The organism is Microbacterium sp. Root166, assembly GCF_001427145.1.
Lineage (GTDB): Bacteria > Actinomycetota > Actinomycetes > Actinomycetales > Microbacteriaceae > Microbacterium.
This window is the reverse complement of record NZ_LMGL01000004.1, coordinates 171037-284386: the sequence shown is the minus strand read 5'-3', so window position 1 is coordinate 284386 and position 113350 is coordinate 171037. Positions and strand designations below refer to the sequence as shown.

The window sequence follows — 113350 nt, the reverse complement described above, 5'->3', positions numbered from 1 at the left end:
GAGCGTGCGCTCGACCTCGTCCGCCGCAACGCCGACGCGCTGGGCCTGTCCAATGTCAACGCCGTGCTGCCCGACGATGTTCCCGACGACATCGTCTTCCGGACCATCCGCTCGAACCCGCCGATCCGGGTCGGCAAGAACGAGCTGCACGGACTGCTCGAACGCTGGATGCCCCGGCTCGACGAGCGGGCGGACGCCTGGCTGGTCGTGCAGCGCAACCTCGGGTCGGATTCGCTGCAGCGCTGGCTGGCCGCGACGTTCGAGGACGGCTACAGCGTCCATCGCGCCGCCACCGGACGCGGCTTCCGCGTGATCAAGGTTCGCCGGCACGGGTCGCCCCGCAGCGGGCCGATCACGCTGCCCTGACGGCGTTCCCGGACCTGGCTCAGGCGAGCGAGACCTCGCCGGAGTACACCAGCGTCGCCGGTCCCGACAGCAGCACGTGGCGCTCACCGTCGACCTCGGGCATGCGGACGGCGAGGGTGCCGCCGGGCACCTCGACGCTCCAGTGGTCCGGCGCCGCCTGCCCGGCCCAGTGCCGCACCGCCAGGGCGGCCGCGGCCACCCCGGTGCCGCAGCTCAGGGTCTCCCCGACGCCGCGCTCGAAGACCCGCATGCGGATCGAACCCACGCCGTCGCGCACCAGCGGGTCGCTCGGCACCACGAACTCGACGTTCGCGCCGCGAGGCGGCTCGGGGTGCAGCTGCGGCAGCACGGTGAGATCCAGGCCCTCCAGCTCGCGGTGATCGGGAAGCGCGACGACGATGTGCGGGTTGCCCACGTCGATGCCCAGCCCCGGCCGCGGTGCGCCGATGCCCCGAGCGCGCACCAGGACGTCGTCCTGCTCCACGCGCCATGGGCCGAGGTCGACCTCGAACCCCAGATCGCTGCGGGTGACGGTCTTCACGCCCGCACGCGTGCCGATCGCGAGCGGCCCTTCGTCGAGTGAGGCCAGGCCGGTGTCGGCGAGGTACCGCGCGAACACGCGGATGCCGTTGCCGCACATCTCGGCCTTCGACCCGTCGGCGTTGCGGTAGTCCATGAACCATTCGGAACCGGATGCCGCGGCCGGCGCGCCCTCGTCGATGGCGCCGGTGCGGACGACGCGGAGGATGCCGTCGCCGCCGATCCCGAACCGCCGGTCGCACAGGACGGCGACCTGGTCATCGGAGAGGTCGAGCGTGCCCTCCGGGTCGGCGATGATCACGAAGTCGTTGCCCGTGCCGTGACCCTTGGTGAACGAGATGGTCTGCGGCATGCCCTCCAGTGTAGGGGCGGTGATCCGGGGTCCGGTGCGTCAGGTCGCCGCGATGAGATCCGCCGCCGAGTGCCCCGGCGCTACCCACGTGACCGCGTCGTAGCGCTTGAACCACGAGACCTGGCGACGGGCGTACCGCCGTGTGAGCGCCTGCGTCTCGGCGATCGCGTCCGGCTCGCTCAGGTCCCCCGCCAGCTGGGCGAGAGCCTGGGCGTAGCCGATGGCGCGGCGTGCCGTGACACCGCGCTCCAGGCCGAGCGGGCGCAGCGCCTGGACTTCGTCGAGGAGCCCGTCGCGCCACATCCCGCGGACGCGCTCGTCCAACCGCGGCACGAGATCCTCCCTCGGGACGGCGACGCCGATGAGCGTCGTCGGCTCATGCCACAGCACGGGCTCGTCGGGCAGCGCCGCCCCGTGCGTCGAGCTGCCCTGCGCGAGGACCTCGAGGGCACGGACCACACGCCGCCCGTTCTTGGGGTCGATGCGCTCCGCCGTGGCGGGATCGGCGTCGCGGAGCCGGGCGACCAGCACGCCGGGGCCGAGCTGCTCGAGCTCGGCCTCCAAAGCAGCGCGCACGGCGGGGTCGCGCGGCGGGAAGCGGAAGTCGAAGACGACGCTCGAGACGTACAATCCCGAACCGCCCACGAGCACGGCGTCGGCGCCGCGGGCGTGGATGTCTGCGATCGTCCGGCGCGCGGCATCCTGATACCAGGCGACGGCCGCCTCCTCGGTGACGTCGAGCGCATCGAAGAGGTGATGAGGGATGCCGCGGCGCTCGGTTTCGGGCAGCTTGGCGGTGCCGATGTCCATGCCGCGATAGAGCTGCATGGCGTCGGCGTTGACGATCTCGGCCGGCCGCCCCGTGGACGCCAGCTGCTCGGCGAGATCGAGCGAGAGGGCGGTCTTGCCGGTGCCGGTGGCGCCGACGACGGCCCACAGCCGCGGCGGCCCTCCCGCCACGGGTGTCGTCACACCCCGATGCGCAGCGTCGGCAGTCCGAGGGAGACTGCGCGCGGTGCCCCGGCTTCGCCGGCGGGAGCGGGGATGCCGCACGACTCTGCCTGCGCACGGTCCCACGCGTCGCCGGAGCGCGTGCGGCGGATGCGCAGCGGCGCACCGTCGGGACTGTCGGCGAGCAGGTGGAACGGCGCGGCGTGCGTCACGACGACCGAGACGACATCGCCCGGACGCGGGACCTCGGATCCGGCGGGAAGCTCGAAGTGGACGAGCCGATTGTCTTCGGCCCGGCCGGTGAGACGTTGGGTCTCGGCATCCTTCTTGCCTTCGCCGTTCGACACGAGCACCTCCAGCTCGCGTCCGAGCTGCTTCTGGTTCTCTTCGAGAGCGATGCGGTCCTGGAGGGCGGCGAGGCGCTCGAAGCGCTCCTGCACGACCTCCTTGGGCACCTGGTCGGGCATCGTCGCGGCGGGAGTGCCCTCGCGGATCGAGTACTGGAAGGTGAAGGCGCTCGAGAACCGCGCCTGCTCGACGACGCGCAGGGTGTCCTCGAAGTCCTCGTCGGTCTCGCCGGGGAAGCCGACGATGATGTCGGTCGAGATCGCGGCGTTCGGGATCCGCTTACGGACCCGGTCGATGATGCCGAGGAACCGCTCGCTCCGGTAGGACCGGCGCATGGCCTTCAGGATGCGGTCGCTGCCGGACTGCAGCGGCATGTGCAGCTGGGGCATGACCGCCGGGGTCTCCGCCATCGCGTCGATGACGTCGTCGGTGAAGGCCGCGGGATGCGGGCTCGTGAAGCGGATGCGCTCCAGCCCGGGGATCTCGCCCGCGGCGCGCAGGAGCTTGCCGAAGGCGAGCCGGTCGCCGAACTCGACGCCGTAGGAGTTCACGTTCTGCCCCAGCAGGGTGACCTCGAGAGCGCCGTCGTCGACGAGCAGCCGGATCTCGTTGAGGATGTCGCCGGGGCGACGGTCCTTCTCTTTGCCGCGCAGGCTCGGCACGATGCAGAAGGTGCAGGTGTTGTTGCAGCCGACCGAGATCGAGACCCAGCCGCTGTACACGCTGTCGCGCTTGGTCGGCAGCGTGGACGGGAACACCTCGAGCGACTCGAGGATCTCGAGTTCGGCGTCGCCGTTGTGGCGAGCACGCTCGAGCATGCCGGGGAGCGAGCCCATGTTGTGGGTGCCGAAGACCACGTCGACCCAGGGCGCCTTCGTGAGCACCGCGTCCTTGTCCATCTGCGCCAGGCAGCCGCCGACGGCGATCTGCATGCCCTCGCGCTTGTCCTTGCGGGACTTCAGGTGTCCGAGCGTGCCGTAGAGCTTCCCCGCGGCGTTGTCGCGCACCGCGCACGTGTTGATCACGACGACGTCGGCCTCTTCGCCGGCGTCGGCGCGGACGTAGCCGGCGCTCTCGAGCGAACCTGACAGGCGCTCGGAGTCGTGGACGTTCATCTGGCAGCCGAACGTGCGCACCTCGTACGTGCGCGCCTGGCCGTCGGCGCCGCGCGCCGCGTCGGACGGCGCGATGATCGTCGGAGTGTTCGAAGGGGTGGTCATGATGCGTGCCATTCTACGAGCCGCCGATGAGAGGCCGCTCGGCGGCGCGTGCCCGTCAGCGGAACCGCACGCCGCTCGAGCCGCCCGGGCTCTCGTCCAGCGCCGCGCGCGCCGCCGACATCGCGAGCGAGCCGCCGTACCCGCGGCGCGCCAGCTGACCGGTGAGCCTGCGCAGGGCGGTGTCGCGGTCGAGGCTCTGCAGCGACCGCGCTTTGCCACGCGCGAACTCCAGCGCACGCTCGAAGTCGTCGTCGGGCAGCGAGGAGAGCGCCGCATCCGCCACATCGCGGGGAATGCCGCGCTTTGCGAGCGTCTGCGCGATCACCTGTCGCCCCTGGGCCTTGCGATCGACCCCGGCGTGGATGAGCTGATCAGCCAGCGCGGCGTCATCGAGGTAGCCGTACTCCTCCATGGCCGCGAGCACCTGCTCGGTCGAGGAGGCATCGAGATCGAACCCCCGCAGCACCCCTCGTGCCTCGGAGACCGAGAGCGAACGCGCGCGCAGCTTCTTCAGCAGCGCCTTCTCTGCGGCTTCCGTGTCGGGCGAGGCCTCCGACTCGTCGGACTTCGGGTGGCTGCGGTCGGCCGACCAGGTCGGGTGCCACGACAGGTCGGCGCGATCAGTGGCCGACGGATCGTCGGACACGGCCGTCACCCGGCTGCCCGGAGCGCGCTCGAACATCGCGTCGACCGCGGCGAACGCAGCCTGCAGCACCGGATCGTCCTCGGCGTCGTCCTCGACCGGCGTCGCACGCGTCGGTCGCTGTGGAACGCGGCCGCCGAACAGCGGGATCACGGGGGCGAGCGTCTCGTGCTCGCCCCCGTCGTCGATGCTCATGTCAGGCGGGGCGGCGCGCGGCGAGCTCGTCGGAGGCCGGAGCCTCGACGGCCTTCGGCTGGCCGATGCCGAGCTTCGCCTTGATCTTCGACTCGATCTCGGCCGCGACATCCGGGTTCTTGAGCAGGAAGTTGCGGGCGTTCTCCTTGCCCTGCCCGAGCTGCTCGCCGTCGTAGGTGTACCAGGCGCCCGACTTCTTCACGATGGTGTGCTCGACACCGAAGTCGATGAGGCTGCCCTCGCGCGAGATTCCGACGCCGTAGAGGATGTCGAACTCGGCCTGCTTGAAGGGCGGCGCCATCTTGTTCTTGACGACCTTGACGCGGGTGCGGTTTCCGACCGCGTCGGTGCCGTCCTTCAGCGTCTCGATACGGCGGATGTCGAGACGGACCGACGCGTAGAACTTCAGCGCCTTGCCACCGGCAGTGGTCTCGGGCGAGCCGAAGAACACGCCGATCTTCTCGCGCAGCTGGTTGATGAAGATCATGGTGGTGTTCGTCTGGCTGAGGCCACCGGTGAGCTTGCGCAGCGCCTGCGACATGAGTCGCGCCTGCAGACCCACGTGGGAGTCGCCCATCTCGCCCTCGATCTCGGCCTTCGGCACGAGAGCGGCGACCGAGTCGATCACGATCAGGTCGATGGCGCCGGAGCGCACCAGCATGTCGGCGATCTCGAGCGCCTGCTCACCGGTGTCGGGCTGCGACACCAGGAGCGCGTCGATGTCGACGCCCAGCTTCTGCGCGTAGTCGGGGTCGAGCGCGTGCTCGGCGTCGATGAACGCGGCGATGCCGCCGGCGCGCTGCGCGTTGGCGATCGCGTGCAGGGTGAGCGTGGTCTTACCCGAAGACTCGGGACCGTAGATCTCGATGATGCGGCCACGGGGAAGCCCGCCGATGCCGAGCGCGACATCCAGCGCGATCGATCCCGTGGGGATGACGGCGACAGGAGCGCGTTCGTCGCTGCCCAGTCGCATGACCGAGCCCTTTCCGAACTGCCGGTCGATCTGGGCGAGGGCCGACTCGAGGGCCTTCTCGCGGTCAACTGCTGAGGGCATGACGTGCTCCTAATGCTCGCGTTCCGTCGCCTGTAGGCTGTCGCGCTCCGCCCCGGTGGGACGGATGCTGCGACAAGGCGTGAGGTGTCGTTCTGACGTGGATCACGCTAGGGGTGGGCTCCGACATCCGTCGTTGCTCCTCCCTCACCGTGGACAGACACGCTGTCGACACCTGCTGTGCAGGAGCCTACGCGCCAGTCGAACAGATCTTCGACGACACGCCGTCCTGAGAGTCAGCGCCGCTTGGGCTCGAGGCGTCCTGCGCCGTAGCGGCGCTCGGGAGGAACATCGGTCTCCGCGCACAGCGCCAGCCAGACCTCGCGGGGCGCGAAGCCGGCTGTCAGGGCCTCATCGGCGGTGCGGTGGCCCAGCGACGAGAGCGCCAGATCGGACATCAGCGCACCGCCGCGCGGACCGAACTCGTCGGAGACGGCGCGCTCCAGTTCACTGCGGCGCATCTGGCGGCGTTCGGTCTGGTGCGCTCAGCGCAGCGAGAGCTCGGCGTCGACCGAGGCGACGAGGTCGTCGGGCACCACGTCGGGGAAGGTCTGCAGACCCTCGAGCACGGAGAGGCGATCGCCGACTTCGCGCATGATCGTCGAGATGGGCACGTCGAGTGCTTCGGCGACCGAGGCGAGGATCTCGCTGGAGGCCTCTTTCTGGCCTCGCTCGACCTCACTGAGGTAGCCGAGGGCGACGCTGGCGCGGCTCGCCACCTGACGGAGGGTGCGACCCTTCTGCTGGCGGAAGTCGCGAAGCACTTCGCCGATTTCCTGTCGAACCAGGATCATGGTGGGCCCCCTCCTCACTTCTGATTCCGCCGCTGTCCGGGAGGACAACGGTACATCACCGGATGATGCCAATCTAAACCCGCGAACTGGGGAATGGGTGGGAATCACCGAATGTAACGGAGAACCGATGCGCAGTGTTCCCGACCTCAGCCCGCGCTTGCTCGGACTTCGCTGAGAGCCGCTTGGAGCGCCCTGCTCACGGTCTGCGCGCGGATGTCCTCGCGGGAGCCCTCGAGACGCAGTGCCGTCACCGACTCGGCCGCGGGAGTCACCACGGCCACGAAGACCGTCCCGACGGGATGACCGTCGGCGTCGTCGGGACCGGCCACTCCCGTGGTCGCGATGCCGACGTCGACGCCCAGTTCCCGCCGCACCCCGGCGGCCATCTGGCCGGCGACCGAGGCGTCGACCGCTCCGACCCGGGCCAGCAGTCCCTCATCGACGCCGAGCACCGTGGCCTTCAGGTCGGTGGCGTATGCGACGACTCCGCCACGGACATGAGCCGATGCGCCGGGGACGTCCACGAGCGCCGCGACGACGAGCCCGCCCGTCAGGGACTCGGCCGTGCCGACCGTCCATCCCCGCAGCTCCAGCGCGGACAGCAGCTCCTCGGCGACGCTCACGCCACTCCACGGGTCCGGCGTGCGCCCCGCACCTCGGTCACGACGTAGTCGATGCCGCTGGCGACGGTCAGCACGACGGCGAGCGTCATCGTGGCGCCGTTGACCCACCAGATCCACTCTCCGACGAGCGTCCACAGCGGCAGCAGTGCGAGCGACAGGGCGACCGCCTGGACGAGGGTCTTGAGCTTGCCCATCCACGCCGCGGCGACGACGTGATCACTGGCGACGATCAGGCGGTGCACGGTGATGCCCACCTCGCGGACGAGCACGATGACGGTGATCCACCACGGCAGCTCGCCGAGGATCGACAGCCCAATGAACGCGAACCCGGTCAGCACCTTGTCGGCGATGGGATCGAGGAGCTTGCCCAGGTCGCTCACGATGTCGTGGCGCCGGGCGAGATAGCCGTCGATCCCGTCGGTCGCGATCGCCACGATGAACAGCGCGGCTGCCCACCACCGCAGCGGACCGTCGGCTCCCCCGTCGGCGAGAAGCATCCAGAGGAACACCGGGGCGCACAGGATGCGCACGATGGTGATGGCGTTCGGGAGCTGCCTGGGGATCGTCATGCGCCCGAGCCTAGTTGCCCGGCCGGATGCGATCCGGCCGGGTCAGTCGCGTCCGGTGAGTCCCCAGGCATCTTCGTCACCCTCGCTCTCGACGACCGGCAGGCCATCGAACTGCGTGTCGACGGCATCGGGGCCGTACGGGTCTGCTCCGGCCGCCGGGGCCGCCGGAGCGTCATCGCCGCGCAGCCGGGCGAGGATCGCCGGCAGCTGCTCGACGGTGACGAGGACGTCGCGTGCCTTCGATCCCTCGGAGGGGCCGACGATCTCGCGCGACTCGAGCAGATCCATGAGGCGGCCGGCCTTGGCGAAGCCCACGCGCAGCTTGCGCTGCAGCATCGAGGTCGAGCCGAACTGGGTCGACACCACGAGCTCGGTCGCGGCGAGGAGCAGCTCGAGGTCGTCGCCGATGTCGGCGTCGATCTCCTTCTTCTCGGCCGCGACGGCGACATCCGGTCGGTACTCGGGCCGGGCCTGCGCGGTGACGTGCTTGACGACCTTCTCGATCTCCTGCTCGCTCACCCACGCGCCCTGCACACGGATGGACTTGGAGGCGCCCATCGGCAGGAACAGCGCGTCGCCCTGGCCGATGAGGCGATCGGCGCCCGGCTGGTCGAGGATCACTCGCGAGTCGGTGACGCTCGTGACGGCGAATGCGAGGCGCGAGGGCACGTTGGCCTTGATCAGGCCGGTGACGACGTCGACCGACGGCCGCTGCGTGGCGAGCACGAGGTGGATGCCGCTGGCACGGGCGAGCTGCGTGATGCGGACGATCGAGTCCTCGACGTCGCGCGGGGCGACCATCATGAGGTCGGCGAGCTCGTCCACGACCACGAGCAGGTACGGGTAGGGCTTCAGGATGCGCTCGCTGCCGACGGGGAGCTTGACCTCGCCCGCCACGACCGCCTTGTTGAAGTCGTCGATGTGGCGGAACCCGAACGAGGCGAGATCGTCGTACCGCATGTCCATCTCTTTCACGACCCACTGCAGCGCCTCGGCGGCCTTCTTGGGATTCGTGATGATGGGCGTGATGAGGTGCGGGACGCCGGCGTACGAGGTCAGCTCGACGCGCTTCGGGTCGATGAGCACCATGCGCACGTCGGCGGGCTTCGCGCGCATGAGCAGGCTCGTGATCATGGAGTTCACGAAGCTCGACTTGCCCGAACCAGTGGATCCCGCGACGAGGAGGTGCGGCATCTTGGCGAGGTTGGCCACGACGTAGCCGCCGCCGACGTCCTTGCCGACGCCGATCGTCATCGGGTGGGTCGACTGCTGGGCGTTCTGCGAGCGCAGCACGTCGCCCAGCGTCACGATCTCGCGGTCGGTGTTCGGGATCTCGACGCCGATCGCGCTCTTGCCGGGGATCGGCGCGATGATGCGGACCTCGTTCGACGCGACGGCATACGCGATGTTGTTCGTCAGGGCCGTGATGCGCTCGACCTTGACGCCGGGGCCGAGCGAGATCTCGTACTGCGTGACCGTCGGTCCGCGCGAGAACCCGGTGACGCGGGCGTCCACGGAGAACTGGTCGAGGACGCTCGTGATCGCCTTCACGGCGTCGTCGTTGGCCTGGGAGCGAGCGACGTGCGGCGTGCCTGCGGCCAGCGCGTTGACGGACGGGAGCCGGTACGGCGACAGCGGCGCGGACGGTGCGGCCTCGGACCCGATGCCCGAGAGTCCGGGAAGCAGCCCGTCTTCGAGGGGGTCCCCGGTGTCGTCGCGCAGCGACGTGCCGGAGGCCGCCTGCTTCGCGGCGCCCGGCAGTGTCACGGGGTCGATGATCTCGGTCAGCGCGTCCGCCATCACCGGCGCCGGCGGAGTCTGCGGCTCGAACACCTGCTCGAACCCGCCCTGGACCGGCCCGGGCGGAAGCAGCGAGGTGAGGTCGTCCGAGGCCAGGTCACCCTCGGGGTCGGTCTCGCGGCCCGTCTTGTTGCGGCGCCACCACGGGATCGTGGGGTCCTCATCGTCCGCGGCCGGGGTCTCCGCCGCCGGACGGTCGGCACGGGGCTCGGCGCCGAACATCCAGGCGTAGAGATCGCCGAGACGGTGCCCGATGCGGTTCGGGGGCGTCTTGGTGATGATCAGGATGCTGAGCACGGCCAGCAGCGACAGCACGATGTACGCGCCGACATCGGTGAGCACCAGCGCCAGCGGCTCGGCGAGCATCCAGCCGAACAGGCCGCCGGCCTCACTGAGCGCAGGAAGACCCTGGCTCGGCTGCGGGCGGCCACCGGCGACGTGGCAGAAGCCGGCGATGGTCAGGATGAGCAGACCGAAGCCGATTCCGATGCGGCCGTTGTCGTGCACCGAGGACGGATGCCGGAACATCCAGCCTGCGAGAAGCAGCAGCAGGACCGGGAGGATGAACGCCTCGCGGCCGATCAGCCCGCCCACGGTGTAGGCGCTGATGGTGCCGGCGACCTCGTTGCCGATGAAGAACCACTCGTTGACCGCGCCGGCGACGGCCAGCAGCACGAGCAGGAACGGGAACCCGTCGCGGCGCTGATCCTTCTCGAGGGTTTCAGGTCCGAACGCGCGGAACAGGCCGCCGACGGCATGCGCCAGCCCCATCCAGGCGCGAACGGCCACCGGCGGCTTGTCGGTGTCGCCGACGTACCGCTTGGGTGCGGGCACGGGCTTCTTCGCGCGCGATGATGACGCGCCTGACGGCGCGCGCCCGCTCTTGGTCGGACTGGTGCTCCTGGCCATCCCCCCACGGTACGTCGGACTCCCGACTTTCCGGGGAACCACACCGGTTGTCGGCGGCCTCCGAGCGGGTCAGCGCAGTCGCTTGACCATCGTGTCGCGTCCGTGTCCGGCTTCGACCACCGCGAAGCCCTCGCTGCGGTACAGCGTCGCGGCGAAGTTGCCTCGCTCCACGCTCAGGCTGATCCGCCCGTAGCCCTTCGCGCGGGCATGGTCGCACAGCTCCTGAAGCAGCGCCCGCCCGACGCCGTGCGCGCGCCACAGCGGCCGCACGCCGATGATCAGCTCGGGAACGCCGGTGCCGAGATAGCCGAATCCGGGTTCGGCGCGCGGCAGCATCCGATACCACGCGGCTCCCACCGGCGCACCGTGGGGATCCTCGGCGATGAACCCCGCGTCGCTCGGACGCATCCACCCCGCGACGTACCTGCTGTGCTCGGACCCCGTCACGACCTGATGCTTGGGCCGCCCGTCGCCGGCTCGCCAGTTGGCGGCGTCCACGACCATGTCGCCGAGGAACGCGCCGTCCGCCTGAACGGCGGGTCGAACGCGGAAGGAGGCGGGCATGCCGCGAGTTTAGCCACGCAGCAGCCCGCCTCCGGCCAGATGTCGGGGTTCAGGCCTCGATGACGAGCGGCACGATCATCGGGCGGCGGCGCAGCGACTGGTTCACCCAGCGGCCGATCGTGCGCCGGACGATCTGGGACAGCGCGTGCGGGTCGCGCACGCCCGACTTGGCCGCCTCGGCGAGCGCCGCTGCGATCTTCGGCTTGACGCTGTCGAACACCGCGTCGTCCTCGGCGAAGCCGCGGGCGTGGATCTCGGGGCCGGAGATGACATTCCCGGTCGAGGCGTCCACCACCACGATCACCGAGATGAAGCCCTCCTCCCCCAGGATGCGGCGGTCCTTGAGATCGGCGTCGGTGATCTCTCCGACCGTCGAGCCGTCCACGTACACGAAGCCGAGGTCGAGCTGGCCGACGACGCGGGTGTCGCCGTCCTTGAGATCGATGACCGTGCCGTTCTCGGCGATGATCGTGCGCTCCGCGGGGATGCCGGTGTCCTGCGCGAGGCGGGCATTGGCCATCAGGTGGCGGTACTCGCCGTGCACCGGCAGCACGTTCTTGGGCTTGAGGATGTTGTAGCAGTACAGGAGCTCACCGGCCGCCGCGTGACCGGACACGTGGACCTTGGCGTTCCCCTTGTGCACGACGTTCGCACCGAGCTTCGTGAGCCCGTCGATCACGCGGTACACGGCGTTCTCGTTGCCCGGGATCAGGCTCGAGGCCAGGATGACGGTGTCGCCCTCCCCCGGCTCGATGGCGTGGTCGAGGTTGGCCATGCGGCTGAGGACGGCCATGGGCTCACCCTGGGATCCGGTCGACATGTAGACGATCCGGTCGTCGGGCAGGTCCCGCGCCTTCTTGTAGTCGATGAGCACGCCCTGCGGCACGTGGAGGTAGCCGAGGTCCTCGGCGATCGTCATGTTGCGCAGCATGCTGCGACCCAGCAGCGCGACGCGCCGGCCGTGAGCGGCCGCGGCGTCCAGCACCTGCTGCACGCGGTGGATGTGGCTCGAGAAGCTCGCGATGATGACGCGGCGGGGCGCCTTGGCGATCACCTGCTCCAGCACGGGGCCGATCGAGCGCTCGAGCGGCGTGAAGCCGGGCACGTCCGCGTTCGTCGAGTCGACGAGGAACAGGTCGACGCCCTCCTCGCCCAGGCGCGCGAAGGCGCGGAGGTCGGTGAGGCGGCCGTCGAGCGGCAGCTGGTCCATCTTGAAGTCGCCCGTGGCCAGCACGGTGCCCGCGGGAGTGCGGATGGCGACGGCCAGGGCGTCGGGGATCGAGTGGTTCACCGCGATGAACTCGAGCTCGAACGGGCCGAGCCGCTCGCGCTGGCCCTCGACGACGGTGAGGCTGTACGGCTTGATGCGGTGCTCTTTGAGCTTGGCCTCGGTCAGCGCCAGCGTGAGACCGGAGCCCACGATGGGTATGTCCGACTTGAGCTTGAGCAGGTACGGGACGGCGCCGATGTGGTCTTCGTGGCCGTGCGTGAGCATGACGCCGACGATGTCGTCGAGGCGGCCCTTGAGCGGCTCGAAGTCGGGCAGGATCAGGTCGACCCCGGGCTGGTGCTCCTCGGGGAAGAGCACGCCGCAGTCGACGACGAGCAGCTTGCCGTCGTACTCGAACACGGTCATGTTGCGACCGATCTCGCCCAGGCCGCCGTACGGCGTGATGCGGAGGGTTCCGGCCGCCAGAGCGGGTGGGTCGAACGGGGTGGTGGGCATCGTCAGCCTCCTCGGGATGCCGCGGCATCCGCTTGATTGTCGCGCCGGCGTGCACGGGAGCGTGCACCGGCGCGCGGTGTCATCTGGTGGTGCCCGAGACCTTCGGCAGCGCGCCGCCGGCGGCGGCGTTGCGGTCGGGGCGGAAGTTGGAGAAGTCGGCGCCGGGGACATCGATCACGAGCGCGAGCTCGTCCTCGATCTTCGCGGCCTCCCACTCTTCGGGGCCGACCAGCGGCAGGCGCACGCGCGGGCTGCTGATCCGGCCGAGGCCGTGCAGGATGTACTTCGCCGAGACCGTGCCGGGCACGTGCGTCATGACGGCGCGCACCAGCGGCTCGAGCTGCATGTGCGCGGCGGTCGCCGCCTTCAGGTCACCGCGGTTCACGGCATCCACGATCACGCGGTACGGCTGCGCAGCGACGTTGGCGGTGACGCCGATGAGTCCCGTCGCGCCGATCGCGAGGTGCGGGAGCACATTGGCGTCGTCGCCCGAGAAGTACATCAGGTCGGTCTGATTGAGCACGCGGCTGACCTCGCTGAAGTCGCCCTTCGCGTCCTTGATGGCGAGGATGTTCGGGTGCTTGGCGAGCCGCAGGATCGTCTCGTACTTGATCGGAACGCCGGTGCGGCCCGGAATGTCGTAGAGGATCACGGGCAGGTCGGTCGCGTCGGCGACGAGGCGGAAGTGCGTGAGGATGCCGGCCTGCGTGGGCTTGTTGTAGTACGGCGTGACGATCATGATGCCGTCGGCGCCGGCCTTCTCGCTCGCCTTGTAGAGCTCGATGGCGTGCGCGGTCTCGTTCGAGCCGCCGCCCGTGATGATCTTGGCGCGGCCGGCCGCGACGTCCTTGCCCGTCTCGACGAGGCGGAGCTTCTCGGCGTCGGTGAGGGTCGAGGTCTCACCCGTGGTGCCGGTCACGACGATGCCGTCGGCGCCTGCGGTGATGACGTCGTCGATGTGCTTCTCGACCGCGGGCCAATCGACTTCGCCGTCGGCCGTCATCGGGGTGACGAGCGCGACGAGAACCTGTCCGAAGGGGTTGCCCGAGTGCGTCATGAGATCAGGTTATCGGGATGCCGCGCCCGGCGCCGCCGCAGAGTGCGCTCACGCAGCGGGCCGTCAGCGCCCGCTCTCGCCGATTCTCGCGGCGAGGCCCGGCGGCACCAGCCGCGTGAGGCCGACCAGCAGCCGGTAGCGCAGCGACGGCACCGAGACGGCCTTCCCGCGGGCGATGTCGCGCAGCGACTCCGACACCACGTCGCGGGCGTCCAGCCACAGCGCGTCCGCGACGCCTTCCTTGCCGGCCTCCAGGCCCATGCGTGCGTGGAAATCGGTGTGGGTGAACCCGGGGCAGACCGCGGTGACGGTGACGCCCCGCGGCGCGTAGCGGCCGTTGGCCCAGCGACTGAAGGCGACGAGCCACCCCTTGCAGGCGCCGTAGGTGGAGCGCGGGATGAACGCGGCGACGGACGCGACGTTGACGATGCGGCCGTGCCCGCGCTCGAGCATGGGCTGGAGCGCCGCGTGGGTGAGGCGCATCGGCACCTCGACGTGCAGCGCGAGATGGCGCACCTCGTCGTCGATGTCGTTGCGCTCGAAGCTGAGCGGGAGCCCGAACCCCGCGTTGTTCACGAGCATCTCGACGGGACGCGAGGTATCGGCGAGGCGCTCCTCGACCAGCGCGCGCTGCGCGGGATCGAGCAGATCGGCACCGAGCACCTCGACCTGCCGTCCGTGCGCGGAGCGGAGCTCGCCGGCGAGCGACTCGAGCGCGGCCGAGTCGCGGGCGACCAGGATCAGGTCGGCGCCCCGCGCGGCGAGCTGGCGCGCGTACTCGGCACCCAGGCCTGAACTCGCCCCCGTGATCAGAGCGGTCCGCGTCATGGCTTCTCCGGCGTCGGGGGCGCGAGGGTGAGGAAGCGGTACCGGATGCCGGACCGCGAGGTGTGCCAGCCGGACGCCGGGTCGACCGCTTCGGTTCGCCAGTCCGAGCGCTCGGGCGCGGTGGTGTCGCCGTCGACGACGAGGTCGAGCTCGGTGACCTCCAGCAGATCGGCGCCGGCGATCGCCTCGCGAAACAGCTCGCCTCCGCCGATCACCCAGATCCATTCCGGGTCGCCTTCGGCGGCGAGGTCGAGCGCGGCCTCGAGCGAGGCGGCGCGCTCGGCTCCGGCATCCGCCCACGAGTCCTGCCGAGTCACCACGATGTTCCGCCGTCCCGGCAGCGGCCGGAAGCGATCGGGGAACGACTCCCAGGTGCGGCGCCCCATCACGACGGGAGCGCCCATCGTCATGCTCTTGAAGTGCGCCATGTCTTCGGGCACGTTCCAGGGCATCCCGCCGGCGGCGCCGATGACGCCGCCCGCAGCCTCAGCCCAGATGAGGCCGACGCGCGAGGTCACACCGCGACCGCCCCGCGGATGGCCGGGTGGTGCTGGTAGTCCTCGATGACGAAGTCGTCGAAGGCGTAGTCGAAGATCGTCTCGGGCTCGCGCGCGAAGCGGAACGTCGGGTACGGGTACGGCTCGCGGGTGAGCTGCTCGCGCACCTGCTCGACGTGGTTGTCGTAGATGTGGCAGTCGCCGCCCGTCCAGACGAAGTCGCCGGGCTCGAGACCGGTCTGCTGAGCGACCATCAGGGTCAGAAGTGCGTACGACGCGATGTTGAAGGGAACCCCGAGGAAGAGGTCGGCGCTGCGCTGGTACAGCTGGCACGACAGCTTGCCGTCGGCGACGTAGAACTGGAACATCGCGTGGCACGGAGCGAGCGCCATGTCGGGGATGTCGGCCGGATTCCAGGCCGACACGAGCAGCCGGCGGGAGTCCGGGTTGCTGCGGATCTGGTCGATGACGAGCGCGATCTGATCGATGTGCGAGCCGTCCGGCCGGGGCCAGGAGCGCCACTGGACGCCGTAGACCGGCCCCAGCTCGCCGTCGGCGTCGGCCCACTCGTCCCAGATCGTCACGCCGTGCTCCTGCAGCCAGCGCACGTTCGACTCGCCGCGCAGGAACCAGAGAAGCTCGTACGCGATCGACTTGAAGTGCACCCGCTTGGTCGTGATGAGCGGGAAGCCCTGCGACAGGTCGAAGCGGATCTGCCGGCCGAAGGAGCTGGTCGTGCCCGTGCCCGTCCGGTCGTCTTTGTGCGTGCCGTTCTCCAGCACATCGCGCAGGAGGTCCTCGTAGGGAGTGGGGATCGCCGTGGTCACGGCTGCCACGTTACTCTCTGGGGCTCCGCCCCAGACCCCCGGCTTGCTGACGCGCGCCACCGCGCCCTCCGGGTCCCGGCTCTGTTACGCCGGGAGCGTCACAATCGCGGTGCGGCGCCCGCCCGGCCGGAACAGATATAGCCTGATCAGTTGTGAACCTGGTCACCGCGCTCGTCGCCATCACCGCACTCCTCGCGGTGACCGTGGCCGCGGGTGCGTTCATCCGGTGGAGCCAGTCCCGGCCGCAGCGCCACATCGCGCACGAGGTGGTCGAACCGCAGCGGCTCGGCGCGGACGCCCTGGGCGAGGTGGCCACCCTGCTGCAGTTCAGCACCGAGCTCTGCGCCCGCTGCCCCGGCGTGCACCGCACCCTGTCGGACATCGCAGATTCGCATGCCGGTGTGCGCCACCTCGACGTCGATCTGACGCACCGGCCCGACATCGCCAAGCACTTCCACATCCTCCAGACCCCCACCACGCTCGTCCTGGATCGGGACGGCGTGATCCAGACGCGGTTCGGTGGGACACCGAGTCGTGAGGTGCTGGAGCTCGAACTGAACCGCCTCATCGCGGAGGGTGCCGATGTCTGACCGGACGAGCGCCACCCCTCGCGGCATCGACCCCCGCGGTCCCCGCTTCGCGGCCGGGATCACGTCGCTGCTGCTGCTGGTCGCCGTGTTCCTGACCCTGACGGGGCTGTCGACCGCGTACGGACCGGACGGCTGGGCTCTCTCGAACGCTCCCGTCGCCGAGCGCATGTCGACCCCGGGCTTCCTCCTGCTCGCCGTCATCGCGCTGCTGTTCCTGTGGGGAGTGCTCTCCCCGCGGACGGCGCCATGGGGTGTGCTCTACCGCAAGGTCGTCGCGCCCCGGCTCGCTCCCCCCACCGACCTCGAGGATCCTCGTCCTCCGCGCTTCGCCCAGGGGGTCGGACTCTTCGTGGTCGGGATCGGCCTGGTGCTCCACCTTCTCGGCGTGCCGTGGGCGCTCCCCGTCACAGCTGCCATGGCGTTCATCGCCGCATTCCTCAACGCCGCGTTCGGGGTCTGCCTCGGCTGCATGCTGTATCTCCTGCTGCAGCGCACGGGCCTCGTCGGACGAGCTCGTCCGAGCGCCGCCTGAGCGCGATCGAGCGGGCGGGGAACCGCCGTCAACCCGTCGCGCCGCGGCATCCTCCGCGGTTAGGCTGACCGCGAGGCGCCCGGCCTGCGGGCGCGAAACGGAGGCACCCATGACCGTCACGAGCGAAGCCACCACCGTCTGGAACGGCGGACTCTTCGACGGGTCCGGCGAGGTGACGTTCGTCTCGTCGGGACTCGGAACGTTCGATGTGAACTGGAAGGCCCGCAGCGAGGGATCGACCTCGGTGACCACGCCCGAAGAGCTCATCGCCGCTGCGCACTCGTCGTGCTTCAGCATGGCGTTCTCCCTCGCGCTGGCTGAGAACGGCACCCCTCCCGAGTCGATCGACACCACGGCATCCGTCACGTTCAAGCCCGGCACGGGCATCACCGGCAGCCACCTCAACGTCAACGCGGTCGTGCCCGGCCTGGACGCGGACGAGTTCGAGCGCCTCGCGCAGGAGGCCAAGGCCGGCTGCCCGGTGTCGCAGGCACTGGCGGGCGTCGAGATCACCATCGAGGCGACGCTTGCCTGAAGACCCTGACCGCTCGCACGACGGCCGCAGAGTCGTCGTCGCGGGGGCGTCGGGGCTCATCGGCTCCGCGCTCGTCGAGAGCCTGCGCGGCGACGGCATCGAGGTCACGCGGCTCGTCCGGCGACCCGCCGAGGAGCCCGACGAGGTCGAGTGGCTGACCGACGCACGGCCGCTCGACCCCGGCGTCCTCGACGGCGCCGAGGCGGTCGTCGGTCTCAACGGCGCCAGCATCGGCAGATTCCCGTGGACCGACCACTACAAGAACACCCTGCTGTGGTCGCGGGTGACGCCGACTCAGGCGATCGCGCGGGCGGTCAGGGAGCTGGGAGGGGATGCCCCGGCCTTCCTCACCGCATCGGCGGTCGGCTACTACGGCTCAGCGCCCGGCGCACGACTGACCGAGCACGCACGCCGGGGCGAGACGTTCCTCGCCGACCTCTGCGGTGAGTGGGAGGGCGCCGCGCGGGCCGCCGGCGATGATGCGCGGGTCACGCTGCTGCGCACGGCCCCGATCATCCATCCGAAGGGCGTCCTCGGGCCGCTCATGCTGCTGACGCGGCTCGGCCTGAGCGGACCGATCGGGCGCGGGACGCAGGTCTGGCCGTGGATCTCGCTCGAGGACGAGGTGCGCGCGATCCGTCACGCGATGGATGCCGGCATCGAGGGGCCCGTCAATCTCACGGGTCCGACCCGCGCCACCGCCAACGACCTCGGCTTCGCGCTCGCGCGGCGGATGAACCGGCCCTTCGTGCTGCGTGCGCCGGTGTGGGCGATGCGACTCGCGCTCGGAGCCGACGCGACCGAGGCGGTGCTCACGTCCGACATGGACGTCGTGCCGGCGGTGCTGCAGGAGTCGGGCTTCGTCTTCCGCCACCGCACGGTGGAAGACGCCGTCGCGGCCACGGTGCCCGCCGCGGACTGAGGCTTAAGCAGGACGATCGGTCCGTTCCAGCCGGATGGCCCGGCGCACCGCATCGCGGGCTCTTCGCCGATCCCCGGACGCGTCGTATGCGACTCCGAGTCGGTACCACGCGCGCCAGTCGTCGGGGTGCGCCTCGACCTCGGCCCGGTAGCGCGGGAAGAGGGCGTCGGCGTCCGCGCGGACCGCTCGCCCGCTCGGACGCACCGAGACCTCCTCCTCCGGCAGTCCGCCTTCCGCTCCGAGCCGCTCGCCGAGCCGCTGAGCGCGCACGCCGAACCACAGCTCGCGCCCGATCGCCCACGTGGCGATGAGCGGCAGCACCACCAGCGCCGCACCCATGGTCACGCCGACGGGGTCGCCGCTGGTCAGCAGCAGCCACGCCCGCTGGGCGACGAGCACGACGTACAGCGCCAGCAGCACCGCCATCACGGCGACGCCGATGCGTGCGCTCATGCGCCGGTGGCCCGTGCCACCTGCCCCGGGACCCCGCCCTCCTCGACCGGCGGGACCGCTGCCGGCTCGGCGTGCGCCCTGCGGATGCCGATGTCGAGAAAGCTGTCGAGGCCCACGACGACACCGCGGGCGGTCTGCGCATGGGCGAGCGCCAGCCGGATGCCGGGGGCATACGCGAGGGCGGGCTCGATGGTGTCGTGGGCGATCGTGAGCGACTCGCCCGCACCGGCGAGGATCGTCTCCTGCCGGGCCATGACGCCCGGACGGCGAAGCGAGTGGATCGGGACGCTGGCCACCTGCTGACCCCGCGCGCGCTGATCGACGTGCGGCGACTCGACCGGGCCCACGTCGGCGCGCGCGGCCGCGATCAGCTCCGCCGTGCGCACGGCGGTGCCGCTCGGCGAGTCGATCTTGGTCTCGCGGTGGGCCTCGACGATCTCGATCGACGGGAAGAAAGGGGCGGCAGCGGCCGCGAGCGCCGAGCCGAGGACCGAGCCGAGCGAGAAGTTGGGGATGAACACCGCGCCGGTTCCGGCGGCTTCGACGAGCGGACGGATGAGCGCGATGCGCTCGGCCGACCAGCCGGACGTTCCGACGAGGACGTTGATGCCGCGCTCGACGGCAGCGCGCACGACATCGATCGAGACAGCCGGGGTGGAGGCGTCGATCACGAGGTCAGCACCGTCGAGCTCGCTGAGCTCGGACCGGGACGAGAGCACCGAGACGACCTCGTAGGCGTCCTCCTGCTCGACCACCTCGCGGATGATCCCACCGAGCTTGCCGGTGCCGCCCACGATGGCCACGCGCGTCGTCATGTCCACCATCCTAGGGCGGGACCCGTCGCCCGCCCGGCGCCCCCGGCCGCGTCGCCGCCTACGCTGGAACGGTGGCAACACTTCGCGAATCCCCCGTCGACGACGCCGCCGCGCGCGAGCTGCTCGCGGAGTACTTCCGCTCTCGCGAGGTCGGCTTCGCGGCGCAGCACGTCGTCTACACCACGACCTTCCCCGCGCCCGCGGCATTCGTGCCTCCGGCGGGGGTCTTCCTCGTGCTGGACGACGACGAGGGTCGACCGGTGGGGTGCGGAGGCATCCGCCTGCTGCAGGACGGCGTCCACGGCCGGCGCTACGAGGTGAAGCACCTCTACCTGCGTCCCGCGACGCGCGGACGCGGCTGGGGACGGGTGCTCCTCGAGGGTCTCGAGAAGCGGGCGCGCGAACTGGGCGCCGACGAGCTCGTCCTCGACACGCACCACTCCCTCGAGGCCGCCGCGGCGCTCTACGGCCGCACCGGATTCAGCGCCATCGAGCCGTACAACGACAACCCGAACGCGAGCCGCTGGTACGGCAAGCTGCTGGGCGGGGAGCCTCAGACCGGGTAGACCTCGGGCAGGCCGGTGCGCATCTCCACCGGCAGGTGCGCCATGTCGTTGTGCGAGAGCAGCGTCCAGGGGCGACCGTGCTTCTGCGCGATGACGGTCAGGCCGCAGTGAGCCTGGTTCAGGGTCATCCAGCGCCAGTCGGGCGCCTGCAGCACCTCTCGGACGAACCAGGCGATGACGAAGTTGTGGGTGATGAGCAGCTCGTGCACCTCGCCGCGCTTGCGCACCAGGTACTCGCTCACCGCATCCGACATCTGAGCGCCGCCCGCCTCGATCTCGGCCTCGGTGACAGATCCGAAGAACGGCTCGAACACGGCGGGCGTCTGCTCGGTCATCCCGGTGGGCACGCAGTCGAAGAGGAGTGCGGAGGGCTCCGGCGAGACGGAGGGCATGCGCTCGGCGACGGCCCGAGCGGTCTGGCTCGCGCGCTCCAGCGGCGAGTGCCACACCGCATCGAACGGCACTCCCGACAGCCGGTCGGCGAGCAGCGCGGCCTGACGGCGACCACGCGGGGACAGCGGGCCGTCCGCGAGGCCGTGCTCGGCATCCTGATGCTCGCCGTGTCGCACGAGGTAGATGTAATGCGTCACGAGCTCACTCCGTCGGGGATCTGCGCGGCCCGACGGGACGCACTTCCACCCTACGTCACGAAACGGTCACGGCCCTGCCGACGACCCGGTCGGTCACTCGGCGGCGCGTGCGATGTCGGACAGCTGAGCGCGGCTGAGGCGCACGCCGACGCCCTGCACGAGCTCTTCGACGTGTCCGGGCGCATAGGCGTTGACGATCGGCGCCGTGACGAGCTTCTGGGCGAGCAGCCACGCGACGGCGACGGCCGCATCGGGCACGCCGAGCTCGGTGCCGACGGCGTCGAGGGCGCGTAGCGTGCGGCTGCCGCGGCGGTTGAGGTTCGCGGCGAGCTGCGCTCCGCGCACCGAGAGGGAGCCGCGGAGGCGGGTGCGCTGGCGTCCGGCGAGGAAACCGTGCTCGAGCGCGTGGGACGGCGTGACCGCGATCCCCTGCGCGCCGGCGACGAGACGCAGGTCCGAGTCGAACTCATGCCGGCGCAGCACGTTGAAGGGCACGTCGAGCACCGTGATCCGCGGGAAGCCGGCGGAGGCGAAGATGCGCGCTTCGACGAGCTGGGCGGCCGCATAGCCGACGGCGCCGAGAGCACGGACCTTGCCGCTCTCGACCAGCCATTCGGCCGTCGCCAGCGTGTCTTCGAGCGCCGAGGTCGAGTCGGTCGTGGCGTCGAGGTAGAGCACGTCCACGCGGTCGGTCCGCAGCCGGGTGAGCGACGCCTCGACCGAGCGCACGAGGTTGACGGAGCCGAGCCCCGGGTTGTCGGCGTGGCCGCCGACGCGCACGGCGAGGGTGACGTCGTCGCGGAGGCCGCGCGAGTGCATCCACTGGCCGATGATGTGCTCGCTGCGCCCGCCGGCGTAGCTGTCGGACGTGTGGACGGCATTGCCGCCGAGCTCGACATAGGTGTCGAGGATCTCGTGGCTGGACTCGAGGTCGACGTTCCAGCCGAACTCCGAGCCGCCCAGGATGAGCGGGAAGATCTCCGCTCCGCCCTCACCGAGCGGGACGCGCACGTTCTGTCCGATCGGCGGACCCTGCACCGGGATCGGGGACGACGGGTGGACGCCGCGTGCGGGACCGGATGCCGTGCTCGCCGAGGAGTCTGTCGTACCAACGCCGAAGAAAGACATGTCCCACCCCCTCACGAAACTCCGGCCGGAGTACTCGTGTTCGTCGATCTCGCACCCCCCGGCACGTATCTATGAGGGTAGGACAGTCCGGACTGATACCCGGTCGCTGAGGCGAACTGTCGGGAAACATTACATAACGCTTTGATCACGGCATGCCGGGCCGCCGGGAATTCCGCGGGCCTCCACTCCCCCGGACACCCGCGAACGACGGATGCCCGCCCTCCGCGAGGAGGACGGGCATCCGGACAGCGGTTCGGGCGTCAGCCCTGGGCGCTTCAGCCTTCGGCGGGAGCCTCCGGGCCCTCGCTGGCGGCCGCGCGGCCTTCCTGGTCCGCAGCCTCTTCGACCACGGGCTCGAGCGACAGCTTGCCGCGGTCGTCGATCTTCGTGATCTTGACGAGGATCTTCTGACCCACGCCGAGCACGTCTTCGACGTTCTCCACGCGCTTGCCGCCGGCGAGCTTGCGGACCTCGCTGACGTGCAGCAGGCCGTCCTTGCCGGGCAGGAGCGAGATGAACGCACCGAACGTCGCGATCTTCACCACGGTGCCGAGGAACTGCTCGCCGACCTCCGGGTTGGTGGGGTTGGCGATCGCGTTGACCTGGGCACGGGCGGCCTCGGCCGACGGGCCGTCGGTCGCGCCGATGTAGACGGTGCCGTCCTCCTCGATGGAGATCTGCGCGCCGGTCTCGTCCTGGATCGCGTTGATCGTCTTGCCCTTGGGTCCGATGAGCTCGCCGATCTTGTCGACCGGGATCTGCACGCTGATCACGCGCGGAGCCGTCGGAGCCATCTCGTCCGGGCCGTCGATCGCGGCGTTGAGCACGCCGAGGATCGTGAGGCGGGCTTCGTGGGCCTGCTGCAGCGCGGCGGTGAGAACCGACGACGGGATGCCGTCGAGCTTCGTGTCGAGCTGGATCGCGGTGACGAACTCGCTGGTGCCGGCGACCTTGAAGTCCATGTCGCCCAGCGCGTCTTCGGCGCCGAGGATGTCGGTCAGCGCCGCGTAGCGGGTCTGACCGTCGACCTCGTCGGTGACGAGTCCCATGGCGATGCCGGCGACCGGGGCGCGCAGGGGCACACCGGCGTTGAGCAGCGACAGGGTGGATGCGCACACCGAGCCCATCGACGTCGAGCCGTTGGAGCCGAGAGCCTCGGACACCTGACGGATCGCGTAGGGGAACTCCTCGCGGCTGGGCAGCACCGGCACGAGCGCGCGCTCGGCGAGGAAGCCGTGCCCGATCTCGCGACGCTTCGGGCTGCCGACACGGCCGGTCTCACCGGTCGAGTACGGCGGGAAGTTGTAGTGGTGCATGTAGCGCTTGTGCGTGACGGGCGACAGCGAGTCGATCTGCTGCTCCATCTTGAGCATGTTCAGCGTGGTGACGCCCAGGATCTGGGTCTCGCCGCGCTGGAAGATCGCCGAACCGTGGACGCGCGGGATGACCTGCACCTCGGCATCGAGCGGGCGGATGTCGGCCAGACCGCGGCCGTCCATGCGCACGCCCTCGGCGAGGATCCGGCCGCGCACGATCGCCTTGGTGACCGACTTGTACGCCGCAGCGAACTCGAGCGTCGCGACGGCCGGCAGCTCGCCGGACTCGACGGCCGCGAGCAGCTCGGCCTTGACGGAGGCCTTCAGCTCGTCGTCGGCGTTGTTGCGCTCCTGCTTGTCGGCGATCTGGTAGATCGGGACGAGCTTGTCGTACGCGCGGTGCGCCACGTAGTCGTAGGTCTCCTGGCTGTACGGCAGGAAGACCGGGAACTCCTTGATCTCCTTGGCCGACGTCTTGGCGACGGTGTTCTGCGCCTCGACGAGCTGCTTGATGAAGGGCTTCGAGGCTTCGAGGCCCTCGGCCACGACCTTCTCGTTCGGCTTGACGGCGCCGCCCTTGATGAGGTTCCAGGAACCCTCGGTGGCCTCGGCCTCGACCATCATGATCGCGACGTCGTCGTTGCCATCGGCGTCGGTGATGACGCGGCCGGCGACGATCAGGTCGAAGACGGCGTCCTCGAGCTGCGAAACGGTGGGGAACGCGATCCACTGGTCGGCGTTCTCGCCCTGGCCGGGGATGAGCGCAAGGCGCACACCGGCGATGGGGCCGGAGAACGGCAGGCCCGAGATCTGCGTCGACAGCGAGGCCGCGTTGATGGCGAGGGCATCGTAGAACTCGCCGGGCGCGATGGAGAGCACCGTGACGACGATCTGGACCTCGTTGCGCAGGCCCTCGACGAACGAGGGGCGCAGCGGGCGGTCGATGAGACGGCAGACGAGGATCGCCTCGGTGGAGGGGCGGCCCTCGCGGCGGAAGAACGAGCCGGGGATCTTGCCGGCGGCGTAGGAGCGCTCTTCGACGTCGACGGTCAGCGGGAAGAAGTCGAAGCCTTCGCGCGGGTGCTTTCCGGCGCTGGTGGCCGAGAGGAGCATCGTCTCCTCGTCGAGGTACGCGGCGACGGCACCCTGTGCCTGCTGCGCGAGGCGTCCGGTCTCGAACCGGACCGTGCGGGTGCCGAAGCGTCCATTGTCGAGGACGGCTTCGGCGGCAGTGATTTCAGGACCTTCCAAGAGGTCTCTCCTTCTTTGTTTTGACTCGCTCGCCCGTGTGGCGCGCGAGTTCATGCGAAGGAGCAGGAACAGGCAGATTTCGGCGCGCGGCGATGGCCGCGGATCGCGCCAGCACTGGCCACCAGTAGAAATCCACCCGGCGCATCGGCGACGAGGAGACCACCACAGGGGACCAGCTAGCTGCCGGCCTGCTCCGTGAGCTCATGTTGAATTGAGCGGATGCCGCAAGGGCAACCTCGCCGATCCTACCAGTGCCGTCCTTCTCGGGCCTGCAGGGCGACCCCGACGATGACATCGTGTGCGAGCGTGCGTAGGGTGGGGTGCATGAGCACCGACGAGAAGCCGGCGGGCGCGGCGTCCGATGAGATGAAGCGCAAGTTCAAGGAAGCCCTGGAGAAGAAGAACGCCCAGCACCGCGAGGGCGAGTCGCACCTGGACGGCGACTCCGCCGTCCACGGCACGCACGGAGCGGTCACCAAGCGCGAGTTCCGCCGCAAGAGCGGCTGAGCCACAGGCTGACATGAGCGACTTCCGCGAGCGCATCCCCGACGACGAGCGGGACGTGCCCCTCGACGACGATGTCGAACTCGAGCTGCCCCCGGCGACGCTCGATCCGATGGAATCGGTCGAGGAGCAGATGGACGAGCTCGACCTCGAGGAGCGCGAGTCCGCGATCGAGTCCGGCGAGATCGATCCGGGGGCGTGAGCCCGCCGCCTGATCGCCGCCTGCGCCGCGAGGCCTGGGGCTTCGCCATCGGGTCGCTGTGCTTCTTCGCGGGCGCGCTCCCCGTCTACGCGTCGTGGGCGGGGCTCGTCTGGACCAACGTCACCTTCGTCGTGGGCTCCGTCTTCTTCACCGCCGCGGCGTTCATCCAGCTGCTGCTGAGCGGGCGGCGTCCGCCCCGCGGCGACACGAGCGGCCCAGACCGCGCCGACTGGTGGGCGGCGGCGATCCAGTTCGCCGGCACCCTGATGTTCAACGTGTCCACCGCGGTGGCGCTCCTCGCCGCGATCGCCCGGCCCGACGCGGTCGGCGCGGGCTGGCGTCCCGACGCCTGGGGCTCGGTGGCGTTCCTCGTTTCCAGCGTGCTCGCGGTCGTGGCCGCGAACGGCCGCGAGCGCCTGTGGGACCCCGACGCCCGCACATGGCACGGCACCGGCCTGAACCTCGTGGGGTCCATCGCCTTCGGCGTCTCGGCGGTCGGAGCGTATGTCGTGCCGTCGACCGGCGAACTCCTCAGCGCGGAGTGGGCGGGAATCGGGACCGCGGTCGGCGCCCTCTGCTTCTTCGCGGCCGCCGTACTCTCGCGCCGCACCATCCATCGCGGCGAGGTTCTCAAGAAGCTCGTTCCGCACCGGACGCGTTAGTCCGCCGCACTTCGGGCGCGTCCGCCGCAGAAAGTCCTGCGGCGATCGCCGCGAACTGCGGCTGACATCAGCGACCCGCGCCCGTCGCGGATGCGGGGGGCGCGGGTCACGTGATGTTCGCGGTTCAGAGAGTGAGCTGGCGCTCGCGAGCGCGGGTCTCCTTGGCCTCGGCCTCGGCGATCGCGGCTTCTTCGAGGCCCTGCACGCCGACGGCGTCGGAGGACTGCGACATCCCGTCGTGGTCGCTGCCCGAGAGGGTGGTCTCGTCGAACGGCAGCTCGCCGGCGAGCACGCGGCGTGCGCGGGCCGCGTCGAACTCCTTGGTCCACGAGCCGATCAGCACCGTGGCGACGGCGTTGCCGGTGAAGTTCGTCAGCGCGCGACCCTCCGACATGAAGCGGTCGATCCCCACGATGACGCCGACGCCGTTGACGAGGTCGGGACGGTAGGCCTGCAGGCCACCGGCGAGCGTCGCCAGTCCGGCTCCCGTCACGCCCGCGGCGCCCTTGGACGCGATGATCATGAAGACCAGCAGGCCGATCTGCTGGCCGATCGACATCGGGGCGCCCATGCCGCTCGCGATGAAGAGCGAGGCCATCGTCAGGTAGATCGCCGTGCCGTCGAGGTTGAACGAGTAGCCGGTCGGCACCGTGATGCCCACCACCGGCTTGGACACGCCCAGGTGCTCCATCTTCGCAATGAGGCGGGGCAGCGCCGACTCGGACGAGGAGGTGCCGACGATCAGGAGGTACTCGCGGGCGAGGTACTTCACGAGGCTGAAGATGTTCACCCGCGTCACGGCGTACAGCAGGGTGCCGAGGATGCCGATGATGAAGACCAGGCACGTGATGTAGAACGCGACCATGAGGGTGCCTAGGGCCCAGATCGCGGCGATGCCGGTGTTGCCCACGACGGCGGCGATCGCTCCGAACGCGCCGATGGGCGCGAGCCACAGGATCATGCCGAGGATGCGGAACACCAGCGCCTGCAGGTGCTTGACGGCGTTCATGATCGGCTCGCCCTTGGGGCCCATCTGCTGCAGTGCGAAGCCGACCAGGAGCGCGATGAACAGCACCTGCAGCACGCTCTCGCCGGTGAAGGCGGAGAAGAACGTCGTGGGTATGATCCCGAGGATGAACTCCTGCGTGGTCTTCGCCTCGGCGGTCGCCTCGTAGGTCGAGTTCGCCATGTTGAGGCCCTCACCGGGGTGCAGGAGGTTGCCGACCACGAGACCGATCGCCAGGGCGAACGTCGACATGACCATGAAGTACAGCAGCGCCAGGCCGCCGATCTTGCCGACCGTGGCCGCCTTGGCGATCGAGCCGACGCCGACCACGATCGTGCAGAAGATGATCGGCGCGATCATCATCTTGATGAGCCCGACGAACGCCTCGCCGAGGGGCTTGAGCGCGACGCCGAACTCGGGCCAGATGAGGCCCACGGTGGCGCCGAGCACCACGGCGACGATCACCGAGATGTAGAGCCACGTGTGCTTGTCCCAGGCCTGCTTGCCGCGTCGCCAGTTGAAGCCGGGAAGTGTGAACGAAGTCGTCCGGGTCGAAAGAGCCATCATCGCCTCCTGAGTGAACAGTCGTTGTCCGAGTGCCGGACCCGGGTGCGGGTCGGGCGTGATCTCAGCGTGCGGCGGCACTCCTCCCCCGGCCAGTTGTGGTCGTATTGGTCGCGGTCACGCGCCGGATCCGGCGCGAGGGGTCCAAGATGGACCGGAGTCGGGCACGAGGAGGTGGCATGGGCGCGGAACCTCGAGGAGCGAGCGCGGCATCCCTCGTCTTCCTCATCGTCACCGCCGCGGTGCTCGTCCTCGCGATCGTGCTGGCGGTGCTGCTCGTCGTCGATGCCCAGCGATCGGCGCGCGCCGAAGCGGAGGAGCTGACCAGGGCGGTGGCACTGGCGGTGGCAGCGGCGCCCACGGTGGCCGAGTCGCTGGACGCCCCCGATCCGTCCGCATCGCTCCAGCCGTACGCCGAGACGCTCATGGACCACGCCGGGGTCGACTTCGTCACGATCATGACGCCGGACGGCATCCGGGTCACTCACCGCGATCCGGCTGAGATCGGCCGCCCGTACATCGGCACGATCCCCGCGGAGCCGGCCACGCTCACCGAGGAGTTCGCGGGCACCCTGGGGCCGTCCGTCCGCACCATCGTCCCGGTGGAGTCGGAGGGTGCCCTGGTGGGCTGGGTGTCGGTCGGTCGCACGGTCGGCACGATCGCCTCCGACCTCGTGCCCCGTCTGCCGATCGTCGTGGTCATCGCCCTCGCCGTTCTGGTCGCCGGCGTCGCGGGCGCGATCCTGGCGCGCCGCACGACCCGGCGCCTGGCCGGCGATCTTCCGGCCGGCACCATCCGCGATGCCGTGGCGTCGTACGAGTCGGTCAGGACCCTGGGCGAGGCCCTGCGTGCGCAGACGCACGAGCACGGCAATCGCATGCACACCGCGGTCTCGCTGCTCGAGCTCGGTCGCACGCGTGAGGCCATCGAGATCCTCACCGAGACGTCACGCCAGAGTCAGGCGCTGGTCGATCAGGTGGCCGCTCGACGCGACGGCGACCCGACGGTCGGCGCGCTGCTGCTGGGCAAGGCCGCCCAGGCCCGCGAGCGCGGGGTCGACTGGAACGCCGAGATCGCCCCGGACGCTCCGCGCAGCACTCTCTCCCCCGTCGACGCCGTGTCGGTGGTGGGAAACCTCATCGACAACGCGCTGGATGCCGCGGCATCCGGTCCCGCACCCCGTTGGGTGCGCATCGCCTTCGAACCGGCCGACAGCGGTGGCGTTCGCATCGTCGTCGCGGACAGCGGCGACGGTGTGGCCGACGAGCACCGCGAGCGCATCTTCGACCACGGCTTCTCCACCAAACCGGCCGGCGCAGAGGGGCGTGGCATCGGCCTGGCCCTGGTGCGCGCGATCGTGACGGACGCCGGCGGCGACATCGCTCTCTCCGCCGCGCCGACCGCGTTCACGGTGACGCTCCCCGGGCGGCGATCGTGATCGAAGTCCTCCTCGTCGACGACGACGCCCTCACCCTCGAGCTGCATCGCACGTACCTGGAGCGCCTCGACGGCTTCCACGTCGCCGCCGAATGCACCGGAGCGCGTGCCGCGGTGGCGGCCGTGCTCGAGCGGGCCGACCGCATCGACCTCGTGCTGCTGGACGTGACGATGCCCGACGGCACGGGTCTCGACGTGCTGCGCCACATCCGTGCGCGCGGTGCCGACGTCGATGTCATCGCGATCACCGGGGTGCGCGACGCCGAAGTGGTGCGCCAGATGGTGAGCCTCGGTGTCTCGCAGTACCTGGTGAAGCCCTTCCCCTTCGCGATGTTCAGCGAGCGGATGAACCAGTACCGCGAGTACCGACAGCGCGCCCGGGAGGCCGCGGGAACCCCGACCCAGTCCGAGATCGACGCGCTGCTCGGCGCCTTCCGCCCGACGATGGCGGCGCCCCTCCCGAAGGGACTGTCCGGCGACACGCTGGAGCGGGTCACCGCCGACCTGCGGGCCCACGAGCCGGTGTCGGCCGGCGAGTCGGCACAGCGCCTGGGGATGTCGCGCGTCGCCGCGCGCCGGTACCTCGAGCACCTCGTCGCGGCCGGTCGGGCCGTCCGCGCGCCGCGCTACGGCACGCCGGGACGGCCCGAGTCCGAATATCGTTGGCAAGCGTGACCGGCTACGACGAGACCTTCCTCGGCTCCACCCTCCCGCTTTCCCTTCCCCGGCCCCTCGGCGACGAGGAGCTGCGCGAGCTGGGCTACCCGCGCTTCACTGTGCTGCTCGATCCGGTGCGCCGCCTCGCCGCGGTGACGGCGGTGAACATCGACGGCTCCTCACTGCAGGATCTGCCGCGGACGGGCGAATGGATGCTGGATCCCCGCCTTCCCGCATCGGAGCAGACCGGCCCGGCGGTCTACGCCGACAACGACCTGGATCGCGGCCATCTCGTGCGCCGACGCGACCCCGGCTGGGGCACCGCGGATCAGGCCCGCGAAGCGACCGAGGCGACGTTCTCGTACACGAACGCGGCTCCGCAGGCCGGGGTCTTCAATCAGTCGAAGGACCTGTGGCTGGGGCTCGAGGACCACGTGCTGCACTACGCCGACACGACCGATCAGCGGATCAGCGTCTTCACGGCTCCGGTGCTCGACCCGGGCGATCCGGTGTACCGCGGCGTCGGCATCCCCCGCCGCTTCTACAAGGTGGCGGCGTGGGTGACGGAAGGCGGCCTGCAGGCCGCGGGATTCGTGCTCGACCAGTCGGAGCTGATCGATGCCGCCCAGGGCGCTGTGGCGGTGCGGCCGCTCGGAGCCTTCCGGACCTTCCAGGTGCCGATCGCGGAGATCGAGACGCTCGCCGGCATCGACTTCGGTCTTCTCGTCGACGCGGACGTGCTCGCGCAGCCAGGCGTGCGCGGAGGGGACGAGTGGCGCCCCCTCCGCGCAGCCGCGGACATCGTGCTCGGCTGAGGGCTACTCCCCTGCGAGACCGCCGAGCAGGTGGCCGAACGAGCGGCCCTCGCCGAGGTAGTTCGCGGGATCGAAGGGATCCTCGTTCCTCGCCGGCTCTCGCCGTTCGATCGCCTCGGCCAGCTCGCGTGCACCGCGGTCGACGCGCTCGCCCAGCGGCGCCACCTGGTCACCGGCGGCGCCCCAGTCGCTCGAGGCCGCGAAGACGCCTGTCGACACCGGCTCGGCGTGGAGGTAGGTGAACAGCGGGCGGATCGCGTAGTCGATGGCCAGCGAGTGACGGGCGGTGCCCGCGTTCGCCCCGATCAGCACCGGCTTGCCGGTGAGCGCGTCCGGATCGAGGATGTCGATGAACGACTTGAACAATCCCGAGTAGCTGGTCGAGAAGATCGGCGTCACCGCGATGACGGCATCTGCGGAGACGACGGCGTTGACCATCGACTCCAGCGCAGGCGGCGCGAAGCCGGTCAGGAGGTTGTTCGTGATGTCGTGCGCGTAGTCGCGCAGCTCGAACACATCGACCTCGGCGGCGATCTCGCGCTCGGTCAGCTGCTTCACGGTGGCCGAGGCCATCCGGTCTGCCAGCAGCCGCGTGGACGACGGGTTGGACAGGCCCGCGGAGATGACCGCGATACGGCGGGGAGCGGTCATGTCACGCCTCCTTGCGGCTCAGGCCGAACGCCGCGCCGGCCGGGGCCGGAGCGTCGCGGTAGGGGCTCTCGCCGACCAGGTTGTCGCCGCGGTTCGCGCCGGGGACGGCCTGTCGAGGTGCCTCGTCGCCGAACGCCGCCTTGACCAGACCCGCGTGGGTCGGGGCATCCGGCACATCCGCGGGGCGGTTCACCGCCAGCTCCTTCCGGAGCGCGGGGACGACCTCGCCACCGAGGAAGTCGAGCTGCTCGAGCACGGCCTTCAACGGCAGACCGGCGTGGTCGATGAGGAACAGCTGCCGCTGGTAGTCGCCGTAGTAGGCCCGCATGGCGGCGTAGCGGTCGATGACCTGCTGCGGCGACCCGACGGTGAGCGGGGTCATCTCGCTGAAGTCCTCGAGCGAGGGCCCGTGGCCGTAGACCGGCGCGTTGTCGAAGTAGGGGCGGAACGCGTTCACGGCGTCCTGCGAGTTCTTCGCCATGAAGACCTGGCCGCCCAGGCCCACGATCGCCTGCTCGGGCGTTCCGTGCCCGTAGTGCGCGTAGCGCTGGCGGTACAGCGCGATCAGCCGCTGGTAGTGCTCCTTGGGCCAGAAGATGTTGTTCGCGAAGAAGCCGTCGCCGTAGTAGGCCGCCTGCTCGGCGATCTCGGGCGTGCGGATCGAGCCGTGCCACACGAACGGCGCGACGCCGTCGAGCGGGCGCGGGGTGGAGGTGAAGCCCTGCAGCGGGGTGCGGAACTGGCCCTCCCAGTCGACCACGTCCTCGCGCCACAGGCGGTGCAGCAGGTTGTAATTCTCGATCGCCAGCGGCAGGCCCTGGCGGATGTCCTTGCCGAACCACGGGTACACGGGTCCGGTGTTGCCTCGGCCGAGCATGAGGTCGACGCGACCGCCCGAGACGTGCTGGAGCATCGCGAAGTCCTCGGCGATCTTCACCGGGTCGTTCGTCGTGATGAGGGTGGTCGCGGTCGAGAGCACGAGGCGCTCGGTCTGCGCGGCGATATAGGCGAGCGTCGTGGTGGGCGAGGACGACCAGAACGGCGGGTTGTGGTGCTCGCCGAGCGCGAAGACGTCGAGTCCGACCTCTTCGGCGTGCTTGGCGACGGTGATCGTATTGCGGATCTTGTCCGCCTCGCTCAGCGTTTCGCCCGTGGTCGGGTCTTCGGTGATGTCGCTCACCGTGAAGATGCCGAACTGCATCTGACCTGTGATGTCGTTCACGATCGCTCCTCGCGTTTTCTATGCATGTGAATGTATCTCATGCAACGCGGCATGGTTCAGGATATTCCGACCGGATGCGGATAGGTGGACCCGCGCCTCTGGAACTCGAGGATCGCGGGGTTGAGCACCACCCCTTCCGAGATCTCGGTCGCCCGGCCGATCGTCTCGTTCTGCGCCCACGCCGAGGGGCCGCCGAGCACGACCGGGATGAAGCCCAGCAGCGCCTCGCTGATCTCCCAGCTGGCGGAGTTCCACAGGTACGACGGGCTGTGATCCACCCCGTAGTAGTTGATCGAACCGCCGACGGTGAACATCGGATCCGCGAACGACGTGGGGCGCGCCCACTCGAAGCCCATGCCCTCGTCGCACGAGACGTCGATGATCAGGCTTCCCGGCCGGAACGCTCCGAGGTCGCTCTCACGCAGGTACAGCAGGGGGTGGTTCGGATCCTGCAGCGTGCAGTTGACGACGATGTCGCTCTCCGCGAGGAAGGGCGCGAGCGGCACCCGGCCTTCGTCGGTGATGACCTCGCTGAGGTACGGCTCGTCGTCGTGGTCGAACTGGATGATGTGCGCGGCGTGGATCGGAGAGGCCACCGACGCCGTGCGCCGGTTGGTCAGGACACGCACGTCGTGCACGCCGTGCGCGCGCAGGGCCGTCACGGCGCCGCGCGCGGTCGCGCCGAAGCCGATCACCACCGCCGTGAGCCGGCGGCCGTAGTCTCCGGTGGATCCGCACAGCTGGAGCGCGTGGAGGACGGAGCAGTATCCCGCGAGCTCGTTGTTGATGTGGAAGACGTGCAGCCCGAAGGCGCCGTCGCTGCCCCAGTGGTTCATCGCCTCGAAGGCGATCGTCGTCAGGCGCTTGTCGATCGCCAGCTGGGTCATCGCCTCGTCCTGCACCAGGTGGGACCAGCCCCACAGCACCTGCCCGTCCCGGAAATCCCGCAGGTCGGCCGGCTGGGGCTTGGGCAGGAGCACGACATCGGCCGCGGCGATCACCGCCTCGCGCGAGGCGATGCGTCCGACGAGCGGGCGGAGCTCGTCGTCCGGCACGCCGAACGGGAGCCCGTACCCCTCTTCGAGGACCACCCGGTCGCGCAGGTCCTCCGGCAGCCGTTCGAAGTGCCCGGGATGAATCGGAACCCGCCGTTCGTCCGGTTTGCGGGAGCTCCCGATCACTCCGAGGGTGGATGCGGCGGCGGTCATGGTGCCTCGTTCCGTGCGCAGGGCAGTGAGGTCCCCCCTGGCTCCCGACGGTACACCGGCCCCGGATGCGGCGGCCGCGGCATCCGCTTGCTCAGGCGTTCGCGAACAGGGTCAGCATGTCGCGCACGAGCTGATGCGGGGCGGTCTCGCAGGGCGCGTGCCCGGTCGGGTAGACCACCATGCGGGCCCCGATGCGCTCCGCGTAGGCGGCGTGCTGCTCGGTCGGCCACAGGTCCTGCTCCCCCACCGCGATGAGCTTCGGGATGCCGATGCCGGCCACCTCGTCGGCGATGTCGGGCATCGCCATCATGAGGGCGACCACGTCGTCGATCGCCGGGCGCCGGGTGATCGCCATCCGCTCGCGCACGAACGCGATGCGCAGCGGCGGTGTGCGATTGAGGTTGTAGCGGATGCCCCACAGGATCAGCCCCGCCGCGCGGCGCGGCGGCATGTCGGAGATCGGTCCGATGTGCTTGACGCCGCGGAAGACCTGACCGGTGTCCGGCGGTGCCGCCATCAGGGTCAGGCTGGCGAAGAGGTCGGGCCGCTCGACGAGCGCGAGTTCGGCGAGGAGCCCGGCGAAGCTGTAGCCGAGGACGTGCACCGGCCGCCCGCCGTCCTCGAGGATCGCGACGAAGTCGTCGAGGAACAGGTGGTAGTCGTAGTGCTCCCGCGGCGGGTCCAGGTTCTCGGGACCCGCGGCGACCGATCCGTAGTGGCCCGCCAGGTCATAGGACTCGACGCGGTATCCCGCGGCGGCGAAGAGCGGGAAGAGCAGGACGAAATCCTCCTTCGACCCCGCGACTCCGGAGACGAGCAGGACCCGCGGCGCATCCTCGTCACCCAGGCGGACGCGCGCCAGGCCGCCGCTGGGGGCGGCGAAGACGTCGTGCACCGTGCCGTCGGGGAACACCCGCCAGTCGATGTCGGGGATCGAGCGGTCCTTTGCGAGCGCGTCGTCGATGGTGGTCATCGCGCGGAAGACTATCGCTAAGAACCGCCGCCGCGGCGTCGCACGACGGCGCGTGGCCGCAGGCGTCGGGATAGGGTGGCTCGCGCCATGACCGATCCGTCGAACGCCGCGAGCGCGGCATCCCCCGCTCCTCCCGCCACGGGAAGCACCGGCGCTGTGCGCGTCAAGCGGCGCGTGCCGTTCTGGGACAACGCGCGCTTCGCGTGCATCGTCCTGGTCGTCCTGGGCCACGCCGTGCAGCGCCTGACGTACGACTCGGACATCGCGCTCGGCCTGTACCTGCTGATCTACGCGTTCCACATGCCCGCGTTCGCGATCATCTCGGGGTACTTCTCGAAGTCGGAGCCCCCGAGCCGCCGGCAGATGGCCCGCGTGATCACCGACATCCTGCTGCCCTACGTGATCTTCGAGGGCGTCTGGACCCTGACCAAGTGGATCGTCGAGGGCCAGGCGAACCCGAACCTCACCCAGCCGTCGTGGACGCTGTGGTTCCTGCTGGCACTGGGCCTGTTCCGCCTGATCCTGCCGTACCTCGCCCTGTTGCGCTGGCCGCTGCTGTGGACCGTGATCATCTCGATCGGCGTCGGCTATCTCCCCAACGTCGACTCGACGTTCTCGCTGTCGCGCACGCTGGGCCTGCTGCCGTTCTTCACGCTCGGCTGGTGGCTGCGCGAGCGGGATGTCGTCGCGCGACTGCGCCTGCTGGACCGGCGCGCCTGGTGGGTGGCGCCGAGCGCCGTCGCCCTGTTCGCGGCGGCGGGCTGGGCCGCCTGGTTCTTCGTCGACGACTGGCGCGCGGTGAACCTGCGCGAGTGGCTCTTCTACGACGAGAACTACGCGGCGCTCGGGGGCACGCAGTGGTGGGCGGGGGGCGTGCGGCTGGCGCTGATGGTGCTCGCCCTCGTTCTCAGTGCGGCCTTCTTCGCCCTGCTGCCCCGGCGCACGCACTGGTGGACGCACTTCGGGCAGTACACGATGTACGTCTACCTGCTGCACTCCTTCGTGCTGTACCCGTTCCGCGAGTCGGGCCTCCTCCGTGATCTCGAGCCGACCTGGCTGTGGCTGCCGATCGTCGTGGTGGCCTCGGTGCTGATCGCGCTCGGGCTCGCCACGAGACCCGTGCGGGTGCTCTTCCGGCCGCTCGTGGAACCCCGGCCGCGCTGGCTGTTCGCAGACGGGATGCTCGCCGCGAACGAGGGCCGCCGCAGCGACCCGACGGGTTCGCGCCGTCCGCGCGAGCAGCCGAAGCCGCCGCGCGCGCACTCGGATCCGCGACAGAACGGATGAGCCCGCTCGTCGCGCACGCGATGCGCGGGACGTCGGCGGCACCGGGTACGGTCGCGGAGTGAGCGACGACCCGAACCCCGACCTGCACGAAGAGGCCCTCGTCGCGCTGCGGCGACTCGTGGCCCGCGAGGACGCGGCGTTCCACGACGGACAGTTCGAGGCGGTCGAGACCCTCGTGCAGCGCCGGGCGCGGGCGCTGGTGGTGCAGCGGACGGGATGGGGCAAGTCGGCGGTGTACTTCGTCGCGACCCTGCTCCTGCGCCGGCGCGGGATGGGACCCACCATCCTGGTCTCGCCGCTGCTCGCGCTCATGCGCGACCAGGTCGCGGCGGCGGAGCGCGCGGGAGTGCGTGCCGCGAGCATCAACTCCGCGAACCCCCTCGAGTGGCAGGACGTCCTGACCCGGCTCCATGCCGACGAGCTGGACGTGCTGCTGGTGAGTCCCGAGCGACTGAACAACCCGAGATTCCGCGACGAGCAGCTGCCTGCGCTGATGGCGCGCATCGGACTGCTGGTCGTGGACGAAGCGCACTGCATCTCGGACTGGGGCCACGACTTCCGGCCGGACTACCGGCGTCTGCGCGATCTGATCGCCGGCATGCCCGCGGGGGTGCCCGTGCTGGCCACCACCGCCACCGCGAACGAGCGCGTGGTGCACGACGTCGAGGAGCAGCTGGGCGCGGGCGGCGCGGGCGTCCTCACGATCCGGGGTCCGCTCGCGCGAGCGTCGCTGCGGCTGGGCGTGCTTCGACTGCCGGATGCCGCGGCCCGCCTGGCCTGGCTGCTCAGCCATCTCGGCGATCTGCCGGGCAGCGGCATCATCTACGCGCTCACCGTCTCGGCCGCCGAAGACACCGCGCGCCTGCTCCGCGAGGCCGGCCACGAGGTGCGCGCATACACCGGTCAGACCGATACCGCGGAGCGCGAGGAGTCCGAGCGCCTGCTCAAGGAGAACCGCGTCAAGGCGCTGGTCGCCACCAGCGCGCTCGGCATGGGATTCGACAAGCCCGACCTCGCGTTCGTCATCCACCTGGGTGCGCCGTCGACTCCGGTCGCCTACTACCAGCAGGTCGGCCGCGCCGGACGAGCCACCGAGCGCGCCGACGTGCTGCTGCTTCCCGGCCCCGAGGATCCGGCGATCTGGCAGTACTTCGCCACCTCCTCGATGCCGGACGAGGCAAAAGCGACGGCCGTGCTCGACGAGCTCGCCCACGAGGGCGGGGCGCTCTCGACGATCGCGCTCGAGGCCCGCGTCGACATCCGCCGCAGTCGGCTCGAGCTGCTGCTCAAGGTCCTCGACGTCGACGGTGCCGTCGAGCGGGTGCAGGGCGGCTGGCGCTCGACGGGAGTGCCGTGGACCTATGACGCCGAGCGCTACCGGCGGATCGCCGAGGCACGCACGCGCGAGCAGCAGTCGATGATCGAGTACGAGACGACGACCGGATGCCGCATGGAGTTCCTGCAGCGTGCCCTCGACGACCCGACCGCCGTGCCGTGCGGACGCTGCGACAACTGCACGGCACCCTGGTACCCGACCGACATCGCTCCCGACACGACCGTCGCGGCCGACGCCGCCGTGAACCGGGTGGGCGTGCTCATCGAGCCGCGCGCGCAGTGGCCCAGCGGCATGAACCGGCTCGGGATCGATCTCCGCGGCAACATCGCACCGGACGAGCGCCTCGAGCCCGGCCGCGCGCTCGCGCGCCTGACCGACCTGGGCTGGGGCGGCACCCTGCGAGCCGCGTTCGCGCCGGGGGCACCGGACGCCGAGATCTCCCCGGCGATGGCCGCGGCCTGCGTGCGCGTGCTCGCCGAGTGGGGGTGGCCGACGCGCCCGGCCGCCGTCGTGGCCATGCCGTCCCGGACCCACCCGAAGCTCGTGTCCTCGCTCGCGCGCACGATCGCCGAGGTCGGGCGCCTGCCCCTGCTCGGGTCGCTCGAGCCGACCGGCGCGGGGCCCGGCGGCTCCGGCGGCAACAGCGCCTACCGGCTGGCCGGGGTGGCCGGCAGCTTCCGGGTCGATCCGCCGCTCGCCGATGCCGTCGCCGGGCTCGGCGGCGCTCCGATGCTGCTGGTCGACGACCTCGTCGACAGCCGCTGGTCGCTGACCGTCGCGGGACGCCTACTGCGGCAGGCAGGAGCCGGCCCCGTGCTGCCGTTCGTGCTCGCCGCTCGGGCGTAGGCGGGTCAGACCCCGGCGGCACGCCGGTAGACGTCGGCCAGGTGGAGCAGATGGGGAATCAGCTCCTCCGGTGAATCGACCGTGAAGTCCATGCCCAGCATGCCGATGTAGGCGGCGATCGTCTCAAGACTGTCGGCACCGGTCACGAGCACCGAGGTCTCGGCATCGACGGCCTCGACCACCCCAACGGTGGGATTGATCCGCGCGACGACGCGCTCGGCCGGCGCGGCGATGCGCAGCCGCGCATGGACCTTCCAGCCGCTCGCGGCGATCGAGCGCAGAGCGAACGCCGTGTAGTCGCCGCCCGGCAGCGGCACCGGCCGGAAAGGCCGCCGCGTCGGCATCCGCGGCTCGATCCAGTCGAGCCGGAAGGTGTCCCATTCGCCGGACTCCGGGTCGCGGGCCACGAGGTACCAGCGGCGCTGCCAGCTCAGCAGACGGTACGGCTCCACCAGCCGCTGCCGGCCGCGGTAGTCGAACCGCAGCCACTCGACCACGCGGATCGCCTGGGCCACCGCAGCGAGCGCGAGGGGGTCGACCTCCGGATCCGGAGCATCCGTGTCGGTGTTCTCGGGTCCGCGATCCACTGTCGCGGCCACGGCGTCGACCATCGGCCGAAGCTGCGGCGGAAGCACCTGCAGGAGCTTCGCGAGGGCGCGGGCTCCGGCATCCTCGATCCCGCTCACGCCCGTCGCGACCCGCAGTCCGATCGCCACCGCGACCGCCTCGTCGTCGTCGAGGAGCAGCGGCGGCAGCTTGCCGCCGGCGCCCAGCCGGTACGAGCCGGCCCTGCCGCGCGTGGCGTCGACCGGATAGCCGAGCGAGCGCAGGCGTTCGATGTCGTTGCGGATGGTCCGCGTCGAAACCTCGAGACGGGCGGCGAGCTCGGGACCGGTCCAGTCGCGGCGGGTCTGGAGCAGCGCGAGAAGGCCCAGCATCCGGGCTGACGTGTCTGCCATGGACGACTCCGAATCGGATTCAGAAAACAGGAACAATATGAACCTATATCGACCGTAGTGTCGTAGACATGACCACCGCAACCGCAGAAATCCGCCCCTTCCGCGTCGACGTTCCGCAGGCCGACATCGATGATCTGATGGACCGCCTCGCCCGCACCCGCCTTCCTCAGCCCGCCCCCGCAGATGACTGGGACTCGGGCACCCCGAACTCCTACCTCCGTGAGGCCGTCGCCCGCTGGCGCGACGGATTCGACTGGCGTGCCGCGGAGGCCCGCATGAACGAGCACCCGCAGTTCGTCACCGAGATCGACGGTCAGCCGATCCACTTCGTGCACGTGCGGTCGCCGCACGCCGACGCGACGCCGCTGCTGCTCGCCCACACCTACCCGGGCTCATTCGTGGACTACCTCGACATGATCGGGCCGCTCGTGGACCCGGTGGCACACGGCGGACGCGCGGAGGACGCCTTCGACGTCGTCATCCCCGATGCTCCCGGCTTCGGGTTCAGCCAGCCCGTCGTGGAGGCCGGCTGGACCACTGCCCGCGTCGCATCGGCGTACGACACCCTCATGCGCCGGCTCGGCTACGACTCGTACGGCATCCACGGCAGCGACAACGGCGCCATGGTCGCGCGCGATCTCGGCCTGCAGGATCCCGAGGGCTTCCTCGGCCTGCACGTGCTCCAGCTCTTCTCGTTCCCGTCGGGCGACCCCGCCGAGTTCGAGAAGCTCGAGCCGCAGGACTACGCGGGCCTCGAGCACATGCAGTGGTTCCAGTCCGTCGGCGGCTACAACACGATGAATGCGTCGCGGCCGCAGACGATCGCCGCCGGGCTCTCGGACTCCCCCGTCGGCCAGCTCGCCTACTCCGAGCTGTTCAACTCCTTCGGCAACGGCACCAGCCTCGTCCCCCTCGACACGATCCTCACGCAGGTGAGCGTGGCGTGGTTCGCGAACGCCTCGGCCGGGATGAGCCGTGCGTACCGCGAGAACGCCCTCGCCGAGGCCGAGCCCCAGGTCAGCGCTGCCCGCACCGGCGTCGCGGTGTTCGCCGACGACTTCCAGACCATCAAGGTCTTCGCCGAGCGCGACAACTCGAACATCGTGCACTGGAGCCGCTTCGAGCGCGGCGGCCACTTCGCCTCGCTCGAAGTGCCCGAGATCGTGGTGCAGGACCTCCGCGCCTTCTTCACCAACGCCTGAGGCGAGGGCGAGCGGTGCCGGGCGGCCCTCCGCCCGGCACCACTCGCTTAACCGTCCGCAACAAACGAGCGGATGCCGCGACCCCGGCCTAGCCTCGGGGTCATGAGCGACCTGAACCTGCCGATCCTCGACCTGTCGCAGCTCGACGAGGGCCCTGAAGCGGCCGCGCGGTTCCGTGACGACCTGCGCGCGGCGACGCACGACGTCGGGTTCTTCTACCTGACCGGAACGGGCATCCCCGCCGAGCTCGAGGCACGCCTCGAGCGGGCGGCGCGCGACTTCTTCGCCCTGCCCGACGCCGACAAGCTCGCGATCGAGAACGTCAAGAGCCCGCATTTCCGCGGGTACACGCGTGTGGGCGGCGAGCGCACGCAGGGCAAGGTCGACTGGCGAGAGCAGATCGACATCGGTCCCGAGCGCGAGGCCGTCACCGATTCCGACGCCCCGGACTTCTCGCGCCTGATCGGCCCGAACCTGTGGCCGGACGCGCAGCCCGAGCTGCGTGAGGTGGTCTCGCAGTGGCACGACCACCTGTCAGGGGTCGCCCGCAAGCTGCTGCGCGCGTGGGCGCTGTCGCTCGGCGCGCCGGAGACGTACTTCGACGAGCACTTCGGAGAGCCCTCCACGCTCATCAAGATCGTCCGGTATCCCGGCAAAGAGGACCCGACGCCTCAGCAAGGAGTCGGCGCGCACAAGGATTCGGGTGTGCTGACGCTGCTGTGGGTCGAGCCCGGCAAGGGCGGGCTGCAGGTCGAGCGGGACGGCGAATGGGTGGATGCCCCGCCGGTGCCCGGCGCCTTCGTGGTGAACATCGGCGAGCTGCTCGAGTACGCGACGCAGGGCTACCTCATCGCGACCAAGCACCGGGTGATCTCGCCGCGCTACCCCGACGATCGCATCTCGGTTCCGTTCTTCTTCAATCCGGCCCTCGACAAGCGCCTGCCCCTCATCGAGCTGCCCGAGGAACTGGCGAGCGAGGCCCGCGGCGTGACGAAGGATCCGGGCAACCCGATCCATGCCCTCTACGGCGAGAACGCGCTGAAGTCGCGCCTGCGGGCGCACCCCGATGTCGCCGAGCTCCACCACGCCGATCTGCTCGCCGCGCGGGCCGCGGCATCCGCCTGACCCGAACTGGGCTTGCAGGTTGCGTGCGGGCTCGCAAGGGGTTCGCGCGCCTGCGCCCTGGCTCGTAGCGTGAGGGCATGAGCGACGTCACGATCTTCGCGCCCTCGCCGACGCTCACCATCACCGTCGAGGAGCACGGCGAACAGCCCGACATCCATCTGCACCCAGGCGGGCAGGGGGTCTGGCAGGCCCGCATGCTGCTCCGGCTAGGAACCTCGGTGACCCTCTGCTGCGCGCTCACCGGCGAGATCGGACGGATGCTGCGCCACCTGCTGCAGGACGAGGGCATCGCCGTCGCGGGCATCGAGCGCGAAGGGAGCGGGTCGGCCTACGTCCACGACCGGCGCGGCGGTCACCGCGACGTTGTCGCAGCGACGGAAGGCGATCCTCTCGCCCGGCACGATCTCGATGAGCTCTACGGCGTGACTATCCGCGAGGGACTGCGATCGCGGCTGGTCATCCTGAGCGGACCCGCCGGAGAGGAGGCGCTCCCGTCGGACACCTACCGCAGGCTCGCCGCGGACCTCCGCGAAGGGGGCGCGACCGTCGTGGTCGATCTCGCCGGCGATCGGCTCGATGCGGCCCTCGAAGGCGGTGTGGACGTGCTCAAGGTCAGCGACGAAGAGCTGACGGCCGCCGGTCTGATCGAGGATCCGTCGCCGTCCGCGGTCATGGCCGCGATGCGCCGCCTGCACCGATCGGGCGCGGCGACGGTCATCGTCTCGCGGTCGGCCGAGCCGCTCCTGCTGCTGGACGGGCAGGGGTTCCTCCAGGTCGAGTCGCCTCGCATGGCGGTGACCGACACGAACGGTGCCGGCGACTCCCTCACCGCGGGCGTCGCGGCCGGCATCGCCGGCGGCGAGACCGCGCGCGAGGCGATCGTGACCGGAGTGGCCGCCGGCGCCTTGAACGTGACCAGGCACGGCCTGGGCACCGGGGACCCCGACGCGATCGCCGAACTGCGGGCCGCGGTGAACGTCCGCGTCATCGTCGACGACACCGCGGCCGAAGTCGCCCAGCCCGTCACCGGTCATGTCAGCCCCGGCGGGCTCGCTGCTCTCGCGCAGCCGGACGACGCCACCCGGAAGGAGACGGACCGATGACCCACGTGCTCGTCACCAACGACGACGGCATCGACGCGCCGGGCCTGCACGTCCTGGCACGGCATGCGATCGATGCCGGGCTCGACGTGACGATCGCCGCGCCGGCCCGCCAGTCCAGCGGCGCGTCCGCGTCCATCGTCGCCGCCGAGGAGGACGGGCGGATCGCCGTGGAGCAGCGCGCGCTCGACGGGCTGGACGGCGTCCCGGCGTTCGCCGTGCGAGGCGGTCCGGGCCTCATCGCGCTGATCGCCGCGCACGGCGCGTTCGGCGAACCCGCCGATCTCGTGCTGTCCGGCGTCAATCACGGCGCCAACGTCGGCCGGGCCATCCTCCACTCCGGGACGGTCGGCGCCGCGCTCACCGGCGGCCTCAACGGAGCGTGGGGTCTCGCGGTGTCGCTCGACGTCGGGATGACCCCGAGCGTCTTCCACTGGGAGACCGGCGCCCGTGCCGCGATCGACCTGCTGCCGTTCCTGCTCGGCCGGCCTCGCGGAACCGTAGTCAACGTGAACGCGCCGAATTCGGCATCCCATCGCGGAATCGCCGAAGCGAGCCTGGCGCCCTTCGGCATCGTCCAGATGTCACTGAAGGAGCGGGACGCCACGCACATCCGGCTCGCCGTCGAGGATCTGCCCAACACCCCCGAGCCCGGCAGCGACGCCCAGCTGCTCGCCGACGGCTGGGTGACCCTGACGGGCCTGGACCCGGTGTCGCAGCTGCCGCTGGGCTACGACGCGGCGCAGGCTGCGGCATCCGAACGAGAAGAAGGCCGCCCCACACCTGGGACGGCCTTCTCAAGAAGTTCTCTGCGCGATTGAACGCTGGTTCGCGTTGCCTTAGCGGCGGAGTCCGAGACGCTCGATCAGCGAGCGGTAGCGCGCGATGTCGATGTCCTGGAGGTAGCCGAGCAGACGACGGCGCTGACCCACCATCAAGAACAGACCACGACGCGAGTGGTGGTCGTGCTTGTGCTCCTTGAGGTGCTCGGTGAGGTCCTTGATGCGCTGCGTCAGCATCGCGACCTGCACCTCGGGGGATCCGGTGTCACCGGGGTGCGTCGCGTACTCTTCGATGATCGCCTTCTTAGCGTCAGATTCGAGTGGCATAGATGGGATCCCCTTTCTGGTCATTGCGCGGCGCTCGACGCCTGATGCGTGAGCTCTCTTTATCCGCGGCCGATCAAACGGCAACCTCAAGAGTCTACCAGCCGGTGAGCCCGGGCGCGTCCGCGCGGCGATCGACGCCGGACCGCCATGCATCGGCGGATTCCGGACGTCGCATCCCCCCGCCGACGTGAGCGTCCGCACCCCGGCGTAGAGTCGCCGCGTGTCTGCTTCCACCACTGCCGAGATCACGCCGAAGGCTGCCACGACACCGCGGGCGTCGCAGTTCTCGATCGCGATCCAGTTCGTCCTCGCGGGCGTCGTCTGGGGCTCGAGCTTCCTCTTCATGAAGGTCGCACTCGAGGGCATCTCGCCCGCGCAGGTCGCGGGGTCGCGCCTGGTGTTCGGTGCGCTCGCGCTCGGCCTGTTCGTCCTCATCAGCAGGGAGCACCTGCCGCGGCGGCTCAGGATCTGGGGGCACATGACTGTGCTCGCGGTGACCTTCTGCGTCGTCCCGTTCCTTCTGTTCTCGTGGGCGCAGCAGCACGTCACCTCTGGCCTCGCCAGCATCTACAACGCCACCACGCCGATCATGACGGCGATCATGGCCGGGCTGCTGCTGCGCGTCGAGAAGCTCAAGCGCCTGCAGATCGCCGGGATCGGCGTCGGCATCCTCGGGGTCGTCGTCATCATCGGCCCCTGGCAGGGGCTCGACCTCTCCCAGAGCCTGGTCGCGCAGCTCGCGATCCTCGGCGCGACGGCGTGCTACGGCTTCAGCCTCGCGTACATGCGCAAGTTCGTCTCCGACACCGGCATGAGCGCCCTGATGTTCTCGTTCCTCAACATCGGGATCGCCGCGGTCATCATGGTCGTCCTCTCCCCCGCGATCGCGTTCACGCCGGTCCACCTCGATCCCTGGATCGTGACGAGCGTCGTTCTGCTGGGGTGCCTGGGCACGGGCATCGCCTATGTCTGGAACCAGAACGTGGTCCGCGCCTGGGGACCGACCCGGGCCTCCACCGTCACGTACATCACCCCGCTGGTGGGCGTCCTGCTCGGCGTGATCATCCTCGGCGAGCAGCTCAGCTGGAACGAGCCCGTGGGCGCGCTGATCGTCTTCCTCGGCATCCTGCTCGCGCAGGACCGCCTGCGTCGACGCCGCAAAGACGAGAAGGCGGATGCCGCAGCATCCGCCCCCTCATCTCGCTGAGCCGCCGCAACCGACAGCTCGCACTCGTTCAGTCCTGCTGCAGTGCGCCCTGCAGGTCGAGCGTGATGGTGATGTCCTTGCCGACGAGCACGCCGCCGGTCTCGAGGGCGGCGTTCCAGGTGAGGCCGAACTCCTCGCGGTTCACGACGGCCTTGGCGGTCGCACCTGCCTTGTAGTTGCCCCACGGGTCCTGACCGAAGCCGCCGAACTCGAAGTCGAAGGTCACGGGCTTCGTGATTCCGCGAATGGTGAGATCGCCGTCGACGAGGAAGTCGCCGTTCTCGACGCGTGCGCCGGTCGAGCGGAACTCCATCGTCGGGTGGTTCTCGACGTCGAAGAAGTCCGCCGAGCGCAGGTGGTCGTCGCGGCCCTTGTCGTTGGTGTCGACGGAGGCGACGTCGACGCTGGCGGTGACCTGGGCCTCGAGCGGGTTCTCGGGGGCGACGAGGGTCGCGCTCTTCATGCCGAACGTGCCGCGCACCTTCGAGATCATCATGTGGCGGACACTGAAGGTCACCTCGCTGTGCGAGGGGTCGAGGACCCAGGTGCCGGCCTTGTAGCCGGGGACGTCGAGGGTCGTGGTCGTCGCGGTCATGGTCTTCCTTTGTGTCGATGGTGTCGCGCTCGGCGACCGTTCATCGACTCCAACGCACCACCGCGAGCGATCTATTCCCGTGAATAGATAATTCTCGGACCGAGAAAACGAACGAGGGGCGGATGCCGCAGCATCCGCCCCTCTCACATCATGCGCGACGTCAGCCGACCGCGATGAGGTCGATGATGAAGACGAGGGTCTTGCCGCCGAGGAAGTGGCCGCCGGCGGGGCCGTAGGCCAGGTGCGGGGGGATCACGAGCTCGCGACGGCCGCCGACCTTCATGCCCGGGATGCCGTCCTGCCATCCCTGGATGAGGCCGCGGAGCGGGAACTGGATGCTCTCGCCACGGTTCCACGACGAGTCGAACTCCTCGCCGGATTCGAACTCGACACCGGCGTAGTGCACGGTGACGGTGTCGCCGGGCTTCGCCTCGGCGCCGTCGCCCACGATGATGTCGCGGATGACGAGGTCGGAGGGAGCAGGGCCGGTGGGGGCGTCGAATTCGGGCTTGGTGCGGTCGTCAGTCATGATCCCATCCAACCCGAGCCGGTCCCCCGGGTCAACGCGAGGGGGTCTTGACACCTCTGAGGCGCCCCGGCATCCTTGGGGCAGATCAACTCAGCGCTCGGTCGTTACGCAGGCATCGCCGCGGCACCGAGCGCTGAGTCTTGGGCCAGGCGGCCTACGGCGCGAACAGTGCGGCCCGGGCGGCCGAGGTGCGCTGCAGCAGGACGCGCTCGTCTTCGGCGGCGTTCGGGTCGCGGCCGCTGATCGCTCGCTGGCGCGCCGCGGCGAGCCCCGTGGCATCGGTGATGAACCCCTTCATCGCCGGTGTGCGATCGCCGCGCAGGCCGCGGGCCCACGCCAGCCCGGCCTTGCGGCCGGCCCCCGTGGCGAGCATGTCGACCTCCTGAGCCGTGAACCAGCCGGCGGCGGCGTACTCTCCCAGACGCCGCCGCGTGAGCCGTGACTCCTCGCGCCGCAGAGCGATGACCCCGAGGATGAAGGCGACGAACAGCGGGACCTGCAGCGTCAGGTAGAGCCCCCAGAAGTCGCCCAGCAGCGCCGAGGCGTTCCAGATGGCGTGCAGCGTGATCGCCCCGATCATGCCGAGCACCCAAGGACCGATCGCGCGGCCGGTCGAGACCCCGCGCCGCGCGGCGAGCCCGAGCGCGAAGCCTGTGATGGCGGTGAACATCACGTGGGCGAAGGGCGACAGGATGCCGCGCATGAAGAACGTCACCGTCGTGTCGACCGCCCCTCCCTCGAGGAAGGCGATCGCGAAGTACTGGATGTTCTCGGTGAAGGCGAAGCCGGCGCCGACCAGCGCCCCGTACACGATCCCGTCGACCGGGCCGTCGAAGGCGCGGCGTGCGACGGCGAAGATGATGAAGACGCCGAGCCCCTTGGTCAGCTCCTCCACGATCGGGGCCTGAACGACCGCCGAGAAGACGTCCTGGGCGGGCGAGGCGCTGTAGCCGAAGACGAACGTCAGGGCCAGGTCGACGCCGAGCGTGAGGCCCACCGCGCCGATCGCGCCCCAGGCCACGGCGAAGATCACGAGGTTGCGGGGCTCGGGCTCCCAGCGATCGACGAGGCGGACCGCGAGCATCACACCCGCCAGCGGGATGAGGGCGAGCACCATGCCGATGAGAGACGCGGCGGATCCCAGGGCGTTCAGGAAGTACGCGACCAGCCCGACCAGCAAGAAGACCAGGATGCCGCAGGCCCAGATGGGCGCCGTGCGCCCGCGGCGCGGTGTCACCGGCAGCGCGGCAGGCGACGTGGCCGGTCGCGGAATGACCGCCGGTGCGGCCTGGCGGGGCTGTGCCAGGGCGGACGGGAAATCGGGCGGAGCGAGCGACGGCCGACCGCCGCCGGGACCGGGAGCTTGCGTCATGCGCTCAGCCTAGGGCTGAGAGCGACCAAGACTCGCCCGCGCGCCTGCAGGTAGGTTGGAGGGATGCGCTTCGCCCATGTGATCGGCCCCGGGTCGGAGGAGCCGCGACTCGTCCTCGTCGAAGGTGACCAGGCCGTGATCGTGGAAGACCTGTTCGACGGCGCGCCGAGGTTCCTCGAAGACCTCATCGCGGGGGGTGACGCCCTGCTCGGGCGTGTGCGCGACACGGCCGGCGCCGGGACGCGGCATCCGCTCGGCGGCTTGCGCTTCGCATCGGCGCTGCTGACGCCGCCGGTCATCCTCGCGATCGGGCTCAACTACGCGGCGCACTCGAGCGAGCTGGGCCTGAAGACCGACTCCACTCCGACCGTGTTCGTGCTCTGGCCCAACTCGCTCAGCGCGCACGACGCCACGACGACCTGGCCGCGCTCGGTGAGCGAGACCGTGGACTACGAGGCGGAGCTCGGCGTGATCATCGGCACCCCGGCCAAGAACGTCGCCGCCGAGAACGCCCTGAACCACGTGTGGGGCTACACCGTGGTCAACGACATCACGGCCCGCAACATCCAGTACTCCGAGGCCCAGTGGTCGCGCTGCAAGTCGTTCGACGGCTTCACGCCCACCGGGCCGTTCGTCGTCACGGCGGACGAGATCCCCGACCCGCAGGACCTGCACATCTGGACGGTCCTCGACGGCAGGACGATGCAGGATGCCTCGACCGCGCAGATGGTCCGCTCGGTCGCGACCCTCATCTCCTCGCTGTCCGAGTCGGCGACGCTGCTGCCAGGAACCCTGATCTCGACCGGGAGCCCGGGCGGTGCCGGCTACTCGCGGGATCCCCAGGTGTTCCTGCGCGACCGCTCGACCGTCACGGTCGGCATCGACGGCATCGGCGAGCTGACCACGCACTGCCGCATGACCGACTGAGCGGGAACGACGAAGCCGCACGCCCCGTCGGGACGTGCGGCTTCGCTGCGCTCGGAGGGCCGGCGCGCCGGTCGACCTGCTTACGGGCAGGTGACCTCGAGCCCTGTGTCCGTGGTGTACACGCCGGGGTCCATCCCCGCACAGAGGTCGGCAAGGGCGCCGGCGGCCATCGCGGCGAAGACCACAGCCAGGATGATCGCGATGATCGTGAGCGCCAGGAAGATCCATCCGAGGATGATGGCGACCTTCGCCGGCGTGTTCTTGAAACCGGCCTTCTTGCTCTGGCCGCGCGCGACGTAGCCGAGGATCAGGCCGAGGATCGAGATGAAGAAGACTGCGACGAGCGCGATGATGCCCAGGGTCTTTCCCGGGTCTTCAGCGCCGGGCTGGACCGGGCCGGCCGACGGCGCTGCCGCGTAGGACGGCGCGGCCGGCGGTGCGGCCTGGTACTGCGGCGGGGCGGGGGGAACGCTGCTGTCGCCGGCGGCGGGCTGCGAGGGGACGGTGGGGTCGGTCATGTGGACTCCTATCGGCGTGGACTCGTCGAAGTTATCGGCATATTCACCGCCACGGCAATCACGACGCGCGCTCAATCGTGTTCGGCGTCGACTGACTTCTCCTTCGGGAGCATCACCGGAATGGCCGCGGTGATCACCTCGAGGCCCGACAGACGCGCGGGCGACAGCTGCTTGGTGACCTCCTCGCGCGACATCAGTCCAGCCTCGACCACCAGATCGGCGACGTTGCGCCCGGTGAGCAGAGCGGTCTTGGCCAGAGCCGCAGACGCCGCGTACCCGATGAAGGGCGTGAGCGCGGTGACGACGCCGACGGACGCCCCGACCATCGCGCCGAGGCGCTCGCGGTTGGCTGTGATGCCGTCGATGCAGTTGATGCGGAGGGTGTGCATGCCGCGACGCATCCAGGTGATCGACTGGAAGATCGAGTGCGCGATGACCGGCTCGAACGCGTTCAGCTGCAACTGGCCGCCCTCGACGGCCATCGTGACCGTGAGATCGGCCCCGGCGACCGCGAACGCGATCTGGTTCACCACTTCGGGGATCACCGGGTTGACCTTGCCGGGCATGATGCTGGAGCCGGCCTGGCGAGCCGGCAGGTTGATCTCGCCGAAGCCCGCCTGCGGGCCCGACGACAGCAGGCGCAGGTCGTTGCAGATCTTCGAGAGCTTGATGGCGTTGCGCTTGAGCGACGACGAGAACGACATGAAGGCGCCGGTGTCGCTCGTGGACTCCACCAGGTCGGTGGCCAGATCCAGGTCGAGCCCGCTGATCTCGCGCAGGTGTGTGAGCACGGCCTTGCTGTAGTCGGGATGCGTCGTGATTCCGGTGCCGATGGCCGTGGCGCCCATGTTGATCTCGTACAGCAGGTAGGCGTTCTCCTTGAGCCGGCTGTGGTCCTCGCCGAGGGTCGTGGCGAATCCGTGGAACTCCTGGCCCAATGTCATCGGCACGGCGTCCTGCAGCTGAGTGCGGCCGACCTTCAGCACGTCGTGGAACTCGACCGCCTTCGCGAGGAACGCCCGGCGCAGCAGATCGAGCTCGTCGAGCAGGGTCAGCAGGTCGAGCCCGAGGCCCACCTTGATGGCGGTCGGGTAGACGTCGTTCGTCGACTGGCTGCGGTTGGTGTCGTCGATCGGCGAGAGGAAGGCGTAGTCGCCCTTCTCACGGCCGGCCAGTTCGAGCGCGATGTTGGTGATGACCTCGTTCGCGTTCATGTTGGTCGAGGTTCCGGCACCTCCCTGGATCACGCCCACCACGAACTGGTCGTGGAACTGTCCTTCGATGACGAGCTGCGACGCGCGATCGATGAGGTCGGCCTTCTCGGGGCTCAGCACGCCGATGTCGCGGTTGGCCCGCGCCGAAGCCTGTTTGACCATCGCCAGAGCGCGGACCAGGTCGGCGTAGACCGAGATGGGTCGCTTGGAGATGTCGAAGTTCTCCAGCGCCCGGGCGGTATGGATGCCCCAGTAGGCGTCGGCGGGGATCTCCATGGATCCCAGGGAGTCGGTCTCGGTGCGGGTGCGCGTCATTGCGTCCAGAGCCATGTGTGAGTTCCTCGTGGGTCGGTCACGGCGGGAGGGGATGCCTTCACCCTACGCGCGCGGCGCGACCCGTGCGGGTGTACGCGAGGTACAGCGATGAACGTCCCGTGTACAGGTCGTCTACCTGCACGGTGTCACGAGCGCTTGCGCGAGAAGGCCTCGAGCCGCTCCTCCGGGCTCAGCGCCGCCATCTCGCGGACCCACTCCGCCGAGAAGTAGTCGCCGGTCGGGGCGTCGACGACGGGGACGACCGCGTGAGTGATGGTGTCGTCGTACACGTGCACGAGGTGGAACGACTGCCCGGCATCCATTCCGTTGACCTCCACCGACGGACGCGCGAGGTTCATCGTGTAGCAGGTGGCCGCTGCGACGCTCACCGGCACCCCGGCGAACATCCCGCTCGTGGAGTAGTGCAGGTGGCCCGCCAGGATCGCACGCACGTCCGACCCGGCGATCACCTCGGCCAGGCGCGTCTGGTCCCGCAGCTCGAGGATGTCGAACAGCGGGATGTGCGACGGCAGGGGCGGGTGGTGCAGCGCCAGGATCGTGCCCAGCGGCGCCGGCGTCGCGAGGATCTCGCGCAGCCAGGCGAGCTGGGCCGCGTCGAGATCGCCGTGGTGCCAGCCGGGCACGGTGGAGTCCAGCGCCACGAGCCGCAGGCCGCCGAGGTCCCAGACACCCGTGACGGGCTCCTCGGTCGGCTCGAGGCCCAGCAGGTCTCGGCGCAGCGCGGGGCGCTCGTCGTGGTTGCCGGCGACCCACACGACAGGTGCGCCCATGCGCTCCGCGACAGGCTCGACCGCCTCGCGCAGTGCGAGATAGGCCTCCGGCTCGCCCAGATCGGTCAGGTCGCCGGTGAACACGATGGCATCGGGACGGATGCCGGTCGCCTCGGCGACCTCGAGCGTCCGGATCAGGTTCGCGAGCGTGTCGAACCGTCCGCCGAGTGCGCGCCCTCCTGCCAGGAGATGCGTGTCGCTCAGGTGCAGCAGCGTGCGCCGCGCGGGCGCGTACTGACCGAACTGCACCGGTGTGGGGACCATGGGCATCAGCTTAGGACCCGTCGCCGACGGGCCGCCGCCTCAGTGGTTGAAGACGATGAGCAGCAGTCCGCCGAGGACTGCGGCGCCCGCGACGCCGAACGACAGGTACGCGCCGACGAGGGCGAAGCGCTTCTGGCCGTCGGTGAGAGGACTCTTGCGAGCGGCCTTCGCAGCCGCCTTCGCAGCACGCTGTGCTTCCTTCTCGGAGATCACGGTGATCGCGTCGGTGAACTCGGCGGGCCCGACGACGGGTGCCCGGCCGGCGCGCACCAGCAGCCGGAGGCCGGTGGCGTAGGCCGCGACCACGATGACCGCCGCCAGGAACGCGGCGATGAAGACCTGGACGAAGGCGAACCAGTCGATGACGATCACGGCCGACCCCCGTTCTTCGGGCCGCGCGCAGATCGCTCTGCGGCCTTGGCCGACTTCTCCGCCTTCTTCGCCGCCGAGGCCTGGGCGGCGCGCACGCGCGCCTCTTCGCGGGCGATCGCGCGCTGACGACGAGTGGGCGGCGGGTTGCGCTTGACCTTGACCGCACGACCCGAGTCGGCGACCTCGCTCATCGCGTTGGCGGCCGTGACCGAGTCACGGCGCGAGCGGAGGAAGAGGCCGAGGATGATCAGCACGGCGAGTACCGCGTCGATGATGATGCCCCAGAACGGGATGGCGACGACGATGAAAGCCGCCAGTCCGCCGACCGCGCCCGCGGCGGGCAGAGTGAGGAGCCAGCCGATCATGATGCGCCCGACGGTGCGCCAGCGCACCTGGGAGCCGCGGCGACCCAGCCCGGAGCCGATCACCGAGCCGGAAGCGACCTGCGTGGTCGACAGCGCGAAGCCGAGGGCGCTCGAGGCGAGGATGGTCGACGCGGTCGAGCTCTCCGCTGCGAAGCCCTGGGCCGGCTTGACGTCGGTGAGTCCCTTGCCGAGGGTGCGGATGATGCGCCAGCCGCCCATGTAGGTGCCGAGCGCGATGGTGACGGCACAGGCGATGATGACCCAGGTCTGCGGCTCGGGGCTGGTCTGCAGGCCGGTCGAGATCAGCAGCAGCGTGATGATGCCCATCGTCTTCTGCGCGTCGTTGGTGCCGTGCGCGAGGGCGACGAGCGACGAGGTGAAGATCTGGCCCACCCGGAACCCGTCGCGGCCGTCGGGCTTGCTGTCGTAGCGACGCGTGATCGCATAGGCGACCTTGGTCGCCGTGAAGGCGATGATGCAGGCGGTGAGCGGAGCGATGATGGCCGGGAGGATGACCTTCGACATGACGACGCCGAAGTTGATCGCCGAGGCGCTGACGCCGACGATCGTGGCGCCGATGAGGCCGCCGAAGAGTGCGTGCGACGATGACGACGGCAGTCCGAGCAGCCACGTGAGCATGTTCCACGTGATGGCGCCGATGAGGCCCGCGAAGATGATCTGCGGGAAGATCGCCACCGAGATGTCGCCCTCGTTGATGATGCCGCCGGAGATCGTCTGCGCCACCTCCGTCGACAAGAAGGCACCGACCAGGTTCAGCAGCGCCGCGAGCAGGACGGCGGTCTTCGGCTTGAGGGCACCGGTCGCGATGGGCGTGGCCATCGCATTGGCCGTGTCGTGGAAACCGTTCGTGAAGTCGAAGAACAGCGCGAGTGCGATGACCAGCACGATGATGAGGGTTGCGGTTTCCACCGGTCGCTTTCCGTCAGGGGTGTGGAGTGTGTGCCGACGAGATCGGCGTGACGAACGAAGAGTTCACCGTGAATTCAGGAACCGGCAACCGGCCAGAAGAATCCTTACACCGCCGTGCCCTCCGGTCAACTTGACGGAGCACGGCCGGCGAGGCCTCGCGAGGGCATCGCCGGGCTAGCGTGGAGCCTGTGACCGTCTCAGACCGCCCCGCCGCAGCATCCGCCCCCATTGCCGACCCGCGACCGATCGTCCGCAGTCATCACGGCGATGACGTCGAGGACCGCTACGAGTGGTTCCGTGCGAAGGACGATGCGGCCGTGATCGCGCACCTCGAAGCCGAGAATGCGTACACGCAGCACCGCACGGAGCACCTCGACGGGCTGCGCGGGCGCATCTTCGACGAGATCAAGTCGCGGACGCTCGAGACCGACCTGTCCGTACCGACCCGCCGCGGGCAGTGGTGGTACTACGGCCGCACCGTGGAGGGCAGGCAGTACGGCATCCAGTGCCGCGCGCCGCTCGCCTCCCCCGACGACTGGACCCCGCCCGAGCTGTCGCCCGAGGTCGAGGTCCCCGGAGAGCAGGTGCTGCTGGACAGCAACCTCGAGGCCGAGGGCCACGAGTTCTTCTCCCTGGGAAGCTTCGAGATCTCCACCGACGGCACACTCATGCTCTACGGGGTCGACCTCGCCGGCGACGAGCGCTACACCGTGAGGGTGCGCAACGTCGCCACGGGCGAGCAGCTGCCGGACGAGATCCCCGACACGTTCGCCGGTGCGACGTTCTCCCCCGACGGCCGGTTCATCGTCTATACGACCGTCGACGACGCGTGGCGTCCCGACACCGTCTGGCTCCACGAGCTGGGCACGCCGGTCGCGGACGACGTGAAGCTGTTCCACGAGCCCGACGAGCGGTACTGGGTGGGCGCGGGGTTCTCGCGCAGCGACCGCTACCTCTTCATCGAGCTGGGCTCGTCGATCACGAGCGAGGAGTGGCTCGTCGACGCGACGGATCTGCGCAGCGCGCCGCGGGTGATCTGGCCGCGCCGGGAAGGCGTGGAGTACGAAGCCGCCCACGCGGTCATCGACGGCGAGGACGTGCTGTACATCCTCCACAACGAGGATGCCCTGGACTTCGAGCTGGTGCGGGTAGCGGCATCCGATCCTGCCGGCGACCGCGCGGTCGTGATCCCGCATCGTCCCGGCCACCGGCTGCTCGGCGTCTCGACGTTCCGAGACTGGGGCGTCGTCGGCTACCGCCGCGGCGGACTCCCCCGCCTCGGCATGCTGTCCTACGCCGACGGTGCGGTGACCGAGATCGAGTTCGACGAGCCGCTGTACTCGGTCGGGTCCGGCGGGAACCCGGAATGGGCGCCGCCGCTGCTGCGCCTGGGCTACGGGTCGTTCGTGACACCTGGGACCGTGTACGACTACGACGTCGCCACCGGTGACCTGCTGCTGCGCAAGCGCCAGCCCGTGCTCGGCGGCTACGAGCCGTCGGAGTACGGCCAGGAGCGCGTGTGGGCAACCGCCCAGGACGGCACGCAGATCCCGATCTCGCTGGTCTGGAAGCGTTCCTTCGGCGAGGCCGGCGCCGCGCCGCGCCCGGTGCACCTGTACGGCTACGGCTCGTACGAGCACTCGATCGAGCCGGGACTCTCGGTGCCGCGGCTGTCCGAGCTCGACCGCGGCGTGATCTTCGCCGTGGCTCACGTGCGCGGCGGCGGCGAGATGGGCCGGCAGTGGTACGAGGACGGCAAGCTCCTGAGCAAGCGCAACACGTTCACCGACTTCGTCGACTGCGCGCGGCACCTGGTGGACAACGGCTACACGACGCCGTCGCAGATGGTGGCCGAGGGCGGTTCCGCGGGCGGCCTGCTGATGGGCGCCGTGGCGAACCTGGCGCCCGAGCTGTTCGCCGGGATCCTCGCCGACGTGCCGTTCGTGGACGCCCTCACGACGATCCTCGACCCGTCGCTGCCGCTGACGGTGATCGAGTGGGACGAGTGGGGCGACCCGCTGCACAACGCCGACGTCTACGCGTACATGAAGTCGTACTCCCCGTACGAGAACGTGCGGACGGATGCCGCGTACCCGAAGATCCTCGCGGTGACCTCCCTGAACGACACACGGGTCCTGTACGTCGAGCCGGCGAAGTGGGTCGCGCGGCTGCGCGAGGTCGGCGCCGACGCCCTGCTCAAGTGCGAGATGGTCGCCGGACACGGCGGAGTCAGCGGACGCTACAACGCCTGGCGCGAGCGCGCGTTCGAGCTCGCGTGGCTCCTGGACGTGCTGGGCGTCGCCGACGCCTGACCCCCGGCCCTTCGGGAGAGCGGATGCCGCGGCCGCGGCATCCGTCTACCTCACGTTCTCGTTCGTGAACCCGGGGAAACGCGCCGAGCCCGACGTCTACGGCATCGGGTTCGACGTGAATCCTCGGGTTCGCGATGCGACCAGATCGACGCGGACGATCGGCCTGGGACGCCTCCTCCCATGGCGACGGTGCGAGCAAGTTCCCCCCGGATGCCGCCCCCGGCCCCCGGCGTTGCTCCGATCGCCCGCAGCCTGAGGTGATGGACGAGCCACTGGCTGCTTCGCTGCTGCTCTCGCGCGAGATGCCGGGCGGCCTCGCGCGACTCGATCGCGCGAGTGCCCTGCACCGGATCCGCGCCGGCGCGTACGTGCCACGCTCGGAATGGGAGGTTCTGGAGCCGTGGCGGCGGTACGCCTTGCGGGTGCAGGCTGTTGCCCGGACGTGGACATCCCCGGTCTTCTGCCTGGAGTCTGCTGCTGTTCTGCAGTCGCTGCCCGTGTTCGGCGAGCCGCGTGAGATCCATCTGCTGAGCCCCGACGGCAAGACCTGGCGCGAAGGGGACGTCCACGTGCACGGCTGGAACGATGCGCGCATGCTCACGACCACGGGATCGCTCACGCTGACGGCGATCGAGGATACCGCGACCGATCTGTGCCGGGTCCTGCCGCCGGCGTTCGGACTCGCGGTGGCCGACGCGGCTCTGCGAAGTCTCGGCTCAGCGGGCATCGGGCTCGACCTTGCGGCACGCGCAAGGTCCCACGCCAATAGGCGTGGGCTCCGTCAAGTGGATTGGGTGCAGGCGAGGGCGACTGCCGCCGCCGAGTCACCTGGAGAGTCCGTGAGCCGGGCTGTGATCGAGTGGCTCGGCTACGACGAGCCCGAACTGCAGCATGAGTTCCACTACGAGGGCGTGGTCGATCGCAGCGACTTCTACTGGCGGTCGACGCGCACGATCGGCGAGTCCGACGGCTACGGCAAGTACGACGCGGACGATCCGAAGACGATGAAGGCCCAATTCGTGCGCGAGAAGACGCGCGAGGACCGCCTTCGCCGCTATGAGCGGGGGTTCGCCCGGTGGGACTGGGCGGACGCGCTTCGCCCCGCGTCGCTGGACGCGAAGCTGCGCGCCGCCGGCCTCATTTCATCCCGCCTGCACCAGAACGCGATGCTTCGGACACTTGCGTCCAATCCGCGCTCGTTCGCGGGGCGAACTCAGGGAAACGCGGCGAACCACAGGTCCAAGGCCTCGGGCTCGCGGTGAATCCCCGGGTTCGCACTCGTCGACTGCAGAAACGGCTCAGCCGAACAGGGCGGCGGCCTCTTCGTAGCGGTGGAGCGGGACGGTGTTGAGCTCGCCGAGCGCCTCGGCGAAGGGCACGCGCACGATCTCGGTGCCTCGCATGGCGACCATCTGGCCCCAGGCGCCGTCGACGATCGCGTCCGCGGTGTGCAGGCCGAGGCGCGTCGCGAGCACGCGGTCGAAGCCCGAGGGAGACCCACCGCGCTGGATGTGGCCGAGCACGGTCGAGCGGGTCTCGATTCCGGTGAGGCGCTCGATCTCGGGCGCCAGCACCTCGCTGATGCCGCCGAGGCGGGGGCGATTGAACGCGTCGAGTCCCTTGTCGCTGAAGGCCTCGTCCATGCCGGTGAGCGTGAAGCCCTCGGACACGACGATGAGGGGCGCGCGACCGCGGTCGTGTGCGCGAGACACCAGGGCCGCGATCTCGTCGATCGACATCGGGACCTCGGGGATGCAGATCGCGTGGGCGCCGGCGGCGATGCCGGCGTGGAGGGCGATCCAGCCGACGTGGCGGCCCATGACCTCGGCCACCATGCACCGCTGGTGCGAGTCGCCGGTGGTGCGGAGGCGGTCCATGGCCTCGGTCGCGATGTTCACGGCCGTGTCGAAGCCGAACGAGTAGTCCGTCGCGCGCAGATCGTTGTCGATGGTCTTGGGGACGCCGAGCACGTTGATGCCGTCGTTCGCGAGACGGTTCGCGGCCGCAAGGGTGCCCTCGCCGCCGATGGCGATGATGCCGTCGAGCCGGTGGCCGTACATCGTCTTCGCGATGTTCTCGGCGCCGCCGCGGGGACCCTCGTACGGGTTCGTGCGGCTGGTGCCGAGGATCGTGCCGCCGACCTTCGAGAGCCCCTTCACCTCGTGACGCGTCAGCGGGAAGAAGTCGCCGTCGACGACACCGCGCCAGCCGTCGCGGATGCCGACGAACTCGAGGTCGTACGTCGTGGTGCCCTTGAGCACGACGCCGCGGATGACCGCGTTGAGCCCGGGGCAGTCGCCACCACTGGTCAGGATGCCGATCTTCATAGCTGTGTTCCTCGCTGTGTCGGGTGAAGAGGGTCGGCGACGCTGCCTCACCCGACATTAGTGGCGGATGCCGCCACCTGCCACACGCGCCGGCACCGCCTCCTGATCGAAGGCGTCAGTCGGCCCCGAGGGCGCGTCGGGTGAGGTGCATCAGCGCCGAGAGCTGGACCGAGTCGCTGGACTGCGGATCGACGGCCTCGCCGTCGAGCGCACGCTGCGCGAGGCCCTGCTTCGAGTCGATGAGCTCGGCGATCTTGGTGTCGATCGTGTGCGCCGCGATGATGCGCCATGCCGTGACCGGCTCGTCCTGGCCGATGCGGTGCACGCGGTCGATGGCCTGCGTCTGCTCGGCCGCGGTCCACGACAGCTCGGCGAGCACGACGTTGGACGAGGCCTGCATGTTGACGCCGACGCCCGCCGCGGTGAGCGAGCACACGGCGATCCCGACCTTCGGATCGTTGTTGAACTCGTCGATCGCCTGTTGACGCGCGATCGTGGTCTGGTCGCCGCGCAGCGACACCGTCTTCAGGCCGGCGCCTGCGAAGTGGTTCTCCGCGGCGTCCATGACGTCGATGTGCTTGGCGAAGAAGACGACCTTGCCGACCGAGCGCTGCAGCTGCACGGCGTAGTCCGCCGCGAGCAGGGCCTTGGCCTGGCCGATCTTGCGCACCATGGTGAACACGTTCTCCGAGCCCGTGCCTGCGGCCTTGGACTCCTCGAGCTCGCCGTGGGCCACCAGGCGCACGATGTCCTCGTCGATCTCGCCGAAGGCGAGGCCCCGGTCGCCGCGCGCCTCGATGATGCGGCGGTACTTCTGCGCCAGCCGTTCGCCGAGCTCGCGCTCGGCCTGGCGGATGGAGCGCCCGAACTCGTCGTCGAGCTCGACCGGCAGGTCGGCGATGAGCTTGTCGGGCAGGTCGGCGGCGACATCCTTCTTCTTGCGCCGGACGATGCCCATCGAGATCACGGCATTGCGCGCTTCGGGATAGAACGCCTTGTCGGCGGGGGTCAGGCCGGTCTCGTCGAGCCTGGCCATCAGCTCGGGGCCTGGCTTCTCTCCGGTCGTCCAACCGAGGAAGCGCCAGATCGCGTCGAAGTCCTCGACGTCGTTGATCAGCGGGGTTCCGGTGAGGGCCAGGAGGAGCGGATCGCGCACCTGCTCGCGGATGCGGCCGGCCAGCGCGAGCACGTTCTGCGAGCGCTGCGAACTGAGGTTCTTGATGAAGTGCGCCTCGTCGACGACCATGCCCTTCAGGCCCAGGTCGCTGAGCCACGACAGGTGGCGGTCGAGGATCTCGTAGTTGACGATGAACACGTCCGCGAACGCGTCGATGTCCTCGCCGTCGCCGTGGATGACGGTGGCGCGTCGCTGCGGCGTCCAGCGCTCGACCTCGCGCGCCCAGTTCATCTTCACGACGTTGGGGACCACGGCCAGCAGCGGGTACGCACCGGCCACGGATGCCGCGAGCACCGACTCGGCGGTCTTCCCGAGGCCCGGCTCGTCGGCCAGCAGGAAGCTGCGGTGCCCACTGCGGACGGCCTCCAGGAAGCGCGACTGGTGCGGCATGACCTCGAGGTTCTTGGGCGACAGCCGGTCGAACTCCGGAACGGGCGGAAGATCCATGGATGCCGCGGCCCCGCCGGCCCCGGTCTCGAACGCCTTGTAGAGGGGGCCCATGAGCTCCCAGCCGTCGAGGCGTCGGCGCGGCGTCTCCTTCTGGACACGCGCGTTGAGGTCGGGCGCCAGGAAGGGGTTGGCCTCGCGGCGTGCCTCGACCTGGGGCGGGATGACCTGTCGCTGCGCGAGCGCCGCAGGCACGACCTGAGCGGCGGCGGGCGGCGCGTCGGTGATGATGAGCTCGTCGGGCGGCAGATCGGCGCCGGACTCGAGCAGCCAGTCGCGTCGCATGCGCCGCGCGACCGGGGATGTGGCCTGGTCGACCTCGAGCAGCTGGATGAGCGACGTGTCGCGGGCGGCCGTCTTGGCGAGGATGGTCGCGACGCCGTCGAGGCGCTTCAGCAGCTCGGAGCGCGCGGCGTCGGTCACGGCGGTGTCGGCCTTCACACGGGCGCGCTCCTCGCGCACCAGGAAGGCGATCACCTGGAACTTCACGCGGTTGGTCGGCCCCAGCTTGCCGCGCTGGGCCTTGGCCTCGACCTCGCGCACCTTGCGGGCGAGGATCGGGATGATGGGCGCCTCGTCGTCACGACGTGACGCCGAGGTCTTGCGCCGACGCTGGGTAGACGACTGGGCGGGTGCCGTAGGCGGCATGCTTCTCCTGAGCCTGAATGCCGGTCGTACCGGCGAATGATCGATGCGAGACCGAAGGGTGCGGTGCTCCCGCGGGCGGCACGGGCGCCGTCGCGAACGCGGGACGGGATGGTCTCACCGGCGGCCGCGGGCACTCGCTTCAGCGAGCTGCGGCAATCGTCAGCGGATTCCCTTCCGCCAGTCTAGCGGAATGAGGGGCTTCAGCCCCAGAGCGTCGCGACGATGTCTTCGCTGTAGCCCTCGGGAGCGAAGTTGATCCAGGCCGTCGAGACCCATCCGCCCCCGCCGACGTAGTGCGTCTCGCCGCTCGCGTACTCCTCGTCGTCGAGCGTGACGCCCTTCTGCTCGATGCGGCAGATCGTGCCGTCGCCGAGCGGCTCGCACGCGTGACCGGAGGCCATCAGCTCGGCCTCGATGGCTTCGGCCTGCTCGGCGTCGATGACCGTGACGTTGGTGGCGAGGCCGAACTCGCTGGGCGTACCCCACGAGCACCGGATGGTCGGGGCGCCGCTGTCGATGATCTCGAGGAGATCGACGTTCTGCGTCGACAGCATCGTGACCTCCGGGTGGTTCAGCGGCGGGTTCTCGACCTCGAGGCGGCCCAGCATGGTCTCGGAGTAGATGTCTTCGCAGGCCGCCGGCAGCGTGAACTCGGTATCGGGCGCCTGGCTTTCGATGGGCGTCGGGGACGTGCCGCCTGGACGCGGGCTGAGCGACGGCGTGGGCTCGGCGCTGGGCGTTCCCGACGGCTCGGGCTGGCAGGCGGCGAACAGCAGGGCTGCGGCGACGATCGCGACGGCGCCGAGTGCTCGGGCCGCCGGTGCGGTGCGGGCGTGCGACATGGCTCCTCCGGGGGTGGTCGATCAATCGCTCCCACGACCCTACGACGCCGGGCGGAGCGCTGCTATCGCTCCCCCGCCGACGAGCTCTGCCACTGGAGCAGCGTGTGCGGATCGTCCGTGACGATGCCGTCGACGCCCAGCGCGGTCACGGCGTCCCACTGTGTGTCGCGGTTCAGCGTGTACACGACGACGCGGATGCCCGCCGCATGGAGCTCGTCGACGATCGCCGGGCGCTCCAGCACCTCGTCGCGCTTCACGATGACGCCCTCGACCCCGGCCTGTTCGGCGGCGGCCACGACGTCGTCCGGCACGTGCTTGAGGATGAGCAGGCGCGACACCACTTCGGTCTCGGCGGCCCACAGCGCCAGGGTCCGCGCGTCGAAGCTGGCGACCGCGATCTCGCGCTCGAGTCCGCGAGCGACGACGTCGGCGAGGGCGGCGTCGATGGCGGCGGCATCCCATACGCCCTTCAGCTCGATGATCGCGCGGCCGCCGGACGCGGCGAGCGTGTCGAGGAACTCAACGAACGTCGGAACCGTCGTGCCCGCGAACGAGGGATCGAACCAGGACCCGGCATCGAGCGTCCGCACCTGGGCGAGGGTGAGCTCCTGCAGCCGCCCGGTGCCGTTCGTGGTGCGATCGACCTTCGCGTCGTGCATGAGCACGGCGTGGCCGTCGGCGGTGAGTGCCACGTCGACCTCGACGTAGCCGATGCCGCCTTCGAGTGCCGCAGTGATGGCGGGCAGCGTGTTCTCCGGGGCGGTGGCACTGCCGCCGCGATGACTGGCGATGAAGGCCGCGTCGCCGGGCATCCGGGGATCGCCCAGCAGTTCGGTTGCGCTCACTCGCGCGGGCGTCGCGCCGAGGAACGCGATGACGATGCTCGCGACGGCGAGCACGCCGACGACCAGCAGGGGTTGGAGCCGTTCACGGGCGCGGTCGGGTACCGCGGGATGGGGCATCGGGCATGTCCTCCGGGTGGTGCACCGGGTCCTCGTCGACGCGGTCCGACCACTCTACATGCGTCGTTACCTTTTCGTTACGTTCTTTTCGCGCGTCGAGATCACCGCGTCCCAGAGCCCGTCGGCGACGTCGCGCTTGGTTCCCTGGACCGTCGAGACGACCTCGCCACCGGCGGTCAGGATCGTCACCTCGTTGACGTCCGACTCGAAGCCGCTCGACCATCCGACCTCGTTCACGGCGAGGAGGTCCGTGCCCTTGCGGGCAGCCTTGCGTCGTCCCCGCTCCAGCAGGCTCTCCCCCTCGGCCGGGGTCTCGGCGGCGAAGCCGACGACGACCTGGCCGTCGCTCCTGCCGCGCACGAGGCCCGCGAGGATGTCGTCGTTCTCGATGAGGTCGAGAGTGATGCCGCGGCCGGAAGCCGCATCCTTGGTCAGCTTCGATTCCGAGACCTCCGCGACGCGGTAGTCCGCGACGGCGGCCGCCATGACGATCACGTCCGCGGTGCGTGCGGCAGCGCCCATCGCAGCCTGGAGCTCGGCGGCGGTCCCGGCGCGCACCACATTCACGTGCGGGTGAGCGGATGCCGAGGCCAGCACCCCTTCGTCGACATGGGCGGCGACGAGCAGGACGTCGGCGCCGCGGTCCGCAGCGGCCAGGGCCACCGCGATCCCCTGCTTGCCGCTGGAGCGGTTGCCGATGTAGCGCACCGGGTCGATCGGCTCGCGGGTGCCGCCGGCGCTGACGACGACCCGGAGCCCGGCGAGGTCGGCGGTGCTGCCGCGCTCGGCCGCGGCCAGCGCGGCGTCGAGGATCACTTCGGGCTCCGACATCCGCCCCGGTCCGCTGTCGCCGCCGGTGAGCTCGCCGTCCTCAGGGCCGACGATCACGACGCCGCGGGTGCGCAGCGTGGCGATATTCGCGGTCGTCGCGGGATGCCGCCACATCTCGGTGTGCATCGCCGGCGCGACGACGACCGGTGCCGTGGTCGCGAGTAGGGTCGTTCCGAGGAGATCGTCCGCGAGGCCGGTGGCCATCTTCGCCAGGGTGTTGGCGGTCGCGGGCGCCACGATCACGAGGTCGGCCGCCTGGCCGAGAGCGACGTGGCGCACGCGGGCGACGTCATCGTGGACGGAGGTCGTGACCGCGTTGCGGCTGATCGACTCCCACGTCGGAAGGCCGACGAAGCGCACGGCGTCGGCCGTGGGCACGACGTGGACGTCATGGCCGCCCTTCACGAGCAGGCGCACGAGGTGCACGGTCTTGTAGGCGGCGATGCCACCGCTGACTCCGACGACGACGAACACCATCCGATCTTGGCACGACCAGGGCCCGCAGGCAGGAGACCACGAATGTGCACCGTCATCATCCGCGTGCCTGAGACGCCGGGCGAGCCCACGCGCGTGCTCGCCGTGCGCGACGAGGACCCCGGCCGGCCGTGGAACCCGCTGGGCCGGTGGTGGCCCGAGGCGCACGACGGCGTGGTCGGCGTGCGCGATGTGCGAGCCGGGGGCGCGTGGCTCGCGGCAGACCCGTCCGCGCGCCGGCTGGCGGTGCTGCTGAACCGGGCGGACGTCTCCTCGCGACCCGAGTCCGAGCTCGTCTCACGCGGCGGCATCGTCCTCGATGCCGTGGCCGGGCGCCTGCCCGAGGCCGAGCCGGCGACCCACGGGTTCAACCTGGTGACCGTCGACCCGGCCGGTGCCCAGGTGCTGACATGGGACGGCGCACTGCTGCGCACCGAGGAGCTCGCCCCCGGCACCCACATGATCGCCCACGACGACGTCGACGACCCCGCGACGCCGCGGATCGTGCGCTGGCTCGACGAGTTCCGCGCGGCCGAGCCTGCCCCCGACCACCTCTGGTGGACGCCGTGGATCGAGGTGCTCGAACGCTCGACGACCCTCGAGAGCACCGACGACCGCGCGATCATCCGCGACAATCGCCCGCTGGGCTACCCGACCCTGTCGCTGCTCGCGTGCGTCGCGTCGATCTCGGCCGACGGCATCGACGTGCGGTACGGCGAGCTGAACGAGCCCGGCCACTGGGGCGGGCTCGACCTCTCGTGACCGGCGGCGTCCGCTAGACCAGGCTCTTGGTGTGCCAGACGGTCTTGGTCTCGGTGAACGCGGCGATCCGCTCGAGGCTCAGGGCCGCGGCATCCGGTCCCTGCTCCGGCGGCAGGACGCGGGTGAGCGTCTCGGCCGCCGCGATCTGCAGGTCGACCCAGTCCAGGTCGCCGGCTCCGACCAGGTCGAGGCCGTGCACGTCCGGGTGCGACGCGAGCCACGGCGCCATCTCGGCCGGAGAGCCGGTGAGGACGTTGACGACTCCCCCGGGCACGTCGCTGGTCGCGAGCACCTCGGCGAGGCTGATCGCCGACAGCGGGAAGCGCTGCGACGCGATGACGACGACGGAGTTGCCCGACACGAGCGCCGGCGCGATGGCCGAGACCAGGCCGACGAGTGCGGTGTCCTGCGGCGCGACGACGGCCACGACACCCGTGGGCTCGGGCACCGAGATGTTGAAGTACGGCCCCGCGACGGGGTTGCCGTTGCCGGCGACCTGGCCGAACTTGTCGCACCAGCCCGCGTACCAGACCCAGCGGTCGATGGCCTCGTCGACCTCGGCTGCGGCGGCGGATGCCGAAGCCCCGGTCTGCTGGACGATCTCGTCCACGAACTGCGCCTTGCGGCCCTCGAGGATCTCGGCCACGCGGTACAGGACCTGGCCGCGGTTGTACGCGGTGGCTCCCGCCCAGCCCTTGACGGCTCCGCGCGCGGCGGTCACGGCATCCCGTGCGTCCTTGCGGGAGGCCAGCGCGGCGTTGGCGAGGAAGTCGCCCTTCGGCGAGACGACCTCGTAGGTGCGCCCGGACTCGCTGCGCGGGAAAGCTCCTCCGATGTAGAGCTTGTACGTCTTCGGCACGGTCAGTCGCTTGCTCATGACTGCGCTCCCTTCAGGTACGCGAGCAGGCCGTGTCGGCCGCCCTCACGGCCGTAGCCGGACTCCTTGTAGCCGCCGAACGGGCTGGCCGGATCGAAGCGGTTGAACGTGTTGGCCCAGATGACACCGGCACGCAAACGGTCGGCGACGGCCAGGATGCGCGAACCCTTGTCAGACCAGATGCCTGCGGACAGGCCGTACGGCGTGTTGTTGGCCTTCTCGATCGCCTCGGCGGGGGTGCGGAAGGTCAGCACCGACAGCACCGGGCCGAAGATCTCGTCGCGTGCGATGCGGTGGCTCGCCTGAACGTTCGTGAAGATCGTCGGCGCGAACCAGAAGCCGTTCTCGGGGATGACGCAGTCGGCGCTCCAGCGCACCGCGCCCTCGTCCTCGCCGATCTGGCTGAGCTCGCGGATGCGGTCGAGCTGCTCGCGCGAGTTGATGGCGCCGATGTCGGTGTTCTTGTCGAGCGGGTCACCCAGCCGCAGCGTCGACAGGCGCTGCTTCAGCCGGTCGACGACCTCGTCGTGGATCGACTCCTGCACGAGCAGGCGGCTGCCGGCGCAGCAGACGTGGCCCTGGTTGAAGAAGATGCCGTTGACGATGCCCTCGATGGCCTGATCGATCGGCGCGTCCTCGAAGACGATGTTCGCGGCCTTGCCGCCGAGCTCGAGCGTGAGCTTCTTGCCGGTGCCGGCGACGGCCTTGGCGATCTCACGGCCCACGGGCGTCGAGCCGGTGAAGGCCACCTTATTGACATCGGGATGCCGCACCAGAGCCGCGCCGGTCGCGCCGGCTCCGGTCACGATGTTGACCACGCCCGGCGGCAGGTCGGCCTGCTGCAGGATCTCGGCGAAGATGAGCGCCGACAGCGGCGTCGTCTCGGCCGGCTTGATCACGACGGTGTTGCCGGCGGCCAGAGCCGGGGCGATCTTCCACGCCAGCATGAGCAGCGGGAAGTTCCAGGGAATGACCTGCCCGGCGACACCGAGGGACTGCGGGTTCGCGCCCAGCCCGGCGTAGTCCAGCTTGTCGGCCCAGCCGGCGTAGTAGAAGAACCAGGCGGCGACGAGCGGAACGTCGACGTCGCGGCTCTCCTTGATGGGCTTGCCGTTGTCGAGCGCCTCGGCGACGGCGAGCTCGCGGGCGCGCTCCTGCACGAGACGTGCGATACGGAACAGGTACTTGCCGCGGTCGCGGCCGCTCATCTTGGACCACGTCTTCTCGTAGGCGCGGCGCGCAGCGGCGACGGCGGCATCGACATCCGCATCGCTCGCCGAGGCGATCGTGGCGATGTGCTTCTCATCGGCCGGCGAGATGGTCGCGAAGGACTCGCCGCTTCCGGGGCGGAACTCGCCGTCGATGAAGAGGCCGTACTCGTCGCGGAGGTTCAGGATCGCGCGGGACTCGGGCGCGGGGGCGTATTCGAGAAAGCTCATTGTTCGGGTCCTCAGTCGATCGTCACGTAGTCGGCGCCGGTGTAGTGGCCGCTCTTGAGCTTCTGGCGCTGCAGCAGCACGTCGTTGAGCAGGCTGGACGCACCGAACCGGAACAGATGCGGCTGCAGCCATTCCTCGCCGACGGTCTCAGCCACGGTGACCAGGTACTTGATGGCGTCCTTGGAGGTTCGGATGCCGCCGGCCGGCTTCACGCCGACCTTCTCGCCGGTGGCACGATGCCAGTCGCGCACGACCTCGAGCATGAGGAGCGTCACCGGCAGGGTCGCCGCCGGCTGCACCTTGCCCGTCGACGTCTTGATGAAGTCGCCGCCCGCGAGGATCGACAGCCACGACGCGCGCTTGATGTTGTCGTAGGTGTTGAGCTCGCCGGTCTCGAGGATCACCTTGAGCGAGGCGTACGAGCCGTCCTCACGACGGCATGCCTGCTTGACCTGGGCGATCTGGTCGAAGACCAGGCCGTAGCGGCCGGAGAGGAAGGCGCCGCGGTCGATGACCATGTCGATCTCGTCGGCACCGGCTGCGACGGCATCCGCCGTGTCGGCGAGCTTGATCTCGAGCGACGAGCGACCGCTCGGGAACGCGGTGGCCACGGCTGCCACGCTCACGCCGCCCTCGTCGGGGTCGCCGTGCGCGGCACCGAGGGCCTCGACCGCGTGCGGCACCATGTCGCCGTACACGCAGACGGCGGCCACACGGGGGCACGTCGGGTCGGAGGCATCCGGATTCAGCGCCTTGGCGACCAGCGACCGCACCTTGCCAGGAGTGTCGGCGCCCTCGAGGGTGGTGAGGTCGATGAGCTCGATGATCTTGTCGAGCGCCCAGGCCTTGGAGGTGGTCTTGATGGAACGCGTGCCCAGCCCGGCCGCGCGCTGCTCGAGTCCCACGGCGTCGACGCCGGGGAGTCCGTGCAGATAGCGCCGCAGGGTCGTGTCGTCGGGTTCCCCGCCGAGCAGCGCGACAGCCCGTTCGGGCAGCGTCTGCAGTTCGGTCCGGCTCATGGTGCTCCCTCTGTCTTCTGTCCTGGGCGGGGGCGAGGCCGCCTCACCCGCCCGTGCGCGTCGGCGCATGCTCCGGTGCGGTCGCCTTCGAGTGCCGCAGCAGCACGATCACTCCGATGCCGACGACCACCACGAACGCGATCGTCAATGTCGTGAAGGCGAACCAGTTGTCGTCGAGCGCCAGCACGATCGCCGCCGCGATGACCGCGATCGCCGCAGCCACCAGCTTCGAGGCGAACTTCAATCCTACCCCGGGAGTGAGCCGGCCAGCGGGTGAGTCGCCTCTCGCCAGGATCAGGTCGGCGAACGCATCGAGCGTCGCAAGGAGTGAGGCGGAGTAAGCCACAGCGCAGCCGAGGGCACCCCAGAGGTTCACGGAGTTCGCAGCAGCCGCCGCGGCGAGGACATCGAGCGCATGCACGCCTCGATCGTAGGTGCGCACAGGTCGGCGGGTCTACGGGTGGGCGCCGCTCCCGCTCATGTGAGGATCCTTCGGACCTCCGCCACATCATCGGCCATCTGCACGACGAGGGCGTCGATGCCTTCGAACGCGACCATACCGCGGATCCTCTTGCCGAACTGGACCTCGACGCGGTGACCGTAGAGATCCAGATCGGTCTCGTCGAGCACGTACGCCTCGACCTGGCGGACCAGCACATCGTCGAACGTCGGGTTGGTGCCGACGCTGATCGCGGCCGGATAGCGGATGCCGGTGCCTACGGCTCCCTCGGCCGCCTCGTCGACGAGCCAGCCGGCGTAGACGCCGTCGGCCGGGATGAAGCCTTCGCAGTCCGGGGCGAGATTCGCCGTCGGGAAGCCCAGTTCGCGGCCCCGCTTGAGCCCGTGGACCACCTCGCCCCAGACGGACGGGGCGCGACCGAGGAGCGCCGCGGCGCGCTCGACGTCACCGGCGGCGAGCAGCTCGCGGATCCAGGTCGACGAGACCCGTCGCTCGTCCTGCGTCGCCCGGACATCGTCGATCACGTCGACGTCGAAGCCGAACTCCCGGCCGAGCTCCGCGAGGAGCGCCGGTGTGCCTGCGCCCCCGCGCCCGAACCTGAAGTCGACCCCGACGAGCACCGTCTGCACACCGAGGGCCCCGACGAGCACGTGCTCGACGAATTCGCGCGCCGAGAGGTTCGCGAGCGCTTCGTCGAAGCGCAGCATGAGCGTCGCGTCGACCCCGGTCTCCGCGAGCAGCCGGAGCTTCTGGTGCTCGCCGATGAGGCTCTCGGGGCAGAGTTCGGGGCGCAGGAGCGCCAGGGGGTTGCGATCGAAGGTGACTGCGACGACGCGAGCGCCGGAGGCCGCGGCATCCGTCCGTGCCTTTTCGATGACTGCACGGTGACCCGTGTGGACGCCGTCGAACTTGCCGATCGCGACGACCGACGGACCGAAGCCGGCGGGAACCTCGGACGGCGACCGGAAGACGATCACGGCGCGACCGCCGGGGCAGGCTCGGCGGACGCCCGGACGGGCCGGTGGGTGATGAGCCACCACAGGCCGAAGAACGGGAGCACGAGCGGCACGAACAGGTACCCGGCTCCGAACCACGACCACACGGTCGGGTGGGCGAAGAGCTCGGGCAGCGCGAAGGAGAGCGTGCCGATGACCAGCACGCCGACCAGCTCGAAGACGATCGCCGCCCAGGCGACGCGGTACCAGCCGGGCGACCCGGCGAAGACGAGCGCGAGCGTCGCGACGATGTACACGACGGCTGCCAGCGCCGACAGCGTGTAAGCCATCGGGGCCTCGTCGAAGCGCTGGACGATCTGGACGAACGAGCGACCGGTGGCGGCGAGCGCCATGATCGCGTAGACGACGACCAGGACGCGACCGATTCCGGTCATGCGGGGGCGGGCGGACGGCGACATGACCTGTCAATCCTAGAGCGGATGCCGCGCCCCGGCGTCGCGGGGCGATTCAGGCGAGTTGGACCGTCCAGATCACGTGCATGCGCCACACCATCACCGCGACCGCCAGGGCGGCGATCCCCATGATCACCGTGCTCCAGCGGCTGCGTTCGAGGAGCGCCCAGCCGACACCCGCCACGGGCAGGAGCGCCGCCGAGATCAGGTAGACCCAGAACTCCAGGGCGCTTCCGGTCGGCGGGTTGCCGACCAGCGGGGCGACGATCGCGATGACGACCTGGACGATGAGCAGCAGCTCGACCAGCGCGAGCGCGCCCACGCTGAAGTCGCTCGGCCGGCGCCCGGCGAGTCCCGCGATGAGGCAGAACAACCCGGCCGCGACGGCGACGGCGACCTGCGCGATCGTGAACCACAGGATCAACGGGAAGCCTCCTCAGGCATGTTCATGACGCTCTTCACGTCTGCGCCGCGTCGCTCCACGATGCCGACGAGAGCGCCGTCCGGGCCGACGGCGGCGGTCGGGGTCGTGTCCAGGCGCGCGGCGGCGCCGCCCAGCCGCTTGCCGTGGCGGAGGTCGCGCGCCTCCTCGGCCGTGACGTCGAGGCGGCCGAGGACAGCGGTGGCGACCGAGGCCGGGGCCCGGAGCGCCGCGTCGGCGATGGCGTCCGCGGCCGCGGCGCCCTGCAGGTCGAAGGGCCCGATCCTGGTGCGCCTGAGCGCGGTCAGGTGCCCGCCGACACCGAGCGCCGAGCCGAGATCACGTGCGAGGGAGCGGATGTAGGTGCCGCTCGAGCAGTCGACGACGACGTCCAGATCGATGAACGGACCCTCGCGTCGCTCGGCCAGGACATCGAACCTCGACACGGTGACCTCGCGCGATTTCAGCTCGACCTGCTCCCCCGCACGCGCGAGGTCGTAGGCGCGGCGGCCGTCGACCTTGATCGCGGAGTACGTGCTCGGCACCTGCGAGATGCGGCCGGTCAGCGTCGTGATCTGCTCCGCGATGCGCTCGGATGCGACGGTCGCGGCATCCGTGGTGGAGGTCGTCTGGCCCTCGGCGTCGTCGGTGTCGGTCGCGGCACCGAGCCGGATGGTGGCCTCGTAGGTCTTGTCGAGACCGACGATGAAGGTCAGCAGCCGCGTCGCGCCCTCGACGCCGAGCAGCAGCAGACCCGTCGCCATCGGGTCGAGCGTTCCGGCGTGGCCGATCTTGCGCGTGCCCAGAGCCTTGCGGGCGCGTGAGACCACGTCGTGCGAGGTCATGCCGCCGGGCTTGTCGACGAGGAGGATGCCGGGCTCGGCCATCAGCGGGCCTCCGTCTTCGCACGGCGGGGATGGTCCAGGTCGGCATTGTCGACGACGGCGGACGCCGCGAGCTCGGGCCGCGCCTCGCGGAGGTACAGCGCCTGACCGTCGCGGTAACGCGCGTTGGCCGCGGCCCGCGGGTCGGGGTCGCTGCCGTCCCGCAGCGCCAGGCGGGCGCAGGCCATGGCCTCGGGCACGTCGAGCCACACCGACCAGTCCCACAGCCCGCGCAGCTCGGGACGGTGGAGGAAGATGCCGTCGACGACCAGCACCGCGTCACGCGGCGCGGTCACCCACTGCGACTCCACCGGTGAGTCGCGGAGCACGTCGAAGGCCGCGAGCTGGAACCCGGTCGCTCCGGCAGTCTGGGCTCCATCGCGGAACGGGTCCAGCAGGGCACGGCGGAAGGTCGCGTAGTCATAGGAGTCCCGGTAGTAGCCCTCGGGGCTGGTCCGCCCGCGGAGGTACCGCTCGGCACGCGGCCGGTGGAAGCCGTCGATGCTCGCGCGGTAGACCGCGGCGCCCTCCTCCGCGAACACCTCGGCCAGCCCGTCGGCGAACGTGGTCTTGCCTGCGCCGTCGATCCCGTCGATCGCGATGACCACGCGGCCGGCGGGGAACGACCGTCGCACCTCGTCGCGCAGCTCGCGCCAGAGCGCGGTGGCGGGCGTGAGGGGCAGGCGCATGCACCCAGCCTAGATCGGACCGGCCACCGCTCCTGCGCCTGCGTGGCGCTCCCCCGCACGTAGGCTGAAACGCATGCCCGAGCTTGCCGCGCCACTCATCGAGTGGTACCGCGAGAACGCCCGCGACCTGCCCTGGCGCCGCCCGGGATTCGGCGCCTGGGGCACGCTCGTGAGCGAGTTCATGCTGCAGCAGACGCCGGTGAGCCGCGTCATCCCCCACCTGGAGGCCTGGCTGGCGCGCTGGCCGACGCCGACATCGCTGGCGGCCGACGTCCCGGCCGAAGCGGTCCGGCAGTGGGCGAACCTCGGATACCCCCGACGGGCGCTGTGGCTGCACCGCGCGGCGGTGGAGATCCGCGACCGGCATGACGGGGTGGTCCCGCGGGACGTCGACGCGCTCCTGGCGCTGAGCGGCATCGGCGACTACACCGCCCGGGCGGTGGCGGTCTTCGCCTATGGCGACCGGCATCCCGTCGTCGACACGAACACGCGGCGGGTGCTCGCCCGCGCCGTCGACGGTCGCTCGCAGCCCGGCGCGCCGTCCCGGCGCGATCTGTCTGCGATGGACGCGATCCTGCCGTCGGCGGACCCCGAGGCGGCGATCGTCAACGCGGCGGCCATGGAGCTCGGCGCCACGGTCTGCACCGCTCGCGCGCCGAAATGCGGCGTGTGTCCGGTGGCGCACCTCTGCGCCTGGCGTACGGCCGGCTACCCCGACACCGGCGATCTGCGCCGCCGGCAGGCGCGCTACGAGGGAAGCGACCGGCAGGCGCGCGGTGCGGTGCTGGCGGTGCTGCGGGATGCCGCGTCCCACGCCGTCCCGCTGATCGACGTCGTGCCCGACTGGCCGGACCTCCACCAGCGTGACCGTGCGATCGACTCGCTCATCGCGGACGGGCTGGCCGAGGCATCCGGCGGAATGCTGCGCCTGCCGCACTGACCGTCCCGTAACGCGATGAAGGGCCGATCCGAGTGGATCGACCCTTCATCGCTGAATGCTCGGGACTACGCCTTGTCCTCCGAGACAGGAGCCTCGACGGACTCGTCCGCCTCATCGTCCTCGTCGTCGTCGTCCTCGTCGTCCACGTCGAACTCGCGCGGCTTGACGTACGGGTCGGCATCACCGGCGTACGTCGCGGACGACGCCAGTCCGGCCACTGCCTCGTCGCGCTCGCGCGCCTCGCGCAGCAGATCGGCGATGTGGCCCGCGTTCTCGGGGATCGCGTCCGCGATGAACTCGAGCGACGGGGTGAGACGGGTGTTGAGGTGCTTGCCCACCTCGGAGCGCAGCAGCCCGGTCGCCGACCGCAGCGCGGCCCCCGACGCCTCGCGCTCCTCCGGCGTGCCCAGCACGGTGTAGAACACCGAGGCGTGCTGGAGGTCTCCGGTCACACGCACATCGGTGATCGTGACGAACCCGAGCCGCGGGTCGCGAAGGCCCTTCTCGAGCCTTTCGGCGAGGATCACGCGGATGCGGTCACTCAGTCGTGCCTGGCGTTCGCCGGCCATGTCCGTTCCTTTCGACAGGTGAGGGGCGCACGCTGCCATGCAGCACCGTCGCGCCCCTCACCGTTTGTGCGATCAGCCGCGAGGCTTCTCGACCAGCTCAGTGGTCTCGATCTCGTCGCCGATCTGGATGTCGTTGTACTTGCCCAGGCCGATACCGGCTTCGTAGTCCGTACGCACCTCGGTGACGTCGTCCTTGAAGCGGCGCAGCGACTCGATGGCCAGGCCATCGGCGAGCACGACGCCGTCGCGGATGACGCGCGCCTTGGCGTTGCGCGTGATCGTTCCGCTGCGGACGATGACACCGGCGATGTTGCCGAACTTCGAGGAGCGGAACACCTCGCGGATCTCGGCCACACCGGACTGGACCTCTTCGTACTCGGGCTTGAGCAGGCCCTTGAGCGACTGCTCCACGTCGTCGATCGCGTTGTAGATGACCGAGTAGAAGCGGGTGTCGACGCCCTCGCGCGAAGCGCGCTCGCGCGCCTTCGTGTCGGGTCGGACGTTGAAGCCGATGATGATCGCGTTGTCGATCGTCGCCAGGTTCACATCGGACTCGGTGATGGCACCGACGCCGCGGTGGATGATCCGCAGCTGCACCGAGTCGTCGACCTCGATCTTGAGGAGCGACTCCTCGAGCGCCTCGACGGCACCCGACACGTCACCCTTGATGATGAGGTTGAGCGACTCGACCTTGCCCTCTTCGAGCGCGCGGGTGAAGTCCTCGAGCGAGATGCGCTTGCGGGCCTTGGCCAGCTGGGCGTTGCGCTCGGCTGCTTCACGCTTCTCGGCGATCTGGCGGGCCGTGCGGTCCTCCTCGGTCACGATGAACGTGTCGCCGGCGCGCGGCACCGAGTTCAGACCCTGAACCTGGACCGGACGCGACGGGTAGGCCTCAAGCACGGCGTTGCCGTCCTCGTCCGCCATGGCACGCACGCGGCCATAAGCCGTGCCGGCCACGATCGCGTCGCCGACGCGCAGCGTTCCCGACTGGATGAGGACCGTCGCAACGGCACCGCGACCCTTGTCGAGCTTCGCCTCGATCGCGACACCACGAGCCGCCTTGTTCGGGTTGGCCGTGAGGTCCAGACCCGCATCGGCCGTCAGCAGGACGGCGTCGAGCAGCTCCTGGATGCCGGTGCCCTGACGAGCCGAGACGTCGACGAACAGCACGTCGCCGCCGTACTCCTCTGCGACGAGGCCGTACTCGGTCAGCTGCTGGCGCACCTTGGCCGGGTTGGCGTCGGGCTTGTCGACCTTGTTCACCGCGACCACGATCGGCACGTTCGCCGCCTGGGCGTGGTTGAGCGCCTCCACCGTCTGGGGCATGATGCCGTCGTCGGCCGCGACCACGAGGATCGCGAGGTCGGTGACCTGCGCACCACGGGCGCGCATGGCGGTGAACGCCTCGTGACCCGGGGTGTCGATGAAGGTGATGGCGCGCTCGATCTCGTCGTGCTCGGTCCACACCTGGTAGGCGCCGATGTGCTGCGTGATGCCGCCGGCCTCGCCTGCGACCACGTTGGTCTGGCGGATGGCGTCGAGCAGTCGGGTCTTACCGTGGTCGACGTGACCCATGACGGTCACGACCGGCGGACGGATCTCGAGGTCGTCTTCGCTCTCGGCCTCCAGCTCGGCATCGAGGTCGAGACCGAAGCCCTCGAGGAGCTCCTTGTCCTCGTCCTCGGGCGAGACCATCTGGATCTTGTAGCCGAGCTCGGCGCCGAGCACCTCGAACGTCGCCTCGTCCAGCGACTCGGTGGCCGTGGCCATCTCGCCGAGGTTGAAGAGGATCGTGACGAGGGTGCCGGGCTGGACCGTGTAGCCGGTGATGGCCTCGATCTTGTCGGCGAAGTCGGCGATCGATGCGCCGCGGCGCATGCGGATGATCTCGCCGTTGCCGCGGGAGACGTTGACGCCGCCGACGACCGGCGCCGACCGCATCTCGAATTCCTGCCGCTTGGCACGACGCGACTTGCGCTGCTTCGACTTGCCGCCGCCCTTGCCGAAGGCACCAGCGGTACCGCCGCCGGGGCCGCGGCCACGACCGCCGCCACCGCCGGGACGACCGGCGAAGCCGCCGGGAGCGCCCGCACCGGGCGCACCGCCGCCGGGGCGCTGGAAGCCGCCGCCGGCACCGCCGGGACGACCGGGGCCGCCGGGACGCTGCTGGAAGGGAGCGCCGGGACGACCGGCACCACCCGGACGGCCCGCGCCACCCGGACGCGGAGCGCCGGGACGCGGGGCGCCGGGGCGCGGAGCCTGGGGACGCGGGATGTTGCCGGGGGTCGGGCTCGGGCGCTGACCCATGCCCTGCGCCGACGCGAAGGGGTTGTTGCCGGGGCGCGGCCCTGCGGGACGCTGACCCATGCCCTGCGTGGAGGCGAACGGGTTGTTGCCGGGGCGCGCGCCACCGGGGCGCGGGCCGCCGGGGGTCGGGCCACCGGGCTTCGGCGCGCCGTCGGCCGGAGCCTCGGACGGTGCCGGAGCGGCGGCCTCGGCGGGAGCCGCGGGCGCCTCAGCTGCGGCGGGCGCGGGGGCCGGGGCGGGTGCGGGAGCCGGCGTCTTGGCTTCCGGAGCCGCGGGAGCGGCCGGTGCCGGAGCGGCGGGAGCCGCGGGTGCGGCCGGGCGTGCCGGACCGGGGCGACCGGCGGGACGTGCCGGAGCGGCCGGCTTGGCGTCACCGGCCGGCTTTGCGCTGCCGTCCGCCTCGAGGGCGGCACGGAGCTTGCGAGCCACCGGGGGCTCGATGGTGGATGACGGGCTCTTGACGAACTCGCCGAGCTCCTTGAGCTTCGCAAGGGCTACCTTGCTGTCGACGCCCAATTCGGACGCGATCTCGTGGACGCGTGGTTTGGCGTTTGCCACAATTCTCCTGTCTGGGGTCCACCCAGGCAGGGCAGACCGTTACTCGCGGACGGGTCTCATTTCGAGCCGTTCACTTTGTTTCCATAGCCATTCAGCCGTTTCTCGATGGTCTGCGTGTCAAGCGGGGCTGCCACACGCAATGCCCGCACGAACGCGCGGCGCCGGATCGCGGCATCCACGCATTCGTTCGTCTCATGCACCCACGCGCCTCGTCCCGGCATCACCGCGCGCTCGTCGGGGACGAGCACGGAATCGATGGCGACCACCCTCAGAAGGGCGGACCGGGGAGCACGCGTGCGGCATCCGACGCACGTTCGTACAGGTTCCATTCTACACCTCGGGGCTCAGGCCCCGCCACGCGGGGCTCCGCAGTCGCGGAGACCTCGTGCGGCGACGCCTGCGGGTCAGGCGTCTTCGAGGATCGAGTCCGGCTGGATGTCGATCTTCGCGCCGGTCAGCTTGGCAGCCAGACGCGCGTTCTGGCCCTCTTTGCCGATGGCGAGCGAGAGCTGGTAGTCGGGCACGAGCGCGCGCACCGCCTTGCTCGAAGCATCCAGGATGAAGCTCGAGGTCACCTTTGCGGGCGACAGCGCGTTCGCGACGAACTTCGCGAGCTCGGGGTCGTAGTCGACGATGTCGATCTTCTCGCCGCTGAGCTCCTCGGTGACCGCGCGGACGCGGCGACCGAGCTCGCCGATGCACGCACCCTTCGCGTTGATCGAGGGATCGTTGGCCTTGACCGCGATCTTGCTGCGGTGCCCGGCTTCGCGCGCCAGCGACACGATCTCGACCAGACCTGCGGCGATCTCGGGCACTTCGAGCGCGAACAGCTTGCGGACGAGTCCCGGGTGGGTGCGCGAGACGGTGATCTGGGGGCCCTTCGCGCCCTTCGACACGGCCGTGACGTAGACGCGCAGACGCGACCCGTGCGTGTACTCCTCGCCCGCGACCTGCTCCTCCGGCGGAAGGATCGCCTCGATCGAGCCGAGGTCGACGTGGACCATACGGGGGTTGGGGCCCTGCTGGACGACGCCGGCGACGATGTCGCCTTCCTTGCCCTTGAACTCGCCCAGCACGGCGTCGTCGGCGATGTCGCGCAGACGCTGGCTGATGACCTGCTTGGCGGCGAACGCGGCGATGCGGCCGAAGTCCTCGGGAGTGCTCTCCTCCTCGCCGATGACGATCCCCTCGTCATCGAGCAGCGGGATGAAGACGGCGACGTGACCGGTCTTGCGGTCGAGCACCGCGCGGGCGCCCTGGGGCAGCTCGCCGGTGGGCGACGTGTGCTTGGCGTAGGCCGTCAGGATCGCCTGTTCGATGATCCGGACGAGTTCGTCGAAGGGAATCTCCTTCTCACGCTCGACTGTCCGCAGCAATCCGAGATCGATGTCCACTCTGGGCCTCCGTATTCAGCTCTCACCGACGCATCCAGCCGCCGGAACCCTCTTACGTTACCGGATGCCGCACCCGGCGATGCTGGGAGGTGCCCGTTCGCACGACAGGCGTCACCGGCGCAACCCCTCCCAGCCCGCCGTGAGCGCGAACTAGGCTCGTTCGCATGTCGGCTCCCGCAGCGAAGGCCGCCGCCCGCGAGGCCGAGTCCAGCACGGTGTTCGAGCTGTTCGCGCGCGCCGGCTACGTCGCCAACGGCATCGTCCATCTCCTCCTCGGCGTGATCGTCCTGGTCATCACGTTCGGGGGCGACGGCGAGGGCGACCAGGCCGGCGCGTTCAAAGCGCTGGCGGCCGCGCCGCTCGGTGTGATCCTGCTGTGGCTCATGGCGGTCGCGCTGTGCGCGCTCGGACTCTGGCATGCGGCGGAAGGCATCCTCGCGCGGGACCTGTCGGGCGACGCCAAGGGAGCCGCCCGCAAGTGGGGCCGTCGCGCGGCCGAGTGGGGCCAGGCCCTCGTGTTCGTGGGTCTCGGGGTGCTCGCGGCTTACGTCGCACTCGGGGCACGCCCGGACGGCGAGAAGGCGGCCGAACTCGCCAGCCGCGGGCTGCTGTACCTGTGGGGCGGCTCGATCGTGCTCGCGCTGGTGGGCGTCGGCTTCGTCATCGGCGGGATCGCCTTCGTCGTGATGGGCCTGCTGCGGAGCTTCCGCAAGCGCCTGCGGATCCCCGAGGGCAGACGGGGCCGGACGATCACCGTGATGGGGGTCATCGGCTTCGTCGCCAAGGGCGTCGCGCTGCTCATCGTCGGCGTGCTCCTCGTGATCGCCGCCGTGCGCACCGAGCCGCGGACGGCCGGAGGCCTCGACGGCGCGGTGCAGGCGATCCTCGACCTCGCGCTCGGGCCGCTGCTGGCCGCAATCGTCGGAGCCGGGTTCATCGCCTACGGCGTCTTCACCGTCTTCCGGGCACGTCTGGCCCACATGCAGGGCTAGGTCGCGGCATCCGGGGTGTCAATCCCCTGACGACGCAACGCGACGACTGCGAGCGTGGAAGCATGACGAAGACAGACGCAGACGACCTGACCGGCACCGCGGCCATCGAGCGGCTGAAGGAGCTCGTCGAGGACATCGACTTCACGATGCTGACCACTCGGGATGCCGAGGGCAACCTGGTGAGCCGTCCCATGAGCACCCGCGAGATGGACGACACGGGCGACATCTGGTTCTTCACCCTCGAGGACACCAAGAAGGTGGACGAGGCAGAGGCCGACCCGGAGCACGACGTGGGCCTCGCCTACATCGACGCGAAGGGACACCGGTACGTCTCGGTCGCGGGCCGTGCCCGGGTGGTGCATGACCACGCGAAGATGAAGGACCTCTACACGCCCGATCTCGACATCTGGTTCGAGAACGGCCTGGAGACGCCCGGCATCGTCCTCCTGCGGGTCACGCCCGTCGAGTGCGAGTTCTGGGAGCCCCGGCACGGCAAGATCGTCACCGCCGCCGGCATGCTCAGGGCCCTGGTGACCAAGGACACCCCCGACGACACCATGCGTCACGGACGCGTGAGCTGCTGACACAGGCCGCCATGCGCGGCGCCGCACGCTGGGATCAAGCCCGGTAGACCTGCACGATCGACGGCCGCGGGCCGTTCGCGAGGTCGCCGGGAGCCGTCGATCCGAAGTCGGGGAACCGCGACGTGGGCGCGGCGACGGTGCCGCCCTCACCGGGATGCTGCACCGCGACGAAGACGAGACCCTCACGGTCGTGGATGACCGGGCCGCACGTCTCCGCCTCGCGCGGCACCGACAGGAACTGCTGCACATGGCCGCGCTCCGGGCCGGTGAGGGGAACGAGGAAGAGCCCGTCGTTGTAGCCGATGGTGCTGGGCGCTCCGTCCGTCGAGATCCACAGGTTGCCGGCCGAGTCGAACGCCACGTTGTCGGGGCACGAGATCGGCGAGACGAGCTCTTTGGGGAATCCCGCGAAGTACGAGTTGGCGAAGACCGCCGGATCGCCGCACAGGAGGAGGATGCTCCAGCCGAACGTGGTGCCGGCCTGTCCTTCGATCTCGGTCATCTCGATGACGTGTCCGTACCGGTTGCCGGTGATCGGGTTCGCCTCGTCTACGTTCGCGGCAGACCGCGCCGTATTGTTGGTCAGTGCGAGGTACACCTTGCCGGTCGTCGGGTTGGGCTCGACATCCTCCGGCCGGTCCATCTTCGTGGCGCCCACCGCGTCGGCCGCGAGCCGGGTGTGCACGAGCACTTCCTCGACCGTGAAACCGGGCACGGCGCTCTGCCCGTTGCGGGTGAGCGGGATCCATCGGCCGGTCCCGTCGAACAGCTCGTCCGCCGGCAGCGCGCCGGTGCCGTCGATCTCACTGCGCGGCGAGTTGCCCGAGAAGACGGCGACGAAGAGGTCGCCCTCTGAGAGCAGCTGCAGGTTCTTCTTCCGCGAGCCGGAGATCTTGTTCTTCGACACGAACTTGTACAGGTAGTCGTTGCGCTCGTCGTCGCCCATGTACGCCACGACCCGGCCGTCCTCCGCCACGATGACGTTCGCGCCCTCGTGCTTGAATCGGCCCATCGCGGTGTGCTTGCGGGGCGTGGAGGTGGGGTCGTCCGGGTCGATCTCGACGATGTACCCGAAGCGGTTCGGCTCGTTCACATAGGCGGGGTCGTGCGCGTTGAAACGGGGGTCGTACGTCTCCCAGCCCGTCGAGGTGGAGGTCGACCGGGTGGACTGGTAGCGCTTCTGCGCCGGGGTGTCGGCGGCCCAGGCGAAGTAGCCGTTGAAGTTCTCCTCGCCCGAGAGGATCGTGCCCCACGGCGTCGTGCCGCCCGCGCAGTTGCCGAGTGTGCCGTGCACCCAGCGCCCCTCGGGGTCGGCAGCCGTCTTGACCAGGTCGGTGCCCGCGGCGGGGCCCGTGAGCTCGAACACCGTCTCCACGGTGATGCGGCGGTTGCGGCGGCCGCCGACGACGTACGACCAGGGCGTGCCGGTGCGCTTGCGCGTGATCTCGACGACCGACATCCCCTGCGCGGCCTTGTAGACGTCGCCGCGGCGCTGCAGCTCGGCGGGGTCCGAGGTGGGCTCGAACATGATGTTGGGGTTCACGTACTCGTGGTTCGTGACCAGGACGCCGGTCTTGCCGCTCGGGTCGGCGAGGATGTCGAGGTAGTCGCAGTTGTAGCCGAACTGCAGAGCCTGCGCGCCAGGGCTCTGCGCGTTGATGTCGAAGAGCGGGGCGCCGGCGAAGAGCGGGTCGCCCCACCGGATGATCGGCTGCCACGTGTAGCCCGACGGCACCGTGAACTCGTCCAGGCTGGCGGCCACGGGGGCGATGGGGCTGAAGGCGAGGCCGGCCGTGCCCGGGCGGGCGAAGGCCGAGCCGGCACCGCCGAGTCCCGCGGCGGAGGCGCTCGAGACCGGTGCCCGGCCGCCCGCTGCGGCGAGCGCGATCGCGACGGCCCCTGCGGCACCCATGCCGAGCAGCGCGCGACGCGAGAGGGCCGCCTGCGCGACCTCCTGGAACGTGGGGTTCTGCGAGGTGTTGCACTCGGGGTTCGTGCACGCGTCCGCGCACTTCAGCCGACAGGTCACTCCGAGGCGTTTGCCCCGTGCGTGCTCCGCAAGCGGAAGCGACCGGCGGTGGTTTTCGATGATGCTCACGATGTGCCCTCCCTGGCGATGCGACCGCGCCAGCTTCGACCGGCTGGAGGACGCAGGGGCGACGCGCAGGTGAATGGGCGGCAACCGGGAGATGAGAACGCGCTCATCCGCCTCTCAGGAGGCGCGGGTAGGTCCTTGCGGCGCGCTCGGCAGATCGTTGATCGCGCGGATCAGCAGATAGATGGACCCGACCTGGAACTGGTTCAGCCGCATGACCAGGCGTGGGAGATGCGCGCGAGCGGTGTCGTCAGCTTCCTGACGCAGCGGTCCCCGGCTCTCGATCCGGCCCGAGAGCAGCAGTGGACCGAAGCGCTCATTCAGCTCATCGACCTCGGCCTCGGTCGGCTGGGCCTTCAGCCGCAGGACCAGGCGGTCGCCGACCCACCGCAGCGAGTCGTAGTTGCGCCAGAAGTCGGTGATCGCGTGCGCCGCGGCCTCGACCGAGTCCGTGACGACGAGGCGGTCGAAATCGTTGGGCGAGATCAGCCCCGAGCCCACGAGCTGTTCGTCGACGAACCGCTGCAGGCCACGCCAGAAGTCACCGCCGGGCTTGTCCAGCAGCACGATGGGCGTCGGTTCGGCCTTGCCGGTCTGCTGCAGCGTCAGCAGCTCGAACAACTCGTCGAGCGTGCCGAACCCGCCCGGCACGCAGACGAAGCCGTGGGATTCCTTGACGAGCATGAGCTTGCGCGTGAAGAAGTACTTCATCGCCACGTTGCGGGAGTTCTCGGCGATCACCGCGTTCGGCTTCTCCTCGAAGGGCAGCCGGATCGAGACGCCGAGCGATCGCAGGGGCCCGGCGCCCTCGGCAGCGGCCTGCATGATGCCGGGCCCCGCGCCCGTGACCACCATCCAGCCGCTGTCCGCGAGCGCCGCGGCGACCTCCGCGGCAGCCCGGTACACCGGATCGTCCGGCCGGGTGCGCGCGGAGCCGAAGATGGTCACCTTCGGGACTCCGGCGTAGGGCGCGAAATGCTGGAACGCGGCGCGCATCTCACTGAGGGCGGCGGTGGTGATCTTGAGGTCGAGGCGGCTCGCGTCGTCGAGGCCGAGGCCGACTCCTGTCGCGAGGATCCGTGCGATCAGGTCCACGTTCTCGGTGATGCCGGCGTCCGCGATGATCGCGCGGACGTCGGAGGTGACCTCGGAGGTGACTGCTGCGTCGTCAGGCATGTTCCCAGCGTGGCATGGACCGGCGGCGACGCGGACGGGGGTTGCGTCAGCCGCGCAGGCGGGTCACGGCCTCGTCGACGGTAACCGTCTCGCGCTCACCCGTGCGGCGGTCCCAGAGTTCGACCTGCCCATCGGCGGCCGCTCGGCCCACGATGACGATCTGCGGCACGCCGATGAGTTCGGCGTCGCCGAATTTCACGCCGGGCGACACCTTCGGCCGGTCGTCGAACAGGACGTCGAGACCGGCGCCCTCGAGCGCAGCGGACAGCTGCTCGGCGACCTCGAACACGACGGGCTCGCGGCCGGTCGCGACGACGTGCACGTCGAAGGGCGACACCGACGCCGGCCAGATGAGGCCCTTGTCGTCGTTGTTCAGCTCGGCGATGATCGCGAGGATGCGGGTCACCCCGATGCCGTAAGAGCCCATCGTCACGGTGACGAGCTTGCCGTTCTCGTCGAGGACCTTGAGCCCCAGGGTCTCGGCGAAGAAGCGGCCGAGCTGGAAGACGTGCCCGATCTCCATGCCGCGCGCGAGCTCGACGGGGCCGGAGCCGTCAGGTGCCGGATCGCCGGCGCGGACGCTGGCCACCTCCACGAACCCGTCGCCCGTGAAGTCGCGTCCGGCGACGAGCGTGTGCACGTGCTTCTGGTCGATGTTCGCGCCGGTCACCCACGCGGTGCCGTCGACGACGCGGGGGTCGAGGAAGTAGCGGATGCCGGTGGCGGATTCCTCGCCGAGCACCGGGCCGGTCTCGGACCACGGTCCGATGTAGCCCTTCACGAGGAGCGGGTGACGCTCGAAATCGGCCTCGGTAGCGGGCTCGACGGCTGCGGGCGCGAAGGCGACCTCGACGCGCTTGTCGTCGACATCCCGGTCGCCGGGCAGGCCGATGATGATGAGCTCGCGGGTGCCGTCCAGGTGCGTGAGCGCCAGCACGACGTTCTTGAGGGTGTGCGCCGCCGTCCACTGGGTCGCGCCGTCCGTCCCCGGCCCTGCGACTCCCGGTGTCGGGGCCTCCAGGTGGGCGTTCGAGTGGTCCACGAGCGTCTGGATCGTGGGCGTGTTCGGTGAGTCGAAGATCACCGGAGCGCCGAGGCCGTCGGACGGGATCGCCGCGGGCACCTCGGTCGTGTAGGCCTCGACGTTCGCCGCGTACCCGCCTGCCGAGCGGACGAAGGTGTCCTCCCCCACCGGCGTCGGGTGCAGGAACTCCTCGGAGCGGGCGCCGCCCATGAGCCCGTTGTCGGCCTGGACGATCACATACTCGAGGCCCAGCTTCTGGAAGATGCGCTCGTAGGCGTCGCGCTGCCGCTGGTACGAGGCATCCAGCCCCTCGTCGGTGTAATCGAACGAGTACGCGTCCTTCATGGTGAACTCGCGGCCGCGCAGGAGGCCGGCGCGGGGGCGCGCTTCATCGCGGTACTTGTCCTGGATCTGGTAGATCGACAGGGGCAGGTCCTTGTACGAGGAGTACAGATCCTTCACCAGGAGCGTGAACATCTCTTCGTGGGTGGGGGCGAGGAGGTAGTCAGCACCCTTGCGGTCCTGCAGCCGGAAGATCCCGTCGCCGTACGACTCCCAACGACCCGACGCCTCGTAGGGCTCGCGCGGCAGCAGCGCCGGGAAGTGCACTTCGTACGCACCGGCGGCCGTCATCTCGTCGCGGATGACCTTCTCGATCTTGGCCTTGACCCGCAGACCCAACGGCAGCCATGCGAAGATGCCCGGCGCGTTGCGCCGGATGTAGCTGGCGCGCACCAGCAGTCGATGGCTGGTGACCTCGGCGTCAGCCGGGTCTTCGCGGAGTGTGCGGAGGAAGTAGTGCGAGAGACGGGTGACCACGAGGGTCAAGTCTAGGGCGGTGGGATGCCGCGGCCGTGCTGGCCGCGGCATCCCACTGCTCATCGCTCCGACATCACCTGCAGGAGGGCTGCCGCGAAGTCGAGGTGCGACTGCTGGACCCCGTCGAAGTCATCGAGCGAAACTCCCAGCAGATTGACTCCGTCGGAGACGAGCACGAGCGGATAGTGGCCTTCGTAGGCGTCCAGGCTGGGAGCCAGCAGAGCAGCCTGCGCGCCGGGAACAGTGAGCGGCTCCGAGGCATCGAGCGCGGCCACCTCGTCGAACACGTCGGCAGCGCCCGGCCAGAGAAGGAAATGCTGACCCCCCTCTAGCGAGCACCACCGCGAGACGCCCAACCGGACGGGCACCACACCGTTCGAAAACTCGTCAAGCTCGGTCAGCGCGTCGTACACAGCGGCGCCGGTGGCGATGGCACCGGCCGCTTCCAGATCCGCGGCGATCGCGCTGCAGCTGTCGAGGGTCCACCACTCGGGCGTGACATCGACGGCACGGGGAGTGGGGTACTCGCCCGCCCGCTGCACCACGAGATCGAGGGCGCTCTGGGTTGCGGCACGTATCGCCTCGGTATCGACTGCGGCTCCCTCGAATTCGGAGCGACTGACGCTGACCCTGAGCCAGAGGCTGTGGGTCGTCGCAGCGAAGGTGCACTCTGCTCGGAACTCCTGCTCTTCGCACGACTCCGGGCTCGCGACCCCCGCTGCCTCGGCGGCCCCGACCGGGTACGCCTCGACCCTCACCTCGGCGCCCATGTACTCGCCGCCCGTCGTCGTCCATCCGCACGAGAGACCACCGATCCGCGTGTCGGCGCCCGGTGACCACGCTGCCGCCAGCGGACCCATTGTCTTGCCCGTTGCCGCAGAAGCCTCGGCGTCGGTGAGAACGTTGCCGCACTCGCCACCGAATGCGGCAGCAGGCGCCGGTTCAGGCTCCACAGTCGGCGCCGGCGTGGGCTCGGGAGTCGGCGACGGCTCGGCCGTCACGGTCGGCGTGGGCGTCGACGCGATGGTGTCGGGACCGCTGCCCAGCAGAGCCGCCGTCGTGATCGCGCCCCCGGTGATGCCCCCGACGAGCACCAGGGCGACCGCCGCCGCGATGAGCTGGGCGCGGTGGGCGCCCGCCGGCTTGATGCTCTGCGTGCCGGCAAGGACGGTGTCGCGCATCTCACTGTGTTCCCGGTCGGAGAGCCGGTCGTCGTTCAGGCCCATGATGCCTCCATCGCCGTCATTTCTTCGCGGAGCTTCGCCTTCGCCCGGGCGAGCCGGGATTTCACCGTGCCGATGGGGATGCCGAGGGCTTCCGCCGTCGCCCGCTCGGGATAGCCCTCGAGAACCGTCAGCACGATCACGCTCTGCTCGCGTGCCGGCAAGCGCTTGAGCGCCGCGAGGACGCCGCTTTCGTCCGACGCCACGGGGGCCCGCCCGCCCTCGGCGACCGGCGTGCGTCCGATCAGGGCGCGGTACCGGCGCCCAGAGCGCTCGAGGTTGCGAGCCGAGTTCGACACCGTGTTGAGCAGCCACGGCAGGGGCGAGCCGTCGACGAGCCTGACGACGGCCCGCTTGCGCCAGAGCTCGAAGAAGGCGATGGTGACGGCATCCTTCGCGTCCTCCCGGCTGGTGAGCAAGCGGCGCGCGTGACGGAACAACCGCGCCTCGTGGCGGTCGAACAGCGCACCGAGCGCGGCCTCGTCGCCCGCTCGCACGCGCAGCCACAAGGCGGCGTCAGGTTCACTCGTACCTAGAAGTGTCCGCGATCGCCGAGAAGGTTCCCGACCGCGAAGAGAAATCTGTGGATGCCGCGGCCGTGCTGGCCGCGGCATCCGCTCTGCCGATCAGAAGGTGGTGCCGAACTCCTCGCTCACGCAGTCGCCGTGTCCGTAGGTGCCGAGGTACTCGGCCTCGAGGACCCAGGACTGCGGCTCGGCGTCCCGCGAAGGACGCTCGCGCAGGAGTCGAGGGTCGAGCGACTCGACCTTCTTGAGCTTCTCGTCCCGCCCGAGGTTCTCGGCGCGCAGGAGCTTGGGCAGCTTGCGCAGCCGACGGAAGTGGGCGTGGAACTCCCCATTCGACCCGATCGTGCCGGCGGCGTACAGCTCCTTGCCCTTGTCGCCCTTCACGCGCGCGGTCACGAGCACACGGCCGCCGTGCACGGGCTGATCGGTTCCCTTGTCGACCACCCGGCCGTAGACGTCGGCCCCGTCGACCTTGATCCAGTCGAAGCGGGAGCCGCGAGCGGCGACCACCTGGATCGTGGCTCCGCCGACGACTTCGGCGTTGTGCGGCTTCTCGTGCGGGTTCTCGGCGAGCCCGACCAGGGCGACGACGTTGGGCACCTTGTAGACGCGCTGCCGAAGTTCACCGGCGGTCGAGGCGTACGCGGGGTCGCCGACGAGCGACTCGTACATGACCTCCACGCTGCGGGTCTCCCCCGCTCCGACCTTGAGCCACTGATGCCCCACATAGGTGCGGAAGAACTCCGACGTCTGCGACGGCACGACCCAGAACCGCGTCTCGCGGTCGTAGGGGTTGTGCACGTCGACCGCGGTGACCCCGCGGACGGCGGGCGAGGCATCCGAGGAGATGAAGCGGCTGTAGTTGCTCTGCGCCACGTTGTTCAGCTCGGTGAGCTCGACGATCGCCGGATTGCCCGGGTCCTGATACAGCGGGATGCGCACGACGATGCAGAAATGCGCATTGCCCGTGGTGGACGCCGCCGGGGGCGTCCAGTTGACCTCGGCCGGCACGGATCCACCTGCCGGGATGTCGATGATCGCCGAGCCGATCGGCACCTCGGGTGCACCCGAGATCGCGAAGTTCTTCACGAAGAAGTTCACCTGCACGTCGTTGGCGACGAAGTCGCCGCCGTTCGTGATGGTCGCGCGCACCCGGTTCGTGTGTCCCGCCCACGGCACGTTCAGCCACGCGGAGTCGGCATCGCTCTTGGCGTTCTGCACCAGGATGTCGGGGCTCTGCCAGTTGTCGCCGCCCGGCCAGGGCCGGATCGAGGGGTCCGGCTTGCCGCCGGCACCGTAGCTGAGGCGCACCTGCGCAGTGTCGCCCGAACGGCTGAGGACCTCGAGACTGAACTCGGCCGGTCCGCTCGGGTCCGACTCCTCGTAGTCGGCGGGCTCGCGCAGGACGGGCCCGTCGCCGTCGACGTCCATCGGCACCTGCACGATCATCCGGCGGGCCAGCGGCGGCTCGAAGATGCCCGAGACCACGTCCGTCCCGATGACCGAGCCGTCCTGCGGCAGCAGGCGGTCGGCGATGTCGGCGGCTTGACCCTGCCGGTACTCGAAGTAGTAGTTCCATCCGTCCGCCCGGCGCACCTCGATCCCGGCGAGGTCGGTTCCGACGACGGCCGAGCCGACGTTGCTCGAGGCCTTGAGCGTGAGCGTGTCGCTCACCCCTCCGCCGGCGAGCGCGAAGTTGTACGCGCGCACGAGCCCGGGATCCATCCAGCCCAGCATGAGCTTGGCTCCCAGCGAGAGGTGGGGAAGATCGCCGTCGTTGGACATGAGGTCCCAGTTCGTGACGTCGCGCGCTGCGATCGTGGGGTCGAACCCCGTGACGTTCATGTACAGGTCGGGCAGCCCCAGGTTGTGCCCGATCTCGTGCGAGAGCGTCTCGTGCACGCGCCGGCCGTCGACCGCGGTCCAGTCCGTCGGCATCGAGACGACGGGGATCGACTTCTGCTTCACGGTGGTCTCGCCCGGGCTGATGTACGAGAGGTTCACACCGGTGGCGATGGGCCAGACGAACAGGTCAGGCGTATCCGGATCCAGTGACGCGGTGAGCGAGAACGTGATCACGACCAGGGTGTCGACGTCGTCGAAGTCGATCATCGACTGGGCGGCGGTTCCCGCGGCCTGGAAGAGGTTGCCTTTCGTGCCCCAGAACGAGCGATCGTCGTTCCACTCGAAGTAGTCGGTCCACCCTCCCGGCAGGCTGACCGGCCCGACGACGTTCCCGGTGGTCAGCGACACGTCGAACCTGCCGTCGGAGACCTCCTGGAAGTAGTGCGAGCAGCTGCGCAGGATCCCGTCGGGGTCCGCCGTGGAGGCGACGACCTCGTTCGCCCAGGCGGCCTGGATGTCGGTGGTCGTGGTGCCGGTCCCGGGCAGCCGGCTGTCGGCGGTGTCGACGAGGATCACGCCGATGCGACGCGTGCCGGTCGCGGGCATCACGTTGACGTTCTGGACGCCGGCCGGACCGCCGCCCCACGCGCCGCCGGTCACCCAGGGCGCGGACTCGCCGACGAACGCGAGCGGCGGGCCGTCGTGCGCATCGGCCCACTCGGTGGTGACCTCGAACTCGACCTTGGCGAGCGTGTCGCCGGTGGCGATGTGCGTGGCGACGAGGGTGAAGGTGCCGGTGCGGGCGCGGGCAAGCAGCATCACGTGCGGTGCGTCGTCGTCCCAGAGTGCATCGCGCGAGGGCGAGATCATGCCCGCCTCGGGGCCCTCCGCGACGATGAACTCCACGTCGTCGGAAGTGAGTCCCGCGCTCAGCCGGTACGGCACGCGCCGGTAGCCGCCCGGGAACATGGCCTCCTTCGGCATGTCCACCTCGATCGGCGCGGCGAGCGCATCGGTCAGGTCGATGGTGGCGATCTCGGAATCGGCGGCCACGATGCCCAGCGGAGCTGCTCCGCTGTCGTCGACGACGATGCTCGAGGGCCGGAAGGGCAGGCCGGTCACCTGCTGGACGAGCGGCCCTGAAGTGTTCAGATGGATCACGGACAGCGCGTTCTCGGGGTCACGCTGGGCGACGACGAGCTTCTCGTTCGTGGCATCGCCCCAGTTGAGGAAGAACGGGGCGGGCAGGCCTGAGGCGACGACGACAGGTGCTCCGCCGGAGAGAGGAACAGAGCGGATGCGGCCGCCCGCACCCTGCTCGGAGACGAAGGCGCGCGTCTGCGACGCGTCGAGGACGAGTCCGGTCGCCTGCTGGAATCCGCCGGCCACCGTCGAGACCGACGCGTCGGACAGGTCCACGCGCAGAAGCGAGCCCGGTGCCGCGTACTCGATCGCGTACAGCGCCGAACCGTCGACCACCGCAGCCAGCTGATGCACCGGGCCGAGCCCCGAAGCCAGCACCTTGGCTCCCGTCAGGTCGAACGGCGCTCCCGCCTCGACCGCATAGATGCTGCCCCCGCGCTCGCTCAAGAAGTACGTCGAGCCGTCCGCCGAGATCTCGATGTCCTCGAGCTCGGTGAAGCCGGTGCCGATGACGTCGGTCGTGCCCGTCTGCGGATCGATCCGACGTACCGTCCCGTCGTACTCGACGAAGACGACTCCGCCGTGGACGGTGTCGCGGCGACTGCCGATGGCACCGTGCATGCCTGTCGCGATCGTTGTGATGGCCATGTCGCATCCCCAATCCCGTCGCCGGCGTGCCGGCGCTCCAGCCCGGTGCGCCCGGGCGCGGGAGTCTTCTCCCACACGGGACAAGAGGAGCCGGCGGTCTTCGGTGATACTCCGGCCCGCGGCATCCGCTCTCGATCGGCGGATGACCGGACGCAACACTCCGCGAGCGCCCGGCGGGCGACGGCGTGTTGCGTCCGTTCGACCGACGGAGGGTCAGCGGCGCCCGGCGTGCAGCACCGTGCGCACGAGCAGCCCGGCGATCAGCGCCCAGAAGGCGGCGCTCACACCGAGGATCGCGATGCCCGAGGCCGCCACCAGGAACGTCACGACGGCGGGCATCCGCTCGCGCGGGTCGTCGATCGCCTGGTGCACCGCGGATCCGAAGGCCGCGAAGAGCGCGAGTCCGGCCACCGCGGGGATCACCCCGGGCGGCGCGAGCAGCACGAGCGCGGCGAATGCCGCCGACGCGGCGCCGAGTACGAGGTACGACACCCCCGCCGAGACGCCGGCGATCCACCGCCGCGTCGGGTCCTCATCGGCCTCGGGACCGGCGGCGAGCGCAGCGCTGATGGCGGCGAGGTTGATGGCGTGGCCGCCGGCCGGTGCCCCGACCATCGTGCCGAGTCCGGTGACCACCATGGCTGGACGCCACGGGACCTCGTAGCCGAAGCTGCGCATGATCGCCACGCCCGGCACGTTCTGCGAGGCCATGGTGACGATGTACAGCGGGATCGCGATGCTCACCATCGCCCCGAGGGTGATGGTGGGCATCGTCAGCTCGACGCGGGGCAGCAGAAGGGCGGGATCGACGGATGCCCCGTCCCGCACGAGCGTGACACCCACCACGATCGCGGCCGCGACGAACGCCAGCGGCACCGCCCAGCGAGGTGCCACCCGCACGAACACGAGCCACGTCAGGACGACCGGCACGACGCCCCACGGGTTCAGGACGATGCCGCTGATGGGCGCCAGGCAGAGCGGCAGCAGCACACCGGCCAGCATCGCCTGAGCGATGGACGGCGGGATGCGGGCGATGAAGCGGCCGAGCTGCGGCCACAGCCCGGTCAGCACGATCAGCGCTCCGACGACCAGGAAGGCTCCGATCGCGGCGGGCCAGCCGCCCTCGACCAGGCCGGTGGCGGCGAGGAGGGCCGCCCCGGGCGTCGACCAGGCGACGGTGATCGGCATCCGATACCGCCACGCCAGGACGATGCACGCGATCCCCATCGTGAGACACACGGCGAGCAGCCCGCTCGCTGCCTGCGCCGGCGTCGCGCCGACCGCTTCGAGGCCCGCGAGGACGATCACGAACGCGCTGGTGAACCCGACGAGGCCCGTGACGACCCCGGCGGCGGCGGGGCGGGCCATCGGACCGCGCGATGACACGGCCGTCATGCCGCCGCCGCGATCACGCGTCGAAGTACAGGTTCCAGTGCAGCGTGCAGCCGGGATTGAACGGCGCGGCGCACGCCGGGCAGGAGCCGGCGCTCGAGTACTCGTCGATGGTCAGCCGGTGCCCGCATACACCGCACAGTATCGCGCGCTCAGCCCTCTGTGAGACGGGCCACTGCTCCGCCGCGTGACCGGCATCCGCCGCGTGGCACAGGTGACACGGATAGAACCGCCGGCAGCACGCGAACTCGATCGCGATCACGTCCAGAGCCGTGCCGTAGTGGATGCAGCGCGTCTGGCCATCGATGGTCGGGCCGTGGACGTGCGGGCGATCGGAGCTCATCGCACGCCCCGGGCCGTCAGCGAGTCGCCGAGCTGATCAGCGTGCTTGAGGGCGATGACGAGGAAGGGGACGACGAACGTGCGCAGCCCGCCGCGGGCTCCTCGTGCCCGCTGGGCGTCCCGCACCTCGCGGGCGAGACGGGCGAGCACGGGCACGGTGTTGAGCGTCACGGCCAGGAGCAGCGCCGCCCGCTGCGGATCGAGTCCGAGCCGGCGCAGCGGGCCCAGTCCGCGCTCCACCGCGTCGAGCAAGTCCGTCGTGCGCGTCGTGAGGACGAGCAGCGCGGCGATGACCAGCGCGGCGGTGATCCGTGCGGCGTTCGCGACCGCGGGCTCCGGCCCGAGGAAGACGAGCTGCCCCGCGACGATCAGCACGACGACCCAGCGCACCGCCCAGATCTGACGGCCCAGTTCTCGCATGCCCAGCATCCCGTCGCGGAGGTCTGCCGCTGCATAGGCCACGACCGCCGCGGCGGCGGCGACGGCGGCGCCCCACCACGATGAGGGCAGCAGCGAGACGGCGAGCACCGCGACCAGCACGAGCACGATCTTGGGACCGGCGGGAAGCCGGTGCAGCCGGCCGCTGCCGGGACGGTAGAGCGTCAGCACCCCAGCGCCGCCTCGTACCGGGCGACGATCTCGCCGGGCTCCCCGACCGCTGCCAGGCGACCCCCTTCGAACAGCACGGCGACGTCGCACCGCTGGGCCAGCATGAGATCGTGCGTCACCACGACGAGCCGGTGTCCGGCGTCGTGGAAGAGATGGTCCGCGACGAGGCGCGCGTTGCGGGCGTCGAGGTACGCGGTTGGCTCGTCCGCGATCACGAGCTCCGGACGTCGCACGAAGGCCCCGCACAGGGCGAGCAGCTGCTTCTGACCGCCCGACAGCTCGTGCGACGCGCGGTCGGCCAGAGCGCTCAGGCCGAATCGCTCGAGCGCGTCCGACACGCGCCGCGCGGTCTCGGCGGCTCCGAGCCGATCGGCGCGGATCGAGAACGCCACGTCCTCGGCGACCGTCGGCATCACGATCTGCGCGTCGGGGTTGCTGAAGACGAGCGCGACACGCCGCCGAAGTTCGGCCGCCTGCGTGCGGGGATCGAGGCCCAGGACGCTCAGGTCGCCGGACGCCCGCGGCACCAATCCGCCGATCACGCGGGCGAACGTCGACTTGCCTGAGCCGTTCTCGCCGACCACGGCGATGGTCCGGGCGTCGAGCGACAGCGACACGTCGCTCAGCACGTCGGCATCCCCGAGCCGCACGCGCACGGCATCCATCCGTATGCTCACCGGACGACCTCCACGACGGCCGCGACTCCCAGGCCTCCACCGACGGATGCCGCGGCCACGCCGATCGTGCCCGCGGGGGCGCCGGCGCGCACCAGCCTGCTGAAGAGCCGGACGAGCGACACGGCGCCGCTTGCCCCCCACGGGTGCCCGAGCGCCAGCGCTCCACCGTCGGCGCACACGCGCGGATCGTCCTCGGCGATGCCGAGCCGGTCGAGCACGCCGAGACTCTGCGCCGCGAACGCCTCGACGATCTCGAAGGCCGCGACATCCGCCACCGTCAGCCCGGCGGAGCGCAGGGCCGAGTGGATGGCCGGCGCTGCGCCGATCCCGGGGAGCGCGGGGTCGCAGCCGACGAACGCCGAGGCGCGCACTGCGAGTCCCGGCGCTGTCCCGCCGGGTGCGACGACGACGACGGCCGCGCCGTCGCCGATCCGGGTCGAGGTGCCCGCGGTGAGCGAGCCGCCGGGAAAGAGTGCGGGGAGCCGGGCGAGCAGGGGCTCCGCGCCGCCGATGGCGTCGTCATGCTGCAGTCCCGCGAGCGGCACGAGCTCGGCATCGAAGCGACCGGCTGCGACGGCTGCTCGCGCCCGGGCGTGGCTGCGGGCGGCGTGCGCGTCCTGCCGGGCGCGGGAGATGCCGTCGTGCGCGGCCAGCTGCTCGGCGGCGTCGGTCATGCCGGGGTCGGGGAATCCGGGGGGCGTGAATGGCGCTCGGTCGTACGGCACCCCGTCGACGCTGCGCACCGGCGCGGTCGAGGCGCTTTCGACACCACCGGCGACCCGGATGCGCACGTCGCCGGCGCGGATGGCGGTCACCGCGTCGAGCACGGCGGCCAGGCCGCTGCCGCACTGGCGATCCACCGTCCCACCGGGCACAGCGGTGCCGAGCCCTGCGGCGAGCGCCGCGACACGACCCGGGTTGCCGCCCGGGCCCATGCAGTTGCCGAGGAGCACATCGGCGACGCTGACCGGCGCTCCGGTCGCCGCGGCGGCGTCCGCGAGCGCGGCGCGGATCGTCGGCGCCGCGAGGTCGGCCAGTCCCAGAGCCGCGAGCGCGCGGCCGCGCGTGGCGATCGGAGTGCGCCGTGCGGCGACGATGACGGGATGCTGGTCAGACGACAAGGCGGCGCACCTCCCCTGCGAGTGCCCGTCGTGCAGCCTCCGCGCGCGAAGGCTTGCCCGACGAGGTGCGGGGAAGCTGACCCGCAAACCACTGCCTCGGGCGGTGGGCGGGCGCCAGATCGGACTCGACGCGCTCCCGCAGGGTCACCGGCGTATCGCCTTCGAGCTCGAGGAATGCCCCCACGAGCGCTCCGACCCGCTCCCGCGGCACGCCGAAGACGACGGCGTCGCGCACGCCGGGAACGCCGCGCAGCACCTCTTCGACCTCCTCGGGAACGATCGTCGCCGACGCGCTCAGGATGGCGGCATCCGCTCTGCCGAGCAGGCGGAGCCGCCCGCCGGTGAGCTCCGCCCTGTCGCCCACGGTCGCCCATCCACCGTCGCGGCGCAGCGGTCCCCCGTCGCCGACGTACCCGGAGGCCACGTACGGCGAACGGACCCAGAGCTCGCCCTGCCGGACGTCGAGCTCGACTCCGGGGAACGGCTCCAAGCCGTCGCCATGGTCGACCGCGACGAACGACAGCTCGGCGGCGCCGTAGTAGGCGGCGACGCGGATGCCGGCATCCGCCGCCCGTCGCCGGAGCGACGCGTCGAGATGCGAGCCTCCGATCAGCGCGGTCCGCAGGGTCGTCGGAGCGCCCGCGTCGAGCACGGCCCGCAACCCCTCGGGGGTGCCGTGCAGACACGTGGCCGACGCAGCCGCTGAGAGGCCGAGCGCCGGCTGCGGCCCACCGTCCAGCGCGTGAGCGAGCGAGAACAGGCTCAGCGAGGCGGCGGGCGGAGCGGGCAGCAGGACGACGTCTTCGGGCCCGGCATCCAGGAGCGCGGCGATCGACCCGAAGGACGCCGCCCACGAATCGGCACTGCGGATCACGATGCGCGGGCGACCGCTGCTGCCGGAGGTGAGCGTCGCCCACGCGGCATCCGAGGGAAGCTCTGCCGTCGCGGCGAGCGCCGTCAGCGATTCCCACTGTGTCGCGGGCCAGCGCGCGTCACCGACGAGCGGCACGTCGCCGGCCGCGCGTGCCGCGCGGAGGTGCTCCAGCAGATCGGGGCGATCGCCGTCCAGCGGGGTGATCACGGCACAGGCGTCGGCGTGGCCGCGTTCCGGGCGGCGGGTCGCTGCACCCACTCGCGCCGGAACGCCCGTGGATAGGCCTTCACGAGCGTCGTGACGATGGCCGTCGCGAGCACCGCCTTGACGAGGTCGCCGGGCAGGAACACGAGGCTCGTCAGCGCGGTCTCTGCCAGCGGCAGCCGGGTCACCAGGCTCTGCACCGGGATGCCGATCGCGTAGACGACGAGGATGCCGCCGGTGACGACACCGGCGAACGTGCGCCAGATCACCGGCCTGCGGCCTCCGGCGTGCACGATGAGGCCGATCACGATCGCCCCGACGATCCAGCCCAGGAGGTAGCCGGCCGACGGCCCGAGGAAGACGGCGACGCCGCCGCGGCCACCGGCCAGGAGCGGCAGGCCGACTGCGACGAGGGTCAGCACGACGGTGACCGAGAGCGCACCGAGCCATGGGCCGAGGATCGCGCCGGCGAGCATGACACCGAGAGTCTGTGCCGTGATCGGCACGGATCCGAAGACGGTGAATCCGCCAGGCAGGCCCAGCACGGCGATGATCGCCGCGAACACCGCGACCCGTGCGAGGTCGGTGGCGTCGAGCGATCGCGTCCGGCTGGGGGCGGCGACGGTCGTGGCGGTATCGGTCATCGGGTGGACTCTTCTCTCGTGGCGAACTCCTGAACACCGTTCACCTGAACAGCGTTCACTATAGTCAGACCGTGACGAGAACAGGAAACGGCCGGCACTCGCGTGACGACGTGGCGCGCGAGGCGCTGCGCATCCTCGACGACTACGGCCTGCCAGACCTCACCATGCGCCGGCTCGCGGCGGCGCTCGAGGTGCAGCCCAGCGCTCTGTACTGGCACTTCCCGAGCAAGCAGAGCCTGCTCGCCGAGCTGTCCGACCGCATCGTCACGCAGCATCCGGAACCGACGTCGCGCGATTCGGACTGGAGCGAACAGGTCGCTGCCCGCGCCTTCGCCCTCCGCGACGCACTGCTCGCCTATCGCGACGGCGCCGAGGTCGTCGCCAGCACCCTGGCCCTCGGGCTCGGCTCGACGGCCGCCCGCGACCGGCTCAGCACGGCCGTCGCCGCCGGGGGGTTCGACGACGTGACGGTGCGACGTGCGACCACGACCCTGCTCCACTTCATCCTCGGCCACGTCTCGCACGAGCAGCAGCGGATGCAGTACGACAGCCTGGGGGTGCGTGAGGAGACCGCGGATCCCGGCGACGACACCCCGGGCGCCGAGTTCGCGTTCGGCGTCGCGCTGCTGGTCGGCGGCCTCGAGAGCAGCCGGCAGGGCGACCCGGGCCGCGCCGGGAGTCGTAGCCTGGAGGCGTGACCACCATCCTGCTGACGGGCTTCGAACCCTTCGGCGGTGATGGCTCGAATCCCTCGGGCGATGCCGTGCGCCTCGTCGCATCGAGCTGGACGGGACCCGAGCACCTCGTGACGGCCGTGCTTCCGGTCACGTTCGGCGGCGCCGCCGCGGAGCTCGTGCGCCTCATCGCGGAGCACTCCCCCGATCTCGTGGTCGCCACGGGCCTGGCCGGCAGCCGGGCGGTGATCTCCGTCGAACGCGTCGCGGTCAACCTCACGGATGCGCGCATCCCCGACAACGCCGGCATGCAGCCCGTCGACGGGCCGAGCGTCGACGGCGCACCGGCGGCCTACTTCGCGACGATCCCGGTCAAGGCGATCGCACGCGACATCGCGGCAGCGGGGATCCCGAGCGAGGTCTCGCACTCGGCGGGCACGTTCGTCTGCAACCACGCGTTCTTCGCCGCGGTCCACGCCGGCGCGCAGCGCCCCGGCATGCGCGCCGGGTTCGTCCACGTCCCATGGGATGCCGAACACGCTCCGTCAGCGGATGCCGCGTCCCTGCCGCTGGCCGAGATAGCCCGTGCGCTCGAGATCGCGCTGCGCACCGGCATCCGCACCGAAGAAGATTTCGCGATCAGCGCGGGAACGCTCTCCTGACGCCCAGTGCGCGAACGCGCGGGCTCAGGACGTGACGACCTGAGCCGTGCCGAGCGGCGCGCCGGGACCCATCTCGGCCGCGATGCGGTTGGCCTCTTCGATCAGCGTCGCCACGATCTCGGCCTCGGGCACGGTCTTGATGACCTGGCCCTTGACGAAGATCTGGCCCTTGCCGTTGCCCGAGGCGACGCCGAGGTCGGCCTCGCGCGCTTCGCCGGGGCCGTTCACCACGCAGCCCATGACGGCCACGCGCAGCGGCACGGTCATGTCCTTGAGCCCCTCGGTGACGTCGTCAGCGAGCGTGTAGACGTCGACCTGGGCGCGGCCGCACGACGGGCACGAGACGATCTCGAGCTTGCGCTCGCGAAGGTTGAGCGACTGCAGGATCTGGTGGCCGACCTTGACCTCTTCCGCCGGCGGGGCCGACAGCGAGACGCGGATCGTGTCGCCGATCCCCTCGCCGAGCAGGATGCCGAAGGCCGTGGCGCTCTTGATGGTGCCCTGGAACGCGGGTCCGGCCTCGGTCACGCCGAGGTGCAGCGGCCAGTCGCCCATGGCGGCGAGCTGGCGGTACGCCTCCACCATGATCACGGGGTCGTTGTGCTTGACCGAGATCTTGAAGTCGTGGAAGTCGTGCTCCTCGAAGAGGCTCGCCTCCCAGCGCGCACTCTCGGCGAGTGCCTCGGGGGTGGCCTTGCCGTACTTCTGCAGCAGGCGCGGGTCGAGCGATCCGGCGTTCACGCCGATGCGCAGCGAGACGCCTGCCGCCTTGGCCGCGGCCGCGATCTCGCCGACCTTGTCGTCGAACTGGCGGATGTTGCCGGGGTTCACGCGCACCGCGGCGCAGCCCGCGTCGATCGCCTGGAAGACGTACTTCGGCTGGAAGTGGATGTCGGCGATGACCGGGATCTGGCTCTTCTTCGCGATGATGTGCAGCACATCGGCGTCATCCTGGGACGGAACCGCGACCCGCACGATCTCGCAGCCCGACGCGGTGAGCTCGGCGATCTGCTGCAGCGTCGCGTTGATGTTGGTGGTCGGCGTGGTGGTCATCGACTGAACGCTGACGGGAGCATCACCGCCCACGAGCACTTTGCCGACCTTGATCTGGCGGCTCTTGCGACGGGGGGCGAGCGTGTGGGGAACCTTGGGCATCCCCAGATTGACGGCTGGCACGCCCCCAGCCTACGCGGCGGTCCGCGCGCGGGGCTGGCCGTGGGCTGAGCGGATGCCGTGATCTCGGCGTCACGCGGGCGGTGTAGTTTTCCGGCATGAGCCTGAGCCACCACCTCGGACGCATGGTCGGCCGAGACCCGAACGAGCCGCATCGCACTGCGACCCCGCTCGAGCTGCTGTTCGATCTCGTCTTCGTCGTCGCTTTCAGCCAGATCGGGTCGCAGGCCGCGCACTATCTCGAGCTGGGCCACGTGTCGACAGCGCTCACCGGCCTCGCGTTCTCGACGTTCGCTGTCGCGTGGGCGTGGGTCAACTACTCCTGGCTTGCGTCGGCGTACGACACCGACGATGCGTTCTTCCGCATCGCGACGCTCGTGATCATGGTGGGCGTCCTCATCGTCGCCCTTGGCGTGCCCGACGTGTTCCACTCGGTCGACGAGGGCCACATCTTCGACAACACCGTCATGGTCGCCGGGTACGTGGTGATGCGCGTCGCGACGATCGCGCTGTGGATCCGCGCCGCGCGGCACGACGAGAAGCGCCGCAGGACGTGCATCGCCTACGCCGTCAACGTCTCGATCGCCCAGGTCGGGTGGATTGCGCTCATCTTCCTCAACCTGCCGCTCGGGATCACGCTCGTCTTGACGACGCTCCTGTCGCTGTTCGAACTCGCGGGTCCGTACTTCGCCGAGAAGCGTTACGGTCCCACCCCCTGGCACCCCCATCACATCGCCGAGCGGTACGGCCTCCTGGTGATCATCACGCTGGGCGAGGTCATTCTCGGCACCATCCTCGCGATCTCGGCCGTCATCGAGGAGTACGGCTGGTCCCTCGAGGCAGGGCTCGTGGCCTTCGGCGGCACGGCGCTCGCGTTCGGCTTGTGGTGGAGCTACTTCGTGCTCCCCTTCGGCAAGGTGCTCGAGCATCACCGCTGGCGCGGATTCCCGTGGGGCTACCTGCACCTGTTCATATTCGGGTCGCTCGTCGCCGTCGGCGCGGGCCTCCACGTCGCCGCGAACGTCATCACCGACCACGCGCACGTCGACGCGACTTTCGCAGTGCTGTGCATCGCGATCCCGGTGCTCGTGTACGAGACGTTCCTCTTCGGGATCTACGCGATCACCGTGATGCAGTTCGATCCGTTCCACATCTGGCTCTACCTCGGATCGGTCGCCGCTCTCGTCGCGAGCGTCGTCGCCGTGTCGCTCGGGGCCTCGATGGGCACCGCGCTGCTGCTCATCGCGTGCGCACCGGCTGTCGTGGTCGTCGGGTACGAGGCCGTCGGATGGCGTCACGTCGCCGCCATGCTGGAGCGCGCGACGCGCTGAACGACGGGCGTCATCGACAGGATGCCGCCACCTGCCGTGTGGTAGGTTCGCCCCATGTCCGCGCACCTGTCCTGGTGGCTCACCGCATAAGGCGGTGGGTTCGCGTGACCTCAGACCGCCCTCGGGGCGGTCTTCTTTTTCGTAGGGCCGACCGCCCCCACGACGAAAGACCGATCATGACCGGGTTCGCCCACCTCTCCCTGCGCGAGCTTGCTGCGCGCGGCATCCCGTTCGCCCTCATCGCCCGTGACGCCGTCACCGTGGAGGTCCTCACCGGCGATGTCGTCGACGTCGACCTCCTCGCCGACATCCCGCTGGTCGACGCCGCGGGCACGGCACGCGAGGTCCTCGCGCTCGTGCCGTTCCGCCAGGTGCGCGAGCGCGGGTTCGAGTGCCACGACGACGGTGCGCCGCTGCGCTGTCTCATCGTGACCGGACGCGAGGCCCTGTCGCGCGACGAGGTGCTCGCCCAGCTGCCGACCGAGCCCGTTCCGCTCGCCGACGCCGGGTTCGACATCGCCGACGAGGCCTACGCCGACATCGTCCGCCGGGTCATCGCCGACGAGATCGGCCGGGGCGAGGGCGCCAACTTCGTGATCCGCCGCGACTTCACCGCCGGCGTCGACCTGGATCCGGCCACCGCGGCGCTGACCTGGTTCCGCGCGCTGCTCGAGTACGAGCGCGGCGCCTACTGGACCTTCGCGATCGTGACGCCCGGGCACGTGGCCGTCGGGGCCAGCCCCGAGGCCCATGTCAGCGCGCAGGACGGCATCGTCACGATGAACCCGATCTCGGGCACGTTCCGCCATCCCGCGGGCGGCGCCACGGCCGAGACGCTCACCGAGTTCCTCGAGTCGACCAAAGAGACCGAAGAGCTCTTCATGGTCGTCGACGAGGAGCTCAAGATGATGAGCGCCGTGTGCTCGGACGGCGGCCGCATCACCGGTCCGCATCTCAAGGAGATGTCACGCCTGACGCACACCGAGTACGTGCTGCGCGGCCGCAGCCGGCTCGATCCTCGCGACATCCTGCGCGAGACCATGTTCGCGCCCACCGTGACCGGCTCGCCGATGCAGAACGCGTGCACGGTCATCACGCGCCACGAGCGCACGCCGCGCGGCTACTACTCGGGCGTCGCGGCGCTCTTCACGCCCCGCGCCGAAGTCGGCGAGGGCGAGCCCACGCACGACCTGGACGCCCCCATCCTCATCCGCACCGCGTACCTCCAGGACGGACGCCTGCGGGTGCCCGTCGGCGCGACCCTCGTGCGCCATTCCGACCCGTACGGCGAAGTCGGCGAGACCCATGGCAAGGCCGCCGGAGTGCTCGGCGCCATCGGCGCGATCCCCCGTGATGTCGTGGCCGCGCCCGCGGCGCCGATCGACGAGGACGCACCGGCGCCCGAGCCCCGCCTGCTCGCCGACGACCCCGAGATCGCCGAGCTTCTGGCTTCGCGCAACGCCCGCCTCGCCTCGTTCTGGCTGAACCCGCAGGGCGCCGACGGCGCCGGGCCGTTCGCCGGACGTTCGGCCCTCGTCGTCGACGCCGAGGACCGCTTCACGACGATGCTCGCCCACCAACTGCGCCACCTCGGACTCGACACCCGCATCGCGGCCTGGGACGCCGTGACCGACGCCGACCTCGACGCGGCCGACCTCGTCGTCTCGGGCCCCGGCCCCGGCGACCCCCGCGATCCGTCGACCGCGCGGATGCAGCGCATGCGCGAGGTCGTGTCGGCCCGCCGCGCCTCCGGCCGGCCGCTCCTCGCCGTGTGCCTGAGCCATCAGATCCTCGCGGACTCCGTCGGATTCGAGCTCGCGCCGCTGGCCGCGCCGCACCAGGGACTGCAGAAGACCGTGGAGGTGTTCGGGATGCCGGCATCCATCGGCTTCTACAACACCTTCACGGCGCGCGTCCCCGCGGGCACCACAGCGGTCGGAGAGACCGCGGTCGCCGCGGACGCAAGCGGCGACGTCTACGCGCTGCGCGGGCCGGGATACGCCTCGGTCCAGGGCCACCTCGAGTCGATCCTGTCGCGCGACGGCATGATCACGCTCGAGCGCCTGGTGGCGCACGCGCTCACGCCCGTCGACGCCTGACGGCGCGGCGCCGGCTCAGCCGAAGAGCGACACCGGGTTGAGGATGTCGGCGAGGATCAGGACCGCGCCCGTCGTGATGAGCGCGATCACGACCACGAAGGTCACCGGCACCAGCTTGGTCGCGTCGACCGGCTTCGGCGGAGGACGGTGGAACACCTTGGCCCATGCGCGCTTGATGCCGTCCCACAGCGCCACGGCGATGTGGCCGCCATCCAGCGGCAGCAGCGGGATGAGGTTGAAGACGAACAGGGTCACGTTCAGCGACGCCAGGAGCGACAGAAATCCGGCGACCCGGTTGAGGACGGGCGCCTCGGCCGCTGCCACTTCGCCCGCGAGCATGCCCGCCCCGACGATGCTGCGCAGGCCGTTGGGGTCGCGCTCCTCGCCGGTCACGAGCGTCGCGGCGGTCTCCCAGACCTTGACCGGCAGCTGCCACAGGACGCCGGCCACCGCGATCGCATTGTCACCGGCCGCCTGCGCTCCGGACCAGATCGGCTGGCGGAGGTAGGCCACCTCCTGCCGGATGCCGGCGACGCCGACCTCTTCGGTCTGCGGCTGGTCGTTCGCATCGAGCACGGGGGCGCCCTGTGCGTCGAGCACGGGCTGTTCGACGGCGACGGGCGTGACCGTCAGGGTCTGCGTCTCGCCGTCACGCTCCACCGTGATGTCGATCGCCTGCTCGGGCGACGCCTGGATGAGCGCGGCCGCCTCGGCGAAGGTCGCGACGTCTTGACCGTCGACGGCGAGGAGCACATCGCCCGGCTGCATGCCGGCCGCGGCCGCCGGTGCGGCGGGATCGCCCGGCTCGCACTCGGTGCGCCCGGCGTCGGCGGGGATGATGCACTCGCTGACGCTGGAGACGGTCGTGGTGGCGCTCTGGATGCCGATGCCCGACAGCAGGATCGAGAAGAGCACGATCGCGAACAGGAGGTTCATCACCGGCCCGCCGAGCATGATGACGACGCGCTGCCACACCGGGAGCTTGTAGAAGACGCGGTCGTCGTCCTCGCTGACGAGCGTCTGGTCGTTGGCGCTGCGCGCGTCCTGCACCATCGTCGCGAAGAAGCCGCCGCCGGCCCTGCCCGACCGCTGGCGACCGGATGCCGCATCCGCCGTCTCGGTGGGGGACGGCGGGTACATGCCGGCCATGGAGATGTAGCCGCCGAGCGGGATGGCCTTGATGCCGTACTGCGTCTCACCGACGCGCTTGGACCACAGGGTCGGGCCGAAGCCGATCATGTACTGGCCCACGCGCACGCCGAACTTCTTCGCGGGCCACAGGTGGCCCAGTTCGTGCAGCGCGATCGACACGGCGAGGCCGACGACCAAGAGGACGACGCCGATGACGAACGCGAGAGCTTCCACACGTTCACGGTACCCGCCTCTGTCTTCGAGTTGGCCGTGACCGCGCTCCGTCTCGCCTAGGCTCGAGCGAGGAGGATCCTGTGAGCCCACGCCACGTCCGCGCCCTGCGAGGCGCCGCGGCCGCGTGGATCGCCACCATCGTCGCGGCGACCTCCCACACTCTCGCCGGCGGCGGCGCCCCGGCTCCCGTGCTGGTCGCGACCCTCGGCATCCTCAGCTCGCCGATCGCGGTGGCGCTCGTCGGCCGCCGGCTCTCGTCTTGGCGGGCAGCAGCCACCGTGCTGGCCGCCCAGGGGCTCTTCCACCTGTCGTTCGCGCTCACCGCCGGCGTCGACGCCGACGCGATGGCCGGCCACGTGCACAGCGCGACGGCGACGGGCGCGGCGCTGCCGGCCGCCTGGCTGCTGCCGGACGCGCCGATGCTCATCGGCCACGTCGTCGCCGCGGCGGCCACCGTCGTCGTGCTGTACACCGGCGAGCGGATGCTGCGTGCCCTGGGCCGCGGCATCCGATCGGTCCTTCGCCGGGCCTCCGCCATCGCACCACGCCCGATCGTCCGCGTGCGCGTGGTTGCCGGGGCCGTCGTCGCGGTCGTGCGTCGCGTCCGCCTGTGCGACCTCTCGAGGCGCGGACCGCCCTCTTTCGTCATCGCGGCTCACTGACCGCGGCATGATCCGGCCCGCGCATCCGCGCGCGGGCCGGTGTTCCCTGCACTCGCGACGCGACGGCCCTCGCCGCCGCGCGCACTCTGACGAAAGAATCCGAATGAACACCTTCACGACCCTTCCCCGCCGTTCCCACCGCACCCGCGCGATCGTCCTCACCGGCGCCGCCGCCGGGGTCGCCCTGGTCATCGGCGCTCCCCTGGCCGCGTCCGCACACGTCCACGTCGATCCCGGCTCGGCTTCTGCGGGCGCCACGGCGACGCTCACCTTCGCGTCGTCGCACGGCTGCGACGGTTCACCCACGACCGCCTTCGAGATCGAGATCCCGGACGGCGTGGGCAACGCCACGCCGATCGTGCAGGGCGGCTGGACCATCACGCGCGAGCTCGGCACGGACAGTGTGCCGACCGGCGTCACGTTCACCGCAGACACTCCCGTCGAGGACGGGTTCAAAGCCGAGTTCGCGATGGACGTGCTGTTCGACCAGAGCGCGGCCGGAACGACGGTGGCGTTCCCGGTCACGCAGCTGTGCGCCGAGGGCGAGAACGCGTGGACCGAGATCGCGGGCGAGGGCGAGGATCCGCATGACCTCGAGTCGCCCGCCCCGGTCGTCGCGGTCGGCGAGGCCGAGGCGGAGGCTGACGGCCACGCTCACGCGGCGGGAGCCGATGACGCCCGCCCGGCCGCTTCGAGCACAGAGGCCACGGCCGACCCGATCGCACGCTGGCTCGCCGCGGGCGGACTCGTGGCAGGCATCGCGGCGCTGATCGTCGTACTGGTGCGCGGCCGGGCACGCAAGGCCTGACCGCCCCCGCCTCGGCCGCCACCCGGATCAGGAGATCTGGCCGGAGCAGGACGATTCGCCCGGAATCGTCCTGTCTTCGCCAGATCTCCTGACCTCGGCGCGCCGGGCCTGCGGCGCCCGGATGGCATGGGGTTCCCCGTCGCCGGATGAGAGGATGGACGGGCTATGCCGACCGACGCGCCTTCCTCCCTCCCTCCCGTGCTCCGCCCGGACGCGCCGCCGATCCACACGCTCGAGGATCTCGCCGCGCGCTTCGCCGTCGACGTACGCGGGGGCGTTGCCGGCGTCACCCTGACGGGCCTCACGCTCGCCACCGCCGACCTCCGCTCCGGAGACGTGTTCGTCGCCGTCCGCGGCGTCAATCGCCACGGCGCCGAGTTCTCCGCGACCGCCGCCGAGAAGGGCGCGGTCGCCATCGTGACCGACGCGGCCGGCGCGTCCCCCGCCGAGGCCAGCGGCCTGCCCGTGATCATCGTGGACGATCCCCGCGGCATCCTCGGCGAACTCTCCGCCTGGGTCTACAGCACCGGTCGCGACGACACGCTGCCCGTCCTCTTCGGCACGACGGGCACGAACGGCAAGACCAGCGTCTCGCATCTCCTCGAGGGGATCCTCGGACAGCTCGGCGCCGTCACCGGGCTGTCGTCGACCGCCGAACGCCACATCGCCGGCCAGGTCATCGTGTCGCGCCTGACGACGCCCGAGGCGTACGAGATGCACGCCCTCCTCGCGCTCATGCGCGAGCGCGGCGTCGAGGCCGTCGCCGTCGAGGTGAGCGCGCAGGCGCTCAGCCGCCGTCGCGTCGACGGCATCGTGTTCGACGTCGCGGGGTTCACGAACCTGACGCATGACCACCTCGACGACTACGCCGACATGCGCGAGTACTTCGAGGCGAAGCTCCCGCTGTTCCTGCCCGACCGCTCGCGTCGTGCCGTCATCTGCGTCGACACCGAGCTGGGCGCCGAAGTGGTGCGCCGGAGCGAGGTTCCGGCCGTCACCGTGGGCACTCCCGCGCTGGCGTCGGATGCGGACGCCGCAGCCGCCGCAGACTGGACCGTCGAGATCCTCGATGAGCGGCCCGTCGGCACGCAGTTCCGTCTCACCGCTCGCGACGGCCGCACGCTGACCACGCTCGTCCCCGTCATCGGCCGCCACATGGCCGCGAACGCCGCGCTGGCGATCGTGATGATCCTCGAGGGGGGCTACGCCTGGGAGAGCCTGGTCGACGCGCTCGACGAGGGCCGCATCGACGCGTACCTGCCGGGGCGCACGGAGCTCGTCTCGGGTGAGACGGGTCCGGCCGTCTACGTCGATTTCGGGCACTCCCCCGATGCGTTCGAGAAGACGCTCGCGGCCGTGCGCCGGGTCACGCCCGGGAGGGTCGTCATGCTGTTCGGCGCGGACGGCGACCGCGATGCGACCAAGCGGCACGACATGGGGCGCACCGCGGTGGAGGGCAGCGACATCCTGATCGTCACCGACCACCACCCGCGCCACGAGGACCCGGACTCCATTCGCGCCACGCTGCTCGAAGGCGCCCGGCGCGCTCGACCGGATGCCGAGATCCACGAGTTCTCGCCGCCGGAACGCGCCGTCATCGAGGCGGTCGCACTGGTCGGCGAGGGTGACGCGATCCTCTGGGCAGGCCCCGGACACCAGGACTACCGCGACATCCGCGGCATCCGCACGCCCTACTCGGCGCGCGAACTCGCCCGGCGAGCGCTCCGCGAGGCCGGCTGGCCCGTGCCGGAGCCGCACTGGCCGGTGCCGTACCCGACGGACACCACGCCCGCGTCCGACCCCGAGCGCCCGGTCTACCCCGAGCGCTGAAACAGGCGCGTTTCGTCTCGCTTCGCTCGCTCAACGACCGGCCTTCCCGCGGTCGTTGAGCGAGGGAGCGAAGCGACCGAGACGACACGTGGGAGCGGCTCAGCCGGCCGCCGCGATCGCGCGGTCCGCGGCATCGCGCGCCCACCCCTCGGCCTCGGCGAGAACCTCGCGCGTGAGCGTGCCGGGCGCCTCGTGCTGGTCGACCACGCGATCGACGACGTCCACGATGCCGAGGAATGACAGCCGGCCCTCATGGAAGGCGTCGACGGCCTGCTCGTTGGCGGCGTTGAACACCGCGGGGTAGGTGCCACCGGCCCTGCCCACGCGCTTGGCGAGGCGCACCGCGGGAAAGGCGTCGTCGTCGAGCGGTTCGAAGGTCCACGAGGTGGCCCCGGACCAATCGAGCGGTGTGCCGACCCCCGACACGCGGTGCGGCCAGTCCAGCCCGAGCGAGATGGGCAGGCGCATGTCGGGCGGCGACGCCTGGGCGATGGTCGAGCCGTCGACGAACTCGACCATCGAGTGCACGATCGACTGCGGATGCACGACCACCTCGATGTCGGCGTAGGCGACGCCGAACAGCAGGTGCGCCTCGATGACCTCGAGACCCTTGTTGACGAGGGTCGCCGAGTTCGTCGTCACCACACGGCCCATGTTCCAGGTCGGATGTGCGAGCGCCTCCGCCGGCGTGACCGCCGCGAGCGATGCGCGGTCGCGGCCGCGGAAGGGTCCGCCGGACGCGGTGAGCACCAGCCGCCGCACCTCGGAGCGCTCCCCCGAGCGCAGCGCCTGCGCGATCGCGGAGTGCTCCGAGTCGACGGGGACGATCTGGCCCGGCTTCGCGATCGCCGTCACGAGGTCGCCACCGACGATCAGCGACTCCTTGTTGGCCAGCGCGAGCGTGCGTCCGCACTCCAGGGCGGCAAGCGTCGGGCCGAGGCCCACCGAGCCGGTGATGCCATTCAGGACGACATCGGCCTCGACATCCCGCACCAGCTGTTCGGCCTCGGCAGCGCCGAGTGCGACGTGCTCCACGCCGAACTCGTCCGCCTGAGCCTGCATCGCGTCACGGCTGGAGCCGGCGGACAGCCCCACCACCTCGAACCGGCGCGGATTGGCCCGGATCACATCGAGGGCTTGCGTGCCGATCGATCCGGTCGAGCCGAGGACGAGGACGCGTCGCATCGCGCCAGCCTACCGACGACGCCCGTTACTGCGCGGCGTGCTCGGTGGAGAGGATGTCGATGACGAAGACGAGCGTCTTGCCCGCGAGCTCGTGCTCGCTCGAGCCCGCCTCGCCGTAGCCGAGGGCCGGCGGGATGACGACGAGCACCTGCGAGCCGACGGGCTGACCTTCGAGCGCCTGGATGAAGCCGGGGACGTAGGTGTTGCCGGGGATGGAGATCGGGGCGCCGTTCGCCCACGAGGAGTCGAAGCTCTCGCCGGTCTCCCAGTCGACGCCGTAGTACTGCAGCAGCGTGGTGTCGCCGGCGGCGACGGGCTCGCCGTCGCCCTCCTTCAGCACCGCGATCTGGATCTCGGTCGGCGCGTCGCCCTCGGGGATCTCGATCTCGGGCTGCCCGTTGTCGGCCAGGGTCACCGTCGGCATGCCGTCGACGGGCTCCTGCTCCTCGCCCCAGGCGGCGGTCGGCGACTTGCCCAGGACGTCGAGCACCCAGACCACGGCGGTGGGCGACTGCTCGGTGGCCGGAACCGCCATGACGATGCGCGAGCCGATGGGAGCGCAGCCGAAGAACTGGTCGGCGCCGGAGCCGACCGTGACGCTCACCGGCGGGATGGTCGTGTCGTAACCGTCGGCCTCGAGCACCTCGCCGGTCGAGGCGTCGAAGATCGTCGCCGCGTAGGTGATCAGGTCGCCGTCGGCGATCGGGTCTCCGTCGCCTTCGACGGCGACGGTGCGCTCGGCGCTGGTGATCTCGAGGGGCGCCTCGAACTCGGCGGTCGCCTCGGTGCCCACCTCACCGCCCACGGTGATGCTGTCCGACACCGCGCCGGACGGGGCTGCGACCGAGCACAGGTCCGCGGCCGCGGTGGTGTTCGTGGGCGTCGCCTCGGGCTCGGGCTGACCGGTGCAGCCCGCGAGGAGGACGGCCGACAGCGCGGCGACGGACAGGGCGGCGAGCGGACGAATGCGCACGGTGAAACCTCGAGACGTGTCAGGGGGAAGACTCCATCATTTCGCATCTTTCCTAGGTCTGCGCTGAGAACCGACCATGCCGATACCGGAATGGAATCCGGAGTAGCCTCGACGGATGACTTCCGACCTCGTTCCCGACGCGGACGGACCGCTCGAGGAGGCCCCCGAGCCTCCCGCGACGCGCATGGGCGCGACCTACTTCCTCGGACGATTCGTCCTCACTCCGCTCGCGCGCCTGGTCTATCGCCCCCACGTCGAGGGCCGCTCGCTGGTGCCCCATGATGGACCGGTCATCTTCGCAAGCAACCACCTGTCGTTCATCGACTCCATCGCGATCCCCGTCACCGCCCCGCGGCCGGTGCACTTCCTGGCCAAGGCCAGCTACTTCGACGGCGACGGTTTCAAGGGCTGGGCGTCACGGGAGTTCTTCACCGCCATCGGCGCCATCCCCGTCAAGCGCGGAGCGGGCCAGGCCGCGCTCGACGCCCTCGATCAGCAGCGGCAGCTCCTCGAGCAGGGCAAGGCGGTCGCGCTGTACCCGGAGGGAACCCGTTCGCTCGACGGCCGGCTGTACAAGGGCCGGACCGGCGTCGCCTTCCTGGCACTGCAGACCGGTGCACCGGTCGTGCCCGTCGGACTCATCGGCACCGACGACGTCATGCCCGTCGGTGCGAAGCGTCCCTCGCTGAAGCACCGCATCACGGTCAAGTTCGGCGAGCCGCTGGATCTGTCCCACCACGGTCCCGCGAACTCGGGCAAGGCACGCCGCCTCGCCACCGACGACATCATGGCGGCCATCCACGCGCTGTCGGGCCAGGAGCTCGCGAACGCCTACAACGAAGCCCCGGCGCAGAACCCGATCGACCGGATCAAGCAGGTCCTGCCGCACGAGCGCCGCTGACCTCGATCAGCGGCTCGTGGCGAACCGGGAAGTTCACCGAGTTCGCGATGAAGCACCAGGCGTGGGCCTGCGCGTGTGCGGCGGTCGCGGCATCCACCATCGATTCTTCCGCGACGGTCACCCGAGGCCGCAGCACCACCTCGCGGAACGCGCCGCCCCCGCGACCGTCTTCGACCATGAGCCCCGACGCGTCGTCCTCGTAGCGGACGACGACCACTCCCGCCTGCACGCACGCGTGCAGGTAGGACAGCAGATGGCACTCGCTGAGAGCCGCGAGGAGGAGATCTTCGGGGTTCCACCGCGACGGATCGCCCCGGAACGGCTTGTCGCTGGATGCCAGCAGCTCGGGCTTCCCCTCGATGCGCATGGTGACGGCGCGGTCGTAGTCGCGGTAGCCGGATGTGCCCGTGCCGCGGTCCCCCGTCCACGTCGTCCGGACGGAGTATCGATGCTCACCCCACATGTGCACAGTCTGTCACGGGGGCACTCCCCCCGACGGCGGTAGGCTTGCCGGGTGCCGCAGACCTTCGCCGTCGCCGACGCCGTCGAGCTCGCCGTCGTCGACCGCAGTGGATTCGTGGAATCCCGCCACGCCGGCATCGCCGTCGTCCTCGCCCCGGACGGCACCATCGCCGCCAAGCTCGGCGATCCGTCGGCGCTGATCCTCCCCCGCTCCAGCCTCAAACCGCTGCAGGCGCTCGCGTGCCTGGCCGCCGGGGCTTCCCTGGAAGGCGCTCAGCTGGGCATGGCCACAGCGAGCCACTCCGGCACCGATCGTCACGTCGCCGCGGTGCGCGAGATCCTGCACAACGCGGGCCTCGGCGAGGAAGCCCTCGGCTGCCCGGCGGCCTGGCCCAGTGACACCGCGACCCGCGACGAGATGATCCGCGAGCGCGACGAAGCCGCCCGCATCCGCATGAACTGCTCGGGCAAGCATGCGGCGATGCTGCTGACCTGCGTCGCGAACGGGTGGGACACCACCGGCTACCTCGCGCCGGGGCATCCGCTCCAGCTCCACATCCGCGAGGTCGTCGAGCGCCTGCTGGGTGAGAAGTCCCCTGCCGTCGCGGTCGACGGCTGCGGCGCGCCGGTGTACGCCACCACCCTGTTCGGGCTCGCGCGCGCCATCCACCGCATCGGCAACTCGTCGGTCACCTCGCCGTTCGCGCTCCACCGCAGCGCCGGCCTCCTCGTGCAGGCGGTCCGCGACAACCCCTGGACCATCGACGGCCCCGGCCGCCCGGACACGATCGTCAACGAGCGGCTGGGCGTCTTCGCCAAGGGCGGCGCCGAAGGCGTGATGGTCATGGTCGCCCCCGACGGCACCACCGTCGCGCTGAAGATGCTCGACGGGAGTCTGCGCGCGGCGACGGCGGTCGGTCTCCGGCTGCTCGAGCGCACCGGCGCACTCGTCCCGGCCGACGTGGCCGCGACCATGCAACTGCTTCCGCTGTCGGTCTCCGGCGGCGGACAGGATGTCGGGGCGATCCGCCCCGCTTTCTAGAGGCGCTCCCACAAGGAGCCCGAGCGCTCCAACGGCGGAGCGGAAAGGATCACACGATGAGGATCAGCGTCCCCACCGAGGTGAAGAACAACGAGTACCGGGTCGCGATGACCCCGGCCGGGGTTCACGATCTGGTCGCGGTAGGCCACGAGGTGTTCGTGCAGCGCGGCGCGGGCCTCGGCTCGTCCATGCCCGACGCCGAGTACGAGGCGGCGGGCGCGACCCTGCTCGACGACGCCGCCGAGGTCTGGGCGCGCGCCGAGCTGCTGCTCAAGGTCAAGGAGCCGATCGCGAGCGAGTACGGGTACTTCCGCGACGACCTCGTGCTGTTCACCTACCTCCACCTCGCCGCCGACCGGCCGCTGACGGACCGACTCGTGAGCGACGGAGTCACCGCGATCGCGTACGAGACCGTCCAGGTCGCGGGCGGCGGACTCCCGCTGCTCGCCCCGATGAGCGAGGTCGCGGGCCGCCTCGCGCCCATCGTGGGCGCCTCGACGCTGATGCGCTCCGCCGGAGGACTCGGCCTGCTGATGTCGGGCGTCCCGGGCACCCGCCCGGCACGCGTCACCGTGATCGGCGGCGGCGTCGCCGGCGCGAACTCGGCCGTCATCGCGGCGGGCATGGGCGCGGATGTCACCATCTTCGACACGAACATCCAGCGGCTGCGCTTCCTCGACGACCACTTCCAGGGTCGCGTCAAGACGGCGGCCTCCAACCCGTTCGACCTCGATCGCGCGGTCGTGGACTCCGATCTCGTGATCGGCTCGGTGCTGATCCCCGGCGCGAAGGCTCCCAAGCTCGTGACCAATGAGATGGTCTCGCGCATGCGGCCCGGCAGCGTGCTCGTCGACATCGCCGTCGACCAGGGCGGCTGCTTCGAGGACACCCGTCCGACCACGCACGCCGACCCGACCTTCTCGGTGCACGGCAGCGTGTTCTACTGCGTCGCGAACATGCCCGGTGCGGTGCCGAACACCTCGACCTCCGCCCTCACCAATGCGACCCTCCCCTACATCCGGCAGATCGCGCGTCACGGCTGGCGGGACGCACTGCGAGCGGATGCCGCGCTCGCGGCCGGTCTCAACACGATGGGCGGCGCGGTGGTCAACGCCGGCGTCGCGACGGCGCACGGCCTCGACCTCGCTTCGCTCGAGACCGCACTGGCCTGACCCGCGACTCGTCGCCCGGCTCACCAGAGCTGGGCGACGAGCCCGGCGAAGAGCTCCTCCGCGTCGGCGTCGACCCCCTTGCGGGCGAACCAGGCGCAGACGTTGACGACGTCGCGGTGCAGGAAGTCCAGGCCGTTCGGGTTGGCCGCCAGATCGACGATCTGAGGAAGGTCGATCACCACCACCCGTCCGTCGTGCCACAGCAGGTTGTACGCCGAGAGGTCGCCGTGGGCGTAGCCGCTGCGCGCGAACGCCACCAGAAGCGCCTCGACCTGCCTGAAGGCATCCGCGTAACCGTCCTTGTCGAGTCCGGCCTGGGCGAGACGCGGCGCCGCCGTCCGCCCGGCGCCGATGAACTCCATGAGCAGCTCGGTGCCGCTCAGCTGGACAGGATAGGGAACCGGGATGCCGGCATCCCAGGCGGTACAGAGCGCGGCGAACTCGTTGGCCGCCCAGTGCACTGCGGCCACCGAGCGACCGTGCGCGGACTTGCCGGCGACCGCGCGTGCGTCGCGCGAGTTGCGGAACCGTCGTCCCTCCTCGTACTGGTGCGAGCGGTGGAAGTCGGTGCGTCCGGCCCCGCGATAGCGCTTGGCCGCGAGGGCGCAGCCGTCCCGTCCGGGGACGGCCCGCTCGAGGAGGAAGACGTCGGCCTCCTTCCCGGTCTTGACGATGCCGAGCTCGGTGTCGAAGGCGCCGGCGGACGTCTCGAGCCAGGCGGGATGCGGGAGCGGGCCGCGCTCGGTCGGCGACGCGGAGGGCCAGGTGGACCAGCGCTGGCCATCGCCGGGCTCGGCGTCGAGGAACTGCAGGGACTCGGCGGATGCGCCGAAGATGGTGTCGAACGACATGTGGTGGTGTTCTCCGAGAACGGAGGCCACCGGGAATTCAGACGGTGACCTCGAAGGAAGGGATGCGGGCACGGCTCGCTGCAACAACGGCCATCACGGACTCCCTTCGTCGTCATCGGTCTTGCGGTCGGGTGACACACTACCCACACGCGACTCGCGCAGCCGTCAACCGTTATGCGATCGTCTCCGAGGGCCGGGGCAACACGATGCGCACGGCGTCGGCGCCGGCGGAGAGCAGCCATGCCCTTCCCCGGCCCGCCTCGCAGTAGGGCGGCAGCTCGCGCGAACCGGTGAGCAGCCGGAATTCGGCCGCGCACGAGGTGTCGATCACGAGGTCGTGGTCTCCCCGCACCTCGGAGAGCAGCCGCCAGTTGCGCTGCCAGTCGTCCGGCTCGCCCACGAGCAGCACCGGCCCCTCGCCGGAGCGGGACGGGTCCGCGACATGGTCGTCCAGCGCCACCGCGCGGATCCCGTCCTGCTCCCACTGCGACAGGACCGCGCGTGCAGCCGGTGACCGGCGGATGGCAAGGCCCGTGAGCCCGGCGCGCGGATGCCAGGCAACAGGGGCGTGCACGATCTCGACCGGAACGGGAGGACTGAGCGCGATCTGCGCCGCAGCGCCGTCGATCACCGCGCGTCCGGCCGGTGCGGCCGGATCGAAGCGCGCCGGGTCGGCTCCGGCGGCGACGTGCTCGGCGCGCGAGGGGAACGGCAGGAAAAGCCGGCGCGGGAAGTGGTCGACGAGGCGCGAGACCGTGCCGCCGGCTCGATGCGCACCGGCCGCAACGAGCAGGCCCGCGGAGCCGGCACGGCGGAGAAGGTCCTCGATCCGTTCGAGCACGACGTGCGCATGGTCCGGCGGCAGGCGCCCGGCGAGAGCGTCCAGATCGTCTACGACGATCAGCGTGCCAGGCGCGGGCGGGTGCGCGGCGAGCTCGGCGACCGCGTCCCACAGCGGCTCGCCCCCGCCGGGCAGACGGATCACGTCACCATCCGCCTGCGCGGCCAGCAGCGACAGCGTATTCGACACTCCGGAACCGGGTCCGCCGATCACGAGGAGCGCCCGCTCCCGTCGGCTCAGGCCGAGGACGCGCTGACGCTGGCGCTCGGGCTCATCGACGAGTGCGAGCAGCAGGTCGTCCCCTCCCGGTGCACGGGTTCGGAGCTCGTCGAGTGTCACGCGCTGCGGCAGCGGCGGGAGCCAGGGGCGGCGCGGGATCTCGTCGCCGGCCATCAGCGCAGCCGTCTCGACATCCGCGGGCTCCGACAGAGCGGCGCGCACCGCGTACGGCGCGCTGTCGCCGGCCCGCCGAACGAAGGCCTGACCGCGGCCGGCCACGCCACCGGGCAGGTGGGCCGCGTCGTCGGTGCCGATCACGGTGCGGCTGTCCGCCGCGTCGGTCACGCGCAGACTCACCCGCAGCGGGCAGTTCGTGAGCAGACCGTCGCGGATCACCCCGGACGCCCGCTGCGTACCCAGGATCAGGTGCATGCCGAGCGCCCGGCCGCGGGCTGCCACATCGGTGAAGACGGCGTGCAGCTCGGGGTGATCGCCCAGCAGCGCGGCGAACTCGTCGACCACGATCACCAGCCGGGGAACCTCCACCCGCGCGTCGAGGACGTCGCGCGCGCCGGCTCCGGCGATCGTGGC

Annotated in this window: 110 protein-coding genes (2 of these 110 running past the window's edge); 36 read left to right on the top strand and 74 right to left on the bottom strand. The window is 70.5% G+C overall.

The window, feature by feature from the left end:
- Nucleotides 1–366, top strand: partial view of a class I SAM-dependent methyltransferase gene (locus tag ASD56_RS15650; RefSeq protein ID WP_055968016.1) — the 3' portion only. The gene continues 276 nt to the left of window position 1, outside the view; 366 of the gene's 642 nt are visible here — the last part of the coding sequence; its start codon lies off the left edge, out of view; the stop codon is at nt 364–366.
- A gap of 19 nt (nt 367–385) precedes the next feature.
- Here ASD56_RS15650 and dapF read toward each other — a convergent pair whose 3' ends face one another.
- From dapF to ASD56_RS15570, 16 genes are all read right to left on the bottom strand, one after another.
- Nucleotides 386–1258, bottom strand: a complete 873-nt coding sequence (gene dapF, locus ASD56_RS15645; RefSeq protein WP_055968013.1) for a diaminopimelate epimerase — start codon at nt 1256–1258, stop codon at nt 386–388.
- A gap of 39 nt (nt 1259–1297) precedes the next feature.
- Nucleotides 1298–2230, bottom strand: a complete 933-nt coding sequence (gene miaA, locus ASD56_RS15640) for a tRNA (adenosine(37)-N6)-dimethylallyltransferase MiaA (protein WP_235565744.1) — start codon at nt 2228–2230, stop codon at nt 1298–1300.
- Entirely contained in the window at nt 2227–3777 is a 1551-nt protein-coding gene (gene miaB / locus ASD56_RS15635) for a tRNA (N6-isopentenyl adenosine(37)-C2)-methylthiotransferase MiaB (RefSeq protein ID WP_055968009.1), read from the bottom strand. Before miaB ends, miaA begins: the two co-directional genes overlap by 4 nt.
- A 55-nt stretch (nt 3778–3832) precedes the next feature.
- Entirely contained in the window at nt 3833–4615 is a 783-nt protein-coding gene (locus ASD56_RS15630) for a regulatory protein RecX (RefSeq protein ID WP_055968007.1), read from the bottom strand.
- Nucleotide 4616: 1 nt separating this feature from the next.
- Entirely contained in the window at nt 4617–5669 is a 1053-nt protein-coding gene (recA, locus tag ASD56_RS15625; protein WP_055968004.1) for a recombinase RecA, read from the bottom strand.
- A 233-nt stretch (nt 5670–5902) separates the two neighbouring features.
- A complete protein-coding gene (locus tag ASD56_RS15620; protein ID WP_055968001.1) occupies nt 5903–6127 on the bottom strand; it encodes a DUF3046 domain-containing protein in 225 nt (74 codons plus the stop codon).
- 24 nt (nt 6128–6151) lie between these two features.
- Nucleotides 6152–6460, bottom strand: coding sequence for a helix-turn-helix domain-containing protein (locus tag ASD56_RS15615; RefSeq protein WP_055967997.1), 309 nt, complete (start codon nt 6458–6460; stop codon nt 6152–6154).
- Nucleotides 6461–6606: 146 nt separating this feature from the next.
- The gene (locus ASD56_RS15610; protein ID WP_055967994.1) at nt 6607–7083 is read right to left on the bottom strand and encodes a CinA family protein; all 477 of its coding nucleotides are present in this window, start codon (nt 7081–7083) and stop codon (nt 6607–6609) included.
- A complete protein-coding gene (gene pgsA, locus ASD56_RS15605) occupies nt 7080–7652 on the bottom strand; it encodes a CDP-diacylglycerol--glycerol-3-phosphate 3-phosphatidyltransferase (protein WP_055967990.1) in 573 nt (190 codons plus the stop codon). Before pgsA ends, ASD56_RS15610 begins: the two co-directional genes overlap by 4 nt.
- Before the next feature lie 42 nt (nt 7653–7694).
- Nucleotides 7695–10361: an FtsK/SpoIIIE family DNA translocase gene (locus ASD56_RS15600; protein WP_055967987.1), complete on the bottom strand. Its 2667-nt coding sequence runs from the start codon at nt 10359–10361 to the stop codon at nt 7695–7697.
- Nucleotides 10362–10430: 69 nt separating this feature from the next.
- Entirely contained in the window at nt 10431–10925 is a 495-nt protein-coding gene (locus ASD56_RS15595) for a GNAT family N-acetyltransferase (RefSeq protein ID WP_055967984.1), read from the bottom strand.
- 49 nt (nt 10926–10974) lie between these two features.
- Complete coding sequence (locus tag ASD56_RS15590; RefSeq protein ID WP_055967981.1) at nt 10975–12651, bottom strand: ribonuclease J; 1677 nt, start codon at nt 12649–12651, stop codon at nt 10975–10977.
- Between the two features lie 79 nt (nt 12652–12730).
- The gene (dapA, locus tag ASD56_RS15585; RefSeq protein WP_055967978.1) at nt 12731–13708 is read right to left on the bottom strand and encodes a 4-hydroxy-tetrahydrodipicolinate synthase; all 978 of its coding nucleotides are present in this window, start codon (nt 13706–13708) and stop codon (nt 12731–12733) included.
- Between the two features lie 63 nt (nt 13709–13771).
- Nucleotides 13772–14536, bottom strand: a complete 765-nt coding sequence (locus ASD56_RS15580) for an SDR family NAD(P)-dependent oxidoreductase (RefSeq protein ID WP_055967975.1) — start codon at nt 14534–14536, stop codon at nt 13772–13774.
- Complete coding sequence (locus ASD56_RS15575) at nt 14533–15054, bottom strand: dihydrofolate reductase (protein WP_055967972.1); 522 nt, start codon at nt 15052–15054, stop codon at nt 14533–14535. The genes ASD56_RS15580 and ASD56_RS15575 overlap by 4 nt, the downstream gene beginning before the upstream one ends.
- Nucleotides 15051–15860 (bottom strand): thymidylate synthase, encoded by an 810-nt coding sequence (locus ASD56_RS15570; RefSeq protein ID WP_200947534.1) that lies wholly within the window; start codon nt 15858–15860, stop codon nt 15051–15053. The genes ASD56_RS15575 and ASD56_RS15570 overlap by 4 nt, the downstream gene beginning before the upstream one ends.
- Before the next feature lie 152 nt (nt 15861–16012).
- On the opposite strand from ASD56_RS15570, the gene ASD56_RS15565 reads away from it, so the two are divergent.
- The 4 genes from ASD56_RS15565 to ASD56_RS15550 all read left to right on the top strand — a co-directional run bounded on the left by ASD56_RS15565 (nt 16013) and on the right by ASD56_RS15550 (nt 18439).
- Complete coding sequence (locus tag ASD56_RS15565; protein WP_055967967.1) at nt 16013–16450, top strand: TlpA family protein disulfide reductase; 438 nt, start codon at nt 16013–16015, stop codon at nt 16448–16450.
- Entirely contained in the window at nt 16443–16982 is a 540-nt protein-coding gene (locus tag ASD56_RS15560; protein WP_055967964.1) for a DUF4395 domain-containing protein, read from the top strand. Before ASD56_RS15565 ends, ASD56_RS15560 begins: the two co-directional genes overlap by 8 nt.
- 109 nt (nt 16983–17091) lie before the next feature.
- Nucleotides 17092–17517, top strand: coding sequence for an OsmC family protein (locus ASD56_RS15555; RefSeq protein WP_055967961.1), 426 nt, complete (start codon nt 17092–17094; stop codon nt 17515–17517).
- Nucleotides 17510–18439, top strand: coding sequence for a TIGR01777 family oxidoreductase (locus ASD56_RS15550; protein WP_055967958.1), 930 nt, complete (start codon nt 17510–17512; stop codon nt 18437–18439). Before ASD56_RS15555 ends, ASD56_RS15550 begins: the two co-directional genes overlap by 8 nt.
- Nucleotides 18440–18442: 3 nt before the next feature.
- Here the strand turns inward: ASD56_RS15550 and ASD56_RS15545 are convergent, their stop codons facing one another.
- Together ASD56_RS15545 and ASD56_RS15540 are read right to left on the bottom strand one after the other, a co-directional pair.
- Complete coding sequence (locus ASD56_RS15545; protein ID WP_055967955.1) at nt 18443–18892, bottom strand: hypothetical protein; 450 nt, start codon at nt 18890–18892, stop codon at nt 18443–18445.
- Nucleotides 18889–19707 carry a 4-hydroxy-tetrahydrodipicolinate reductase gene (locus ASD56_RS15540; RefSeq protein ID WP_055967952.1) on the bottom strand — a complete coding sequence of 273 codons (819 nt, stop codon included), beginning with the start codon at nt 19705–19707 and terminating at the stop codon, nt 18889–18891. Before ASD56_RS15540 ends, ASD56_RS15545 begins: the two co-directional genes overlap by 4 nt.
- 71 nt (nt 19708–19778) lie before the next feature.
- On the opposite strand from ASD56_RS15540, the gene ASD56_RS15535 reads away from it, so the two are divergent.
- Nucleotides 19779–20273, top strand: coding sequence for a GNAT family N-acetyltransferase (locus ASD56_RS15535; protein WP_055967949.1), 495 nt, complete (start codon nt 19779–19781; stop codon nt 20271–20273).
- Here ASD56_RS15535 and ASD56_RS15530 read toward each other — a convergent pair.
- From ASD56_RS15530 to ASD56_RS15520, 3 genes are all read right to left on the bottom strand, one after another.
- Nucleotides 20261–20863, bottom strand: coding sequence for a histidine phosphatase family protein (locus tag ASD56_RS15530; RefSeq protein WP_055967946.1), 603 nt, complete (start codon nt 20861–20863; stop codon nt 20261–20263). The two genes, ASD56_RS15535 and ASD56_RS15530, sit on opposite strands and share 13 nt — an antisense overlap.
- A gap of 93 nt (nt 20864–20956) precedes the next feature.
- Nucleotides 20957–21991, bottom strand: coding sequence for an aldo/keto reductase (locus tag ASD56_RS15525; protein ID WP_055967943.1), 1035 nt, complete (start codon nt 21989–21991; stop codon nt 20957–20959).
- 275 nt (nt 21992–22266) lie between these two features.
- Nucleotides 22267–24558, bottom strand: a complete 2292-nt coding sequence (locus ASD56_RS15520; RefSeq protein ID WP_055967941.1) for a polyribonucleotide nucleotidyltransferase — start codon at nt 24556–24558, stop codon at nt 22267–22269.
- A gap of 324 nt (nt 24559–24882) precedes the next feature.
- Between ASD56_RS15520 and ASD56_RS15515 the strand changes: the two genes are divergently transcribed.
- From ASD56_RS15515 to ASD56_RS15505, 3 genes are read left to right on the top strand one after another with little or no spacing between them, the layout of a single operon-like run.
- Complete coding sequence (locus ASD56_RS15515) at nt 24883–25065, top strand: DUF5302 domain-containing protein (protein ID WP_055967939.1); 183 nt, start codon at nt 24883–24885, stop codon at nt 25063–25065.
- Nucleotides 25066–25078: 13 nt separating this feature from the next.
- A complete protein-coding gene (locus ASD56_RS15510; protein ID WP_055967936.1) occupies nt 25079–25264 on the top strand; it encodes a hypothetical protein in 186 nt (61 codons plus the stop codon).
- Complete coding sequence (locus tag ASD56_RS15505; protein WP_055967932.1) at nt 25261–25926, top strand: YrhK family protein; 666 nt, start codon at nt 25261–25263, stop codon at nt 25924–25926. The genes ASD56_RS15510 and ASD56_RS15505 overlap by 4 nt, the downstream gene beginning before the upstream one ends.
- Nucleotides 25927–26050: 124 nt before the next feature.
- Here the strand turns inward: ASD56_RS15505 and ASD56_RS15500 are convergent, their stop codons facing one another.
- Nucleotides 26051–27496 carry a cation:dicarboxylate symporter family transporter gene (locus ASD56_RS15500; protein WP_055967930.1) on the bottom strand — a complete coding sequence of 482 codons (1446 nt, stop codon included), beginning with the start codon at nt 27494–27496 and terminating at the stop codon, nt 26051–26053.
- 179 nt (nt 27497–27675) lie between these two features.
- On the opposite strand from ASD56_RS15500, the gene ASD56_RS15495 reads away from it, so the two are divergent.
- The 3 genes from ASD56_RS15495 to ASD56_RS15485 are packed head-to-tail and all read left to right on the top strand — an operon-like array spanning nt 27676 to nt 30406.
- The gene (locus ASD56_RS15495) at nt 27676–28935 is read left to right on the top strand and encodes a sensor histidine kinase (protein WP_055967928.1); all 1260 of its coding nucleotides are present in this window, start codon (nt 27676–27678) and stop codon (nt 28933–28935) included.
- The gene (locus tag ASD56_RS15490; protein WP_055967925.1) at nt 28932–29609 is read left to right on the top strand and encodes a response regulator; all 678 of its coding nucleotides are present in this window, start codon (nt 28932–28934) and stop codon (nt 29607–29609) included. Before ASD56_RS15495 ends, ASD56_RS15490 begins: the two co-directional genes overlap by 4 nt.
- The gene (locus ASD56_RS15485; protein ID WP_235565743.1) at nt 29606–30406 is read left to right on the top strand and encodes a DNA/RNA non-specific endonuclease; all 801 of its coding nucleotides are present in this window, start codon (nt 29606–29608) and stop codon (nt 30404–30406) included. Before ASD56_RS15490 ends, ASD56_RS15485 begins: the two co-directional genes overlap by 4 nt.
- Before the next feature lie 3 nt (nt 30407–30409).
- On the opposite strand, the gene ASD56_RS15480 is transcribed toward ASD56_RS15485, so the two are convergent.
- The 4 genes from ASD56_RS15480 to ASD56_RS15465 all read right to left on the bottom strand — a co-directional run bounded on the left by ASD56_RS15480 (nt 30410) and on the right by ASD56_RS15465 (nt 34460).
- Nucleotides 30410–31057, bottom strand: a complete 648-nt coding sequence (locus ASD56_RS15480; RefSeq protein WP_055967921.1) for an FMN reductase — start codon at nt 31055–31057, stop codon at nt 30410–30412.
- A 1-nt stretch (nt 31058) separates the two neighbouring features.
- Nucleotides 31059–32258, bottom strand: a complete 1200-nt coding sequence (locus ASD56_RS15475; RefSeq protein ID WP_200947539.1) for an LLM class flavin-dependent oxidoreductase — start codon at nt 32256–32258, stop codon at nt 31059–31061.
- A gap of 77 nt (nt 32259–32335) precedes the next feature.
- Entirely contained in the window at nt 32336–33487 is a 1152-nt protein-coding gene (locus ASD56_RS15470) for a N(5)-(carboxyethyl)ornithine synthase (RefSeq protein WP_055967915.1), read from the bottom strand.
- A gap of 91 nt (nt 33488–33578) precedes the next feature.
- A complete protein-coding gene (locus tag ASD56_RS15465) occupies nt 33579–34460 on the bottom strand; it encodes an alpha/beta fold hydrolase (RefSeq protein WP_055967912.1) in 882 nt (293 codons plus the stop codon).
- 87 nt (nt 34461–34547) lie between these two features.
- On the opposite strand from ASD56_RS15465, the gene ASD56_RS15460 reads away from it, so the two are divergent.
- The gene (locus ASD56_RS15460; protein ID WP_082541528.1) at nt 34548–35747 is read left to right on the top strand and encodes an acyltransferase family protein; all 1200 of its coding nucleotides are present in this window, start codon (nt 34548–34550) and stop codon (nt 35745–35747) included.
- A 58-nt stretch (nt 35748–35805) separates the two neighbouring features.
- Nucleotides 35806–37929, top strand: coding sequence for a RecQ family ATP-dependent DNA helicase (locus tag ASD56_RS15455; protein ID WP_055967908.1), 2124 nt, complete (start codon nt 35806–35808; stop codon nt 37927–37929).
- Between the two features lie 5 nt (nt 37930–37934).
- On the opposite strand, the gene ASD56_RS15450 is transcribed toward ASD56_RS15455, so the two are convergent.
- On the bottom strand, nt 37935–38888 hold the full coding sequence (locus tag ASD56_RS15450) for a helix-turn-helix transcriptional regulator (protein ID WP_055967905.1): 954 nt from the start codon (nt 38886–38888) through the stop codon (nt 37935–37937).
- Between the two features lie 68 nt (nt 38889–38956).
- Between ASD56_RS15450 and ASD56_RS15445 the strand changes: the two genes are divergently transcribed.
- From ASD56_RS15445 to surE, 4 genes are all read left to right on the top strand, one after another.
- Entirely contained in the window at nt 38957–40090 is a 1134-nt protein-coding gene (locus tag ASD56_RS15445; RefSeq protein ID WP_055967902.1) for an epoxide hydrolase family protein, read from the top strand.
- A 102-nt stretch (nt 40091–40192) separates the two neighbouring features.
- The gene (locus tag ASD56_RS15440) at nt 40193–41215 is read left to right on the top strand and encodes an isopenicillin N synthase family dioxygenase (RefSeq protein WP_055967899.1); all 1023 of its coding nucleotides are present in this window, start codon (nt 40193–40195) and stop codon (nt 41213–41215) included.
- A 77-nt stretch (nt 41216–41292) separates the two neighbouring features.
- On the top strand, nt 41293–42318 hold the full coding sequence (locus tag ASD56_RS15435) for a 1-phosphofructokinase family hexose kinase (RefSeq protein WP_055967896.1): 1026 nt from the start codon (nt 41293–41295) through the stop codon (nt 42316–42318).
- Nucleotides 42315–43136, top strand: coding sequence for a 5'/3'-nucleotidase SurE (gene surE, locus ASD56_RS15430; protein WP_055967893.1), 822 nt, complete (start codon nt 42315–42317; stop codon nt 43134–43136). Before ASD56_RS15435 ends, surE begins: the two co-directional genes overlap by 4 nt.
- Before the next feature lie 18 nt (nt 43137–43154).
- On the opposite strand, the gene rpsO is transcribed toward surE, so the two are convergent.
- Entirely contained in the window at nt 43155–43424 is a 270-nt protein-coding gene (gene rpsO, locus ASD56_RS15425; RefSeq protein WP_019180606.1) for a 30S ribosomal protein S15, read from the bottom strand.
- A 244-nt stretch (nt 43425–43668) separates the two neighbouring features.
- Here rpsO and ASD56_RS15420 point away from each other — a divergent pair, with 244 nt between their 5' ends.
- A complete protein-coding gene (locus ASD56_RS15420; RefSeq protein WP_055968190.1) occupies nt 43669–44631 on the top strand; it encodes a DMT family transporter in 963 nt (320 codons plus the stop codon).
- Between the two features lie 28 nt (nt 44632–44659).
- On the opposite strand, the gene ASD56_RS15415 is transcribed toward ASD56_RS15420, so the two are convergent.
- The 3 genes from ASD56_RS15415 to ASD56_RS15405 all read right to left on the bottom strand — a co-directional run bounded on the left by ASD56_RS15415 (nt 44660) and on the right by ASD56_RS15405 (nt 47127).
- On the bottom strand, nt 44660–45226 hold the full coding sequence (locus ASD56_RS15415; RefSeq protein WP_055967890.1) for a YceI family protein: 567 nt from the start codon (nt 45224–45226) through the stop codon (nt 44660–44662).
- A gap of 160 nt (nt 45227–45386) precedes the next feature.
- Entirely contained in the window at nt 45387–45755 is a 369-nt protein-coding gene (locus ASD56_RS15410; protein ID WP_055967889.1) for an FKBP-type peptidyl-prolyl cis-trans isomerase, read from the bottom strand.
- A 154-nt stretch (nt 45756–45909) separates the two neighbouring features.
- On the bottom strand, nt 45910–47127 hold the full coding sequence (locus ASD56_RS15405) for a PrsW family intramembrane metalloprotease (protein WP_055967885.1): 1218 nt from the start codon (nt 47125–47127) through the stop codon (nt 45910–45912).
- Between the two features lie 63 nt (nt 47128–47190).
- Between ASD56_RS15405 and ASD56_RS15400 the strand changes: the two genes are divergently transcribed.
- Entirely contained in the window at nt 47191–48054 is an 864-nt protein-coding gene (locus ASD56_RS15400) for a fumarylacetoacetate hydrolase family protein (protein ID WP_055967882.1), read from the top strand.
- An 80-nt stretch (nt 48055–48134) separates the two neighbouring features.
- Here ASD56_RS15400 and ASD56_RS15395 read toward each other — a convergent pair whose 3' ends face one another.
- The 5 genes from ASD56_RS15395 to ASD56_RS15375 form a co-directional block, all read right to left on the bottom strand.
- Nucleotides 48135–48572 carry a DUF4190 domain-containing protein gene (locus ASD56_RS15395; RefSeq protein WP_055967879.1) on the bottom strand — a complete coding sequence of 146 codons (438 nt, stop codon included), beginning with the start codon at nt 48570–48572 and terminating at the stop codon, nt 48135–48137.
- A 71-nt stretch (nt 48573–48643) separates the two neighbouring features.
- The gene (locus ASD56_RS15390) at nt 48644–50116 is read right to left on the bottom strand and encodes an aspartate ammonia-lyase (RefSeq protein WP_055967876.1); all 1473 of its coding nucleotides are present in this window, start codon (nt 50114–50116) and stop codon (nt 48644–48646) included.
- A 131-nt stretch (nt 50117–50247) separates the two neighbouring features.
- Nucleotides 50248–51156 carry a phosphodiesterase gene (locus ASD56_RS15385; protein WP_055967873.1) on the bottom strand — a complete coding sequence of 303 codons (909 nt, stop codon included), beginning with the start codon at nt 51154–51156 and terminating at the stop codon, nt 50248–50250.
- 39 nt (nt 51157–51195) lie between these two features.
- Complete coding sequence (locus ASD56_RS15380) at nt 51196–51528, bottom strand: hypothetical protein (RefSeq protein WP_055967870.1); 333 nt, start codon at nt 51526–51528, stop codon at nt 51196–51198.
- On the bottom strand, nt 51525–52823 hold the full coding sequence (locus ASD56_RS15375; RefSeq protein WP_055967867.1) for an inorganic phosphate transporter: 1299 nt from the start codon (nt 52821–52823) through the stop codon (nt 51525–51527). Before ASD56_RS15375 ends, ASD56_RS15380 begins: the two co-directional genes overlap by 4 nt.
- A gap of 188 nt (nt 52824–53011) precedes the next feature.
- Between ASD56_RS15375 and ASD56_RS15370 the strand changes: the two genes are divergently transcribed.
- Both ASD56_RS15370 and ASD56_RS15365 read left to right on the top strand, forming a co-directional pair.
- Entirely contained in the window at nt 53012–55135 is a 2124-nt protein-coding gene (locus ASD56_RS15370) for a S9 family peptidase (RefSeq protein WP_055967863.1), read from the top strand.
- A 260-nt stretch (nt 55136–55395) separates the two neighbouring features.
- A complete protein-coding gene (locus tag ASD56_RS15365; RefSeq protein ID WP_055967860.1) occupies nt 55396–56397 on the top strand; it encodes a hypothetical protein in 1002 nt (333 codons plus the stop codon).
- A gap of 36 nt (nt 56398–56433) precedes the next feature.
- On the opposite strand, the gene ASD56_RS15360 is transcribed toward ASD56_RS15365, so the two are convergent.
- From ASD56_RS15360 to coaBC, 5 genes are all read right to left on the bottom strand, one after another.
- Nucleotides 56434–57462 (bottom strand): ATP-dependent 6-phosphofructokinase, encoded by a 1029-nt coding sequence (locus ASD56_RS15360; RefSeq protein ID WP_055967855.1) that lies wholly within the window; start codon nt 57460–57462, stop codon nt 56434–56436.
- Nucleotides 57463–57577: 115 nt separating this feature from the next.
- A complete protein-coding gene (locus ASD56_RS15355) occupies nt 57578–59734 on the bottom strand; it encodes a DEAD/DEAH box helicase (RefSeq protein WP_055967850.1) in 2157 nt (718 codons plus the stop codon).
- 200 nt (nt 59735–59934) lie between these two features.
- A complete protein-coding gene (locus ASD56_RS15350; protein WP_055967842.1) occupies nt 59935–60576 on the bottom strand; it encodes a hypothetical protein in 642 nt (213 codons plus the stop codon).
- Nucleotides 60577–60638: 62 nt separating this feature from the next.
- Nucleotides 60639–61538 carry a glycerophosphodiester phosphodiesterase gene (locus ASD56_RS15345; RefSeq protein ID WP_055967839.1) on the bottom strand — a complete coding sequence of 300 codons (900 nt, stop codon included), beginning with the start codon at nt 61536–61538 and terminating at the stop codon, nt 60639–60641.
- A gap of 66 nt (nt 61539–61604) precedes the next feature.
- Entirely contained in the window at nt 61605–62843 is a 1239-nt protein-coding gene (gene coaBC / locus ASD56_RS15340) for a bifunctional phosphopantothenoylcysteine decarboxylase/phosphopantothenate--cysteine ligase CoaBC (protein WP_055968187.1), read from the bottom strand.
- Between the two features lie 45 nt (nt 62844–62888).
- Between coaBC and ASD56_RS15335 the strand changes: the two genes are divergently transcribed.
- Complete coding sequence (locus ASD56_RS15335; protein ID WP_055967837.1) at nt 62889–63605, top strand: NRDE family protein; 717 nt, start codon at nt 62889–62891, stop codon at nt 63603–63605.
- A gap of 13 nt (nt 63606–63618) precedes the next feature.
- Here ASD56_RS15335 and ASD56_RS15330 read toward each other — a convergent pair whose 3' ends face one another.
- Genes ASD56_RS15330 through ASD56_RS15290 form a run of 9 tightly spaced genes read right to left on the bottom strand, consistent with a single transcriptional unit; the run spans nt 63619 to nt 70802 of the window.
- Nucleotides 63619–64482, bottom strand: a complete 864-nt coding sequence (locus tag ASD56_RS15330; RefSeq protein ID WP_055967834.1) for an aldehyde dehydrogenase family protein — start codon at nt 64480–64482, stop codon at nt 63619–63621.
- Nucleotides 64479–65921, bottom strand: a complete 1443-nt coding sequence (locus ASD56_RS15325; protein WP_055967832.1) for an aldehyde dehydrogenase family protein — start codon at nt 65919–65921, stop codon at nt 64479–64481. Before ASD56_RS15325 ends, ASD56_RS15330 begins: the two co-directional genes overlap by 4 nt.
- 11 nt (nt 65922–65932) lie before the next feature.
- On the bottom strand, nt 65933–66940 hold the full coding sequence (deoC, locus tag ASD56_RS15320) for a deoxyribose-phosphate aldolase (RefSeq protein ID WP_055967830.1): 1008 nt from the start codon (nt 66938–66940) through the stop codon (nt 65933–65935).
- A gap of 43 nt (nt 66941–66983) precedes the next feature.
- Nucleotides 66984–67361, bottom strand: coding sequence for a hypothetical protein (locus tag ASD56_RS15315; protein WP_055967827.1), 378 nt, complete (start codon nt 67359–67361; stop codon nt 66984–66986).
- A 56-nt stretch (nt 67362–67417) separates the two neighbouring features.
- Nucleotides 67418–68377, bottom strand: a complete 960-nt coding sequence (locus tag ASD56_RS15310) for a bifunctional riboflavin kinase/FAD synthetase (RefSeq protein WP_055967824.1) — start codon at nt 68375–68377, stop codon at nt 67418–67420.
- Nucleotides 68374–68814, bottom strand: a complete 441-nt coding sequence (locus ASD56_RS15305) for a hypothetical protein (protein WP_055967821.1) — start codon at nt 68812–68814, stop codon at nt 68374–68376. The genes ASD56_RS15310 and ASD56_RS15305 overlap by 4 nt, the downstream gene beginning before the upstream one ends.
- 49 nt (nt 68815–68863) lie before the next feature.
- A complete protein-coding gene (locus ASD56_RS15300) occupies nt 68864–69232 on the bottom strand; it encodes a hypothetical protein (RefSeq protein ID WP_055967818.1) in 369 nt (122 codons plus the stop codon).
- A complete protein-coding gene (gene truB / locus ASD56_RS15295) occupies nt 69229–70116 on the bottom strand; it encodes a tRNA pseudouridine(55) synthase TruB (RefSeq protein ID WP_055967817.1) in 888 nt (295 codons plus the stop codon). Before truB ends, ASD56_RS15300 begins: the two co-directional genes overlap by 4 nt.
- Nucleotides 70116–70802: a uridine kinase gene (locus tag ASD56_RS15290; protein WP_055967814.1), complete on the bottom strand. Its 687-nt coding sequence runs from the start codon at nt 70800–70802 to the stop codon at nt 70116–70118. The genes truB and ASD56_RS15290 overlap by 1 nt, the downstream gene beginning before the upstream one ends.
- A gap of 73 nt (nt 70803–70875) precedes the next feature.
- Here ASD56_RS15290 and ASD56_RS15285 point away from each other — a divergent pair, with 73 nt between their 5' ends.
- Nucleotides 70876–71742: an A/G-specific adenine glycosylase gene (locus ASD56_RS15285; protein WP_055967811.1), complete on the top strand. Its 867-nt coding sequence runs from the start codon at nt 70876–70878 to the stop codon at nt 71740–71742.
- A gap of 65 nt (nt 71743–71807) precedes the next feature.
- On the opposite strand, the gene rbfA is transcribed toward ASD56_RS15285, so the two are convergent.
- The 4 genes from rbfA to nusA form a co-directional block, all read right to left on the bottom strand.
- Nucleotides 71808–72311 (bottom strand): 30S ribosome-binding factor RbfA, encoded by a 504-nt coding sequence (rbfA, locus tag ASD56_RS15280; protein WP_055967808.1) that lies wholly within the window; start codon nt 72309–72311, stop codon nt 71808–71810.
- 72 nt (nt 72312–72383) lie between these two features.
- Nucleotides 72384–75176, bottom strand: a complete 2793-nt coding sequence (infB, locus tag ASD56_RS15275) for a translation initiation factor IF-2 (protein WP_055967805.1) — start codon at nt 75174–75176, stop codon at nt 72384–72386.
- 56 nt (nt 75177–75232) lie between these two features.
- Entirely contained in the window at nt 75233–75505 is a 273-nt protein-coding gene (locus ASD56_RS15270; RefSeq protein WP_055967804.1) for a YlxR family protein, read from the bottom strand.
- Nucleotides 75506–75580: 75 nt separating this feature from the next.
- Complete coding sequence (gene nusA, locus ASD56_RS15265; protein ID WP_055967801.1) at nt 75581–76570, bottom strand: transcription termination factor NusA; 990 nt, start codon at nt 76568–76570, stop codon at nt 75581–75583.
- 164 nt (nt 76571–76734) lie between these two features.
- Here nusA and ASD56_RS15260 point away from each other — a divergent pair, with 164 nt between their 5' ends.
- On the top strand, nt 76735–77562 hold the full coding sequence (locus ASD56_RS15260) for a DUF1206 domain-containing protein (protein WP_055967798.1): 828 nt from the start codon (nt 76735–76737) through the stop codon (nt 77560–77562).
- A 62-nt stretch (nt 77563–77624) separates the two neighbouring features.
- Entirely contained in the window at nt 77625–78146 is a 522-nt protein-coding gene (locus ASD56_RS15255) for a pyridoxamine 5'-phosphate oxidase family protein (protein WP_055967796.1), read from the top strand.
- A 34-nt stretch (nt 78147–78180) separates the two neighbouring features.
- On the opposite strand, the gene ASD56_RS15250 is transcribed toward ASD56_RS15255, so the two are convergent.
- The 13 genes from ASD56_RS15250 to ASD56_RS15190 all read right to left on the bottom strand — a co-directional run bounded on the left by ASD56_RS15250 (nt 78181) and on the right by ASD56_RS15190 (nt 94509).
- The gene (locus ASD56_RS15250) at nt 78181–80244 is read right to left on the bottom strand and encodes a PhoX family protein (RefSeq protein ID WP_157536143.1); all 2064 of its coding nucleotides are present in this window, start codon (nt 80242–80244) and stop codon (nt 78181–78183) included.
- Between the two features lie 114 nt (nt 80245–80358).
- Nucleotides 80359–81417, bottom strand: coding sequence for a TIGR00730 family Rossman fold protein (locus ASD56_RS15245; protein WP_055967793.1), 1059 nt, complete (start codon nt 81415–81417; stop codon nt 80359–80361).
- 46 nt (nt 81418–81463) lie between these two features.
- Nucleotides 81464–83260 carry a proline--tRNA ligase gene (locus ASD56_RS15240; protein WP_055967790.1) on the bottom strand — a complete coding sequence of 599 codons (1797 nt, stop codon included), beginning with the start codon at nt 83258–83260 and terminating at the stop codon, nt 81464–81466.
- Nucleotides 83261–83319: 59 nt separating this feature from the next.
- Nucleotides 83320–84486, bottom strand: a complete 1167-nt coding sequence (locus tag ASD56_RS15235; protein ID WP_055967787.1) for a hypothetical protein — start codon at nt 84484–84486, stop codon at nt 83320–83322.
- Nucleotides 84477–84980: an RNA polymerase sigma factor gene (locus tag ASD56_RS15230; protein ID WP_162249522.1), complete on the bottom strand. Its 504-nt coding sequence runs from the start codon at nt 84978–84980 to the stop codon at nt 84477–84479. Before ASD56_RS15230 ends, ASD56_RS15235 begins: the two co-directional genes overlap by 10 nt.
- Nucleotides 84981–85109: 129 nt before the next feature.
- Nucleotides 85110–88646, bottom strand: a complete 3537-nt coding sequence (locus ASD56_RS15225) for a hypothetical protein (protein ID WP_055967781.1) — start codon at nt 88644–88646, stop codon at nt 85110–85112.
- A 213-nt stretch (nt 88647–88859) separates the two neighbouring features.
- Nucleotides 88860–90041, bottom strand: coding sequence for a benzoate/H(+) symporter BenE family transporter (locus ASD56_RS15220; protein WP_055967779.1), 1182 nt, complete (start codon nt 90039–90041; stop codon nt 88860–88862).
- Between the two features lie 13 nt (nt 90042–90054).
- The gene (locus tag ASD56_RS15215) at nt 90055–90381 is read right to left on the bottom strand and encodes a CHY zinc finger protein (protein ID WP_055967777.1); all 327 of its coding nucleotides are present in this window, start codon (nt 90379–90381) and stop codon (nt 90055–90057) included.
- The gene (locus ASD56_RS15210; protein WP_055967772.1) at nt 90378–90989 is read right to left on the bottom strand and encodes an energy-coupling factor transporter transmembrane component T; all 612 of its coding nucleotides are present in this window, start codon (nt 90987–90989) and stop codon (nt 90378–90380) included. The genes ASD56_RS15215 and ASD56_RS15210 overlap by 4 nt, the downstream gene beginning before the upstream one ends.
- Nucleotides 90983–91654, bottom strand: a complete 672-nt coding sequence (locus ASD56_RS15205; protein WP_055967769.1) for an energy-coupling factor ABC transporter ATP-binding protein — start codon at nt 91652–91654, stop codon at nt 90983–90985. Before ASD56_RS15205 ends, ASD56_RS15210 begins: the two co-directional genes overlap by 7 nt.
- Before the next feature lie 8 nt (nt 91655–91662).
- On the bottom strand, nt 91663–92787 hold the full coding sequence (locus ASD56_RS15200) for a thiolase family protein (RefSeq protein WP_055967766.1): 1125 nt from the start codon (nt 92785–92787) through the stop codon (nt 91663–91665).
- Nucleotides 92777–93868 (bottom strand): ANL family adenylate-forming protein, encoded by a 1092-nt coding sequence (locus ASD56_RS15195; RefSeq protein ID WP_055968179.1) that lies wholly within the window; start codon nt 93866–93868, stop codon nt 92777–92779. The genes ASD56_RS15200 and ASD56_RS15195 overlap by 11 nt, the downstream gene beginning before the upstream one ends.
- Complete coding sequence (locus tag ASD56_RS15190; RefSeq protein ID WP_055967761.1) at nt 93865–94509, bottom strand: biotin transporter BioY; 645 nt, start codon at nt 94507–94509, stop codon at nt 93865–93867. Before ASD56_RS15190 ends, ASD56_RS15195 begins: the two co-directional genes overlap by 4 nt.
- Nucleotides 94510–94580: 71 nt before the next feature.
- On the opposite strand from ASD56_RS15190, the gene ASD56_RS15185 reads away from it, so the two are divergent.
- Nucleotides 94581–95207 carry a TetR/AcrR family transcriptional regulator C-terminal domain-containing protein gene (locus tag ASD56_RS15185; protein ID WP_082541526.1) on the top strand — a complete coding sequence of 209 codons (627 nt, stop codon included), beginning with the start codon at nt 94581–94583 and terminating at the stop codon, nt 95205–95207.
- Entirely contained in the window at nt 95204–95845 is a 642-nt protein-coding gene (gene pcp, locus ASD56_RS15180; RefSeq protein WP_200947533.1) for a pyroglutamyl-peptidase I, read from the top strand. The genes ASD56_RS15185 and pcp overlap by 4 nt, the downstream gene beginning before the upstream one ends.
- A gap of 24 nt (nt 95846–95869) precedes the next feature.
- Here the strand turns inward: pcp and ispG are convergent, their stop codons facing one another.
- Nucleotides 95870–97000 carry a flavodoxin-dependent (E)-4-hydroxy-3-methylbut-2-enyl-diphosphate synthase gene (ispG, locus tag ASD56_RS15175; RefSeq protein WP_055967758.1) on the bottom strand — a complete coding sequence of 377 codons (1131 nt, stop codon included), beginning with the start codon at nt 96998–97000 and terminating at the stop codon, nt 95870–95872.
- Nucleotides 97001–97116: 116 nt separating this feature from the next.
- On the opposite strand from ispG, the gene ASD56_RS15170 reads away from it, so the two are divergent.
- Both ASD56_RS15170 and ASD56_RS15165 read left to right on the top strand, forming a co-directional pair.
- Complete coding sequence (locus ASD56_RS15170; protein WP_055967755.1) at nt 97117–98349, top strand: low temperature requirement protein A; 1233 nt, start codon at nt 97117–97119, stop codon at nt 98347–98349.
- A 176-nt stretch (nt 98350–98525) separates the two neighbouring features.
- Nucleotides 98526–100448 carry a chorismate-binding protein gene (locus ASD56_RS15165; protein ID WP_055967753.1) on the top strand — a complete coding sequence of 641 codons (1923 nt, stop codon included), beginning with the start codon at nt 98526–98528 and terminating at the stop codon, nt 100446–100448.
- 15 nt (nt 100449–100463) lie between these two features.
- Here the strand turns inward: ASD56_RS15165 and ASD56_RS15160 are convergent, their stop codons facing one another.
- The gene (locus ASD56_RS15160) at nt 100464–101813 is read right to left on the bottom strand and encodes a M50 family metallopeptidase (protein ID WP_055967750.1); all 1350 of its coding nucleotides are present in this window, start codon (nt 101811–101813) and stop codon (nt 100464–100466) included.
- 80 nt (nt 101814–101893) lie between these two features.
- Here ASD56_RS15160 and ASD56_RS15155 point away from each other — a divergent pair, with 80 nt between their 5' ends.
- The 3 genes from ASD56_RS15155 (at nt 101894) to ASD56_RS15145 (ending at nt 105113) form a co-directional block, all read left to right on the top strand.
- Nucleotides 101894–102475, top strand: a complete 582-nt coding sequence (locus tag ASD56_RS15155; RefSeq protein WP_055967747.1) for a hypothetical protein — start codon at nt 101894–101896, stop codon at nt 102473–102475.
- Between the two features lie 103 nt (nt 102476–102578).
- Entirely contained in the window at nt 102579–103283 is a 705-nt protein-coding gene (locus ASD56_RS15150) for a YcnI family copper-binding membrane protein (protein ID WP_055967743.1), read from the top strand.
- Between the two features lie 165 nt (nt 103284–103448).
- Nucleotides 103449–105113 (top strand): Mur ligase family protein, encoded by a 1665-nt coding sequence (locus ASD56_RS15145; RefSeq protein WP_055967741.1) that lies wholly within the window; start codon nt 103449–103451, stop codon nt 105111–105113.
- A gap of 99 nt (nt 105114–105212) precedes the next feature.
- Here ASD56_RS15145 and dxr read toward each other — a convergent pair whose 3' ends face one another.
- Nucleotides 105213–106298, bottom strand: a complete 1086-nt coding sequence (dxr, locus tag ASD56_RS15140) for a 1-deoxy-D-xylulose-5-phosphate reductoisomerase (RefSeq protein WP_055967737.1) — start codon at nt 106296–106298, stop codon at nt 105213–105215.
- 25 nt (nt 106299–106323) lie between these two features.
- Nucleotides 106324–107271, bottom strand: coding sequence for an FKBP-type peptidyl-prolyl cis-trans isomerase (locus ASD56_RS15135; protein WP_055967734.1), 948 nt, complete (start codon nt 107269–107271; stop codon nt 106324–106326).
- A 115-nt stretch (nt 107272–107386) separates the two neighbouring features.
- On the opposite strand from ASD56_RS15135, the gene ASD56_RS15130 reads away from it, so the two are divergent.
- The gene (locus ASD56_RS15130) at nt 107387–108172 is read left to right on the top strand and encodes a lysophospholipid acyltransferase family protein (protein ID WP_082541525.1); all 786 of its coding nucleotides are present in this window, start codon (nt 107387–107389) and stop codon (nt 108170–108172) included.
- Here ASD56_RS15130 and ASD56_RS15125 read toward each other — a convergent pair.
- A complete protein-coding gene (locus ASD56_RS15125) occupies nt 108141–108635 on the bottom strand; it encodes an OsmC family protein (RefSeq protein WP_055967731.1) in 495 nt (164 codons plus the stop codon). The genes ASD56_RS15130 and ASD56_RS15125 overlap by 32 nt on opposite strands.
- A gap of 51 nt (nt 108636–108686) precedes the next feature.
- On the opposite strand from ASD56_RS15125, the gene ASD56_RS15120 reads away from it, so the two are divergent.
- Nucleotides 108687–109676, top strand: coding sequence for an asparaginase (locus tag ASD56_RS15120; RefSeq protein WP_055967728.1), 990 nt, complete (start codon nt 108687–108689; stop codon nt 109674–109676).
- A 56-nt stretch (nt 109677–109732) separates the two neighbouring features.
- Nucleotides 109733–110848, top strand: a complete 1116-nt coding sequence (gene ald, locus ASD56_RS15115; protein ID WP_055967724.1) for an alanine dehydrogenase — start codon at nt 109733–109735, stop codon at nt 110846–110848.
- Nucleotides 110849–110868: 20 nt separating this feature from the next.
- On the opposite strand, the gene ASD56_RS15110 is transcribed toward ald, so the two are convergent.
- Both ASD56_RS15110 and ASD56_RS15105 read right to left on the bottom strand, forming a co-directional pair.
- Nucleotides 110869–111699 (bottom strand): serine protein kinase RIO, encoded by an 831-nt coding sequence (locus ASD56_RS15110; protein ID WP_055967721.1) that lies wholly within the window; start codon nt 111697–111699, stop codon nt 110869–110871.
- Between the two features lie 172 nt (nt 111700–111871).
- A protein-coding gene (locus ASD56_RS15105; protein ID WP_055967718.1) for an FtsK/SpoIIIE domain-containing protein crosses the window boundary here: on the bottom strand, nt 111872–113350 show its 3' portion. The gene runs 1359 nt beyond the window's last position; only the last 1479 of its 2838 coding nucleotides appear in the window; the start codon falls outside the window, past its right edge; its stop codon occupies nt 111872–111874.

Excerpts from the sequence above, each read along its gene's own strand:
- dapF (WP_055968013.1), bottom strand. The coding sequence starts at position 1,258 with ATGCCGCAGACCATCTCGTTCACCAAGGGTCACGGCACGGGCAACGAC.
- miaB (WP_055968009.1), bottom strand. The coding sequence starts at position 3,777 with ATGACCACCCCTTCGAACACTCCGACGATCATCGCGCCGTCCGACGCG.
- ASD56_RS15630 (WP_055968007.1), bottom strand. The coding sequence starts at position 4,615 with ATGAGCATCGACGACGGGGGCGAGCACGAGACGCTCGCCCCCGTGATC.
- recA (WP_055968004.1), bottom strand. The coding sequence starts at position 5,669 with ATGCCCTCAGCAGTTGACCGCGAGAAGGCCCTCGAGTCGGCCCTCGCC.
- ASD56_RS15620 (WP_055968001.1), bottom strand. The coding sequence starts at position 6,127 with ATGCGCCGCAGTGAACTGGAGCGCGCCGTCTCCGACGAGTTCGGTCCG.
- ASD56_RS15615 (WP_055967997.1), bottom strand. The coding sequence starts at position 6,460 with ATGATCCTGGTTCGACAGGAAATCGGCGAAGTGCTTCGCGACTTCCGC.
- pgsA (WP_055967990.1), bottom strand. The coding sequence starts at position 7,652 with ATGACGATCCCCAGGCAGCTCCCGAACGCCATCACCATCGTGCGCATC.
- ASD56_RS15600 (WP_055967987.1), bottom strand. The coding sequence starts at position 10,361 with ATGGCCAGGAGCACCAGTCCGACCAAGAGCGGGCGCGCGCCGTCAGGC.
- ASD56_RS15595 (WP_055967984.1), bottom strand. The coding sequence starts at position 10,925 with ATGCCCGCCTCCTTCCGCGTTCGACCCGCCGTTCAGGCGGACGGCGCG.
- ASD56_RS15590 (WP_055967981.1), bottom strand. The coding sequence starts at position 12,651 with ATGCCCACCACCCCGTTCGACCCACCCGCTCTGGCGGCCGGAACCCTC.
- dapA (WP_055967978.1), bottom strand. The coding sequence starts at position 13,708 with ATGACGCACTCGGGCAACCCCTTCGGACAGGTTCTCGTCGCGCTCGTC.
- ASD56_RS15580 (WP_055967975.1), bottom strand. The coding sequence starts at position 14,536 with ATGACGCGGACCGCTCTGATCACGGGGGCGAGTTCAGGCCTGGGTGCC.
- ASD56_RS15560 (WP_055967964.1), top strand. The coding sequence starts at position 16,443 with ATGTCTGACCGGACGAGCGCCACCCCTCGCGGCATCGACCCCCGCGGT.
- ASD56_RS15555 (WP_055967961.1), top strand. The coding sequence starts at position 17,092 with ATGACCGTCACGAGCGAAGCCACCACCGTCTGGAACGGCGGACTCTTC.
- ASD56_RS15545 (WP_055967955.1), bottom strand. The coding sequence starts at position 18,892 with ATGAGCGCACGCATCGGCGTCGCCGTGATGGCGGTGCTGCTGGCGCTG.
- ASD56_RS15540 (WP_055967952.1), bottom strand. The coding sequence starts at position 19,707 with ATGACGACGCGCGTGGCCATCGTGGGCGGCACCGGCAAGCTCGGTGGG.
- ASD56_RS15525 (WP_055967943.1), bottom strand. The coding sequence starts at position 21,991 with ATGTCTTTCTTCGGCGTTGGTACGACAGACTCCTCGGCGAGCACGGCA.
- ASD56_RS15515 (WP_055967939.1), top strand. The coding sequence starts at position 24,883 with ATGAGCACCGACGAGAAGCCGGCGGGCGCGGCGTCCGATGAGATGAAG.
- ASD56_RS15510 (WP_055967936.1), top strand. The coding sequence starts at position 25,079 with ATGAGCGACTTCCGCGAGCGCATCCCCGACGACGAGCGGGACGTGCCC.
- ASD56_RS15500 (WP_055967930.1), bottom strand. The coding sequence starts at position 27,496 with ATGGCTCTTTCGACCCGGACGACTTCGTTCACACTTCCCGGCTTCAAC.
- ASD56_RS15495 (WP_055967928.1), top strand. The coding sequence starts at position 27,676 with ATGGGCGCGGAACCTCGAGGAGCGAGCGCGGCATCCCTCGTCTTCCTC.
- ASD56_RS15480 (WP_055967921.1), bottom strand. The coding sequence starts at position 31,057 with ATGACCGCTCCCCGCCGTATCGCGGTCATCTCCGCGGGCCTGTCCAAC.
- ASD56_RS15475 (WP_200947539.1), bottom strand. The coding sequence starts at position 32,258 with ATGCAGTTCGGCATCTTCACGGTGAGCGACATCACCGAAGACCCGACC.
- ASD56_RS15470 (WP_055967915.1), bottom strand. The coding sequence starts at position 33,487 with ATGACCGCCGCCGCATCCACCCTCGGAGTGATCGGGAGCTCCCGCAAA.
- ASD56_RS15465 (WP_055967912.1), bottom strand. The coding sequence starts at position 34,460 with ATGACCACCATCGACGACGCGCTCGCAAAGGACCGCTCGATCCCCGAC.
- ASD56_RS15460 (WP_082541528.1), top strand. The coding sequence starts at position 34,548 with ATGACCGATCCGTCGAACGCCGCGAGCGCGGCATCCCCCGCTCCTCCC.
- ASD56_RS15450 (WP_055967905.1), bottom strand. The coding sequence starts at position 38,888 with ATGGCAGACACGTCAGCCCGGATGCTGGGCCTTCTCGCGCTGCTCCAG.
- ASD56_RS15445 (WP_055967902.1), top strand. The coding sequence starts at position 38,957 with ATGACCACCGCAACCGCAGAAATCCGCCCCTTCCGCGTCGACGTTCCG.
- ASD56_RS15440 (WP_055967899.1), top strand. The coding sequence starts at position 40,193 with ATGAGCGACCTGAACCTGCCGATCCTCGACCTGTCGCAGCTCGACGAG.
- ASD56_RS15435 (WP_055967896.1), top strand. The coding sequence starts at position 41,293 with ATGAGCGACGTCACGATCTTCGCGCCCTCGCCGACGCTCACCATCACC.
- surE (WP_055967893.1), top strand. The coding sequence starts at position 42,315 with ATGACCCACGTGCTCGTCACCAACGACGACGGCATCGACGCGCCGGGC.
- rpsO (WP_019180606.1), bottom strand. The coding sequence starts at position 43,424 with ATGCCACTCGAATCTGACGCTAAGAAGGCGATCATCGAAGAGTACGCG.
- ASD56_RS15415 (WP_055967890.1), bottom strand. The coding sequence starts at position 45,226 with ATGACCGCGACGACCACGACCCTCGACGTCCCCGGCTACAAGGCCGGC.
- ASD56_RS15410 (WP_055967889.1), bottom strand. The coding sequence starts at position 45,755 with ATGACTGACGACCGCACCAAGCCCGAATTCGACGCCCCCACCGGCCCT.
- ASD56_RS15405 (WP_055967885.1), bottom strand. The coding sequence starts at position 47,127 with ATGACGCAAGCTCCCGGTCCCGGCGGCGGTCGGCCGTCGCTCGCTCCG.
- ASD56_RS15400 (WP_055967882.1), top strand. The coding sequence starts at position 47,191 with ATGCGCTTCGCCCATGTGATCGGCCCCGGGTCGGAGGAGCCGCGACTC.
- ASD56_RS15395 (WP_055967879.1), bottom strand. The coding sequence starts at position 48,572 with ATGACCGACCCCACCGTCCCCTCGCAGCCCGCCGCCGGCGACAGCAGC.
- ASD56_RS15390 (WP_055967876.1), bottom strand. The coding sequence starts at position 50,116 with ATGGCTCTGGACGCAATGACGCGCACCCGCACCGAGACCGACTCCCTG.
- ASD56_RS15385 (WP_055967873.1), bottom strand. The coding sequence starts at position 51,156 with ATGGTCCCCACACCGGTGCAGTTCGGTCAGTACGCGCCCGCGCGGCGC.
- ASD56_RS15365 (WP_055967860.1), top strand. The coding sequence starts at position 55,396 with ATGGACGAGCCACTGGCTGCTTCGCTGCTGCTCTCGCGCGAGATGCCG.
- ASD56_RS15360 (WP_055967855.1), bottom strand. The coding sequence starts at position 57,462 with ATGAAGATCGGCATCCTGACCAGTGGTGGCGACTGCCCCGGGCTCAAC.
- ASD56_RS15355 (WP_055967850.1), bottom strand. The coding sequence starts at position 59,734 with ATGCCGCCTACGGCACCCGCCCAGTCGTCTACCCAGCGTCGGCGCAAG.
- ASD56_RS15350 (WP_055967842.1), bottom strand. The coding sequence starts at position 60,576 with ATGTCGCACGCCCGCACCGCACCGGCGGCCCGAGCACTCGGCGCCGTC.
- ASD56_RS15345 (WP_055967839.1), bottom strand. The coding sequence starts at position 61,538 with ATGCCCCATCCCGCGGTACCCGACCGCGCCCGTGAACGGCTCCAACCC.
- ASD56_RS15335 (WP_055967837.1), top strand. The coding sequence starts at position 62,889 with ATGTGCACCGTCATCATCCGCGTGCCTGAGACGCCGGGCGAGCCCACG.
- ASD56_RS15330 (WP_055967834.1), bottom strand. The coding sequence starts at position 64,482 with ATGAGCAAGCGACTGACCGTGCCGAAGACGTACAAGCTCTACATCGGA.
- ASD56_RS15325 (WP_055967832.1), bottom strand. The coding sequence starts at position 65,921 with ATGAGCTTTCTCGAATACGCCCCCGCGCCCGAGTCCCGCGCGATCCTG.
- deoC (WP_055967830.1), bottom strand. The coding sequence starts at position 66,940 with ATGAGCCGGACCGAACTGCAGACGCTGCCCGAACGGGCTGTCGCGCTG.
- ASD56_RS15305 (WP_055967821.1), bottom strand. The coding sequence starts at position 68,814 with ATGTCGCCGTCCGCCCGCCCCCGCATGACCGGAATCGGTCGCGTCCTG.
- truB (WP_055967817.1), bottom strand. The coding sequence starts at position 70,116 with ATGGCCGAGCCCGGCATCCTCCTCGTCGACAAGCCCGGCGGCATGACC.
- ASD56_RS15290 (WP_055967814.1), bottom strand. The coding sequence starts at position 70,802 with ATGCGCCTGCCCCTCACGCCCGCCACCGCGCTCTGGCGCGAGCTGCGC.
- ASD56_RS15285 (WP_055967811.1), top strand. The coding sequence starts at position 70,876 with ATGCCCGAGCTTGCCGCGCCACTCATCGAGTGGTACCGCGAGAACGCC.
- rbfA (WP_055967808.1), bottom strand. The coding sequence starts at position 72,311 with ATGGCCGGCGAACGCCAGGCACGACTGAGTGACCGCATCCGCGTGATC.
- ASD56_RS15270 (WP_055967804.1), bottom strand. The coding sequence starts at position 75,505 with ATGGAACCTGTACGAACGTGCGTCGGATGCCGCACGCGTGCTCCCCGG.
- ASD56_RS15260 (WP_055967798.1), top strand. The coding sequence starts at position 76,735 with ATGTCGGCTCCCGCAGCGAAGGCCGCCGCCCGCGAGGCCGAGTCCAGC.
- ASD56_RS15255 (WP_055967796.1), top strand. The coding sequence starts at position 77,625 with ATGACGAAGACAGACGCAGACGACCTGACCGGCACCGCGGCCATCGAG.
- ASD56_RS15245 (WP_055967793.1), bottom strand. The coding sequence starts at position 81,417 with ATGCCTGACGACGCAGCAGTCACCTCCGAGGTCACCTCCGACGTCCGC.
- ASD56_RS15235 (WP_055967787.1), bottom strand. The coding sequence starts at position 84,486 with ATGGGCCTGAACGACGACCGGCTCTCCGACCGGGAACACAGTGAGATG.
- ASD56_RS15225 (WP_055967781.1), bottom strand. The coding sequence starts at position 88,646 with ATGGCCATCACAACGATCGCGACAGGCATGCACGGTGCCATCGGCAGT.
- ASD56_RS15220 (WP_055967779.1), bottom strand. The coding sequence starts at position 90,041 with ATGACGGCCGTGTCATCGCGCGGTCCGATGGCCCGCCCCGCCGCCGCC.
- ASD56_RS15215 (WP_055967777.1), bottom strand. The coding sequence starts at position 90,381 with ATGAGCTCCGATCGCCCGCACGTCCACGGCCCGACCATCGATGGCCAG.
- ASD56_RS15205 (WP_055967769.1), bottom strand. The coding sequence starts at position 91,654 with ATGGATGCCGTGCGCGTGCGGCTCGGGGATGCCGACGTGCTGAGCGAC.
- ASD56_RS15190 (WP_055967761.1), bottom strand. The coding sequence starts at position 94,509 with ATGACCGATACCGCCACGACCGTCGCCGCCCCCAGCCGGACGCGATCG.
- ispG (WP_055967758.1), bottom strand. The coding sequence starts at position 97,000 with ATGCCCAAGGTTCCCCACACGCTCGCCCCCCGTCGCAAGAGCCGCCAG.
- ASD56_RS15170 (WP_055967755.1), top strand. The coding sequence starts at position 97,117 with ATGAGCCTGAGCCACCACCTCGGACGCATGGTCGGCCGAGACCCGAAC.
- ASD56_RS15165 (WP_055967753.1), top strand. The coding sequence starts at position 98,526 with ATGACCGGGTTCGCCCACCTCTCCCTGCGCGAGCTTGCTGCGCGCGGC.
- ASD56_RS15150 (WP_055967743.1), top strand. The coding sequence starts at position 102,579 with ATGAACACCTTCACGACCCTTCCCCGCCGTTCCCACCGCACCCGCGCG.
- ASD56_RS15145 (WP_055967741.1), top strand. The coding sequence starts at position 103,449 with ATGCCGACCGACGCGCCTTCCTCCCTCCCTCCCGTGCTCCGCCCGGAC.
- dxr (WP_055967737.1), bottom strand. The coding sequence starts at position 106,298 with ATGCGACGCGTCCTCGTCCTCGGCTCGACCGGATCGATCGGCACGCAA.
- ASD56_RS15130 (WP_082541525.1), top strand. The coding sequence starts at position 107,387 with ATGACTTCCGACCTCGTTCCCGACGCGGACGGACCGCTCGAGGAGGCC.
- ASD56_RS15125 (WP_055967731.1), bottom strand. The coding sequence starts at position 108,635 with ATGTGGGGTGAGCATCGATACTCCGTCCGGACGACGTGGACGGGGGAC.
- ald (WP_055967724.1), top strand. The coding sequence starts at position 109,733 with ATGAGGATCAGCGTCCCCACCGAGGTGAAGAACAACGAGTACCGGGTC.
- ASD56_RS15110 (WP_055967721.1), bottom strand. The coding sequence starts at position 111,699 with ATGTCGTTCGACACCATCTTCGGCGCATCCGCCGAGTCCCTGCAGTTC.